Genomic DNA, 111,917 nt, shown 5'->3' on the forward strand with positions numbered 1-111,917 from the left:
AGCTCAAACACAGCCGACGACTGGCTACCCGATACGACAAGACCGCCGACAGCTTCCTCGGCTTCGTCGTCGTCGCATCCATCCGACTGTGGATCAGACACTTTGTCCACACCACCTAGATCTCAGCGAGAGCCTGAGTCACGCTTTCGACAGAAGCCCGCAGCGCCTCCGTCTCAAACGATCAGGCTCTAACCGCCTGCGTTGAACGGGATGACCTCCGCCCCGCCCTCCGGCGCCTCCGGGCGGACGGCGACGGCCACCGGCAGCCGCACCGTGACCGCCGTGCCTTCGCCCAGGGTCGAGTCCAGGCTCATCCGGCCGCCGTGGAGTTCGGCCAGGGATCGGACCAGCGACAGGCCGAGGCCGGTGCCCTGGACCTTCTGCTCGACGGCGCCGGCCTGTTCGAACGGACGACCCAGCCGCTTCAAATCCTTGGCGGCGATGCCGACGCCGGTGTCTGAGACGACCAGCTCCAGACAGGGGCCGATGACCTCAAGGGTCAGGGTCACCGATCCGCCCGCCGGGGTGAATTTGATGGCATTGGACAACAGGTTCAGCGTGATCTGCTTCAGCGCGCGGCGGTCGGCTTCAACGGCCAGGGGTTCGTCCGGGACCAGACTGGACAGACCCACGCCCTTGTCCGTCGCGGTGACCCGCACCAGGGCGGCCGCCGCCGAGACCACTTCGCGCGCATCGAAGGATTCGCGCGACAGCTCGTAGCGCTCGGCCTCGATCTTGGACACGTCCAGCACGTCGTTGATCAGGTCCAGCAGGTGACCGCCCGCCTCATGGATGCTGTCGGCATAGTCGGCGTATTTCTGGGGCAGGGGACCGAAGAGGCGCTGGCGCATGATGTCGGAGAAGCCAAGCACGGCGTTCAGCGGCGTCCTCAGCTCATGGGACATATTGGCGAGGAAGCGGGTCTTGCCGGTATCGCGCGCCTCGGCCTCCGCGCGGGCGGCTTCCAGACCGATCTCGGTGGCGAACTGGCGGGTGGCGTCGAAGGCCTGCGCGATCACGCGCGCGCCGCCGTCGCCGTCGTCCATGCGGCGGATGATCAGATTGACGCGGCGGTCCAGTGCGATGCGAGGGGCGAACTGGGCCTGACCCTCCTGTCCTGCCAGGGCGCGGTCGATGGCGGCGAGGATCGCGGGGCGGTCGGGGGCGTGGACCGCCGCGAACAGACCGGACTGGAACAGGGTCTGAGGCTCCAGCGCGGGCGGGGCCGAGCCGTAGGCGGCCAGCACCCGGCCCGATGGCTCCAGTACGAGGGTCAGCCCGGGCTGGGCGGCCAACAGGGTCTCGACACGCAGGGTCATCGCCTCGGCGGCGTTCAGCTTGTTCTCGCGCAGTCGCCAGGCCAGCGTCACGGCCAGGACGGCGGCGACCGTGGCGAGGATGACGGAGATCGAGGCCGGTAGCGGCCCGCCTCCCGGCGGCCCGATCAGCAGGGCCGATAGCTGGCCGCCCAGGGCCGCGACGCCCGCGCCGATCGCGCCAGCCTGTGCCAGCCGCACGCCGTGGCGGGGTCCGCCCAGCGCCAGGGCCGCGACGGACGGCATGATTACATAGCCCACCAGCGGCCCGGCCAGCCCGCCCGACAACATCGCTGCGGCGAGGGCCGCCAGGGTCCAGACAACCAGCAGCAGCGCCCGCTCGCCCGTGCCATCTCGCCACAGCAGGGCCAGTCCCGCCAGTCCGGGCAAGACCATGGCCGTCGCGCCGAAAATCGCCGAGCCGCCGAACCAGCCCAGGCCCGCGCCCGACATGGCGGACAGCGCGGCCCCCGCGGCCCAGGCCGCGTGCCAGGCCGTCAGGGCGGACAGGCCCTCGCCCACCGCGCGCGCGGGCGGTGGAGAGGCGTCCGGGTCAGGGTTGGGGACAGGGTTCAAACAGGTGTCCGGGCGGCCTTGGCGAGGAGCCGGTCAGGGGAGCGCGCCGACCGCGCAGACTAGCGTCGCAGCCGAGTCGTCTAAAGCCCGCACCCGTAGGAGGCGACTCCGTCAGTGGGGGGCGAGGCTCGCAACTGGGGATGGACGGGCTGGTTGTCGTTAACCGGCGCGCGGCCTATCTGGCGACCCATGACCGAACCCGCCGACAGCATCGACGCGACTCTGGACGAACTGGCCGAGGACTTCGAGGTGCTGGAGGACTGGGAACAGCGCATCGCCTACGTGATCGACCTTGGCAAGGATCTGGCCCCGCTGCCGGACACCGACCGGACCGAGGCCAACAAGGTGCCGGGCTGTGCGGCGCAGGTCTGGCTGGCGTCGGGGCGCGACGGTGACCGGCTGACGTTCCGCGCCGACTCGGACAGCGCCATTTCCAAGGGCAATGTCGCCCTGTTGCTGAAACTCTATTCGGGCCGTCCTGCGACCCAGATTCTGGCCTTCGACGCCAGGGCGGCGCTGGACCGGCTGGGCCTGCCCCAGGCCCTGACCCGACAGAGGGCGAACGGCCTCAACGCCATGGTGGGGCGGATCCGGCAGGAGGCCATCGCGGCCGGGTAAGCTCCCGCACGCACTCCGCGCGGTCGGCGCAGGGGCGTGGCGACACGATTCAGGGTAACCAAAGGCGCTTCTTTCCGATTATCGGGTCAGCCGATCCGGTAGTGGTCCGCGAGCCTTCGAAGCCCCGCCTTGAGAACCGTCTTCCCCTCACGTCGGCGAAGTCCTGCCTCCCGTTCGGCGAGCTGAAGGCTGCCCTGGCGGATGCAGACCTGTTCGACGATCGCGTGCGTTCGCGGATCCAGTGATGCGAGCGCGCGCGCGAGCCGCTGACCGGCGGCGATGGCCCGGTCGCCGGGTTCGACGCGGGCCGACGAGCCGCTGCCGCCCGTACGCGGCAGGGCGTCCCAGCGCATCGTCAGGGAGGGGCCGGACCGGGAGAGTTCGTCGTCCAGCCTGAGGCGTTCGCCCGCGGCGATCTCGGCCGGGGTCAGCCATGGGCGACCGTCGGCATCCTTGCGACGGGCCAGCCAGGCGATGGGGCTTTCCCCCAGGTTGGCGCGACGCAGGGTGAGGCGGCCGTCGGGATCCATGATCGGCCGCTCGCCCTCGATCCGGCCGGGTGCTCCCGGGGGCGGCGTCGAGGATACTGTCGGGGCCGGCCGCCCGATCCAGCCGCCGCCGGCGCGTGCCTTCAGGCCGGGGATCTCGATCAAGTCCCGGAAGGTGGTTTCATTGAGCGTCATCGTCGCACGCGCTCTCCGGTCGCCGCCGACGCGCAGGGCATAGGTTCCTTCGGGCCCCGCGACATCGATCCAGCCACCGCGCGCCAGAAGGCCTCGCGCCCGCGCCGTCGGGCCGCTCACGCCACCTCCGGCAGGTCGGTGACCGGCGGCGTCTCGCACAGCGTCTGGATGGTCTCGGCCAGCTGATCCAGCAGGTCGTTCAGATGCGGCTCGTCTCGCGCCTGCTCGATCCGGGTGCAGGCCGTCCCGACCGTCTGGCGGTTGATCCCGAAGGCGTGGCCGACCCGTTCCAGCGGCCAGCCGAGCGCCACATGAGCCAGGTAAAGAGACACCCGCCGCGTCCGGAGCGCCGACTGTGTCAGCCGGGCCTTGCGTTGCAGGGTTTCCATCGGCGTGCCGAGCCGCAGGGCCACGATCTGCTGGACCAGGTCGGCCCGGTCGCGATCCTCCGACGACACGATGATCCGATAGGGTGTATTCAAGACGTCTCTCCCGATCCCGATGCGCGCGACGTCCCCATTCTGGGGCGGTAAAACGGGACGGTAGGAACATTATCCTGCTCGACGTCAGAAGCGGTCGTATCTCCAGTCGTGGTGGGGCGCGCATGGCCAGGACCAAGGCGAATCCAGCCTGCCGAACGCCGGCCTTTGAAATAATTCGAATCGTTGACTCGTGACTCTCGACGTCGATTCGCAAATCAGCCTAGATTCGCCTTCATGGGGTGCCGTTAACGGTTCTTAAGGTTTTGACCGGTTAACTCCGGAACAAGGTTACCCGGAACTTCCCATCGGGCCATATGGTCTAGCTTTTGCCTGGAGGGGCATGAATGCGCGTTCTGCTTATCGAAGACGATCATGCGACGGCGCAGAGCATCGAGCTGATGCTGAAGTCCGAAGGCTTCAACGTCTACACGACAGACTTGGGTGAAGAAGGCATTGATCTGGGCAAGATCTATGACTACGATCTCATTCTACTTGATCTGAACCTGCCGGATATGAGCGGCCTTGAAGTCCTGCGCCAGCTGCGCGTCGGCAAGGTCAACACGCCCGTCATGATCCTGTCGGGTTCCACCGAGATCGAGACCAAGGTCAAGACCTTCGGCGGCGGCGCCGACGACTACATGACCAAGCCCTTCCACAAGGACGAGCTGATCGCGCGCACCCACGCCGTGGTCCGCCGCTCCAAGGGTCACGCCCAGGCCATCATCCATACCGGCGAGATCGCCGTGAACCTGGACGGCAAGACGGTCGAGGTGCACGGCCACCGCGTCCACCTGACGGGGAAGGAATACCAGATGCTGGAGCTGCTCTCGCTCCGCAAGGGCACGACCCTGACCAAGGAAATGTTCCTGAACCACCTGTACGGCGGCATGGACGAGCCCGAGCTGAAGATCATCGACGTCTTCATCTGCAAGCTGCGCAAGAAGCTGGCCACGGCCGCCGGCGGCAAACACTACATCGAGACCGTCTGGGGCCGCGGCTACGTCCTGCGCGATCCGTCGGAGACGTCGGCGCCTGCTCCGCAGAGCGCAGCCGCCTGATCCACTTCGGCTCTCGGCGCTGAACACAGAAACACCCGCCGGGAGACCGGCGGGTGTTTTGCTTTCAGGAGCGGTCGGGTCGGCCGTCTGTGCCGAGCCCCGACTCTATCTCGGCTCGACCCTGATCGCGACCTCGTTGCGGCGCATCGGCGGCAGGGTCCAGGGCGGGTCGTAGAACCAGACTACCGGCTCTCCAAGGACGGTCCATCCACTGCCGGCCAGTCCGGCCAACAACTGGGCCTTGTGCGTCTCCACGGCGCGCACTGAGCCGACGCCGCTGAATCTCACCACCGCATAGGTTTCGGCCGGGACGACGACCAGCTCGACTGTCGGGTCGTTCGGAATCGGCAGTTCGGCCATCGCATAGGCAGCCGGCATGAAGAACTGGATTGTCCAGCGGTCGACCCCGGACGGGGTCTGGGCCACGGGCGCGGTCATGGCGATCGTCTGTGAGCCGCCCGTGCCGGCCTGTGAGACCGGGGCTGTCATCGCGATGGAGGCTCGCTGCGCATTGCCGCCGAAGATGTAGCCTGCCAGACGCCGAAAGCCCTGGTTGCGGGCGGCGTCGCTGTTGCCCGTAACCTCGGTCTGGGCGGCTATTCTCTCCCCATACAGGCGGATGTCGATCTCGCCGACGGTTGCGACGCTTTGATAGGCTGGCTCCTCCGTGCCGGATCGCACGCCAACCGTCGAACAGGCGGTCGTCATAAGGGCCGCACCGACGGCGACCAGCGCATGTCTCATGATAGAAGCCTTGTTCAACGAGCGTAGCAACGCTGGTTACCCTAGCGCACGGATCGGCCCAGCGGATGACCCGCGCTCTTTGGCCACGGCGGCCCTTTCCACGAACGGAGTTCGTGGACGGATCATCCAGCCCGTATCGCTTCGGCCACGGCGCCGAACATCGGATTGGCCCGCCCCGCCGCGTCGAAAAGCAGGGGGCTGTCCTTGCCGTCGTCGCGGGCGTCGCGACGCAGCCAGCTATCGGTGTCGCGCAGGCCCCAGACAGTGAAGGCGAAGCGTTGGGCGGGCGGCAGGTCCATAAAGGCCGAGGTCAGTTCGGCGACGCGGGCGGTCTGCTGCTCGATCCTTTGGCGTTGCGACCGGGTGTCGAAACGGGCCTCGGCGCGGAGAGAGGCGTCGAGTTCGGAGACATGGATCGGCAGGCCGAACCGGGCGGCCTCGCGGAAGAAGGCGGCCGTCTGGCCCGCGGGGATCTCGATGTCGAGGTGCGACTGGGTCCCGATGCCGCCGATGGGGACGCCGGCCTTCAGCAGACGCTCGACCAGGCGCAGGAAGGTCGCGCCCTTGGTCGGCAGGTTCTCCAGGTTGTAGTCGTTGAGGAACAGGACCGCGTCGGGATCGGCCAGTTTCGCCTGTTCGAAGGCGCGGGCGATGTAGCCGTCCTGGCCCAGGGCCTCGGACCACAGGCAGGAGCGCAGGCCATTGCCGTCCTCCGCGACGGCTTCGTTGACGACATCCCAGCCGGTGGCGCGGCCGCGATACCTCTGGGCGACGGTCTGGATGTAGCGGTCGTATTCGGTGCGGAACCGCTGCGGGTCGAGCGAGCGGAAGAAGGCGCTATCCTGTGAATACCAGATCAGGGTCGTGCCAAAGAGGCGCAGGCCGTGGGTGGTGCAGAACTCCGCGATCCGGTCGGGCGCATCCCAGCGGTACTCGCCGGTCTCCGAGAGGATGTATTCCATCTTCATCTCCCACTCGGGCGTGAGCTGGGAGGTGTGGGTCAGGCAGAGGTCGACCCAGGCCCGGTCCTCGAACTGGCCGGTCAGGGCCGAGGTCCCGATGGGAAAGGGAGCGATCGATGTCAGCGGGGTCGGCGCGATCGCGGGGGCCGCAGAGGCGTTCTTCTCGCAGGCGGCCAGCGCGAGGGCGGAAGCGAGGAGGGCACGGCGGTCGATCATGCCACGCAGGCGATCAGGCGCTGCGGCGACGCAGGCCCATCTCGTCGAAGGCGGCGGTCTCGCGCTTGCCGGCGGCGATGAGGGCGTTCAGGCGGGTGGTTTCAGCGACGTGTTCGAACTTCTTCAGCTCGGAATAGGCGCCGGTCAGGGCGTCGCGGGCGCCTTCCTCCTCGGCGTCGAGGGTGACGAGGTCGCTTTCGGCGGCGCCCTTTCGGGCCTTCCAGCCGGCCATATAGGCTTGAAGCAGGAGGTTGGCCTCGGCGTCGGCCCGGGCGCGCTCGCGTTCCACCTCGACCTCTGCGTCGAGGACAGCCAGGCGCATCTCGGCGGTGACCTTGCGGCTGGAGATCTCGGCCAGGCGCTTCTGCAGCGCCTCGACCTCGTAGTTGGAGATGCGGATCAGCGAGTGGGCCCAGGCGGTCATGCGTAAAATCCAGTCACTACTGCGGGACCATGCCCTGATTCAGAATTGCCTCCAGGCGGGTAAAGGAATCGGAAAGACGCGTGGAGTCGTCCTTGTCCTGACCCAGGAAGGCCTCGAGTGCGGGGTTCAGGGCGATGGCCCTGTCGGTGATCGGGTCGGCCCCGGCGCGATAAGCGCCGATCTTGATCAGCTCTTCCATCGAGGCGTAGGCCGAGAGGCACTGGCGGGCGCGCTTGTTGAGCTCGCGCTCGGGCGGCGTCTGGCAGGCGGGCATGGTCCGGCTGACGGATTTCAGCACGTCGATGGCCGGGAAACGACCGCGTTCGGCGATCTTGCGGTCCATGACGATGTGGCCGTCGAGGATGCCTCGCACGGCGTCGGCGATCGGCTCGTCATGGTCGCCGCCGTCGACCAGCACGGTGAACAGGGCGGTGATCGGCCCGGCGGTGGTGCCGTCGGGCCGGACGGGGCCGGGCCCTGCGCGCTCCAGCAGTTTGGGCAGTTCGGTGAAGACGGTCGGGGTGTAGCCCTTGGTCGTGGGCGGCTCGCCGGCGGCCAGGCCGATCTCGCGCTGGGCCATGGCGAAGCGGGTGACCGAGTCCATCAGACAGAGGACTTCCAGATCCTGGTCCCGGAAATATTCCGCGATGGCCAGGGTCATATAAGCCGACTGGCGGCGTTTCAGCGCGGGTTCGTCGGAGGTGGCGACGACGACGACGGCGCGGCGCAGACCTTCCTCGCCCAGTGTTTCCTCGATGAACTCGCGGACTTCCCGGCCCCGTTCACCGATCAGGCCGACCACGACGACGTCGCAGGTCGTCTGCTTGGCCAGCATGGACAGCAGCACCGACTTGCCGACCCCGGACCCGGCGAAGATGCCCAGGCGCTGGCCCCGGCAGGTGGTGGTGAAGACGTCCATCGAACGGACCCCGAGATCCAGCCGCTCGCCCACCCGGCCGCGCGAATGGGCCGGCGGCGGCGAGGCGCGGAGGGGATACGGGGCAGGGCCTTGCGGCAGGGGGCCCTTGCCGTCGATCGGCTGGCCGAAGGCGTCGATGATGCGGCCCAGCCAGGCCTTGGTCGGATTGACCGCCGCCGCCTGGCCGATGATGTGGATATCAGCGCCGGGGGCCACGCCCTCGACGGGGCCGAACGGCATCAACAGGGCCTTGGAGTCTCGGAAGCCCACGACTTCGGTGGGAAGGGGCGTCGTGCCGCGCCGCCTGATCTCGGCCCGGGCGCCCACGGCCAGTCGCGACAGGCCGCCGCGTGCCTCGATCAGCAGGCCGCTGACGCCCGCCACCTTGCCGGTGACGACCAGCGGATCGATCGCTTCGACGGCGGTGACGAGGTTAAGCAACGGGGGCCTGCAATAGGAAACGGAGGCGTTAACCTCTGGTCCAACGTGGTTAACGCGGCGTGAAGCCCTGCGGGTCGGCTGTGGACGGTGATCGATGATCAGGCTGGCCGGAAGGTTGCGGCTTGGCCTTGATCGAGGCAAAATCGAACGGCGTTACGGGAAGGCTGTCATGTACGAATGCGCCAAACTGCGCCGCGTCCTGCGAGCAGCGGCCGGCATCCTGTTGATACTTCTCAGTGCCTTGCCGCCGAGCCTAGCCCTGGCGTGGAAGCCGACCACCCATATGCAGTTGGCGGAGATTGCGCTGCAGGACGCGCTCGACGACGGGCGGGTAACGATCATGCGGGTCGATCCGCGCACGGGGGCGATCCTCGGTCCGCTCGGCGACTTCCCGGTTTCGCCCCAGATCCTCGCCGCCCTGAAAGCCGCGCCGGATCGATATCGGGCGGGCGTTCTGGGCCCCGACGCCTATCCGGACATCATGACCGGCCAGCAGATCATCCACCCCGAGGTCGCGAAGGATGACAGCGGCAGCGTGATCGGCAGCGATGCGTGGCTTAACCATATGTGGACCCGGTCCTATGGCGGGGACGACTCGCCCGAGGTGCGCGCCTTCGTCAGCGGCTTCCTGACCCATGCGGCCGGCGACAGTTTCGCCCACACCTACGTCAACCATTATTCGGGCGGAGCCTTCACCCTGGACCCGCGCCAGAACGCGATCCAGCACATCGTCATGGAGGGCTATCTTGACAAGCGCGCGCCGGAGGTCCGGCACGATCTGGCGGTCAGTATCCGCGGCGTCGACGGCTTCATTCATGATGAGATGGTCGCGGCGCGTCCGGGCAGCGTGCTGGAGCGGCAGCTGCTGCTCGGCGACGAGGAGGCGACCAACGCGTCGGCGCCCCTGATCTTCTCGCGGCTGAGGAACAGGCTGCAGGCCGATGTCGATGCCGGCACGGAGAGCTGGGCGACCCTCGCCTACAAGCGGGCCTGGATCGAGGACATCGACGCCGGCCTGCGCGCCTGGCCGGCGGTCAGCGCCGAGATTTCCGCGAAGATCATCTATTACCCCGACCAGGCCGACTTCGCGGGGGCTGCGAGCATTCTGAATCGCTATGCCCGCCAGCATCTGTGGTCGATGGCCGGGGCTCCGGACTTCGCTGTCGCGGTGGCCTATGCACCATCGCAGATCGCCGAGGCCCTGTTGCCCCAGGTCCTGATCGACGCCCTGGGCGCCCTGCTGCAAAAGCCGCTCGACTATATGGTCAGGGGCGCAACGGGTCTGACGACCGAGGAATGGCGTGACTACATGGCCCGGCCGGACCACTATTTCGACGAGGTGATGAGCGGGGTCTCAGCCCAGCCGAACGGTCATGCAGTGACCCTGGCCGATTTCAATCACCAGCAACTCGGCATCGTCGACGACGCCCATGCGAGCCCGGCCCAGCGGTGGACGGTCGATGGGTTCGCGCCGGCCTTCAATACGGTGCAGCTGACCAAGCTGAGTTTCCTCGACGCCGAGGGCCTTGAGGCGGTGGAACGGGCGCTTGGCGGACCCCGGTCGCGGGGCGGCTCCAATGTGATGCTGGGCTGGCTGCACTCGCTGGACGACAGTTCGCAGTGGCGCAGCGGCCAGGCTCGCTTCTCCCATCCCGTGGTGTTCAACCAGCTGTTCCGCCCCTAGTTCGGCGCCCCCTGAGCCGCACGACGACCGGCCGCCGTGCGGGTTTCATCCCGGCCGTTCGTCAGGATCGCCCCGACCGAGGCCGCGACGATGCAGGCGACCGCCGGCCCTTGCAGACTACTCAGTTTCTCCTGCAGCCGGGGCGGCCCCGCCACTGCGGCCGATAGCAGGACGCAGAAGGTTGAAGGCGGGTGCCGAAAGGCGCGTCTTTTGGCCAGATTCTCCTTCGCTTGACGCGGGTCACCCCAGACAAAAGTCAGCGAAGTTGGGTAAAGATCGTCACGACCGATGCGGCGAAGACGGCGGCACCGGCGATCATGAGCACGATCGATGGGCTGATGTCGAACGTGGCCCTGGCCTGTTCTCCCAGCCGTCCCATCAACTCGGGCCAAGTATAGCTGACGAAGTCGCCCTGGCTCATCATACTGATGATGATGCCCTGGTCATCGACGATTGGCAGGTGGCGGAATCGCTCGTTGGACATCAGACGCAACCAGTCAAGCAGGTCGTCGTCGGCCCCCGCTATCTTCAGGTCCATCGTCATGATCTGTTCGAGCGTCGTTTCGTCGGGGTTCAACCGCTTGTTCAGCAGACGGCGCATGAAATCGCGTTCCGTGACGATGCCGAGCGGCCTCCGATCAGCGTCAACGATCACTGCGGCGCCGTAATTCTTCTCGCTCATCACCGCGATGGCTTCGGAAACCATCGCTTTTGGACCAAAAGTCAGCACCGCTGCCTTGCTTCGAAACTCCGGTCTATCCTTGATTTTCATGTCTCTCTCCAGTGGGGCGCCCATTTCAGGCGGTTGGGTTGGCAATCAGCAATGTGTCCTGGCGGGATAGTCGGGCGGCGATCAGCGGGGCCAGCATGTGCGGCACCGTCAGGATCGACAGCGTCATAAAACTGGCCGCCATGACCCGGTCCGGGAGCGCGGTTCTCAGTTCCAGCCCGAAGATCAGAGCGGCGACCGCTCCCGCCGCCAGACTTAGCGGCAGAACCACGCCCCACCACTGTCGAAGGCTGACCCACGACAGGGTCGTCAGGCTTTCGTGAAAATGGCGGGGCGAGTGGAACAGGCAGAAGTAGAGTGCGAACCCCAAGATGGGCGGCAAGACGATCATGGCTGTCAGTGCAGCCAGTCCGCCCAGGGCCTGGGTACGCCGGCCAGCGCGCCACAGGGACGCCACTGCGATCAGGCCCACTCCGATCGCGATGGGCAGGACCAGCATCAGGGCATCCGTCAGGATGGTTGCCTCGACCCGGTCGGTCAGGCCAATGAAGATCGTGTCCAACTCACCCCGGTGAAACAGGGTCGGGGCCGACAACAGGGCCAGGGCGAGACCGGCTCTCAACAGGACCGAGCCCGCCCCCTTCCAGTCTTCCGAGAAATGCACGACTGCGATCCCGATGAAGGCGGCCAGGGCCATGACGGGTTCGACCCGCCACAGGCCGTACATTGAGGCCGCCAGCGCCAGATAGATCGACACCAGCGCCAACATCCCCGTCCAGGGACCCGACGAGTGAGCGCGAATGAGTTCAAGATCCAGGGTGCCGTGAGGCAGTCCGAAGACCAGCAAGGCCAGACAGGCCAGGGTCGTTGCCGTCGGTCCGGACAGCGGCACGCCGAGCCACAATCCCACCAGCATCAGAACCAGTGCGCCGAGCATAAGCCGCGCCCCGGGCGGCGTCTTTGCTCCAGAGCCTGGGTGGCCCGATGACGAGGTCATGACTGTGCCTTCCGTTGTGACAGGCCCGGGCAGGCGCTCAGCCTGCCCGGGCCTGTCATGCTTGGGTCAATCAGACCGAAGCGGTTTCGTGAGTGGCTTCACCGTACTCGACCCGCGATTTGCGGACGGCGATGATGTAGATCATCACGCCGACGCCGGCCTTGGCGATGATGTCGGCGATCGTATATCCGATCTGGACATAGGTCTCGGCGGCGGCTCCACCGATGTTGGTGTAGGGGATCATGTAGACCATCGGATAGAAGCCCCAGGACGCGAACGTCACCAGTCGGGCCTTCTTGATCAATCCGCGCACGCTTTCAGGCTGACGCTCGATCGAGGCGCCCAGACCCTTGAACAGTTCCCAGACGATGTAGACGAAGGGAATGCTCGACAAGGTGCCCCAGATGGCCCGGGTCGTGTTGTCATCGGCGATCTCGCCGGGATAGCCCAGAATGATCATCAGGGCGGCGGCGAAGCCGAGCTTCAGAGACTTCGACATCGTCTCTTCCTGGCTGAGGCGCATGACCAGGATCAGCTCGATCAGCAGCAGCGGAACCGTCAGGAGCCAGTCGACGTAGCGATAGGCGTCGTTGAACGCCAGACCCGTCACGGTGATGACGCCGTTACGGACTTCGTAGGCGGACTCCCAGCTCTCGAAGATGCGGAAATAGTGATAGGCCGCAATGGCTGTCACCAATCCGGAAATCGTCAGGGCTGTCTTGTAGGCGGGTCCAACCTGGGACCGGCCGAACCACAGGAACAGCGTCGCCGCCGCCATGGTTGCGAATGTGAATGAAAAAGCATTGTAGACGAGCAGGTATTGCCCGATTTCGACAGTCGGCATTGAAGTCATCCTCTGCTATCGGCGTTTCTGGCTCCGGATCAGAAACTGCGCGAAGGCAGCGAACTCCGGATTTTGGCCGTGGCAGAGGGTTAAGCAGTTGGGCGATGTCGCACCATACGGCCTTTAGGCCGTATTCCGGTCCCAATCGGGCGGCTCTTTGCTAAAGGCCAGCCTCGACCGCCAGCCGAATGGCATCAGCGATATTGTGGGTGCCGATCTTTTCCAGGATCAGGGCGCGGTGCATCTTCACCGTCTTCTCGCTGAGGTTCAGGCTGAACGAGATCTGCTTGCTGCGGTAACCGGCGGCGATCTGCTGCAGGACCTCGCGCTGTCGAGGCGACAGGGTTCGCACCACCTCGACCGCATGGTGGTGACGACTGGACGAAGGTCCGACGGCGTCCTGATCCAGTTCGACCTGAGAGCCAATGAAGTATTCCAGCTCTCCATCCGGCAGGAAGACCGGTGCGACAAGGACGGCGTTGCGGAACGGTTGTCCATCGCGCTTGTAGTTCAGGATTTCGACCAGGGTCGGCTTCCGGTCCCGCGTGCCCTGACGGATGCGTTCTGTCAGCCACGGCTCTGTCGCCGGTCCGGCCAGGAAGCGGCAGTTCCGCCCCACGATTTCGTCGTCGCGATACCCCGTCAGGTCACAGAACGCCTGATTTACCGCGATAATCGGATTGTCAGGCAGGCGGGGATTGCTGATCACCGAGGCGATCGGACTGTTGACGATAGAAAACAACAGCGCGCTGCCGTCCTCGTCCAAATCATAGTCGATCACCGCGTCGCCGTCCCCATGGTCACAGCATAGGCCCGGGTAGAGCAAAAGCGAAGCTGAACCAGTCGTCGCAGGTTGGGCGGAATCAGAGAGCCGGTCAGCATTCGCTCGGGCGGTTCCGTGAGGAAGCGGTTCGAGCATTTCGCATGGTGGGGATCAGATATTCTGGCTTGTGCACCATGGACTACGGCCTATGTCACGGGGTGCGCGGTCTCGGTCGCGTCCTGTCGAACCGCATGATGCGCTCGAACCGCACCCTGTTTTCGATGGTGCATATTTCCAGCCGGAGACTCCCCCCCCCCATGTCCGACTACGACGCCCCAAACGGCCGCACCACCCAAGGCCGCGGCAAGGTTTATGCATCGATCATCGACACCATCGGCGACACACCTCTGGTCGGCCTGCCGCGCCTGTCCGCGGAGTATTCGCCAAAGGCCCGGGTGCTGGCCAAGCTGGAATTCTTCAACCCGATCTCGTCGGTGAAGGACCGGATCGGCGTAGCGATGATCGAGGCGCTTGAGGCGGAGGGCAAGATCTCAGCGGGCAGTGTCCTGATCGAGCCGACCTCGGGCAACACAGGCATCGCCCTGGCCTTCGTGGCCGCCGCCAAGGGCTATCGCCTGATCCTGGTCATGCCGGAGTCGATGTCGATCGAACGTCGCAAGATGCTGGCTCTGCTGGGGGCCGAACTGGTGCTGACCCCGGCGGAGCAGGGGATGAAGGGGGCCATCGCCATGGCCGCCGAACTGCTCGAACGCACGCCGGGCGCCGTTAGCCCGGCGCAGTTCGACAACCCCGCCAACCCCGCTATCCACAAGTCCACGACGGCGGAAGAGATCTGGAACGACACGGCGGGCGCAGTGGACATCGTCGTCGCCGGGGTCGGCACAGGCGGCACCATCACTGGCATTGGCCAGGCGCTGAAGGCCCGCAAACCCTCGATCCGCATGATCGCAGTGGAGCCGACCGCCTCGCCTGTCCTCAGCGGCGGCGAGCCCGGGCCGCACAAGATCCAGGGCATTGGCGCGGGCTTCATCCCCTCGATCGTCGATCGCTCGATCATCGACGGCGTCGAACAGGTCTCCAATGAGGACAGTTTCGAAATGGCGCGCAAGGTCGCCCGGGTCGAGGGGATCCCGGTTGGCATCTCGTCCGGCGCCGCCCTGACCGCCGCCTTCCGCCTGGCGACCCTCGACGAGAATGCCGGAAAGACTATCGTCGCCATCATCCCCAGTTTCGCCGAACGCTACCTGTCGACGGCACTGTTCGACGGATTATAGGCCGTCACCGGCGGTTAACCCGTCCACCGCTAGGCTGGCGGCATCATGACCGATCCGGCGCCCGTTCCAGACCAAGAGGCTCCGCAGCCGGCCTTCCGGGCGCGGCATGCGTTGCTGAAGCGCCTGGCCGATGTCGTCTCCCTGCCGGGCAGTCGGGTGAACGCCTTCGAACGCGCGGTGACCGGCGACCTGCTGGTCGAGATGCTGAGATTGGCGGCTCCGCGTGAACGCCAGCGGGTGGCGGCGCGACTGGCCCCGCTGGCCGAACTGCCGAACAGCCTGGCGCGGATGCTGCTCAGGGACGAACCGGCGATCGCGGGGCTTTTGCTGGAGCAGTGCGCGTCGCTGACCGACGCCGACCTGGTCGCCTGCGCCCGGGACACGGGGCCGGAGCACCGCTTCCTGATGGCAGGCCGCCGCGGCCTGACCGAGGTGGTGACCGAGACCCTGATCGGCTTCGGCGAGCAGGGTGTTCTCGAATGCCTGTTGCGCAACACCACCGCCCGCCTGTCGCAGAGCGGGGTGGAGGCGATCGTGGGACTGAGCCGCCAGATGCCCCTCTTGTGCGGCCACCTGCTGCGCCGGCCCGAGCTTCGTCCGTCCGGCGCCTATGTGATGTTCTGGTGGGCGCCGGCCGAGGACAGGAAGACCATCCTCCAGCGTTTCGCCGTCAGTCGTGAGGTCATGCAGGAGGTCGTCGAGGACGTCTTCGCCATGGCCGCCGAGGAGGGCTGGCAGGATCCGGTGTCCAGGAAGGCCCTGCAATTTATTGAGCGCCGCCAGCGGAACCGTGCGGCCATCGACAAGAGCCCCTACGACAGCCTGGAACACGCGGTCACTGTCGCGGGGAGGGAGGGGCTGAACCGCGAGGTCGCGGCGGAGATCGCCTATCTGGCGGGCATCAAGCCTTTGACCGGCGCCAAGATCATGGGCGACGTCGGTGGAGAGCCCCTCGCCATCCTGTGCAAGGCCACCGGCATGTCGCGGATCGATCTTCAGAACCTCTGGCGCTCGGTGCGTCGCCCAGAGACCACGCCGGACGGCCGGGTCCATCCCGACTGGGACCGCGTGCAGGTCACCTTTGAGATGTTGGCTGTCGATCGGGCCCAGACGGTGCTGCGTTACTGGAACTGGTCTCTGTCCTCGGCCCTGTCACCGGACCTGCTGAGAGCCATCCGCGAGGGTGATGAACTGGCGCTGGATGACTATTCAACGCCGGAACGCGCGGCCATGATGGCGCTGGCGGAAAACTTCGGTCGTTAAGCGGGTTCGGATCGAAGTGAGACTATAGTTCGCCAGACTGTCCGGAACATTATGACGCCCGATGTCTGGAGGCGCATTGCTTTCATCGCCGAACATCCGTATTTCCCAAAGCCACAATCGCCACTGTCCGGCAAGATTAGGCAAGGAAACGCTCGTGGACGCTGCAAGACTGGACGAACGGTCCGAACTGCTCGAAATGACTGCTGACATCGTGTCGGCCTATGTCGGCAACAACAGCGTGTCGGCGAACGATCTGCCGTCGCTGATCTCCAACATCCACGCTGCCCTGTCTCAGGTTTCGACCGGCGTCGTCGAGGTCGAGCCCGAGGTCAAGGAACCGGCGGTGCCAATCCGCAAGTCGATCAGCCCTGATTTCCTGATCTGCCTGGAAGACGGCCGCAAGTTCAAGTCGCTGAAGCGACACCTGCGCACGAAATACGACATGAGCCCGGAAGAATATCGCGCCAAATGGGGCCTGGCCAAGGACTACCCGATGGTCGCCCCGAACTACGCCAAGGCTCGTTCGGACCTGGCCAAGCAGATGGGCCTCGGCCAGGGTGGCCGTAAACCCGCCCGCGCCGCTCCCCGCGCCGCCAAGAAGTAGTCTTAAAAAGTTCGAAGATCAGGACGCCCGCTCCCGCAAGGAGGCGGGCGTTTCCGTTTCAGGCCGCAGCAGCTGTGCCTCGGCGCATTCGCCAGAAGCGGAGGGTACGGAGAGCGGCGTCGCGCTGCAGTTCGGCATAGAGTTTGGCGTAACTGTGGGCCTTGCCCATCGCATTGTCCTCACCGCCCATGATGACCACGGCGAAGGTCAGGAACAGGGAGCGATCGAGGTCGGCGGCCTTGCAGATGACCGCCAGGGCGTCGAGTTCCTTCTTCTCCACGATCTGGCTGGCGGTGTGGAAGTCCACATCGGCAAGCTGGGCCAGGGCGATCAGGAAGGAAGTCCGGCTGCCGGAACGCAGGAAGCGGGCCAGCATGGTCGGGTTCAACTGGTTGGCCGCCTTCAGCTCTTCCACATAGGCGAGGCATTCAGAGTAGTCGGCGGGAAGGGCGCCGTCCCCGGTGGCCACGCGGGCGCGTCCGGCGGCGAGCGCGCTTTCCAGCAGGACCGGATCCATTGCGGCGTTCTGTTCGAGGATCTGCTGACGCAGCCGGCCCTCGACGACGAAATACATGTCGTTCAGGAGGTCAGCGGGCAGGCCCTTGCGCTGGACAGCCGCTTCATGAAGGTCAGGATTGACCTTGGCGCGCTCGACAGCGGTCTCGGTCGCAGCGCGCGACAAGCGGGCCCCGTCGTTGCGCAGAAGCGTGCCCAGGGTCTCGTCGTCGCCGCGTTCCACGATCACGTCGGACACGGCCTCGGACACGGTGGCGCGTTCCGACACGGCGCGCAGATGGGCCTGGCCCCTCGAGCGGACGACACCCAGCAGATCGTCGTCGGTGAGGACGGTGGAGGCGCGCAGGACGGCTTCGGCCACCGCGACCTCGTCGTTCGCCAGCCGCCGGATCAGGCCGCGCGGTGCGTCGGGCGACAGGGCGAATCGGGCCGAGAGCTCGGCGCGGACGGCGGTATCCATCTCGGCGGTCAGGTCCGTCAGGACCGAGTCGTAAAGGGCGTCCTCGCCTGCGCTGCGCTTTCCGGCGCCGAAGAAATGCTCGGTCAGCTCACGCAGCAGGGCGCGCCGTTTCTCGCTGGAGGTTTCCTGGGCCAGGACGATCAGATCGGGCAGGCGCGATCCGGTCTCGACCGGGGCGAAGGCGGCGTCGGTCATGGCAGGCTCGGATCGGCATTGGGAACCGCTCGGCGGCGGCCTTGGGGGTCCCGCATCAGGGGCTCGTTCTCGGGCGGTTCGGCGAGGTCCAGGGTGACGCTGTCGAAATAGACGGGTTCGGGCAGGACCGTGGGATCGGGGCGATGGCCCGCGTCGCGGTGCACCGAATAGTATCGGGCGCCCGACTGGCCGGACTGGACCGAGGATTGGCCGGAGGGCGCGGCCTGGGTCGGCGCAGGAAGCGAGGCCTGTTCCTGACCCTGGGGCTGGCCCTGTTGCATCTGGAAGATGCGAGCATCGCGGCGCGGGGCCATGGGGTCGCTGGTGTCGGCGACGGGTGACGGCGCCTCTTGCGGCATCGGGGCCTGCGTTGCCGAGCCTTGGCGCGGGAGGTTGAAGACCGGGGCGTCGCGGCGGGGCGCCATGAGATCGTCGGCGACGCGTTCGACCGGAGCGCGCGCGGCGTGCTCGACGGGGGCGGGCGGGGGTGGCGAATAGATCGGGGCGGAGGCTATCTCGGTCGTGGCGTAGCTGATCGGGTCAGGTGAGCCCGGGGCGAAGGCGGGCGCGACGCGGGGGGCCAGCCAGGCGCTGGCGGGGGTCAGGCCGCGCGGCGCCGGCAGCGGCGCCGACGTTGGCTGCATCATGGGCCGGTAAGGGGCCTGTGACGGCGCGACGCGGCGTGGGATCATGGCGTTGCGGGCGCGAATCTGCTCGGCAACGACATTGGCGGGAGTCGTATTGGCCGGGCGGTTGGCCCAGGTCAGGTAGCGGCCCGGCGCGGGAGCGGGGTCGGTATTGGACTGGGCCTCGGTGCCCGAGGCGGCGAGGCACGCGCCCGCCGTCGCCAGGAGCAGCGTCAGAATTCGGGCGGTGCGGTGCTGCAAAGGCGGGGCTCCCGTTCGAGGCGAACGTCGCGGAAACCCTAGGCAGCCCGGGCTTAACCCCGCGCTAACATGCGTAAAGACTTCAGGCCCGGTCGCGTAGCAGGCGGCGCTCGATCAGCCGGGTCGCGCCGTTGAGCGAGAGGCCGAGAAGAGCGAGGCAGACGAGGGCGGCGAGAAGTTCGGCCGTGCGCAGACGGTTCCCGGCCTCGAGCAGACGCCAGGCGAGACCCTGTGCCGCGCCGGAGCCGGAGACGAACTCGGCCACCACGGCGCCGACCACCGCCTGACCCGCCGCGACGCGCAGGCCCTCCAGGGCGAAGGGCAGGGCGGAGGGGAGACGCAGTCGCCACAGGCGCTGGAGCGGGGAGGCGGCATGGAGGTCGAACAGCCGCTCCAGATCCGGGTCGGCGGACTTCAACCCGGTCAGGACGCCGGAGAAGATAGGGAAGAAGGCAATGGCGGCGGCGAGCGCCGTGACAGCCCGGTCGGCATGGTCGAGCCCGAACCAGATCAGCACCAGAGGCGCGATGGCGACGACCGGCGTGACCTGGAGCGTAACCGCCAGCGGAGCCACGGCGCGTTCTGCCGGGCGGCTGAGGGAGACGCTGATCGCCAGACCACCGCCGATCAGGGCCGCCACGATCAGGGCCTTCAGCGCCATCCAGAAGGTTTGCAAGGCCGAGCCGGCAAGGATCGCGCCGTTTTCGACCAGGGCGCGGGCGACGTCGCTGGGTGGCGGCAGGAAATAGACCGGCACATGCAGCAGGCGGCACGATGCCTCCCAGATCGCCAGCAGGACGGAGGTCAGGAGGAGGGCGGGCAGGGCGTCTATGAGGTGGCGTTTCACGACGCCAGTTCCATCGAGCGCGCCAGTGCCTCGGCGACCGCCTCGACCGCCGCGCGATGAGCGGGGTCGCTTCGCCAGCCTTCGGGGCGGGGCAGCGCGCCGGGCATGGCGATATCGGCGACGGCTCGGCCGTCGGCCCGGGACAGGACGACCACGCGTCCGGCCAGGTAGGCGGCCTCCTCCACGTCGTGGGTGACGAAGACCATGGCCATGGGGCGGGCGGCCCAGAGGCGGTGCAGGTCCTCGATCAGGCCTCGCCGGGTGATGGAGTCGAGCGCGGCGAAAGGTTCGTCGAGCAGCAGAAGGTCGGGTTCGACCGACAGGGCGCGAGCGAGCGAGACCCGCATGGCCATACCGCCGGACAGCTGGCGCGGACGGGCTGTGGTGCGGTCGCCGAGGCCGGTGGCGGCGAGACTGTCGTCCGCTCGGCGGCGGGCCTCGACGGCAGGCACGCCGGACAGCTCCAGCGGCAGGGCGACGTTGGCGCGCGCGTCGGCCCAGGGCATAAGGGTCGGGTTCTGGAAGACGAAACCTGTGCGGAGGGGTTCGGCGGGGCGAACGACCGTCCCGGCGGCGGGGTGTTCGAGTCCGGCGAGCAGGCGGAGCGCGGTCGACTTGCCGGCGCCGGACGCACCGACGATAGCGACGATCTCGCGCGGACCGACAGTCAGGTCCAGCGGACCAAGCGAGGCGCGGCCGGGATAGTCCACCCTGACGTTTGAAAGGCCGGCGACCGCCGCCCCGTCCCCGTCAGCCACGGCCAGGGAGGAATTCGTCGGTGAAGGCGTCGCGCCAGCGCAGGTCGGCGGGATAGACATTCGTCTGTGAGGTCACGTCGAAGAAGGCCCGCCATCGGTCGGCGGTCATGGCCCCGAGGCCATAGAGGGCCGCATCGCCCGAATCGACGATGCCGTTCTCGCTGAGCTTGGTGCGGGCCTGGTCCAGGATGTCCTGGGTCATCTCGGGGTTGGCCTTCCTGATCAGGGCGTTCGCGGCGGCCGGGTCGCCCCGGATGTAGTCGCGCCAACCCTCGGCCGAGGCGGCGATGAAGCTGCGCAAGGCGGCCGCATTGTCGCGGGCGAACCCGTCCGGCGACATCACCATTGTGGCGTAGGAGGGGTAGCCCTCATCGGCGAGGAGGAAGACGCGCGGTTCGAAGCCCGCCTCCTTCTCGATCGTGTAGGGCTCGCTCGTCAGATAGCCCTGCTGCACGGCCCGTTCGTCGGCGAGGAAGGGGGCGGGATTGAAGTTGTATTTGCGGACCTGGTCGTCAGTGAAGCCGTATTTGGCCTTCAGCCAGATCCAGAAGGCGGTGATCGAGGCGTCGGCCAGGAGGAAGGGGCGGCCGACCAGGTCGGCGATGCCGGTCAGGTCAGGGTCGGGGTGGGCGATCAGGACCTGGGGGTCCTTCTGGAAGAAGGCGGCGACCGCCTTCACCGGCGCGCCTTCCGCCACGAGATTCAGGGGAATGAAGCTGTTGGAGCCCATGCCCAGTTCGACGGCGCCGGAGGCCAGCAACTGGGGCACATTCACGCCGGGGCCGCCCTGGATGATCTGGACGTTCAGGCCGCGCCGTTCGTAGGCGCCCGAGGCGAGGGCCTGATAGAAGCCGCCGTGCTCGGCCTGGGCGCGCCAGTCGGTGGCGAAGCGGATACGGACGCGGCCCTCATCGTCGACAGGCGCCTCGGAGCTGCCGCAGGACGCCAGGCCTGTGACCGTGACGGCGACGCCGCCGGCAAGGACGAGGCGGCGGCTGACGACGGAATGAGTCGCGCGACGTTGCATCGCCGCAAACTAGGGCCGGAGGGGTTGCAAGGGAAGCGTGACCTATTGACGGCTTACGCGGCAGACCGGACGGCCAAGCCCAAAAAAACACCGTCCGAAGCTTCCGAAGCTTCCGAAGCGGTCGGGGGCAACTCTGAAAACTGGAGTCTGGATCGTCCGTAGAGTCGGGTTTGAAGCTTTAATGTCAAAGACCAGGAGCTGACATTTGGCACACGCCTGCGTCAGGCCCGGTCGTAGACTTCCCGCGAATGCCGCCAGGACCCAGAATTGAGCGAGGGGACGCAAGTCCGGACGAACCGGTGCTTACGTCCCCCCACCAAGTCCGGGTTGGGACTTGGCCATTGAGGTTATGGACCCTGGCGTCAGCGCCGGCGGGCGAACCCGGCGACGGTCGGCTGTATCCTGGCGACTCCTGTCCGGTGGCGTCTCGTCCGGGCTTTTGGCCCTCGCGTCGTCCATCGATCCCGGTCTGGTTCTCCGTCCCCCCGCACCGAAGCGCTAAAGGCTGGGAGCCTGGACCCTGCCCGGGCTTTCCGCGTCCACCGAAGTGGCTTGGAACCCTTGGTCAGAGAGCCGGACCGATTCGCTTGAAACCCCGGTCTCCCTAGGTTTCCGCGCCGCCGTGTCCCTCGGCCTGATCAAGCTCGCTCCAAACGCGGGATCCAGCAAGGGGTCGATTCGCGCGGTCTGTGCAGGATCGCCCCGGGGCCGGTGCATAACCGCGTTAACCTCTGTGGACGGACGAGATTTCTGTTGGCAGATCAGCGTTCTGGATTGTCCACAGAATCCGTTTGCCCAGGGCAGGACCGTCATCAGATATGAGCGAGAGCCTGAGTCACGCTTTCGACAGAAGCGCGAAGCGCTTCCGCCTCAAACGATCAGGTCTATCCTGCCAGCGCTTCCCGCTTGGCTTCCAGTTCCAGCCATTCCTCTTCGGCGGCGTGAAGCTTCTGCTGGGTAGCCTCCAGGGCCTTCATGGTGGAGGCGAAGCCGGACGGGTCGCGGGAATAGAAGTTGACGTCATCGAGGCGCTTCTGGTGGCCGGCGATGTCCACAGGCAGGGCGTGGATCAGGGCGTCCAGCTCCTTGAGCCGGTGCTGGTCCTTGAAGGACAGCTTGCCCTTGGCGGCGGGAGGCGGCGGGGGCGCAGCGACGACCGGCGCGGGTTTCGACCCGGCCTGAGCGGCGGTCCGGGGTTTCAGGAAGCCGGGGTTCTGGCGGATGAAGTCGGTCCAGCCGCCCGGGGTTTCGACGATGTCGCCCCGGCCATTCATGCCGATGGTCGAGGTGGCGAGGCGATCGACGAAATCGCGGTCGTGGCTGACCAGGATCAGGGTGCCGTCGTACTGCTCCAGCAGCTCTTCCAGCTTGTCGAGCGTGTCCATGTCGAGGTCGTTGGTCGGTTCATCAAGGACCAGCATGTTGGCGGGTTTGGCCAGGGCGATGGCCAGCAGCAGTCGGTTCCGCTCGCCGCCCGACAGGGTCGAGATCGGCTGGCGCAACTGGGCGTCGGTGAAGAGGAAGTCCTTGGCGTAGGCGGCGACGTGCTTCGAGAAGCCGCGAACGATGATCGAGTCGCCGCCGCCCGGCGTCAGGGCGTCCCACAGGGTCATGTCGGACTTCAGGCCGTCGCGCGACTGGTCGAGATAGACGGTCTCCAGGCTGGCGCCGAGTTTGACCGTGCCCTCTGTGGGCTCCAGCTCGCCGAGCATGATCTTGACCAGGGTGGTCTTGCCGGCACCGTTGGGGCCGACGATGGCGAGGCGATCGCCGCGGATGATGCGGCTGGTGAAGGGCTTGATGACGACGCGGTCGCCGAAGGATTTGGTGACGCCCTTCAGGTCGGCGACCAGCTTGCCCGACGTGGAGCCGGAATCGACGCCGAGCAGCATCTCGCGCGGCCGATCCTTCGCCTGTTCCGCCCGTTCAGCGCGCAGGGCGTCGAGTGAGCGGGCACGGCCTTCGTTGCGGCTCCGGCGGGCGGTGATCGAACTGTAGAATGTTACAGTCTCGCGCTCGATGGTCTTGGTCAGCTTCTGGAAGGCGATGGCCTCTTCTTCCATGGTCTTGGCGGCCCATTCGTCAAAGGCATCAAACCCCTTGTTCAAGGTTCGGACCCGGCGGCCTTCCAGCCAGTGGCAGGACTGCGTGACCCGGTTCAGGAAGGCGCGATCGTGGGAGACGATCAGGGCGGCGCATTTGGCGTTGATGATCTCCGTCTCGAGGAGCTCGATCGCCAGGATGTCCATGTGGTTGGTGGGCTCGTCGAGCAGCAGCAGGTCGGGCTCTTCGGCGAAGGCCTTGGCGAGGGCGGCGCGGCGGATCTCGCCGCCGGACAGGCCCCTGGTGGACTTGTGCGGGTCCATGCCGAAGGTCTCGAGCCAGGCCTCCGCCGTCCAGTGCTCGGCGCCGTTCGAGGTGGCGTAGTCCAGCAGGGTGTCGCCGGCGATCAGCGGCTCCTGCGGCACATAGGCGAACTTGACCGAGCCCTGGATCGAGCGGGTTCCGCTGTCGGGCTCGATCAGACCCATGACGACCTTCATCAGGGTGGACTTGCCGGCGCCGTTGCGGCCGACGAGGCAGGAGCGGGTGCGCGGCTCGATAGCCAGGTCGACACCGTCGAACAGGGGACGCGGGCCATCCTGAAGACGGACGTCTTTCAGTGCGACGAGAGGAGGTCTCGGAGACGAGCGGGGGGCCATGGATGCTTTCGGACGCGGAGAGGCGTATGGGGAGCGCGTGGATGTAGAGCGTACGACCCCCGAACCCAAGCCCTTCTGGCAGAGGAAGCGCCTGGATCAGATGACCCGCGAGGAGTGGGAGAGCCTGTGCGACGGGTGCGGACTATGCTGCCTGATCCGTTTCGAGGATGAGGATACGGGCGAGGTCTTCCCGACACGGGTCCACTGCAAGCTGTTCGACAGCCAGCTGTGCAGCTGCACCGACTATGCGAACCGCAAGGAGCATGTGCCGGACTGCATCAAGCTGACGCCGTGGAATATCCAGGCGCTGGCGTGGATGCCGATGTCATGCGGATACCGGCGAATCCATGAGGGCCGCGGTCTGGCGGACTGGCATCCTCTGGTGTCGGGCGATCCGGAGACCGTGCATACGGCCGGCGTGTCGATCCGGGGGCAGACGATCTCCGAGGAGGAACTGGCCGAGCCCGAGGACGCCATCGACCACGATGCGTCGGACTGGATCGAGGAGCGGGGCGTGGCGCCGGCCAACCCCCGAGGTCGCTAACCAAAACTTTGGACCTCAACGGCAATCTCCGCGGCAGGACGGAGATCCGCACATGACCGCCTCGAGCGCGTTGGTGAAAGAGACGACTCAGGGAGGAGATCAGGCGGCGTTCGACCGATTGGTGACGCTCGCCTGCTCGATCTTCGACGCGCCGATCATCATGCTGTCCGTGCTGGACGGCGACCGGACGTTCTTCCGATGCAATGTGCCGATCTCAATGGCGTCGATGCCGCGCGAGCAGAGCGTGTCGCACGTCGTCACGACCATGGGCCAGGACGGCTTGCTTGTGGTCGAGGACGCCACGGCGCTGGCTCCTTTCAACACCCATCCGATGGTGACCGGGCCGGACGGGATCCGGTTTTATGCGGGCGCAGCGATATCCACGGCGGACGGCAGGATGGTCGGCGCCTTTTCGGTACTGGACACGAAGCCGCGTCCGCGTCCCAGCGGCCGGATGCTGGACACGCTCAAACTGATGGCGTGGATGGCCGGCGACATCCTCGACCAGACCGCCGCGACCCGGTTGATCGATGAACAACTGGGCGTGCTGCGAATGGCCGAGCAGATGTCGGGCGTCGGCAACTGGCGCCTGGATCTGGCGACCCGAACTGTGTCGTGGTCCGAGGAAGTCTACCGGATCCACGGCGCGTCGCCTGAAACCTTCGATCCGAGCTATCAAGACGCGGTGAGTTTCTATCATCCCGAGGATCGCGAGGTCGTCAGGGCGTCCGTGACGCGATGCATCGACACCGGCGAGGACTATGAGTTCAAGCTGAGAATTGTCCGGGCCGATGGCGATGAGCGGATCGTCATTTCGCGTGGCATGGTCGAGCGGGACGCTGATGGCCGGTCGGTCGCGGTCTATGGCGTGTTCCAGGACGTCACCGAGGTCGAAACGGCGCATGCCCGGATCGTCGTGAGCGAGGCCCGCTACCGAATGTTGGCCGACGGGGCCACGGACATCATCATCTCCTATGGGGTGGACGGGATCGTCACCTATGTCTCGCCCTCTGTTGAGGCCTCCAGCGGGAAGACGCCGGCCGAGGTGATCGGTCGTCCGGTCACCGACATGATCCTGCCCGAAGACGTGCCAGCGCTCACAGAGAGTTTCCGCGCCCTGGTGAGGCTGCCGGTCGGGCAGTCGTCGCGAGGCGTGCGCTATCGTGGGGTACACAGAAATGGGTCGGTGCGCTGGTTCGAGGCCCGGACCAGTGTGATCCGGGACGCCGAAGGCCTGGTGATCGGCTTCCATGACGTGGTCCGGGATATCACCGAGACAAAGCGGCTGGAGGAAGAACTGATCGCTGCGCGCGACGTGGCCGAGGCGGCGGTGCGGGTGAAGTCCGAATTCCTGGCCAATATATCTCACGAGCTGAGGACGCCGCTTACCAGCGTCATCGGCTTCTCGGGCCTCCTGAAGGAGAGTGCGGAGTTACCGGAGACGGAACGGCGCTATGCCGAGCGAATCGCGACGGCCGGTGAGGCGCTGCTAAGCGTCATCAACGACATTCTGGACTACTCCAAGCTGGAAGCCGAGGCCGTCGGCCTGGACGCGACTGCGTTCGATCCGGCGACAACGGCACGGGGCGCGGCGGCGATCGTGGAGACCCAATGCCGGGCCAAGGGCGTGGGTCTGATCGTCGAGATCGCCGATGATCTGCCCGTCGCGATCATCGGGGACGAAGGCCGGTTGCGGCAGGTGACCCTGAACTTCCTGTCCAATGCCGTGAAGTTCACGGTTTCGGGTGAAATCCGGTTGGATGTGCGCCGCTGTGGCGGGCAGTTGAGGGTCGCGGTGAGCGACAGCGGTATCGGCATTGCGTCTGAGAAGATCGCCGCCCTGTTCGAACGATTCACCCAGGCCGATGCGTCGACGACGCGGGTCTATGGGGGGACAGGATTGGGGCTGGCGATCTCGCGCAGGTTGATCGAGTTAATGGGTGGGGTGATCGGGGTCGACAGTCGGCCGGGCGAGGGCTCGACCTTCTGGTTCGAGATCCCGCTGGTTGAGGCCGAGCGCCCGGCGGACGCGGCAGTCAGCGAGGTGATCGTGCTGGAGCCCGGAACGCGGATCCTGCTGGCTGACGATGCACCGGCCAACCGCGAGTTGATGCGGATCATCCTGTCGGGGTGGGGTGTCGAACTGGACGCGGTGTGCGACGGCGCCGAGGCGGTCGCGGCGGCATCCAGGAAAGACTACGATCTGATCCTGATGGATGTGCACATGCCTGTGATGGACGGGATGGACGCGGCGCGGGCGATCCGCGCGCTGAACGGAGCGAGGGCCAGCGTACCGATCCTTGCCCTGACCGCCAACGTGCAGCCCGAGCAGATCGAGGCCTGTGCGCGGGCCGGGATGGACGGCCATGTCGGAAAACCGATCCACATGGGCGACCTGATCGGGGCCATCGCCGGCGCTTTGACCCTTTGTCGACAAGAGCGACGCCGGAGTGGCGTGATTGTCGAAGGTTCGGCGATAGCCATCAACGGATCGGCCGAATCCGCCCGCGATTTCAACGGCCGGAACTTTTAAGAGCCGTTTTACGCGCCTTGTGACGCTGGTCCCCTATAGTTTGGGCATGGCCGGAAATGGGGACGAAACGGGGTGAGACCCCGGCCCCCCGACGCACTGGCTTCGGCCGCTGATAGAGCCGTCGGGGGAAGCCCCGGGCTCTGACGGACGCTTGACCGCCGCACACCACAATTCACGCCGGGGCCCCCGGCCACGGGAGAAGCCATGCCGAAATTTCCATGGCGGGTCGGCCGAGCCGCGCCCGAAATCAAGGACAGTCGCGTCGGCCCTCTGATCGCGGTGACCGGCGCAGGGCGGCCGCGGTGGACGCCGCGCGACTATGCCAGCCTGGCGGCGGAAGGGTTCGGCAAGAACGCCGTAGCCTACCGCTGCGTCCGGATGATCGCGGAGGCGGCGGCCTCGGCGCCGCTGGTCGTGTTCGTCGACGGCGTGCGCAACGACGCGCATCCGGTGGCGCGGCTGATGGCCAAGCCCAACCCGGAACAGTCGGGGCCGGAATGGCTGGAGGGCGTCTATGGCGCCCTCCAGACGGCGGGCAACGCTTACGTCGAGGCTGTGGGCGACGAGACGCCCGGCGAACTGTGGAGCCTGAGGCCGGACCGGGTGCGGATCGTGCCGGGGCGGGCGGGGTGGCCCGATGCCTATGAATATGCGGTCGGCGGACGATCGGTGAGGATCGGGCGGGAGGCGGACGGCTGGATGCCGGTGATGCAGTTGAAGCTATTTCATCCGACGGACGATCACTACGGATTCTCGCCGCTGAAGCGGCGGCGTTCGCGATCGACGCGCACAACAGTTCAGGCGCCTGGAACAAGGCGCTGCTGGACAATGCAGCACGGCCGAGCGGGGCGCTGGTCTTCTCGTCGAAAGACGGAGAGCGGCTGACTGAAATGCAGTTCCAGGCGCTCAAAGCGGAGCTGGGCGAGGCGCATGCGGGGGCCGCGAACGCAGGGCGGCCGCTGGTGCTGGAGGGCGGGCTGGACTGGAAGCCAATGTCGATGAGCCCGGCGGACATGGATTTCATCGCTGGCAAGCACGCGGCGGCGCGGGAGATCGCCCTGGCCTTCGGGGTGCCGCCGCAGCTGCTCGGCATTCCCGGCGACGCCACCTACGCCAACTATCGCGAGGCCAATGCCGCGTTCTGGAGAGGGACGGTGATCCCGCTGGCGCGGAAGACGGCGGGTGCGCTGACCGGTTGGTTGAGCGGGCGGTTTGAAGGGATCCGGGTCGAGACGGACCTGGATGCCGTGCCGGCCTTGCAGCCCGAACGGGACGCGCTGTGGGCCCGGCTGTCGGCGGCGAGCTTCCTTACGGACGAAGAGCGCCGCCGGATGGCAGGGGTGGGCGCGTGATGGATGATTTGAAGAAGACGGCGGCGGCGCTGGGCGTCGCGCTGGCGATCCAGACTGTCGGCGGTCTGGTCTGGGCCGGTGGGGCGGCCGCGCGGATCGCGACCCTGGAGGTGCGGGTCGGGGAGCAACGGCTGGTCGCCGAACGGCTGGCCCGGCTGGAGGAACAAGGCGTCGGCACGCGGGCTGCTGTCGCGCGCATCGAGACGCGGCTGGAGGAGATGCGGTGAGTGTACTGGTCCAGGCGGGATTGGCGATCCAGGGCTACGCGTCCCTGTGGGGCGTGGCGGATCCGACCGGGGATGTGGTGGCGAAGGGCGCCTTCGCCGACAGCCTGACGCGGACCGGGGCAAGCGGGGTGCGGATGCTGCACCAGCACGAGAGCCGGGCCGTGATCGGGGTCTGGGACGAGATCGTCGAGGACGATCGGGGCCTGTTTGTTCGGGGCCGGATCGCCGACTGGTCGGCGGAGGCGCGCTATGCCCAGGCCTTGAGCCGGGCGGGAGCGCTGGACGGGCTGTCGATCGGGTTCCGGGCGGCGAAGGCTCGCAGGCACAGGCGGTTGAGAGTGCTGTCGGGGGTGGAGCTTTGGGAGGTGTCGTTGGTGACGTTCCCGATGCTGCCGGGCGCGCGGTTTCAGGTGGCTAGCGTCGGCCCATACAATCGATCCAGGTCAGGGCGCGGGTGACGCCGCCGAGCGCGAACCACGCGGTCGTGGGGCCGGCCTCCGCCAGGTAGGTCCAGCGCATCGAGGTCGAGCGACGGGCGCCAGAGACGATGTCGGCCACGGTCGCGGCGTCGGTGATCTCAAACAGATTCATGTTGTTAGCCTGGAGCGGGGCCTTGCCGGCGAGATTGATCGGACGGCGACCGAAGGCTACGGACATCGGCTGGCCGTCGCCGACGTTCGCCATGGAGGTCCGCAGCATGGCCGACCAGGGCGTCGCCTCAACCACGCGCGGCCGTGAAGGCGAGGGCGACGGCCTCGGCCGCCTCCACCGGGTCGATCGCTGCCCGGTCCAGATCGCCGGCCAGCCCGCCTTCGCCGCCGCCCCGCAACAGGGCCGCGAGCACCGCCATCAGATCCCGCGCCGACAAGGCCCTCATCCGTTCCGCCAATCCGGCGATGCCCGACACGTCCAGCGCTGTCTCGATCTCGGCCAGCGCCCCCAATGTCAGGCACAGCCGCCGCTCAGCCCCCGCCAGCACCGCGACCGCCTCGCCACGCACCTTGTTCACCCCGATCATGCGGCCGAGAACCCGACCGCCCCGGCGCTGGCCAGGCTGATCGCGAACGTCGCCTCGCCTTCGTGGTCGCCCGCGTATTCCAGCGCCGAAACAAGGAACGGCCCCTCAAGCGTCCCGAAATCCGGCACCACCAGCCGCCATGCCTTCAGCCTCTGGTCAAAGAAGGCCTCGCGGATCAGGGCGTCGGACGCCGCGTCGCGGAAGATCCCCTGGCCCGACACCGCCGCGGACTTGACCCCGGCGCCGCCCAGCAGCTCTCGCCAGCGGCCGGCGCTGTCCGCGTCTGTCGCATCCACAGTCCTTGCGTTCAGCGAGATTGTCCGCGCCCTCAGTCCCGCCACTGTCGAGAATATGTGACCGACCGGCCGATGCGCACACGCGACGCGCTTGAGCCACTGTTGCACGCGTTCGACATGCAAGCCTGTGAGCGGGGCGGACGGGTGTCGCTGATTGGGGTCGAAGGAGCCGGCGGAACACTGGCGCCGGCTGATCTGGGATTGACGGACGGACGCGCGGGACCGGTGCGGATACGATCACTGAAGGCCCTGCCGGCCATGGCGCGAATCCGTTTCATCGACGAGGGCGCGGACTATCAGACCGGCGCGACGGTGGTGCGGGGCGAGGGTGACGGAGGCAGTGTGGATGCCGACTTGCCGGCCGTCTGTGGCGTGGGGCTGGCGAAGGCCTTGGCCCGACGGCTGCTCAAGGGCGAGGGCGAAGATCGGTTGACGGTCGCCCTGGGGCCGCTGGAGGCGCTGCGGCTTGAGGCCGGAGACACGGTTGCGGTCGAGCGTGAGACGGGTATTTGGCGGGCCGAGCGGGTGACGCTGGACGAGACGCCGACGGCGATTTTGGCGAGACGCGATGGTGAGGGCGTCGGTACCGAGCCGGTTGTGTGGCGGCGAGGGTCGGGTATCGCGCCGGCGGGAGCCCCGTTCGTTCGGATCCTTGACTTGCCGCCCCTGCCGGGCGCGGAGCCGGACGATCGGCTGATTGCGGCAGTGGCTTGCGAACCATGGCGGCCGATGACGGTGCATGTCGGGGAGAATGCGGAGACCCTGACCGCCAGAGGAACGGTCGGGGCGCCTGCGACAGTGGGGCGGCTGACACAGACGCTGACGCCCGGCGTGCTGCATCGCTGGGACGAAGCGAACGCCGTGGTGGTGCGGCTGGAGGGTGCGGCCCCGGCCAGTCTGTCGGAGAGCGCGGTGCTGGGCGGGGCGAATCTGGCTGCCGTGGAGACGGCGGCGGGGTGGGAGATCGTGCATTATCGGCAGGCGGCCCTGTTGGGCGCCGGTATCTGGCGACTGAGCGGATTGCTGCGAGGGCAGCAAGGGACGGAAGGAGAGATGGCGGCGGCGTCGCCCGAAGGCGCGATCGTGGTGCTGCTGGACCCCCGAGCGGGACGGTTCGAGACGGCGACGGGGGAACGCGGTCTTGCGCGGCTCGCGCGGGTTGGGCCGAACGGGCGGGCCCCGGGCGGGCTCGGGTTCGTCGATGCTATCTGCACGCCGATGCGACTGCACGCGAGGCCGTGGAGTCCAGTCCTGAGGGTCGTGGAGGAGGGCGGCGGACGGCGACTGTCATGGGCTCCAAGGGTCCGGATCGGTGACGTATGGGACCAGGAGCCAGCCGAAGTCGATCCGCGCCGGTTCCGGGTGCGCATCCTTGACGGCGGCATGCCGCGGGGGACGTTCGAGGTGGAGGAGACGTCGTTCCTCTATGCTGTGGAGGACATGGCCGAAGATTTCCCCGGCGGCGGCGGGCCGGATGCTGTCGTGGCGGTGGCGCAATACGGGCCCGGTTTCGGGTGGGGCGTCGAGGCGCAGGCGCCGCTGATCGTCTGAAAAGCATTGCGCCGCACACCGCATGCCTTAACTGACGAGACGAAGGTCGGTCGCGACGCGCGAGCCGGATTCGACGAAGCGTGACGGAGCGGCGAACGGCGTGGCGGGTGATCCCTACAAGGAACTGGGTGTGTCCAGGGGGGCGAGCGCCGCCGACATCAAAGCCGCGTTCCGCAAACTGGCCAAGGAATTGCACCCGGACAAGAATCGTGGTGACAAGGCGACCGAGGAACGGTTCAAGCGCGTCTCCGCCGCGTTCGACATTCTGAGCGATCCCGACACGAAATCGAAATACGACACCGGCCAGATCGACGCCGACGGCCAGCCCCAGTATCGAGGCTACAGCGGCGGACAGCCGGGTGGCGGCGCGGGTATGGGGACCGGCGGTTTCGGCGGCTTCGGCGCGGGCGGAGGGCCAGGCGGTCGCGCGGCGTTCGAGGATCTGGATCTGGACGACATCTTCGGCCGGTTCGGCGGAGGCGGTCGGGGGCGGGCTGCCGGCTTCGGTCGTGGGCAGGACGTTCGGGCGACGCTGGAGATCAGCCTGGAGGACTCCATCGGCGGGGCGACGCGGCGGATCCAATTCTCGGACGGCCGGACGCTGGACGTCACCATTCCCAAGGGGGCGACCAACGGGCAGACGATCCGGCTGCGCGGCCAGGGAACGCCTGGCAGGACCGAGCCGGGCGACGCCCTGATCGAGCTACGGATCGCGCCGCATCCGGTATTCAAGGTCGAGGGTGCGGATCTGACCATGGACCTGGCGATCTCGGTCCCCGATGCGATCCTGGGCGGCAAGGTCGAGTGCCAGACGCCGGACGGGGCCGTCTCGGTGACCGTGCCGACCGGGGCGAACTCCGGACAGACGCTTCGTCTCAAGGGCCGGGGCGCCTTCGCCGGCGGGGCGCGGGGCGACCTGAAGGCGCGACTGATCGTAACCCTGCCGGATGTGATCGATCCGATTCTGCACCGGGTGGCCGAAGATTGGCGCGCCAACCGTCCCTACAAGCCGGGCAAGAGCTGATGATGTCCAAGCCGAACATTAAACCCGCGCGGCCCTGGTTCGCGGCGGGGCCGACCGCGAAACGCCCGGGATGGTCGTCGCAGGCCTTGCCGCACGACCTGCTGGGGCGGGGCATCCGCTCGCCGGAGGTGGTTGAGCGGTTCGCCTATGGCCTGCGACTGACCAAGGAGGTTTTGGAAATCCCGCAGGACTGGGTGCTGGCCTATCTGCCGGGGTCGGATACCGGGGCGGTCGAAGCCGCCATGTGGAACATGCTGGGCCAGCGGCCCGTGCAGGTGATGGCCTTCGAGAATTTCGGGAAGCAGTGGGCTGTCGATGCCAGGGATCACCTGAAGCTCGACCAGCTTGAGATCCTCGAGGCGCCTTGGGGTCGGTTCCCGGATGTGTCGAAGGTCGATCCGACGAAGGATCTGGTCTTCCCCTGGAACGGCACGACCTCGGGCGTAAAGACGCCGGGCGTGGACTGGATCTCCGACGACCGCCAAGGGATCGTAGTCTGCGACGCGACATCGGCGGCCTTCGCCATGCCGATGGATTTCGAAAAGCTGGATGTTGTGACCTTCTCCTTCCAGAAGGCGTTGGGCGGCGAGGCGGGCATCGGGGTGGCTGCGCTATCGCCCCGCGCCGTGGCCCGCCTGGACGCTTATGAGCCCCCGCGTGCAGTCCCCAAGGTGCTGCGCTTGCGTGACGGCAAGGGCTTCGACCGGAGCCTGGCCACCGGCACGATGCTGAACACCTTCTCGGTGTGGACGCTGGAAGACTGGATCGATGCTTTGGAGTGGGCGAAGGGCGCAGGCGGCCTGGCGGAACTGATCCGGCGGACGGATGCGAACGCGGCGGCGCTGAACGACTGGGTCGAACATACCGACTGGATCGACTACCTGGCTGAGGATGCCGCGATCCGCTCGACGACCTCGGTGTGCCTTAAGATCGTCGATCCGCGCGTCAGGGCGCTGGACGACGCGGGACGGCAGGGTTTCGTCAAGCGGATGAAGACGCTGCTGGAGGCCGAACAGGCCGCGTTCGATGTCGAGAGCCACCGCAATGCGCCAGCCGGCCTACGCATCTGGTGCGGCTGCACGGTTGAGGCCGACGACATCGTCGCCGCCACCCCGTGGCTGGACTGGGCGTTCGAGACGGCTGTCCGCGAACTCTGAGCCGAATTCGTCCCGGTCGGGACGACATTCCCCGATTCCCCCGCTATAGGCTGCGCCCGCATCAGGCGGAGACGAAAACCTTGGCGAACGTAGCGGTGGTCGGAGCCCAGTGGGGCGACGAGGGCAAGGGCAAGATCGTCGACTGGCTGTCGAACAGGGCCGACATCATTGTGCGGTTCCAGGGCGGCCATAATGCCGGCCATACGCTGGTCGTGGACGGCAAGGTCTACAAGCTCGCCTTGCTCCCGAGCGGCGTGGTGCAGGGCAAGCCGTCGATCATCGGCAACGGCGTGGTCGTCGATCCCTGGCATCTGGTCGGGGAGATCGCGAAGATCGAGGCCCAGGGCGTCACCATAAATCCCGAAATCCTGACGATCGCCGACAACGCCTGTCTGATCCTGCCCATCCATCCGGCGCTGGACGTGGCGCGCGAGGCGGCGGCGAGCGCGCCCGGGGCAAAAATCGGCACCACGGGACGCGGCATTGGCCCCGCATACGAAGACAAGGTGGGGCGGCGCGCGATCCGGGTCTGCGACTTGGCCAACGAAGACGATCTGAAGGTCAAGATCGAGCGCCTGAGGTCGCACCATGATCCGCTGCGCGCCGGTCTGGGGCTGGAGCCGATCAATCCGCAGGCACTTCTGGCTCAACTTCTGGAGATCGCGCCGAAGATCCTGCCCTATGTGAAGCCGGCCTGGCGGGTGCTGGATCAGGCGCAGAAGGCCGGCAAGCGGATCCTGTTCGAAGGCGCGCAGGGCGCATTTCTAGACGTCGACCACGGCACCTACCCCTATGTCACGAGCTCCAACACCGTGGCCGGACAGGCGGCGGCGGGGTCGGGCATAGGGCCGCGCGGCGTCGGCTATGTCCTGGGGATAGTCAAGGCCTACACCACCCGCGTCGGCGAGGGCCCGTTCGCCTGCGAGCTGAACGATGCGGTGGGCGAACATCTGGCCACCGTGGGGCGCGAGGTCGGGGTGAATACCGGCCGGGCGCGGCGATGCGGTTGGTTCGACGCTGTGCTGGTGCGCCAGTCGGTAGCGATCAACGGCATCGATGGCATCGCCTTGACCAAGCTGGACGTGCTGGACGGGCTGGAAACGCTCAAAATCTGCGTCGGCTACCGGGTGAACGGCGAAGTGCTGGACTATCTGCCGTCCAGCCTGAAGGACCAGGCGGCGGCCGAGCCGGTGTTCGAGGAACTGCCGGGCTGGAGCGAGAGCACGGCTGGAACCCGCAGCTTCAAGGACATCAACGCCAACGCCATTAAGTATGTGCGGCGAATCGAGGAACTGATCGGTGCGCCTGTGGCCCTGTTGTCGACCAGCCCGGAGAGGGACGACACCATCCTGATGCGGGACCCCTTCCAGGGCTGAGCGAGAGAAAGAACGGGTCGAAAATCCGTTCGCTTTCAACGCGGTCTTAACCGGCGGCAGTTAGCCACAATGCTGACCTCCCCGGAGTTGCCTAGTGTTCGCAGCCGACGCCAAAACCTTGAACCGCATTGAGCCGGTCGTTCGACGGGTGTTGATCGCCGACCCGAACCTGGCGTCGGCGCGGCTGCTGCTGGACATCATGAAGAGTCTGGGCGCGCGCGAGGTTGTGACGGAGTCCGACGAGCACCGCGTTCTGGACCATGCGCGCGAGATGGAGCCGGGCCTGATCTTCACCGAGCGCTCGGGCGCGAGGCTGGATGGCGAACGTCTGGCGAAAAGTATTCGCCGCTCCAATCTGGGCTGCCGTCGGGCGCCGATCATCATGATGACCGCTGATGCGACGGCGTCCTCGATCAAGGGCGCCCGCGATTCCGGCATCCACGAATTCCTCAGAAAGCCCTTCACCTCTGCTGATCTGTTCCGGCGTGTCGAGAACGTGGCGCTGAAGCCACGCGACTGGATCGAGGCGGTCGGTTACGTCGGGCCGGACCGGCGCCGGTTCAATTCGGGGGAGTATGCGGGGCCCCAGAAGCGCAAGGCCGACAAGCCGACGACGGCCGCTGGAGCCGCCTTGGCGGTCAAGGATCAGGCGCTGCGTATTCTGGCGGCGTCGCTGGCTCAGTTCGACAGCGATCCGATGCAAGCGGTGCGCGCCGTCAAACAGCAGGCGGAGACGCTCAAGGCATTGGCGATGAAGACATCCGATACGCGGCTGGCGGTGGCCGCCGCCGGGCTTGAGGGCTGTCTCGCCGCGGGCGCTCCGACCAAGGCCGGTCTGGCCGGACCGATCGGAGCGATCCTCGCCCTGGCCGAGCCGGGCACGGAATTAACCCGAGCCGGCTAACTCTCAAAATCGAATGGCAAAACAGGCGCGCGAGGCTCTCGTGCGCCTGTTTTCTTGCGCCCGCGTTAAGCGCGCTATGCGTCGACGAGGTTCCGTTCCTCGGCTGCCGCGCGCATGGCCTTCTGAAGTTTCTCGAAGGCGCGGACCTCGATCTGACGCACGCGCTCGCGGGAGACGCCGTACTGGCCGGCCAGCTCTTCCAAGGTGACCGGATCGTCCTTGAGGCGACGCTCGGTCAGGATGTGCTTCTCGCGATCGGTCAGCTCGCCCATGGCTTCCTGAAGCAGGCCCATTCGCAACGACTTCTCCTCAGAGTCGGCCAGAGCCGTCTCTTGAGACACCGCGTTGTCGTCCGACAGCCAGTCCTGCCACTCGCTCTCGCCATCTACGCGCAGGGGTGCGTTCAGCGAGGCATCGCCGCCGAGACGGCGGTTCATGTTGGTGACCTCTTCCTCCGACACGCCCAGCTTGGTGGCGATGGCGGAGAGGTGTTCCGGATGCAGGTCGCCTTCCTCGAAGGCCGAGATCTGGCTCTTGGCCTTGCGCAGGTTGAAGAACAGCTTCTTCTGAGCCGCAGTGGTGCCCATCTTCACGAGCGACCAGCTACGCAGGATGTATTCCTGGATCGAGGCGCGAATCCACCACATGGCGTAGGTCGCTAGGCGGAAACCCTTGTCGGGATCGAATTTCTTGACGGCCTGCATCAGGCCGACGTTGCCCTCGGAAATCACCTCGCCGATTGGCAGGCCGTAGCCGCGATAGCCCATGGCGATCTTGGCCACGAGGCGCAGGTGGGATGTGACGAGGCGGTGCGCGCTCTCGGAGTCCTGATGCTCGGTCCACCGCTTGGCGAGCATGAACTCCTCGTCCTTGGTGAGCATCGGAAACTTGCGGATTTCCGTCAGATATCGCGACAGTCCCTGTTCAGGCGACATCACCGCGAGTGATTTCAGTGCAGCCATTTGGTCCCTCCGAACCTAGATAAGAGCAGGCTCAGCGCAGACGGCCACCGAATGTGCGCCGTCTCCTCACCCCTCAACATGACAAGTAGCTATGGGTTGCCTCCTTTGTCGGAGGCGGATCGTCACACCACAGCGTGACCGTGACCCTGGCGCCACTTGCGTCCATGACGAGGGGTATAGCGGGTAGTGCATCTTCTATCAAGACTTACTTTCGCGACGGCGTTTAGATGCCCAGAATGTCGCGATATCGGGGGTGAACAACCTGGGCGAGTTCCGGGTGTTTCTGGAAATAAGCCGAGAAAAACGGGCAGACCGGCAGGATCAGCAGGCCGCGCTCCGTGGCGTCGGCGATGACGTGTTTGGCCAGGCGGCTGGCGATGCCCTGACCCTCCAGCGCCTGGGGCACTAGTGTTTCGGTGATCATCAGATTGGGTTCGGACAGGTTGTAGGTCACCATCGCCACCTGATCGCCGACCGGCAGCTCATAGCGGTGCTGTTCGACGTTGTCGCGGATTTGAGCGTCGGTCATGACGGGCCTCTAAAGCGCGGCGAGCAGGGTCCCGAGCGCCTGCATATCAGGTGGGAGCGCCGTCTCGAATCGCAACGCCTCCCCTGTTACCGGATGGACGAAGCCAAGGACGGCAGCGTGCAGGGCTTGGCGCATCAGGCCGGCTTCGATGATGGCGGCCTTCACGGCGGCGGCGGGGCTGCCCGATCCGTAGACGGCGTCTCCCAGAATCGGCGAACCCTTCGAGGCCAGATGCACCCGGATCTGGTGGGTCCGGCCGGTATGCAGAGTGCAGGCGACACGCCCGGCCTGAGGTGCGGACCCCGCCTTCGCCGGCAAGCCGTAGCGAGCCTGAACGACATAGTCGGTGACGGCGTTTCGCCCGCCGGCCTTCAGCACCGCCATCTTCTTCCGATCCGAGGACGAGCGCCCGATCTGGGTCTCGATCCGACCGTGCTCCGGCGACGGGGCGCCGCGCGTCAAGGCGATGTAGGTCCGTTCGATGTCGTGGGCGGCGAACAGTTTGGACAATCCCGCATGGGCGCGGTCGGACTTGGCGGCGACCATCACGCCGGAGGTGTCCTTGTCCAGCCGATGAACGATGCCGGGGCGAGCGACGCCGCCGATGCCGGACAGGCTGTCGCCGCAGTGATGCAGCAGGGCATTGACCAGGGTGCCGTCCGGTGTGCCGGGAGCCGGATGGGCGGCCATGCCCGCAGGCTTGTCAATGACGATCAGGTCGGCGTCCTCATAGAGGACGGTCAGAGGAATCGCCTGGGGCAGGGGCGTGGCCGAGGCGACCGGAGGGACAGCGATGGCATAGGTCCCGGCTGAGGCCTTTGACGAGCCGTTAGTCAGGACCACTCCGTTCAGGCTGATCGCACCGTCTGCGATCAGGGCCTGGATCCGGGCGCGCGACAGATGGGTAACGACGTCGGCCAGCGCCTTGTCGAGGCGCTGGCCGGGGACCGTCACTGCGACAGTCAGAGTCTCGCCGCCGGACGTATCGTCCGGATCGGTGTCTTCGAGCGGATCGTTCAGGACGCCGCCTTCAGCTCGCGGCCATAGACCGGGTCAAGGTCGCCCTTGGCGTATCGTTTGGCCATCTGGGCGGTGGACATCGGTCGGATCGACGAGGCCTGCCCCTCGCAGCCGAACTGCTGGTAGCGTTCGATGCAGAGCTTGCGCATCGCCTCCTTGGCCGGCTTCAGCCAGGCGCGCGGATCGAACTCGCCCGGCTTTTCCATCAGGATCTTCCGCACCGCGCCGGTCATGGCCATGCGATTGTCGGTGTCGATGTTGATCTTGCGCACGCCGTGCTTGATGCCGCGCTGGATTTCCTCGACCGGAACGCCCCAGGTCTGGGGCATCTGGCCGCCGTATTGATTGATGATGTCCTGCAGGTCCTGCGGCACCGACGACGAGCCGTGCATGACCAGGTGGGTGTCGGGCAGGCGGCGGTGGATCTCCTCGATCACATGCATGGCCAAGACCTCGCCGTCGGGCTTGCGCGAGAATTTGTAGGCTCCGTGCGAGGTGCCCATGGCGATGGCGAGCGCATCAACCTTGGTGCGGCTGACGAAGTCGACCGCCTGATCCGGGTCGGTCAGCAGGGCGGAGTGATCCAGCTTGCCCTCGAAGCCGTGACCATCCTCGGCCTCGCCCATGCCGGTCTCCAGCGAGCCGAGTACGCCCAGTTCGCCCTCGACCGAGACGCCGCAGGCGTGGGCCATCTCGGTGACGCGACGGGTGACGTCGACGTTGTAGTCGTAGTCGGCGGGCGTCTTGCCGTCCTCCATCAGCGAGCCGTCCATCATCACCGAGGTGAAGCCATACTGGATGGCGGTGGCGCAGGTCGCGGGGCCGTTGCCGTGGTCCTGGTGCATGCAGACCGGGATGTGCGGATAGAGCTCGGCAAGGGCGTCGATCAGCTTGGCCAGAACGATGTCATTGGCGTAGCTGCGCGCCCCGCGGCTGGCCTGGATGATGACCGGCGCGTTGACGGCCTCGGCCGCCTCCATGATCGCCAGGCCCTGTTCCATATTGTTGATATTGTAGGCCGGCAGGCCGTAGTCGTTCTCGGCCGCATGGTCGAGAAGCTGTCGCAGCGTGATGCGCGCCATGGTGTGAAACCCCTGAGCCAGTGTCTATTTTGCGGTTGGTTTAGCGGGCGACGGCGGCGAAGTCACGCCGTGTTACAGGTCGCATCAGACGATGCGACGCTGGCCGAGGTCCGCATCGTGGCACTCGGCGAGCACCGCAAAAAGCTGCGGCAGCTGGATCGGTTTGCCCAGCACGCCGTCTGCGCCGGCCGCGAGATAGCGTTCGATGTCCTCGGCGAAGACGTTGGCGGTGAGCATATGTACGGCCGAGACGCCTGCGATGTTTTCGGCGCGAATCTGCCGCACTGCGGTGGGTCCGTCCATCACCGGCATGTTGGCGTCCATCAGGATCAGGTCGAATCGACCGGCTCGAAGAGCCTCGACCGCCTGAAGCCCGTTCTCGACCAGCGTCAGCTCGACGGCCGCGGGCGCCAGCAGGACCTGCAGCACCCGACGGTTGCCGGCGTTGTCCTCGGCGGCGAGCACGCGCAGGCCCCTGACCGGCGCGAAGGCTACGGGCAAATTTTCGGCCGGGGCCGCGTCGCCGACCGGGCAGCTGAACCAAAACCGGCTGCGTCCGTCGTCCGTGCGGTCGGAGCAAATCTGTCCCTCCAGCACCCGCACATTGCCGACGCAGATCGACAGGCCGAGCCCGGCCCCGCCGACGGCACGCCCGGAGTCGGTCTGTTCGAAGGCCTCGAAAATCCGCTCCCGATCTGCCTCAGGCACCCCGGGTCCGCCGTCGATCACCTCGAGACGGAGTTGCTTGTCCGCGGAGGCGGCGACGATCCGGACCTCGGCGTCCGCAGGGGTGAATTTGAGGGCGTTTGAGATCAGGTTGACGAGGGTCTGTTCGACCCGGCCCTCGTCCTGCCGGATTCGATCGAGGTCGAGGCGAGATGTGTCCAGCCGAAGATTGACTTCCATCTCCCGCGCCCTCGGTGTCCAGATGGCGATGATGGCGTCAAGCTTCGCGCGGATGTCGAAATCGCTCAACCGGGCCGTTGCCTGGTTGGCCTCAATACGCGACATGTCGAGCACCGCGTCCAGTAGCCGCAGCAGCATTTGCCCCGAGGCGAGCACGCCGTCGTTCAATTCATGCTGAGCCACCGTCAAGGGTTCGCGTTTCAGCGCCTCGGACAGGCCCAGCACCGCGTTCAGCGGCGTCCGCACCTCATGGCTGGTGACGGCGAGGAAGTTGGACTTGGCCCGGTTGGCGGCCTCCGCGGCCTCCTTTTGCCCCTGTGCCTCGGCGTAGAGGGTCGTTAGCTCGGCGTTGTGGATGCGCAGGCGACGGGCATTACGATAGCGTTCCACCACCCGACCCAGTTGGGCTCCGATCTGGTTGATCATATCCAGCAGTTCGGGGTCGGGGGGGATCGCGCTCCGCTGGAAGAATTCGATCACCGCACCCACCTCCTCGCCGATCAGGGCGGGGAAGGCGAAACCGCCGCGAAGGCCGCTGCGGCCCGCGGCCAGCGCGCGTGGGAAGTTCGGTTCCAGCGTCACGTCCTCGACCCAGACTCCCGCCTTTGCCGCCAGCACCTGGCCGGGCAGGCCTACGCCGGAGGTGAAGGTGATATGCGCGGAGGCCTCGCGGAACGGTGCCAGGTGTGGTTCGTCGGCACCGTACCAGACGCCCGAAGACACCAGCCGGGAGGGGTCGTCGTCGTCGAACATGCAGACGTGGCCGACTGGCCAGCCGGTGAAGGCACAGACTTCCCGCAAGGCCTCGCCGAATGCGATGGCCGGATCGTCGCCGAGATTGGCGGCGGTCGCGATGGCCTGGACGAGCCGCAGGCGTTCCTGCTGTTGATACAGGGCCAGAATGCCGCTTTCGGCTATGGCTTCCGCTGCCAGACGCGCCTCGCGCTCGCGCGCGAAGCGGCGTTCCAGCCGCGCGATCTGGATGGCGGGATCGGGCTGCCCGGTTCGCTGCGGGACGATGGTCACGCTGCAGCGACCCCGAGGTCTGGGGCTGCTTTCCAGCTGATCAAGAACGTGCAGTGCGGATCACCGCGCTGGGTACAGGCCGCGTGCTCGAACATGACCTCTTCGCCATACCAGACGGCGGCCCCTTCAACGAAGCCCTGGGCCAGGGCGCACATGTTGCGGGTCGACAGATACTCCATGAGAAGCCGGCCATCCGTCCCATCCGACATACGGAAATAGGGGCAGGCGGCACCGGGATACAGCTTGCGGACCTCGGCGTGGATGATGGTGTTGACGCCGGCCGTGAACTCGCTCGCCGAGCGGGGACCTTCAAAGAAGGCTGGATAGAGCTCGGCCAGAACGGGTATGGCGCTTTGGCCGAACCAGCGCAGCACCTGGTTCCGGTCCAGCGAGAGTGCCTCCATCGCTGCGGTCACCAGCGCCTCGATCTCGCTATCGGGATAGTTGCCGAGCGAGGTGTAGGCCCCCGACACACCGGCACTCTCGATCAGCGTGTCCCAGGTGTCGGCTCCGAATGCGCGCTGCACGGATTGCTCCAGCAGGTTGAAGACAACGCCCTTCATAAAATCCTCCTTCGAACTCGAAGGTGAACTACCCCTGATGCGAAACGAGACTCTTAACGCGCAGCAAGAGGTCCAATGATTTCAAGCGTCCAACAGGACGTTGGCAGCAGGCCGGGGACTAGGCGCGCAGCGCCTCGACCCCCGGCAGGGGCTTGCCCTCCATCCACTCCAGGAAGGCACCGCCTGCTGTAGAGACGAAGGTCATGTCGTCGGCCACGCCTGCGTGGTGCAGGGCCGCGACCGTGTCGCCGCCGCCGCCAACCGCGACAAGATGTCCGCCCCTGGTCCGGGCCGCGACGTGGCGGGCGACCGCGATCGTGGCGTCGTCGAAGGGCGGGACTTCGAAAACGCCCAGCGGACCGTTCCAGATCAGGGTCTTCGAGGCGTCGATGGCGTCGATCAGGCGGGCGACCGAGGCCGGGCCGGCGTCGAGGATCTTGTCGTCGGCCGACAGCGGCTGGCCGGCGACGACGGGGCGGGCGGCCGCGCCGGGCTTGACCTCGGTGGCGACCACGAAGTCCACGGGCAGCAGCAGTTCGCAACCCCGCGCCTTCGCCTCGACGATGATCTCGAGCGCCGTGTCGGCCATATCGCGCTCGGCCAGGGAGCCGCCGATGTCGACCCCTTGCGCGAACAGGAATGTGTTGGCCATGCCGCCGCCGATGGCGAGCCGGTCGAGCTTGCCGACCAGGTTCTTCAAAAGGTCCAGCTTGGTCGAGACCTTGGCCCCGCCGACGATGCCGATGACGGGCTTCCTGGGATTGCCCAGGGCGGCGTCGAGCGCATCCAGCTCACGCCGCATCGACTCGCCGGCATAGGCGGGCAGCAGGTGGGCGACACCCTCCGTCGAGGCGTGCGCCCGGTGGGCGGCGGAGAAGGCGTCGTTCACGTACAGGTCCGCCAGTTCGGCCAGCTGGGCGGAGAAGGCCGGGTCGTTGGCCTCCTCGCCGGCGTGGAATCGGACGTTTTCCAGCAGGATCACCCCGCCGGCGTCGATGTCGGCGATGGCGGCCCTGGCCTCGTCGCCGACACAGTCGCTGGCAAAGCGAACGGGGGCGCCCAGCAGATGCTCCAGATCATCGACCACGAGCCTCAGGCTCATGGACGGCACGACCTTGCCCTTCGGCCGGTCGAAATGGGCCAGCAGGGCGACCTTGGCTCCCGCGTCGCGCAGCCGGTTGATGGTTGGGATGGCGACCCGCAGCCGGGTGTCATCGGTGACCTTGCCGTCCTCCATCGGGACATTGAAGTCCACGCGGACAAGGGCGGTCTTGCCGACCAGGGAACCAGCGTCGTCGAGGGTGCGGAACGTCATTCGAAATCTCCTCCGCTCATCCCCGCGAAAGCGGGGACCCAGTGCTTTCGTGAGACATGATGACCCGGGTCATGAGCGGTGCGCGAAACGGAAGGCGATTGTCGCCCAAAGGACTGGGTCCCCGCTTTCGCGGGGATGAGCGGAAAAGAGCCTACATCAGTTTCGACATCACCAGCGCCGTATCGGCCATCCGCGTCGCGAAGCCCCACTCGTTGTCGTACCAGGTCAGGACGCGGGCCAGCTTGCCGTCGACGACCTGGGTCTGGGGCAGGGCGGCGGTGGACGAGGCGGCGATGTGGTTCAGGTCGGTGGAGACCAGCGGCTCGGTCGTCGTCGCCAGGACGCCCTTCATCGGACCGTCGGCGGCGGCCTGCAGCGCGGCGTTGATTTCCTCGACGGTGACCTCGCGACCGGCGACGACCTTCAGGTCGACGACCGAGACGTTCGGGGTCGGGACGCGGATCGACGAGCCGTCCAGCTTGCCTTTCAGTTCCGGCAGGACCAGGCCCAGGGCCTTGGCGGCGCCGGTGGAGGTCGGGATCATCGACAGGGCGGCGGCCCGGCCCCGGTACAGATCCTTGTGCATCGTATCCAGCGTCGGCTGGTCGCCGGTGTAGGAGTGGATGGTGGTCATATAGCCGCGCTCGATGCCGAACAGGTCGTTCAGCACCTTGGCGACAGGGGCCAGGGCGTTGGTCGTGCACGAACCGTTCGAGACGATGATGTCGTCGGCGGTCAGGGTGTCGTGGTTGACCTTGTAGACGATGGTCTTGTCGGCGTTGTCGCCGGGCGCCGAGATCAGGACGCGTTTGGCGCCGGCCTTCAGGTGGGCTTCGGCCTTGTCCCGGGCGGTGAAAATGCCGGTGCACTCGAAGGCGATGTCGACGTTCAGCGCCTTGTGCGGCAGGTTGGCCGGGTCGCGCTCGGCCGTGACCTTGATCTTGCCGAGGCCCACATCGATCCAGTCGTCGCCGTGCTCGATCGTGCCCGGGAAGCGGCCGTGGACCGAATCGTACTTCAGCAGGTGGGCGTTGGTGGACACCGGCCCCAGGTCGTTGATCGCCACCACCTCGATGTCGCGGCGGCCATGCTCGACGATCGAACGGAGGACGAGGCGGCCGATGCGGCCGAAGCCGTTGATGGCGACGCGAACGGTCATGGGGGCGAGCTCCTGAAGCGGCGTTTTATGGTTGGCGCTTCAATGGGACCGGCGGCGCTGAGGATCAACCCCGGCAGCGTCACAAGGGATGATCGGATGTAACGGTTCAGCTTGCGAGCGGCAGGGACAGCCGGGCCTCCAGCCCGCCTCCGGCGCGGTTGGTCAGGGTCACGTCGCCGCCCGCCGCCCGCGCCGCCTGGCGCGCCACGGCGAGGCCCAGCCCCGCGCCGCCGGTCTGACGGTTGCGGGAGCGTTCGCCGCGCTGGAACGGCTCGAACACCGTGTCCAGCTCGGCCTCTGGCAGGCCGGGGCCGTCGTCGGCGACGGTCAGGACGACCCTGTCTCCCGACCGGACCGCCTCGACGCGAGCCGCGTCGCCGAACTTTAGCGCATTGTCGATCAGGTTGGCGACCGCCCGCCGCAAGGCCGCCGGGTCGCCCTCGACCGGCAGGGGCTGATCGCCCGAGAAGGTCACCGCCGCCCCGGTCTCGGCGAAGCCCGCCGCGCAGTCGGCGGCGAGATGCGCGAGGTCGAGCCGTTCGCGACGTTCCGCCTGGACCTCGCCGCGCACGAAGGCCATGGCCTGGCCGATCAGCCCGTCCATCTCCTCGACGTCGGCGGCCATCTTGTCGCGCAGGGCCTCGGGCGCCTGTTCCGCGCGGAACCGCAGCCGCGTCAGGGGGGTGCGCAGATCGTGGGCGATAGCGGCGATAGTCTGGGTCCGCTGGCGCATATGGCCCCGGATCGAGGCCTGCATGTCGTTGAAGGCGCCGATGGCCGTGCGTACCTCTGACGGGCCGGACGGGACCAGAGGGGGGGCGTCCGGATCGGCGCCGAGCCGCTCGGCCGCCTCGGCGAACTGGCGGATCGGGCGGGTCAACCGACGCGCCATGAGCCAGACCAGCGGTGCCAGCAACAGGGCGGTGATGCCCAGGGCGATCAGCAGCCGCATCTGCCACGGGTCGATCAGGCCATGCGGCGGCTCGACCGTGGCCCAGCGCCCGTCGTCCATCCGCACCGAGGCCGAGAAGGGCGCGAAGGTCAGGCGGTCGGCGGTGACCGTAAACCGCGTCGGTCCCTCGCCAGCCGTCACCACGCGAACGTCGTTCGAGCCCGGGGGTGAGGGTATGCCGCGCCGCGCCAGCACCTCGCCGACCTCGGCCATGATGGCGTCGTGGTCCGCCCGGTGATCCTCGCCCGGCGCGGCCCGGCGGGTGAAGACAATGCTCGAACTGCTCCCGGTGATGCGGGCGCCTGCGACCAGCGGCCCCTGATCCGGGGGGCGAGGTCCGCGCGGCAGGGCGGGGCGCCAGTGCGTGCGTTCCGGCGACAGCCACACCCGCACGTCGCCCGGTCCCCGGCCCAGCCTCTGGGCCAGCCCCATGCTGATCGCGCGTTCAACCGGTCCGTCACCGGGGTCGTGTTGGGGCGGCTGGTCCGAGACCCGGCGGACGAGTGCGCGGCCGTCGGAGGTCTCGGCGGGCCGTCCGGCCAGGGCGTCGGCGGCGGCCGGAATGCCGAAACCGGCGGGCTGCGGCGGCGGCGCGGTCAGGACGACCGCGAAGACCACGGCCTGGGAGGCGACGACCGCGAAGACGGAGAGCAGGGCCACCTGCATCAGGACCGACATGGAGCCGAAGGGCGAAGACCGGGGTTTCATGCCCGCGCCCCGGCCCGGTCCGCCCGTCGGACGCGCGCGTCGAAGCGATACCCCTCGCCCCGGATCGTGGTGATCAGTTCGCGACCCGAGCCGTCGTCGAGTTTCTTCCTCAGGCGGCTGATCTGTACGTCCATCGCGCGGTCGAAGACGTCGGCGTCGGCGCCCCGCGCGGCTTCCAGCAGCTGGTCGCGGGTCAGGACCCGGCCCGGCCGCTCGGCGAAGGCGCGCAGCAGGCCGAACTCTCCGGCCGACAGGGTCACGATCTCTCCGCCGGGCTGCGACAGTTCGCGCCGCACGAGGTCCAGCCGCCAGCCGTCGAACATCAGGGCCGCCCCCGCCGGAGCCTCGTCCTCACGCGGACGACGCAGCACCGCTCGGATGCGGGCCAGCAGCTCGCGCGGATTGCACGGCTTGGCCAGATAGTCGTCGGCGCCGAGTTCCAGCCCCACGATCCGGTCGGTGTCCTCGCCCATGGCCGACAGCATGACGACGGGCGGCGTGCCCGACAGCCGGCGCACGACCGACAGCCCGTCCTCGCCCGGCATCATCAGATCCAGCACGATCAGGTCGGTGGGGCTCTCGGCCAGGGCCCGGTCCATCTCGGCCGCCGAGGCCGCGCCGCGCGCCTGATAGCCGTGCTGACCCAGGTAGTCGCACAGGACTTCCCGAATGCCGGGATCGTCGTCGACGACGAGGATGCGTGGGGAGGGATCGCTCATGGCCGCCTACATGCCCTGACAGATAGACCGTACCATTTCACGGCTGAAACAATTGATCCGGAGCCTGAAATACCCCGGCAAGCCCGCCATGGTCCAAGGGCGCATCAGAAACTTGAAGGAAAAGACTTCATGTCCGTCATCGCCATCGCCCTGCTGGCCGCCCTGCACGGCGCCGCACCCCAGGATCAGGCCGCGCCCCGGGTCGAGACCCGCTCCGAGATCCGCATCGTCAATGCGGGCGGCGAAGGCCCCGGCCGGCTCGACGCGGATGGCGACGGCGTGGTGACGCGCGAGGAGTTCTCGGCTCCGATGGGCGACGCCTTCGATCGCCTCGACGCGAACGACGACGGACGCCTGTCGACCGAAGAGCTGGCCGCCGGCCACGGCGAAGGCGGCCCCGGCCATCGCATGATGATGATGGGCGGTCCCGGCGGCCCCGGTGGTCCGGGCGTTCACATCATCACCCGCGAAGGCGGCCCGGGCGGTCACGGCGCTCCCGGCATGATGATGTTCGGCGGCCCCGAAGGCCCCGGCGGTCCGGGCGGCGATGTCCGCGTCTTCTCCTTCCGTCACGGCGGCCCGGAGGGTGGTCCCGAGGGCGGTCCGCCCCACGCCGGCCCCGGCGGTTCGAGTTCGCATCAGGTCTTCGTCCATCGTTTCGGCGGTCCGGACGGCCCCGGCGAGATGGACAAGGATGGCGACGGCAAGGTCTCGCAGGAAGAGTTCCTGGCCCCGATGCGCGAAGCGTTCGGCCAGATGGACGCTGACAACAATGGCTTCCTCGACGAAGGCGAAGGACATCCCGCACCGCCGCACGCCGACTGATCCGCTGTTGCGCCATCGGTTTCGTGACTTGAGGCGCGGCGGTTCGGCGGTCTAGGCTGGCGGGGATGGTTCTCCCCGCCCGCCGCGCCTTCCTTGCCCTGATCGCCGGCGCCGTCCTCCTCACGGGGGCGGCGTTCGCGCCTTCGACCGTTTCCGCCCAGGCGGTCGAGACGATCGAGGCGCCCGCGATCCCGACCCGCGACCGCGCCCGCATGAACGGGCGGGTGTTCGACACGGTCTGGAACCTCGTTCGTCGCCAGTATTACGACCCGGACCTGCACGGACTGGATTGGAACGCCGTCCGCGAGACCTGGCGACCCCAGGCCATCGCCGCCGACGACGACCGCGACCTGTACCGGGCGCTCAGCGGCATGCTGGACCTGCTGGACGACGATCACGCCGGCGCCATTTCCGCCGCCGTCGCCCGCCGTCAGGACCAGCAGCGGACCCGGCGCGCGGTGATGGGGGTCTCCCTGGCCCGTCAGGACGGCGACCAGTGGCGTATCGAAAATGTCCGCGTCGGATCTCCGGCGGCGGAAGCGGGCCTCCAGCCGGGCTGGGTGCTCCAGGCCATCGACGGCCAGTCCTGGGGTGTCGATTTCGACGTCGAGGAAGGCCGTGCGCTGCAGCTCGACCTGACCGACGAAGCCGGCGCCCTGCAGCGTGTCTTGGTCACCCCGCGCGTCATGGATCCGATCCCGGCCTTCAGCGTGGATGCGTCGCGACCCGGCGTGGTCGTGCTGCGGATCGAAGGGTTCGAGTCCGGCCTCGGCCGCTGGCTGGGGCAACGCCTTGCCGAGGTCTCGCCAGAAACCGACGTCGTCATCGACCTGCGCGGCAACCCTGGCGGTCTGTTGCTCGAGGCCGACGCGGCCCTGTCCTGCTTCCTCCCGGCGCGGCAGGAATGGGCGACGCGGGTGTCGCGCAGCGGCCGGCCGGTGACCCTGTCGATCATGCCGGGCTGCGGGACCCTGTCCGGCCCCGTGGCCAACGACGTGGCCCTTCTTGTCGATGGATCGAGCCGCAGCGCCGCCGAACTTACCCCGGCCGCCTTGCAGGAATCCGGCCGCGCCCTCGTCGTCGGCGAACACACCGCCGGGGCCGTTCTGATCTCGCAGGACAGTCCATTGCCGGACGGCGGCCGTCTGACCCTCAGCCGCGCCGACTACATCACTGCCGGCGGCGTGCGGCTGGAGAAGCGCGGCGTTGAGCCCGACATCGTCGTGGTCCGCACGGCCGAGGAACGCCGCGCGGGTCTCGACCCGGCGCTCGATGCGGCCATCGCGGCCCTGGCCCGTCAGGACACGGCAAGGGTGACGGTCGTCCCGGCCATCAGCTCCGAAGGCCTCTGAGACCATGATCGCGACGACGGCCCTGCGCTGGTTGCGTTCGAGCCTTGTCGCTGCCGCCCTGGCGCTGTCCGCCTGCCAGACCATCCCTTACGAGCGTCCGGGGGGCCTGCCTCCGGCGGTTCAGGTCGCCGACGGTTCGGCCGAACGCGCGGCCCTGAACGCGCGTGTCTACGACCAGGCGGTCCGCTATGTCGAACGGCTGTTCTACAGCCGCGACTTCCACGGAACGAACTTCGCCGCCGAGGCTGCGTCCCGTCGCGCAGAGGCCGTTGCGCAACCGACGGAGCTCGATTTTTACGCCCGGCTGGAGCAACTGGTCGAGGTTCTCGGCGACGATCACACCCAGACCCTCAGCCCCACCCGCCGCGAGCGTCTGGCCGCGAATGACGCGGGCGCCCAACGGCCGGCCTACGGCGTTGTCATTCTGCCGCGCGGCGATGAACGCTGGGTGCTCCGCGTACGTCCCGACAGTCCGGCGGCGGAGGCCGGGGTGATGCCGGGCTGGAAGATCGAGAGCATCAACGGGGCCAGTCCGCACCTGGGTTCGGTCGCGCGCGAGGACCGGGCCGACCGGTTCGTCTTCCTTGACGAGGTCGGCGAGCGTCACCAGATCGAACTGACCGGTGTCCTGATGGACCCCCTGCCGCGCATGGAAGCCCGGCGACTCGAGGGGGACATCGCCCACATCCGCTTTGACGATTTCGACCGCGAGACCTTCGACTGGTACAAGGGTGAGTTCGACGCGCTGGCGCAAGCGCCGCCCGCCGGGCTGATCGTGGACCTGCGCTCCAATGGCGGCGGCAGCCTGAACCTGACCGGCCTGATGCTGTCCTACCTGTTTGATCGACGGATCGACTTTGCGGTCACACAGGGCCGTTTCATCAACCGCATCTACAATGTCGAGCCGCCGGAACGACCCTATCTCGGGCCGGTGGTGATCCTCGTCGGCTCCGCCTCAGCGAGCGGCGGCGAACTCTATCTGGCGGTGGCGCGTGAACTGGACCGGGCCGTGATCGTCGGAGAGCCGACACGCGGCGCGGTCATCGCATCACGCCTGGTCGAGCTGCCGGACGGGGGCGGGATCCGGATCGGAATGACCGACATGACCACGCCCGCAGGAATCCGCCTGGAGAAGACGGGGGTCACGCCGGACATCGTGCTGGACACCGACTGGAGCGAAATCCGGGCCGGTCGCGATCCGGGTCTGACGATCGCCGTGGCCCAGATCGAGCGACTAAGGGCGGAAGCGGCGGAGCGGCCGGCTACCCCGCCACCGGCCTGACCCTGCTCGCGGCCAGGGTCGCCCGTTCGCGCGCCTGATCCGTGGTCTCGCCCCGCGCCAGGGCCACGCCCATGCGTCGCCGCTCGAACGCTTCCGGCTTGCCGAACAGGCGCAGGTCGGCGGTCGGGACCGACAGGGCCTCGGCCACGCCCTCGTAGGCGATCCCCACCCCATCCATGCCGCCATAGATGACCGCGCTGGCGCCGATCTCGCGCTGGCTGACGTCCACCGGCAGACCGAGGATCGCCCTCGCATGCAGGGCGAACTCGCTCTGTGTCTGCGTGGCCAGTGTCACCAGCCCAGTGTCGTGCGGGCGCGGCGAAACCTCCGAGAACCAGACCGCGTCGCCCTTCACGAACAGCTCGACGCCGAAGACCCCGAGCCCGCCCAGAGCCTCCGTCACCTTGCCCGCGATGTCCTGCGCGGTCGCCAGAGAGGCCGCGCTCATGGCCTGGGGCTGCCAGCTCTCGACGTAGTCGCCCCTGACCTGACGGTGGCCGATGGGGGCGCAGAAGTCGGTGACCACCGCGCCGTCGCGCATCGAGCGAACGGTCAGCAGGGTGATCTCGAAATCGAAGTCGATCCGCCCCTCGACGATGACCCGCGCCGTCTCGACCCGGCCGCCCGACTGCGCATAGGCCCAGGCGTTGGCTGCGTCCTCATAGGCGTCGATGAAGGACTGGCCCTTGCCCGACGAGGACATCACCGGCTTGACGAAGACCGGCAGGCCGATCTCGTGCGCGGCCGCCGCCAGTTCCGCCGCCGACCCGGCGAAGGCATAGGGGCTGGTCGGCAAACCCAGCTCCTCCGCCGCCAGCCGGCGGATGCCCTCGCGGTTCATGGTCAGCTGGGTCGCGCGCGCGGTCGGAATGACGCGCGCCATCCCCGCCGCCTCTATGTCGGCCAGCACCTCGGTGGCGATGGCCTCGATCTCCGGCACGATGATGTGCGGCGCCTCGGCCATGATGACGCCATTCAGCACTTGCGGGTCCGTCATCGGGATCACGTGACTGCGATGCGCCACCTGCATGGCGGGCGCGTTGGCGTAGCGATCGACGACGATCACCTCGCAGCCCAGCCGCTGCAGCTCGATCGCGACCTCCTTGCCCAGTTCGCCGCCGCCCAGAAGCATCACCCGGACGGCGGTGTCGGAAAGAGGGGTGCCGAGTTTCATCAGATGGTCCTTATTCAGCCGCTTCGGCATCTTCCCTGGGCGCCCAGTTTCCGGCGGTCTTGCCGGCGGCGAGGGCGTCGATCAGCGCCGCAGGCGCGCCTGCCTCCCGCATCTCGTCAGCGGTGAGATAGACGGTTCCGCCACAGGCCTGAACCACGTGCGCATAGTCGGCGTCGATCGCCACGCCGCCGTGCTCGGCATCGGCCCAGACGCGGAAGCCCTGACCCAGCTCATCGTCGGTCAGGGGTTTCCACACGTCCTGGCACGCTTCCCGCCGTTCGGCGTCGGTCGCCTCCGCCAGCATCTTGCGCTCGTACAGCGTCTCCAGCCGGGGCGAGCGGACGTTGTAGACGTAGTCGGTCGGTATCCCTTCCTCGGCCTGGTCCTGAACCAGGCCCAGGCCCGGGAGCAGGGCGACCCAGTTCACGCGCTCGCCGGTTGAAAGGTCCCAGGTGATCGGGGTCTGCGAGGTCGAGGGATAGGCGCCGCCGCAAAAGATTTCGAGATGCTCGCGCAGGGTCAGATAGGCCGGACCCGTCATCGGTCGCGTGATGGTTCGGGTCCAGCCGTCGCCCTCCTGGCTGTCGGCCATCCGCCCGCATTCGCCTGCATCCGCCACGGCTGTGGCGTCCAGGCGGTCCAGTTCGGCATTGATGCGCACGATGGCCGGGCTGTCGCCGGACAGCCGGGGCATGGCCTCGATATCGGCGGACAGCCTGGGCTTCTCGACCAGGATCGGGTCGCCCGCCGCACCGGCGAGGCCCTCCGCCCGGGAGGTCGTGCCCTGACCGCATGCGGCCAGTCCCAGCATCAGGGCGACCATCGCCGCACTCGTGATCATCTTCATCTCAGCCGCCCCTCAGTTTGCCGGTTCGATCAGATCCCAGGCGTTGCCGTACAGATCCTCGAAGACCACCACCTTGCCATAGGATTCGGACCCTGGGGCCTCACGGAACGTGACCCCGGCGGCCAGCCAGGCGGCGTGGTCGCGCATCAGGTCGTCGGTTTCCAGGAACAGCCAGACCCGGCCGCCGGCCTGATCGCCGATCCGGGCGACCTGCGCCTCGGTCGTCGCGCAGGCCAGCAGCAGGGAGGTCTGGCCGCCTGTCGGTGTGACCCGCACCCAGCGCTTGCCGTCGCCCATGTCGGTGTCCTCGCTGAGGTCGAAGCCCAGCGTGCCGACATAGAAGGCGATGGCCTCGTCATAGTCGCGGACCAGCAGGCTGACCGCGCCGATCCGGCTCACTACAGGCGAGCCTTGGCCGCCGCCACGATCGCATCCGCCGTGATGCCGAACTCGCGGTACAGCACCTCCGCCGGGGCAGAGGCGCCGAAGCCGGTCATGCCGATGAAGGCACCGTCCTCGCCGATGAACCGTTCCCAGCCCTGTTTGATCGCCGCCTCGCAGGCGACGCGCACCGTGCCCCGGCCGATGACCGAGGCCTGATAGGCGGCGTCCTGCTGCTCGAACAGTTCGAAGCAGGGGACCGAGACGACCCGCGTCGGCGTGCCCCCGGCCTCCAGCGTTTCGGCCGCCTTCAGCGCCAGCGGCATCTCGGTGCCCGTGGCGAACAGGGTAACCCGGGCCTCGCCGTTCGAGGCACGCAGTTCATAGGCGCCGCGGGCCGACAGGTTCTCGTCGGAGGCCGTCACACGCACCGCCGCCGTCTTCTGCCGCGACAGGGCCATCGCCGAGGGCGTCGACTTGTGCTGCAGGGCTAGCTGCCAGCATTCGAAGGCCTCGACCGTATCGGCGGGCCGGAAGACCAGCAGGTTCGGGATCGCCCGCAGCGCCGCCAGGTGCTCGACCGGCTGGTGCGTCGGGCCGTCCTCGCCCAGGCCGATGGAATCGTGGGTCAGGACGTGGATCACGCGGATGCCCATCAGGGCCGCCATGCGGATCGCCGAACGGCTGTAGTCCGAGAACACCATGAAGGTGCCGCCGTAGGGGATGACCCCGCCGTGCAGCGCCATCCCGGTCATGGCCGCCGCCATGCCGAACTCGCGGATGCCCCAGTTGACGTAGCGACCCTCATAGGTCGGCGCGTCCAGGATCGGCGTGCCCTTGACGAAGGTGTTGTTCGAGCCGGTCAGGTCGGCGGAACCGCCGATCAATTCCGGCACGGCGCCGAAGAGGGCGTCGAGCGCGGCGCCCGAGGCCTGGCGCGTCGCCTGGGCCGGCTGGTCCACGATCAGTCGGGCGATGCCGGCGTTCAGGGCGTCGAACGCGCTCTCCGGCAGGTCGCCTTTCATGGCGCGGGTGAAGTCTGCGGCCTGCGACGAGGCGGCGAGGCGCGCCTCCCACGCCTTGCGGGCCTTGGATCCCTGTTTGCCGACCTTCTTCCAGGCCTTGTCGATGGTCTCGGGGATCACGAAAGGCTCGTGGTTCCAGGCCAGGCCCAGACGCGTCGCCGCGATCTCGGCCGCGCCCAGGGCGGCGCCGTGGGTCTTGTGGCTGCCTTCCATGGTGGCGGCGCCGCGCCCGATTTTGGTCTTGCAGGCGATCAGGGTCGGCTTGTCCTGCTTCGTCGCCCACTGCAGCGCCGACTTGATCGCCTTCATGTCATGGCCGTCGACGGCCTTGACGGCCCAGCCGCAGGCCTTGAAGCGCGCCTTCTGATCGACCGCGTCCGACAGGCTGACCTTGCCGTCGATGGTGATCTCGTTGTCGTCCCAAAGGACAGCCAGCTTGTTCAGCCTGTAGCGGCCGGCGAGCGCGATCGCTTCCTGCGACACGCCTTCCATCAGGCAGCCGTCACCGGCGATGACCCAGGTGCGGTGGTCGACCAGGTCGTCGCCGTATTTCGCCGCCAGATGCCGCTCGGCCATGGCGAAGCCGATCGAGTTGGCCAGGCCCTGACCCAGCGGGCCGGTCGTCGTCTCGATGCCCGGCATGTGCCCGTACTCGGGGTGGCCGGCCGTCTTCGATCCCCACTGGCGGAAGTTCGACAGCTGTTCGGTCGTCGCCGCCTTGTAGCCGGTCAGGTGCAGCAGGGCGTAGATCAGCATCGAGCCGTGACCGGCCGACAGGATGAAGCGGTCGCGGTCGGCCCAGTCGGGACGGCTCGCATCGAACTTCAGGAATTTCGAGAACAGCACCGTCGCCACATCGGCCATGCCCATCGGCATGCCCGGGTGGCCGCTGTTGGCCTTCTCAACCCCGTCCATCGCCAGGACGCGTATGGCGTCCGCCATCATCTTCGGGGTCGCTTTTTCGGGTGCGTCTGAGGGGCGGGCCACGAATGGACCTTTCGTCTTGGTGCGGAAAAGGGAGGCGCGCCGCTTTACCCCGGCGTCACGGCGGGTTCTATACGAAATCTGGAGGAAACGATGGCCGACGCCTCGACAGCTGCGCGCGACAGGATCGACCGGGCCCTCGCCTTGTTGGAACGCAAGGTGCTGGAGCTGAAGGCGCGTCCCGCCATCGCGCCGCGCGTGGCCGATGACGATCTGTTCGCCATCCCTTCGCCCGCCGGACCGGACGAGCATCGCCGCATCGCCGAACTCGAGGCCGCCGGGCGTGACGCCTCAGCTGCCCTCGCCGCCGCCGCCATGGCCGTGCGCGACATCCTCGCCCGGGACGACGCCTGATGGCGACGGTCACGGTCGAGATCAATGGACGCCCCTATGCCGTGGGCTGCGCCGACGGACAGGAGGAGCGGGTCCGCATCCTCGCCAAGCAGTTCGACGTTCATGTGCGCCAGGTCGCGGGCGACGTGGGCCACGTCGGCGACATCCGCCTGTTCCTGATGGCCGCCCTGGTGCTGGCCGACGAACTGCATGAGGTGCGGATGAGCGGTGGGACCGGCCCGGTCTCCGCCGACGCTGCCTCGACCCCGCTTTCCGACACCGGCGTCGCTGAGGCCCTGAACGCCGTCGCCGCCCGCATCGAGAAGATCGCATCGCTGCTGTAGTCGCCCATTGTTCAGCCCCCGGTGAAGGACTATCTTGATCGGTGGCGGGTCATGCTGTGGCTCTCGTCGAAGGCAACACATCCTCGCGGCCTTAATTCACTCGAAGGGATCTGCCCCTGTCTGACCTCGTGGGGTCGGATACGCGGAGCCCACCTGGCTACCCAGGCTCGAGAGGATTTAAACCGTCCTTCACGGCTCTTACGGCGCCGCCAACCTGCCTCTCTTTTGGGCGCTACCGCTCGCGACGCGGTCGCTCGCTGCTCGAGCGCCGGTCGGCGCTGACCCAGGTCGCGCGCGGGGATGACGCCATGAAACGCGGCTGGTTCGGTCCAAAGCGCCTCGGCTGGGGCGCATCTCCGGCGAGTTGGGAAGGCTGGGCCTCAACGGGCGTCTTCATCCTCGCCATGTTGTTGACCGGCAATCTGCTCCGGGATGTTTCCTGGGTCTGGGCGCTGATGCTGGCCGAGATCGCTGTCTTTCTGGCCGTGATCCTCTTGACCTACGACAAGAACGCCCGGACGTCCGTCTGACCCACCCGGACAAGCCAGCCCTTCGCGCCGAAGCCCGCGCAGCCCGACGCCGGTTGGCCTCGGTCGAGCCGCTGGCGGCCGAGCGCGTCGCGTCCCATGCCGCTGAACTTCCCTCCGCCGACCTCGTCGCCTTCTATCGCGCCATCGGATCCGAACTCGATCCCGAGCCGCTGGCCCGCGCCTTGATCGCGGCTGGAGCCGCCGCCTGTCTGCCGGTGGCGCTGGAGCGCGATGCCCCGATGATCTTCCGCCGCTGGACCCCAGGCGACCCGCTGGAGGTGGACGCCGCCGGATGCCCTGCGCCCCTGCCTCTGGCCGAGGTCGTCGATCCCGACCTGATCATCACCCCGCTGCTGGCCTTCGACGATTTCGGCGGGCGGCTGGGGCAGGGCGGCGGCTACTACGATCGGACCTTCGCCGCGCGGCCCCACGCGATTCGCATCGGCTTCGCCTTCGCGGGCCAGAGGTCCGCGAGACTGCCCATGGAGTCGCACGACATCCCTCTGCATGGCGTTCTGACCGAGGTCGGCTATACCGCCGCCCGAAAGGTCTAATCCTCCATGAGACTTGCCTTCTTTGGCGACGTGATCGGCAAGTCCGGTCGCGACGGCCTGTCCGACCACCTGCCCGGCCTCAAGCGGGTGCTTAAGCTCGACTTCGTGGTGGTCAATGCGGAGAACGCCGCCGGCGGCTTCGGCATCACCGAGAACACGGCGAAAGAGCTGTTCATGGCCGGCGCTGACTGCCTGACGCTGGGCAACCACTCCTGGGACCAGCGCGAGGCCCTGACCTATATCGTGCGGGAGCCGCGCCTGATCCGCCCCGCCAACTATCCCCGGCTGATGGATGCGCCGGGCGCCGGCGCTAATCTGTTCGAGACTGACAGCGGCCGGACGGTGCTGGTCATGAACGTGCTGGGCCGCATCCACATGGACCCCAACGACGATCCGTTCAGCGCCGTGGACCGAGAGTTGAACGCCGCCCCCCTGGGTCACGTCGCCGACGCCGTCATCGTCGACATGCACGCAGAGGCGACCTCCGAGAAGATGGCCATGGGTCACTTCTGCGACGGTCGCGCCAGCCTGGTCATCGGCACCCACACCCATGTCCCGACCGCCGACTGCCAGATTTTGCCCGGCGGCACGGCCTATCAGACCGACGCCGGCGGGTGCTGCGACTATGATTCTGTCATCGGCAACGAGAAGGAAGAGCCCCTGCGGCGCTTCACCACTCGGATTTCCGGCGGCCGCTACAACCCCGCCAGCGGCCCGGCGACCATCTGCGGCGTCTATGTCGAGACCGACGACAAGACCGGCCTCGCGACCCGAATCGAACCCATCCGCGTCGGCGGCCGCCTCAGCCAGCACATCCCGACAGCCGCCTGAAACGGCGCCGTTGACTGTAAAGATTACGTGTGTAATCGTCTTGGTCTACACATGTAGTCCAAGGAGCCGTCCATGACGCCTGTCACCATCTTCTTTGACGCCGCCGTGCCTGTTCAGGCCATCGTCGTCGCCCTGATCGTCGCCGCCATCGCCGCCGTCGTTGTGACGGTCAAGAAGGTCGCCTCGGGTCCGCACCTGTCGGGCGGTTCGGCCTATCTGTCGGCGCTACGACTTGGCGCGCCCCTGCTCGGCCTGCTTGGCGCCGCCTTCAACGGCCTGATGATGTTCGGCGCCCTGGCGAAGTTCGGACCCCAGCCGATCAACGTCTTGGCCCCCGGCCTGGCCGAGGCGACCTTCCTGGTGGTGATGGGCCTGCTCGTCGGCGTGGTCGGCGTGATTTGCCACTGGGTCGTCGAAGCCCGGGTCGATCGCGCAGTCCTGCGGGCCTGACGTGACGCGCATCGCCGTCACCGAGGCGGAGAGCGCGATCCTGGCCGCCCTTTGGCATCACGGCCCCCTGTCGTTCACCTCCCTGATCGAGGCGGTGAAGGCCGACAATGCCTGGGGCGGCGCCACCATCAAGACGCTGCTCGGCCGTCTGATGCGCAAGGGCGCGGTCCGCTCCCAACGCGACGACGGCCGACAGCGCTATCACGCCGCGATCGAGAGGCGGGACTATCTGGCCGGGGAGGTCGACACGCTCGTCGACCGCCTGTTCGAGGGCCGCCGAGACGCACTCAGGGTCTTCCTCGACGAGGCCTGACGCTCAGCTCGCGGCCGGTCGCCAGGCCTGCATCTCGGCGATCTCTCGCGTCTGGGCAGCGATGACCATCTGGGCCATGCGCCGCACCTCGGGGTCGCGGCTCTCGCGAAGGGCGATCTCGGCCATCGCCACCGCGCCCTGATGGTGGGCGATCATCTTGGCGATATAGGCCTGATCGACCGTCTCGCCCGACGCCGCCGACATCAACCGGTGCATCTCCGCCTCGGAGGCTGCAAAGGCCTGATTCCCCGCCGTCCCATGATCTCCGTCATGAGGTCCAGAGACCTCGCCGGCCGTCACCGTCGCGGCCTGGTTGACGGTCGCGGTTTCGCGCATCGCCTGCTGCACCGGATCGCCGCCGCCGTCACAGGCGGCGAGCAACAGGGGGAGGGCGGCTGCGACGATGAGCGGATGACGGATCATGGATGGCCTTTGCTTGGTTCTGTCGTCGCCAGCTTGCTGCAAAACCCGGCTGCCGTCTCGCATCACGGCGCCGCAGGCGAAGCCGACAAGAGAATAAAATCCTCGCCGGGTCTTGCTCTCCGCTGCCCGCTCCCCACGTCGCGTGGAGGTCTTTGAAATCGTCTCATCCAGCCGCTGACAGCGTGATCGCCTATCCTTCAAGATAGTCGAATTCCACTACGGTCAAAATCTCAACCTTCTGATTTCGTTCAGGTCGATCCGGACTCAACGGACTATCTGGACTCCGCTTTCCGGAGTCCGGTTTCCGGCCGCGATCCGTCAGGCGTCGTGAAGCCGCGCGCTGCCGCCCTCGACGACCATCGACTTGCGCGTCGACAGCACGCCCGTCCGGTCGTGAACCTGGTCCAGCACCTTGAAGTCGGTGCGCCAGCGCTCGGGCGTCACCTCGCAGACGACATAGCCACGCTGCGAGTTGTTGAATTTCAGCTGCGGGTTCACCGACTGGATCGCCGCCATGTCGGGCCGCCGGTCGACCCCGTCGCCGCCGGAGCTGATGGAGGTGGCGACGAACTCGGTCGCGATCGGCTCGCCTTCCGGATTGCGGCCGTCGATGAACAGTTCGCCCGCATAGTTCTGATGCTCGTCGCCCGTCAGGACGACGACGTTGTCGATGCGACGTTCCTTGATATGGTTCAGCAATCTCGCACGCGGTACGCGATATCCCGCCCAGCTGTCCGGGTTGACGCCATAGTCGTCGCCCGGGTTGCGATCCAGGTCCATGACCATGATCTGCTGGGCGAGCGATTGCCATTTCGCCTGCGAGCGGTTCAGCCCGTCGAACAGCCAGGCCTGCTGCGCCTCGCCCAGGACCTCGGCCTCACGCGCATCGATGGCTTCGCAACTCGAGTTGAACCGGTCTCCGCAGGGCTGGTCCGAGCGGTACTGGCGCGTGTCGAGCAGATGTATGTCCAGCAGGTCGCCATAGGTCGCCTTGCGATACAGTTGCATCTGGGAGCCGCGCGGGAAGGACGACCGGCGCAGCGGCATATGCTCATAGAAGGCCTGCATCGCGGCCGCCTTGCGCAGGGCGAAGACCTCGGCCGGCGATCCCTCCTGATCGATGTCGGAGACCCAGTTGTTGTCGATCTCGTGGTCGTCCCAGACCACGAACCAGGCCGCCGACTGGCGCGCGGACTGAAGGTCGGAATCCATCGTGTACTGGGCGTATCGGTGCCGATAGTCATCGACGGAATAGACCTCCCCGCCCTGATGGACGCGCAGGTTCTCCTGGGTCGATGTCCCGCCGTAGGTGCGGTTGCCGCGTCCCTCGTAGATGTAGTCCCCATAGAAGAAGACGAAATCCAGGTCTTCTGCGGCCATCTTGCGGTGGGCGGTGTAATATCCGCTCTCGATCGCCTGACAGCCGGCGACGCCGAACTTCACCTGGGCCAGAGGCGCGCCCACGACCGGCGTGGTCTTGGCGCGGCCGACGCCAGAACGTTCACTGCCGACGCGGAAGCGATAGAAATAAGGCCGGCCGGGCTCCAGCCCCTCGACCTCGACATGGACCGAATGCCCCAGTTCCGGGCGGGCTACGGCCTCGCCGGAACGCACGATCGTGCCGAAACCGACGTCGGCGGCGACCTCCCAGGTCACGGCCATCGCCTGACGTGGCATCCCGTAACCGGGCTCCATCGGCCGCGGCGCCAGCCGCGTCCAGATGACGAACCCGTCGGGCAGGGGATCGCCGGCGGCGACGCCCAGCTGGAAAGGGTTCTCATCGAACACCGCCTGGGCCAGGCCCTCGCGAGGCAGGGTGACGGCCGCAGAACCGGCGCCGAGTCCGGTCAGGAGCAGGCGGCGAGACAGGAACAGGGACATGGCGAACTCCGAAGCGCGGATCCGCATACTGCACCTGTGTGACAGGACGCACGATGTCGTCAGAAACAAGAAGGTTGAAAGGTCGTGCTTCAGGGAGTCATGTTATGCGACGACAGGGGGCTGTCTGACCAGGGTAGGGGCTGAGATTGAAAACAGTGATTTTCACGGTGTCGCTCTGTGTAGCGGCCATTTTTGTTACGGGCGCATCAGCACAGCAGAGCGTGTCCCTGTCCGCAGGTTTCGTTCCCGATCCAGTGACGGTCGAACTCTATTCGGGCGGCGGCAATCAGGCCTCCGATCTGGGACGTTCCTGCGTGGGGACGGTCGGAATCAGCCCCGACGTCGTGCTGAACTTCAGCTCGGCCGGCGGTCGTCTCGCCATCGGCGTCCTGGCCGGAACCGACACCAGCCTGGTGATCAACGGGCCCGACGGCCGCTTCTATTGCAACGATGACAACAGCGGCCTCAATCCGGGTCTGGTCTGGGGACGGGCGCCCAGCGGCCAGTACGACATCTGGGTCGGCGCCGTCGGCGATGCGGGTCCCGCGACCCTGGTCATTACCGAAGGCAGCCTCGACTACTGAAGCTTTCATCCGGACTGATGATGCCGGGCCTCGTCTTCGGGTCCAGGCTCTGTCGGAGCCCCGCGCCGCGTCGGTCCAACACCCTTTCAAACCAGAGGAAACCAACCCATGCGTACTGTACTTCTCGCCTCAGCCATCGCCGCCGCTCTGATGGCCGCCGCCACGTCGGCCGTCGCCCAGAATCCCAGCGCCGCCGCTACATCGGGCGCCACCCGCGCCCGCGCCGGTTTCACCCCGGATCCCATCCGTGTCAGCATCTATTCAGGGGGGTCGATTGACGCCTCGCGCCTGCGCGGTTCCTGCGTCGGCATGATCGCCAGCGCGCCGGACTATGAGTTCACCTATACGGCCGGCTCGTTCCCGCTGAGCTTCGGGGTCGTCTCCAACGGTGACACCAGCCTCGTCATCAACGGACCCGACGGCCGCTGGTACTGTAACGACGACGCCCAGGGCCTAAACCCGATCGTCAACTTCAGCCGTCCGCGGAGCGGCGCCTACGATGTCTGGGTCGGCGCCGTCGGCGAGGCTTCGTCCTCGACCTTGCTGATCTCCGAGTCGAACTGAGGCTCCAATCGATTGGCTCAGCGTTCGCCGGGCCGTCTTCGAGGCGGTCCGGCTTTTCTTTATGCTAGCCCTCGATCCAGCCGGGCATCCAGCCCTCGTGGATTTCCCGCAGATGCTTCAGCGGGATGCTGAACAGGTCCGTCGAGGCGAAGGCATCGCCCATGGCGTGGCCGACGACAGAGGCGTGCAGACCCGCCTCGCGCGCCGCCGCCAGAACGTCCTGCGGGTTCGGAACGGCGACCAGGTAGCGGGCCTGGTCTTCCGCGAAGAGCAGAACGTGGGCGTGGGTCGCGCTTGAGGCGTCCAGCACCACCCCGACATCGGAGGCCAGCGCCAGATCCGCAGCCGCGCCGATCAGGCCGCCGTCTGAAAGGTCGTGCACGCAGGTCAGGCGACCGCCCTCGATCATCGCGCGCACGAAGTCGCCGGTCTTGCGCTCCAGTTTCAGGTCCACCGGCGGCGGCGCCCCGTCCTCGCGGCCCAGCACCTCGCGCAGATAGATCGAAGCGCCCAGCTCGCCTTGCGTCTCGCCGATCAGGACCAGCGAGTCTCCGGCCTCCATGGTCGAGAAGCCGGTCACGATGTCATAGTTGGTCAGCAGGCCGACGGCGCCGACGGTCGGGGTCGGCGGGATCGCGACGCCGTTGGTCTCGTTGTACAGGCTGACGTTTCCGCTCACGACCGGGAAGTCCAGTTCGCGGCAGGCCTCGGCCATGCCGTCGATGGCGCGGACGATCTGACCCATGATCTCGGGCCGCTGCGGATTGCCGAAGTTCAGATTGTCGGTGATGGCGATGGGCAGGGAGCCGACGGCCGTCAGGTTGCGCCACGCCTCGGCGACGCACTGTTTGCCGCCCTCGTAGGGGTCGTTCTGGACGTAGCGAGGCGTGCAGTCCGAGGTCATGGCCAGACCCTTGTCCGTGCCGTGCACCCGCACCACGCCGGCGTCGGCGCCGGTGGCCGAATCCTGCAGGGTGTCGGCCATCACATGGCGGTCGTACTGTTCCCAGATCCAGCGCTTCGATGCCATGTCGGGACAGGCCAGCACCTTCAGCACCGCGTCTTCCCACACCGTCGGCGCCGGAACCTCGCCCGGCGACAGGCGCGGATGCAGCGCGGGCTGAACCCACGGCCGGTCATACATCGGCGCATCGTCGAACAGCGGCGCCAGAGGCACGTCGCAGACCACCTCGCCGTGGTGGTTCAGCACCAACCGGCCGGTCTCTGTCGTCATGCCGATGACGGCGGCGTCCAGGCCCCACTTCTCGAAGATGCGGTGTCCATCCTGTTCGCGGCCCGGCTTCAGCACGGCCAGCATCCGTTCCTGGCTCTCGGACAGCATCATCTCATAGGCGGACATGCCGGTTTCCCGTTGGGGGACGGCATCCATGTTGAGTTCGATCCCCACGCCGCCCTTGCCGGCCATCTCGACCGACGAAGACGTCAGGCCCGCCGCGCCCATGTCCTGGATCGCTGCGACCGCGCCAGAGGCCATCAGCTCCAGCGTCGCCTCGATCAGCAGCTTCTCGGCGAAGGGATCGCCGACCTGGACCGTCGGGCGCTTCTCGTCGGAATCCTCGTCGAACTCGGCCGAGGCCATGGTCGCGCCGTGGATGCCGTCGCGGCCGGTCTTGGAGCCGAAATAGACCACCGACATGTTCGGTCCCGGCGCGGCCGAGTAGAAGATCGCGTCCGACTTCGCCAGGCCCACGCACATGGCGTTGACCAGGATGTTGCCGTTGTAGCCGGAATGGAAGTTGGTCTCGCCCGCCACCGTGGGCACGCCGACGCAGTTGCCGTAACCGCCGATGCCCGACACCACGCCCTTCACCAGCCGCCTGGTCTTCTCATGCCCGATATCGCCGAAGCGCAGGGCGTTCAGCAGGGCAACCGGGCGCGCGCCCATGGTGAAGACGTCGCGCATGATCCCGCCCACGCCCGTCGCCGCGCCCTGATAGGGTTCGATGTAGGAGGGGTGGTTGTGGCTCTCCATCTTGAAGATGCATGCATCCCCGTCATCGATGTCGATGACGCCCGCGTTCTCGCCCGGGCCGCAAATCACGCGCGGCCCCTTGGTCGGGAATTTTCCCAGATGGATCTTCGACGATTTGTAGGAGCAGTGCTCCGACCACATCACCGAGAAGACGCCCAGCTCCAGCTGATTCGGCTCGCGGCCCAGTCGGTCGAGGACGACCTGATACTCGGCGGGGTTCAGGCCGTATTCGGCGGCCAGTTCGGCCATGGTCTTTTCAGGAACGCTCATGGCCGCGCCTCATAGCGGGACTCTCGCGTGAACCCAAGCACCCGCCTGAACTGGACCGCTGACCTCAGGTCGCGACCCGTCTCAGTCCGAGCACGATGATCAGGCCGCCCCCCAACACCACCAGCGATGCCGCCAGGGACCCGAACGCCAGGACGGCATTGCCCCTCTCCTGCTCGGCCACGAATACGCCCAACAACCCCCAGGCGACCGGTAGGGGGTAGGCCAGCACCCGCGTCCGCAAGGTGACGAACAGGCCGAGCGCCGCCGCGATGACTACAGCGACCAGCGCCCACGCGGTCGGAGGAAGGATGGCCGGCAGGTCGCCGTTGCCTGTTGCGACGGTCAAAAGGTTCACCGGAGCCGCCACGGTCAGCCATCCCGCCAGCGCAGCGAGCGGCCAGATCGTCATCCATCGGTCTCGGTCGCCCTTTCCGAGCCTTCGGATGGCGTCTGCTTTCTGCAACAGCGGAATGAGCAGCACGATCAGCGACCCGAAGATCAGTACGATCGTGGCGACTTCCAGATCCCACGCTGCCGCAATGATCCACCAGCCGATACCGAGCAGCGCGAGCACCGATGGCCAGCCGAACGCGCGCAGCATCTCGGTCTCATGTGTCTTCGGCAGCAACTGGCGGACGGCGTAGGTGATCAGCCCCAGATAGATCGGCCCCCAGATGGCGAAGGCCCAGCCGACGACCCGCAGGGTCGCATCGCTGTCAGCAGCGAACTCGGCCGGCGATTGCCCGAGGTTCACCAGTTGTTGCAGTTGGCCGGTAGCAAGCGCGAAGACCATGCAGGCGAAGACAGCCAGCCTTCGGGTCTGCCGTGCCGGGTCGGCGGCAACGAGAGTCGGATGGGGCGAGGTGCTCATACCCGACATTACGCACATCACGTATCAAAGTTCAGCCGGAACCGGCTGTTCGGCGATACGCTATCTCTTGCACATCCTCCGAACAGGAGAGCCGACCATGATCGATCCCAAAATTCCCGCCGAATCGCCTGACCCCGACACCGAAGAAGTCGAGACCAATATTGCATTGGAACAGGGTCTGGGCGTCGGCGCCAGAGAACTGGCCTCGATCGGCGAATCCGGCGCCGATGGCACCCTGGAACGCGACGAGAATTCCGACGAAGCCTAGGCAGCCGCGTAGATCGACCGGAACAGGGTCGCGCCGTCTGCAGAGCCAAGCTCGGCCTCGAAGGCGCGGTCCGGATGGGGCATCATCCCCAGCACATTGCCACGCGCGTTCTGCAACCCGGCGATATCGCCGACCGAGCCGTTCGGATTGTCGACATAGCGGAACACGACCTGACCCTCGCCCTCGATCCGGGCGAGGGTGTCGGCGTCGGCGAAATAATTCCCGTCGCCATTGCCCTGGGTCATGACGACCTCGCGCTGGCCTTGGTAGCCGGCGGTGAAGCGGGTCTGGCCATTGGTCACTTCCAGCGAGATCGGCTTGCAGACGTATTTCAGCCCGGCGTTGCGCAGCAGTGCGCCCGGCAGCATCCCGGCCTCGCAGAGGATCTGGAAGCCGTTGCAGATGCCGACGACAACGACCCCGTCGTCCGCCGCCTTCTTCACCGCCTGCATCACCGGCGACTGCGCCGCCATCGCCCCGCAACGCAGGTAGTCGCCGTAGGAAAAGCCACCCGGCAACACGATCAGGTCGAGGCCCGAAGGCAATTCGGTCTCCTGATGCCAGACCATCTCGACCCGCTCATTGGTGGAGCGTTCGATGGCGACCTTGCAGTCGCGATCACAGTTGGACCCGGGAAAGACGATGACAGCTGCGCTCATGGCGCGGGCGTTTAGCAGGGATTGTCCGGCTTGTCAGTGCGCGGGTTCGACGAGTCCGAGACGCACCTCTATGCGATCCACGCGGTCTTACATATGGCCCAAGCGATTGTAGATATTGCCCACATCCTGCTGAATCGCGACAAGGTGGCCTCGAACGGCGGTCATCTGCTGCTTCAGATCGGACATGTCGGAGCGGACGGCGGATACATCCCTTTGCACCGCCTTGAGCACCTCAAAGATCAGGTCGTTTGTCGCATCGGCCTGAGACGAAACCTATCAGGGTTCGCAGTGGCCTCCAACTCAGCCCTTGTTCTCGTAGGTCGCCGTGATCGACGCCTTGGCCAGGGTATGAAAGTGCAGGTTGAAGCCGTATTTGGCGCCCGAATCCTCGGGCTTCACAGGCAGGCCGTCCACATCGACAGCGAAGACTGTGAAGATGTAGCGGTGCGGACCATGGCCCGGAGGCGGAGCGGCCCCGCCGAAGCCGGGCTCGCCGTAGTCGGTTCGACCCTCGACCGCGCCGGCCGGCACAGGACCGCCGGTCGGGATCTCGCGGATCCCGGCGGGGATGTTGGCCACCGTCCAGTGCCAGAAGCCCGACCCCGTCGGCGCGTCCGGATCGAACACGGTAATGGCATAGGACTTCGTGCCCTCTGGCGCCCCCGACCAAGCCAGATGCGGCGAGGTGTTGCCCTTGGCCTGGACCTGGTCGTCCTTCAGCGTCCCGCCGTCGGTGATGTCGTTGGAGGTCAGGCTGAAGGTCATGGGTCGCGCCTTGCGTGAGGAGTCTGAAACGACCGCCATCTGTGGCGGTTGCTACGCGAGTTCGATCCGGTAGCTCTCGATCACCGTATTGGCCAGCAGGGTCTCGCACATCTTCCCCGCCTCGGCGGCAGGGTCTTCAACGCCATCGAGATCGAACTCGATCAGCTTGCCGACACGGGCATTGGCGACGCCGGCCCAGCCCAGACCCTTCAGGGCGCCTTCGACGGCCTTGCCCTGGACGTCCAGAACGCCGGGCTTCAGGAAAACGTGAACCTTGACCTTGGCCATCAGTGCAGTCCCCCCTGAATCACGGTCGGCATGTCCTTCATGATGCCAAGGCGTTTGGCGACCTCGGTATAGCTCTCGATGACATTGCCCAGGTCGCGGCGGAACCGGTCCTTGTCCATCTTCTCGCCGGTCGCCGTGTCCCACAGGCGGCAACTGTCCGGGCTGATCTCGTCGGCCAGGATGACGCGGCTGAAGTCGTTTTCCCACACGCGGCCGAACTCGATCTTGAAGTCCACCAGGGTGATCCCGACCGCGCCGAACATGCCCGACAGGTAGTCGTTCACGCGCAGGGTCATGGCCAGGATGTCGTCGATCTCCTGGGTCGAGGCCCAGTTGAACGCCGTGATGTGCTCTTCCGTCACCATCGGGTCGTTCAGCTCATCCTTCTTGTAATAGAATTCGATGATCGAACGGGGCAGGGGCGTGCCCTCCTCCTGGCCCAGGCGCGTCGCCAGCGAACCGGCCACGATGTTGCGGCACACCACCTCGAGCGGAATGATCTCGACTTCGCGGATCAGCTGCTCGCGCAGGTTCAGTCGCTTGATGAAGTGGTTGGTGACGCCGATGCCGTTCAGGCGCGTCATCACGAACTCGCTGATGCGGTTGTTGATGACGCCCTTGCCTTCCAGCGTCGCCTTCTTCTGGGCATTGAAGGCCGTGGCGTCGTCCTTGAAATACTGGATCAGGGTGCCGGGCTCCGGTCCTTCGTAAAGGATCTTGGCCTTGCCTTCGTAGATCTTCTTGCGCTTCGAATTCATCATCTTGGTCCCAGACGGGATGGCGCATCGCCCGAAAACGAAAATCGCGCGGCCAGAAAACTCGTCTGGGCGGCGCGATCCGGTCTCGAGCTGTGCGGGAAATGGGTCGCGCGGTCCTTAGCGGAAACTGCCGTGCGACACAAACGAACCCATGTGCGGACTCCGGCGCCACAGGTGGGTATCGTCCGTGAACGGGACGCCGCATGCGAGCCGTTATCCGTTGCGTTGCAGGGGTCTGGAGCGATAGACCACCCCGGCGGCGCCGTCTCATTCTCTGGCCCGCGACGAATGGACTGACGACTGATGACGACCTTCAATGATCGGGAAAAGGGCTTCGAGTCCAAGTTCGCGCTCGATCAGGAGCAGGAATTCAAGGCCATGGCCCGGCGCAACAAGCTGCTGGGTCTGTGGGCGGCCGAGAAGATGGGCCTGAGCCCCGATTCGGCCGAGGAATACGGCAAGGCCGTCGTCCGTGCCGACTTCGAACAGCCGGGCGACGAAGACGTGTTCCGCAAGATCGCCGGCGACTTCAAGGGCTCCGGCCTGAGCGTGTCCGAGGGCGAGATCCGCTCCAAGATGGACGAACTGGCATCCATGGCCCGCGACCAGGTCCGCGCCGGGGAGTAATCCCCGCCGCCGGCCTCCTGGGTCGGTGCTCAATTCCGGACAACAAAAAAGGGCCGCAGCGGGGGGGAGCTGCGGCCCTTCCTTGATCGGGGGCTGGGGTATAGCCTCACCCGATGTCTATTGCGTCTTGCGCCTCAGTGAAATGCAGCAAGACCCAAAGGGTTCACCGAGAAATTCAGTCCGGCATCACGACGGTGTCGATGACGTGAACCACACCGTTCGATTGCAGGACGTCGGCCTGTGTCACGCGCGAGGTTCCGCCGTTCTCGTCGGTCAGGGTGACCGAACCGTCCGGGTTCACATTGACCGTCAGGGTGTCGCCTTCGACGGTGGTCAGTTCGACCTTGCCGGCGTTGGCCTGGGCCTGGGTGGCCAGATCGGCGGCGGTCAGACGGCCAGGCACGACGTGATAGGTCAGGATCTTGGTCAGGTCAGCCTTGCCGGCGGGCGCCAGCAGGGCTTCGCGCGTTGCGACCGGTACCTTTTCGAAGGCGGCGTTGTCCGGCGCGAAGACCGTGAACGGACCGGGGCCCGACAGGGTCTCGGCCAGACCGGCGGCCTGCACGGCGCTGACCAGGGTGGTCAGGTTCGAGGCCTTGGCGGCGTTGGCGACGATCGTGTCGTTGGGGCTCATCGAGGCGCCGCCCACGACAGGGTCGGTCGTGGCGGGGGCCATGGCATCTGCCGGCGCGGCGTCGGTGGCGGTGTTGTCAGTCTCGGCGCCGCTGTTGCAGGCGGCCAGGCCCAGCAGGGCGGCTGAGGCGACGGTAATGGTGAGCAGACGGGTGTTCATGGCTTCTCTCCTGAGAACCGCCTGTGATCGGCGGCGTCGCACGTAAAGACGGGTGGGAGCCCGAAAGGATGCATAACGGCCAAAACGCCGCAGGCGTCGCCTGCCTTCAGGCGTCCTCGGCGAGGAAGTCTTTCAGGATGGCCCAGCGTTCCGCCTTTTCCGCGAGGGTCCGGGATGCATGGGCCGGGCTGGACGAGGGCAGGTCGATCAACGTCAGCCCCTCGATGTCGGCCAGAACCTTGCGCCCGCCCCTCGCCGCCGTTGCGCCGTTGAAGGCGACGGCTTTAAGGCTCGGCAGTCCGGCGATCAGGCCGCGCAGGTCCGCCGCCTCGGGCGACCGGATCGCGGCATCCAGACTTCCCGTCCGTTCCGCCGATGCGATCACATCCCAGAGGCCGACGCCGGAGACTCTTAGAGCCTCGACGCGGTCGGGATAGGCCATGGCCTGCAGGTCGCGACCGATGGCCACGCCGATCAGCCGCCAGAAGCCGTTCTGCGGGTGGGCATAGTACTGGGCGGCCTTCAGCGAGGCGTCGCCGGGAAGACTGCCCAGGACCAGAACGCGGGTCCAGTGGTCGGCGAGGGGCGCGAAGGCCCGTTTGACCGTCACCGCCCCTGTTCGGCGTAGGGCTTGTCGTCGCGCAGCCAGCCCGTGATCGACAGGCGCGGCGCCCCGGCATAGGGGGCGACGGTGGCCACCGTGTGCCATTGCGGCGTCTTGAACAGGGTCAGCACATTGAACCTCGGCATCAGCCCGCGCGGCACGTCGCCGGCCTCGTCGTGGAAAAGCAGCTGGCCGCCCCAGTCCGTCCGCCAGTCGCGTGTCAGCCCCAGCGTATAGGCCGCCCGCCGTTCGCCGACGCCCGTGTCGTTGTGCAGGGTCAGATAGTCGCCGGGCCGGAACAGGGTCGCCTGGGCGTCGATCTTGGTGATCCCCCTTTCGCCCGCCACGGCGGCGCAGAAGTCGCGCGCCTCGGGGCTGTTCAGCAGCTGAACCAGCTCATGGGTCGGATGCCCCGGCTCGTTCCCGGCCAGCAGGGCGTCGATGATGGGATAGGACAGGAAGCTGAAGGCGAAGCCGGTCCGCGCGCCGGTCATGGCTTCGCGCGCCTTGGCCGCCAGGCCCTCGCGGCCAAGTGTCTGGATCGCCTGGGGCGAGAGCCATTCGCCCCTGCCGGCGGCGTCGGTCAGCGACAGACCCCACGGCGTCCCCGTCTTCAGCGCCGCTTCGAGTCGGTCGGCGCTGTCGGGCGTGAGGAAGTCGGGGACCTGCACCATGCCGTCGCGCTGGAACGCGCCGGCGAAGTCGCGGGTATCGAGGTCCGGGTTCAGGCGGATGGGCTCAGGCACGCACTATCCGAACACGCGCCTGAACACCGTGTCCACATGCTTGGTGTGATAGCCGAGGTCGAACAGGGCCTCGAGCTCGGCGTCGGGCACGATCACCACCGGGTCTTCCTTGAGGAAGTCTAGGAAATTCCCCTCGCCACGCCAGACCTTCATCGCGTTGCGCTGGACCGCCTCATAGGAGTCCTCGCGCGACTGACCTAGCTGGGTCAGAGCCAGCAGCACCCTTTGCGAGTGGACGAGGCCTCCGAGTTTGTCGAGGTTCTTCTGCATGTTCTCCGGGTAGACCAGCAGACGCTCCATCACCCCGGCCAGACGGTTCAGGGCGAAGTCCAGGTGGATGGTCGCGTCCGGGCCAATGCCGCGTTCGACCGAGGAGTGGCTGATGTCCCGCTCGTGCCACAGGGCGACGTTCTCCATCGCCGGGACCACTGACGAGCGGACGAGCCGGGCCAGGCCGGTCAGGTTCTCGGTCAGGATCGGATTGCGCTTATGCGGCATGGCCGACGAGCCCTTCTGGCCCTTGTCGAAGAACTCCTCGGCTTCGAGGACTTCGGTGCGCTGCAGGTGGCGGATCTCGACCGCCAGACGCTCGATCGAGGAGGCGACGACGCCGAGGGCCGCAAAGAAGGCCGCGTGACGATCACGTGGGATGACCTGGGTCGAGACGGTCTCGACCTGGAGGCCCATCTTCTCGGCGACATACTCTTCAACAGCCGGATCAACGTTGGCGAAAGTCCCCACCGCGCCGGAGATGGCGCAGGTGGCGATCTCTTCCTTCGCTGTGATCAGGCGACGTTTGGCCCGCTGGAACTCGGCGTGATAGCCGGCGAGCTTGAGGCCGAAGGTCACCGGCTCGGCATGGATGCCGTGGCTGCGGCCGACGGTTGGAGTATATTTATGCTCCTTCGCCCGGGCTTCCAGCGCCGTCAGCACCCGGTCGACGCCGGCGATCAGCAGGTCCGACGCCCGCGCCAGCTGCACCGCGAAACAGGTGTCCAGCACGTCCGAGGACGTCATGCCCTGGTGCAGGAAGCGGGCTTCCTCGCCGACCGTCTCCGACACATGGGTCAGGAAGGCGATGACGTCGTGCTTGGTCGTGCGCTCGATCTCGTCGATCCGGTCTGAATCCCAGGCGGCGTTCTCGCCCTTGGCCCAGATGGCCTCGGCGGCCTCGGTCGGAATGACGCCCAGCTCGGCCATCTTGGTGGCGGCATGGGCCTCGATCTCGAACCAGATCTCGTACTTGGTCTCGGAGGACCAGATGGCGACGGCTTCGGGGCGGGAATAGCGGCTGATCATGGGCCGTGCGTGTCGGTCCCGAGCCCCTCGGAGTCAAGCGGCGGGGCTCCAACCTCTCACTATGCACCCCGGCGAAGGCCGGGGTCCACATCACGGACAGGGTGGCCGGGATGTCGCATCGAGTTCGCTGACCTTGCCCAGGTAATCCTTCGTCTGGACCCCGGCCTTCGCCGGGGTGCACGGTAGAAGAAGAATCACAGGGAGAGCGACCGTGGAACTGATCGTCGGCAATATGGCCTTCTCGACCTGGTCGCTGCGGCCCTGGCTGGTGCTGAAGCGGTGCGGCGCCGAGTTCACCGTGCGCGAGGTCCCCCTGTACGGACCCGAATCGGCGGCGGCGCTCGCCGAGCATTCGCCCAACGGCAAGGTTCCGGTCCTGAACGTCGACGGGGTGACCCTCTGGGATTCGATGGCGATCTGCGTCTTCGCCGCCGAGCGCTTCCCGAACGCGAAGCTGTGGCCGTCGGATGCCCACGCCCGCTGGCTGGCCCGGTCGGTGGCCTGCGAGATGCACGCGGGCTTCGGGGCGATGCGGAGCGAATGCGGCATGGGTCCGGATGCTGCGGGCGTGATCCACACCATGGTCGGGCCAGACCGGGCGCCGACCCCAACGAGCGAATCGGTCGCCGCCGACGTCCGCCGCTTCGTCTCCATCGCGACCGAGATGCGCGCCCGGTTCGGCGCGGGCGGGCCCTACCTGTTCGGCGAGTGGTCGATGCCGGACGCCTTCTTCACGCCGCTAGCCGCCCGGTTCCGTCACTATCAGATCGATCTGGCGGACCACGGGGACGTGGATGGCGTGGCGGCCACATATGTTGCCGCGCTGCTACAGCAGCCGGACTTCCTCGAATGGACGGACCTCGCTGTCACGGTTCGGCCTTTGGTCAGGGTCACGACCGATTAATCAGACCTGCGAACCGGCCCTTAAGGGAACGACGTTACGGTACCGATTGAATCCGAGACCCTTCGCCATGTCCGCCCAACTGACGACCGCCCCGAACATCGCTCCGCCGCAGGCCCAGCGCCGCCCGACGCTGATGACCTATGGCGTGTTCATCCTGGTAGGTTGCTGCCTCTGCGCCTCGCTGGTCGGTAGCATCCTGTAGGGTGTTCGGCCGTCGTCGAGATGGTCTATACAAAAAGGTCTGATAAATCCGCTGCTTGCTGGCGTGTGCCGAGCTAAGCGGTCAAGATTTGGACTCTGTGGACTCGGACAAGCCGAGTCCACAGAGTCCAACCGATTTGGGGCCTAGCGCGTTCCGACCGGCTGCATCGACGCGACCTGAACCGGCTCGGTCGACAGCGGCGTGGGTTCCTGGCCGGGCGGCGGGGCGACATAGTCGAGGCTGATCGGCACCAGGGTCTGGCCCGCCACCACGGCGTCGAGCGTGTTCAGAGGCCCGCCCGTCATGCGCTGATAGATCCAGTAGGCCGCGACGACCTTCTCGACGTATTCGCGCGCCTGGGGCACGTCGATCGTCTCGATCAGCAGCAGGGGATCGGGGTTCGGGCCCAGACGGCGCAGGGCGCCCAGCATGGGGCCGGGTCCGGCGTTGTAGCTGGCCACAGCGCGCAGCAGGTCGCCCTGGAACTCGGGACGCGCCAGCATGCGGTTCACATAGGTCTGGCCCAGACGGACATTGGTCGCCGGGGTAAACAGACGTTGCGGGGTCGAGACGAAGCTGCGGTCGCCGGTCATCTCGGCCGCCGTCGACGGCATGACCTGCATCAGGCCATAGGCGCCCACCGGTGACCGGGCCTCGGCGTTGAAGCCGCTTTCCTTGCGGGCGATCGCGTAGACCAGCGAGCGTTCCAGGGTCCAGCCGCCCTCGGGCGCGATCTCGGGCATCGGATAGTTGGTGACGTCGATCCGGCTGCCGTCGGAGCCGCCGCCGCCTCCGAGGCGTGGGCCCAGCACGCGGGCGAGGCCGGTCCACAGGCGGCGCGTGCGATCGCTGGCGGTGCGCAGGCCGTTGCGCAGTTCGTCGCGGGCGTCGCCGGCGCGGCCAATCTCGAAGAAGGCGACCGTGCGCCGGGCGCGCGGGTCTTCGTTGAGGAAGTCGTCCATCTCGCGCTGATTGACGCCGACGGGGCCATCGCTGGCCGACGAGGTGCGAGCGACCGCTTCATAGGGGGTGGGGCCGTCGCCGTTCAGGATGACCGGCTCTTCGCCGAGCTGACGCAGGGCGATCTGGCCATAGAAGGTGGCGGGCCAGCGTGTGGCCAGGCGCAGGAACTCCGGGATCCGGTCCTGACGGCCGATCTGGCCGGCGGCGCGTGCGGCCCAGAATGCGGCGCCGGCGCGGGTCCAGCCGTCCTCGGTCGGATCGACGGCGACGCGTTCGAAGGCGGTGTAGGCGCGCGGATAGTCGCCGGTGCGCCAGGCCGCCAGGCCCACAACCCACCAGTCGCCGATCTGTTCGCCCTGGCTGACGGCGCCCTGCAGGTCGTCGCGGTTCAGGGCGACGCGGGCGGCCTTGGCGGGATCGGCCTCAGAGTTGCCGCCGCCCGCGGCGACCGCGTCCCAGGTGCGGCTGAAATAGGCGCCCGTCGGGCGGCGGGGCGCCTCGGCGCCGTCCGGGCGACGACGCTCGGCCAGGGCGTAAACGCGCTGGGCGCTCGGCAGGTCGGCATAGTCCTGAAGCCAGGCCGCCAGTTCGTCATAGGAGGCGGTATAGTTCGGGTGGAACATCCGCTCGAACTCGACCTGGCCCAGCAGGACGCGGTCGCCGGCCTGGAGCGCGGAGGCGCGGGCCGCGTCCAGATCGCCGCGACGCAGGGCGTCGAAGGCGGTGGTGTAGCTCAGCCGATCGGCGTTGGAGAGGGCTTTGGTGCTGATGCGGATGCCCTGTTCGCCCTCGGCCCCGATCTCTGAGGCGACGGCCGACAGATAGGATTCGGGGGCGGCGAGGGCTGGCAGTGCGGCGGCCGACGCGGCGGCCATCACAAAGGCGAGCGTCTGCGCCCGGAAGGCGCGGCGGCGGATAATGAACAAGGCGGCGGCCCCCTCGTGCTTCGCGTTCCCGTCTCGATTCAGGAGACGCGTGCTCTGCGATCGGTCGTCAAACAAGAAGTATGCCGCAATGCGGTCGATGCCTCAATCACATCAGCGGCATGGAACCCTGTAACTGTGGTTTCAGGCGTTTTCCTGTCCGTCCAGTTTGACGGCCAGTTCCAGAATGTCCGCCCAGACCTGACGCTTGGCCTGGGGCTGATGCAGCAGGAAGGCGGGGTGCAGGGTCGGCATCACGGGCGCTGAGACGTCGCCCTCGGCCAGCCGCCATTCGCGCCACTGGCCGCGCATCCGCATAATGCCCTCGTCGGTCTTCAGCACGCCCCTGGCCGCCGCCGCGCCCAGCAGCAGCACCGCTTTCGGCTTCATCAGGAAGAAGGCCCGCTCCACGAACGGCGCGCAAACGGCCTGTTCCTGGGGTGTCGGGGTCCGGTTGCCCGGGGGCCGCCAGAAGACGGTGTTGGTGGTGTAGACCTTGCCGGTCAGCCCGGCCGCCGCGATCATCTTGTCCAGCAGCTTGCCGGCCTTGCCCACGAAGGGCTCGCCTGCCGCGTCTTCCTCCGCTCCAGGCGCCTCGCCGATGATCAGGATCGGGGCATGCGGATCGCCCCGCCCGAAGACGCAGCCCCTGGCGCCCATCCCGACCAGTTCGCAGCCCTTGAAGCGGGCGGCGGCCTCGGCCAGCGCCTCCATCGTGTCCGCACAATGGGCCAGACGTCGCGCGTCCGAGGTGGCGTCGACCATGTCGACGACCGGCGTGACCGACGCCGTCGCCCTGGTCACGGCCTTGAGGGCGGGTGCGACGACGATGGTCCGGTCGACCGCCGCCTCCTCGAAACAGGCGCCCACCCCCGCATCAGCCCAGAAGGCGAGCAGGCTTTCGACGGCGGCGATGTCTCGGGGTTCGGCGTTCATGGCAGGGCAGGGTCAGGGATAAGCCTTGACCGCCCTCGCGTCACCTTCCGATAAGTGCCCATAAACAATAAAGCCCACCCGACGTACGAGGAACAAGAAGCGACATGGCCGAGCAAGCGATCGAAGGCGGCGTCGAAACTGCGGCTCAGGAGGCCGTCCTCGACAACCTGCCGCCGCTGGAGGCGCTCGCGGGCGTCGAGCGCGAGGTCATGGAATACGACGTCCTGATCGTCGGGGGCGGCCCGGCCGGCCTCGCCGCCGCCATCCGCCTCAAGCAGCGCGCCGAGAAGGACGGCAAGGACATCTCGGTCGCCGTGCTGGAGAAGTCGGCCGAGATCGGCGGCCACATCCTGTCGGGCGCCGTGATCGACCCCAAGGCGCTGAACGAGTTGTTCCCCGACTGGAAGGCTATGGGCGCGCCGCTTGAGACCCCGGTGACCAGGGACCGGTTCATGGTCCTGGGTCCGATGGGCCAGGTCAGCCTGCCGATGGCGATGCTGCCGCCGATGATGCACAACGACGGCTGCTACATCGCCTCCTTGGGCAACGTCACGCGCTGGCTGGGCGAGCAGGCCGAGGGAATGGGCGTCGAGGTCTATCCCGGCATGGCCGCCAGCCATGTCGTCTGGGATGAACCGTCGGGCCGGGTGAAGGGCGTCGTCGCGGGCGTCTTCGGCATCGACAAGCATGGCCAGCCCACCGGCGACTTCCAGCCCGGCATCGAACTGCACGGCAAATATGTCTTCATCGCCGAGGGCGTGCGCGGATCGCTGGCCAAGACCATCATCGCCCGCCACAAGTTGCAGGACGGCAAGTCGCCGCAGAAATACGGCATCGGCCTGAAGGAGCTGTGGCAGGTCAGCCCCGAAAAGCACCAGCCGGGCCTGGCCCAGCACACGACCGGCTGGCCGCTGGACGAGTTCACCGGCGGCGGCTCCTTCATGTACCACTTCGGGGACAACTACGTGGCCATCGGCTACGTCGTGCACCTGAACTACAAGAACCCCTTCCTGTCGCCGTTCGACGAGTTCCAGCGCTTCAAACACCACCCCGCCATCGCCCAGCACCTGGAGGGCGGGACCCGCATCTCCTACGGCGCGCGCGCGATCACCGAGGGCGGGTTCCAGTCGGTGCCGAAGTTGTCCTTCCCCGGCGGCGTCCTGATCGGCTGCTCGGCGGGCTTCGTGAACGTGCCGCGCATCAAGGGCAGCCACAACGCCATGAAGACCGGCATGCTGGCCGCCGACGCCGCCTACGAGGCTGTCATGGTCGGGCGGTCTGGCGACGAGCTGGTCGAATACCAGGCCGCCTACGAGAACAGCTGGGTCTTCCAGGAGCTGAAGCACGTCCGCAATGCCAAGCCCTTCCTGACCAGGTTCGGCACGACCCTGGGCGGGGCGCTGGGCGTCTTCGACATGTGGTTCGGCACCCTCTTCGGCGGCGCCTCGCTGTTCGGGACGCTGAAGCACGCCAAGACGGATGCCGCCTCGACCGAACTCGCCTCGAAGCACAAGCCGATCGTCTATCCCAAGCCGGACGGGAAGCTCAGCTTCGACAAGCTGTCGTCGGTGTTCATCTCCAACACCAACCATGCCGAGGAACAGCCGGCCCACCTGAAGCTGATCGACCCGACCGTCCCGATCCGGGTCAACCTGCCCAAATACGGCGAGCCTGCGCGCCTCTACTGCCCGGCCGGGGTCTATGAGGTCATCTATGCCGACGAGGTGGCGAAGACCGATCCGAAATTCGTCATCAACGCCCAGAACTGCGTCCACTGCAAAACCTGCGACATCAAGGATCCGTCGCAAAACATCGTCTGGACCACCCCCGAGGGCGGCGGCGGCCCGAACTATCCGAACATGTGAATCCTCCCCCGTTGGGGGAGGGGGACCACGAAGTGGTGGAGGGGGCTAGCCACAGACGCCGGAGTCCGGGAAGAGCCCCCTCCGTCTCTCCGCTTCGCTCCGAGCCTTGAGGATCCGCTCGTATACGAGCCGACCGCAAGCCCCCCGATGGGGGAGGAATGTGCCTTGTCGTCGCCGCATAAGCCGGTGAATGTCGGCGACATGCGTCACGCCTCCCTCCGCTCGATCCTCGTCGCCTTCACCGCCCTGACGGCGGCCCCCGCTTTCGCCCAGGCGGCGCCGCCGGTGGCCGACCCGGCGCCGCGGATTCGGGACGTCCTGCCCGAGCCGCCGATCCCCGCTCCCATGATCGTGGTCGGCGAGAACGCGGACTCGCCCGCGCCGACCATCGAGGCCATTCCCCGCGTCTGGTCCCCCGCGCCGCGCGATGACCAGGGGCGCACCGCCTATGGTCTCTACCTCGCCGGCCGGTCCGCCCTCAGCCGCGGAGAGGCCGAGACGGGGTCCGCCTATCTGAGCGCCGTCGAAGCCCTGACGCCGGAACAGCCGGCCGTCCGCGACCAGGCGTTCACCGCCGCCCTCCTGGCCGGGGATCTGGACGTCGCGGCGCGGATCTCGCCGAGTTCTGACGCCACGCCTGCGGCGTTCAGCGAGGCCGGCGCCCTGGTGTCGGTGGTCCAGACCTTGGTGGCGGGCGAGGCTCGCGTGGCCAATGAGGCGCTCAAGATGCGTCCGGTCCTGGCGCCCCATGCCCGCGCCGCCGCCCTGATCGGCCCGTGGATCGCCGCCGCCGCCGGGGACTGGGACACGGCCCTGGCTGAACCCAACCCGACCGGCGACCCGATCACTGTCCTGTTCGGCCGCTACCATCGCGCCCAGCTGCTGGAGCACCGCCGTCGCTACGACGAAGCCGAGGCCGAACTCCAGGGTCTGGCCTTCGATGCCCGCGCCGCCCCCCTGTTCCGCGCCGCCTATGGCGAGTTCCTGGAGCGTCGCGGCAAGCGCGCCGACGCCCTGGCCTTCTACGATACGACCCTGGCCGCCGGTTCTCAGGATCCCGCCATCGTTTCCGCCAAGGCGCGTGTGGACGCCCGGGGCCGGCCCCCGGCGCTCCCCGACTATCGCGACGGCGCCGCGCGCGCCCTGGTCATCGCCGCGCGTCAGGCGTCCAGCGAGAACGCCAACGAGTTCGCGGTCGTCTATCTGCGCCTGTCGCTGAACCTGCAGTCCGAGCCGGGCAGCCTTTATCTGCTGGGTCAGACCCTGGCCAAGGCGAACCTGGACACGGCCTCTAGGGACGCCCTGTCCCAGGTTCCGCGCAGCGACCTGCCCCTCTATGCGGGCGCCCAGGTCGCCCTCGGCCTGAGTCTGGCCGAGGGGCAGCGGCTGGACGAGGCTCTTGCTGCCTTCCAGGCGGCAAGAGAGGCGAACCCTACCGATCCTGGTATCGCTTTTGTCACCGCCGGCCAGCTGCTGCAGCTGGAGCGGTACGACGAGGCCCTGGCCCTGTTGAACGGCCCGCTGCTGGATACGGGGAACCAGGGCGCCAACGTCCGCTTCATGCGCGGCGCCGCCTATGAATCCCTCGGCCGGATCGCCGAGGCGGAGGCGCAGTTGTGGGCGGCCTTGCAGCAAGAGCCGAACGAGCCGTCCTACCTGAACTATCTCGGCTACCTCTGGGTCGACAGCGGCACGCGGGTGGCGGAGGGCGCCGAGATGATCGCCCGCGCCCATGCCGCCGACCCTGACGACGGGAACATCCAGGACAGCCTCGGCTGGGCCCAGTATCGCCAGGGCCAGTTCGACACCGCCGTCGACACCCTGGAGCAGGCCGTCGCCAAGGAGCCCGCCAACGCCGAGATCAACGACCACCTCGGCGACGCCTACTGGCAGGTCGGGCGCCGGCGCGAGGCGGGCTTCCAGTGGAACCGCGTCCTGACCCTGGACCCCGACGACGAACGTCGCGCCGAGGTCGAGCGCAAATTGACCGAGGGGCTGGAGCTCTGACCACGCCCCGGCCCGACACGCTGTCGGCTCTCGCTCCGGCAAAGATCAATCTGTTCCTCCATGTCGCCGTGCCCGGCGCCGACGGTTACCATCCCTTGTCCAGCCTTGTGGCCTTCGCCGACGTCGGTGACCGGGTCTGGGTGACCCAAGCGGATCGCCTGTCCCTGACGGTCACCGGTCCGTTCGCGGAAGCCCTGGCGAGCGACGACGACAACCTGATCCTGCGGGTCATGCGCGAACTGGGACATGTGGCGGGCATCGGCGAGCCGTCTCTGGCCATCACCCTGGAGAAAAGCCTTCCGATCGCGGCCGGTCTGGGCGGCGGATCGTCGGACGCCGGCAGCGCCTTGAGGCTGGCCGCCAGAGCGCTGGGCCCCGACCTGACCGAGGTCGAGCTGGCGCGCATCTCGCGCGTCGCCGGCGCGGATGGTCCCATGTGCCTCGCCGCAAGATCGGCCTGGGCGGAAGACATCGGCGACCGGCTGACCTTCGAGCCCGCGCTTCCGCCGCTGCACGCGGTTCTCGCCAATCCGGGCCGGCCGTCCCCGACCGGGGCGGTATACCGCGCCTACGACGCCGGAGCGACGAGGTCCGCTGACCGTCCCGCCCCACCGGAGGACTGGTCGCCCGCAACCGTGATCGACTGGCTGGTCCGTCAGCGGAATGACCTTCAGTCGCCCGCCGTGTCCCTTGAGCCCGAAATCGGCGCGGCCCTGTCTGCCATGGCCGCGACCGGCGCCCGCCTGACCCGCATGTCGGGATCGGGCGCGACCGTTTTCGGCCTGTTCGACGACGGCGAGAGCGCCAGGCGCGCAGCAGCCAACCTGCGCAGCAACCACGGCCATTGGTGGGTGGAGGCGACGGTGTTGGGCGATGATGCGGCGAAATCTGCACAATAAGGCAAGGTAACGGCATTATCGTAACGGTCGCCCAGAGATGGCCGTGAGAGCGCCCGAAGTTTTGTCCTGGTCCACTAAATAGCAACGCCATGTGGAACCTGTGCCGGGTGAGAGACTTTTACTGGCTTCGTAACACTGAGTAACGGGCCGCGAGCGTATTCTCCTCGGTGGCCTATGCAGCATTGAAAAGGATACTGTCATGCTTCGCACTCGTCTTCTGACCGCCACCGCCGCCGTGGCCCTGTTCGGCGCCGGTTCCGCCTTCGCCCAGACCGCGCCAATGGCGCCGGTTGGCCCTGCCGCCACCCCGCCGGTCGCCGCTGAAGAACCGGTCGAGGCGCCGGCCGCCGCCGCAGCCCAGGCCGCGACGAATGCCGCCGCTTCGACACAAACTGCCGCTGTCGTGGAAAACAATGTGGTGGATGTGCTGCGTGCCAACGGCCAGTTCACGACCCTGCTGGCCGCGCTTGACGCCGCCCAACTGACAGAGACCCTCAGCACCCAGTCGGCGATCTCGATCTTCGCCCCGACCGACGCGGCTTTCGCCGCCCTGCCTGAAGCCGACCGCACGCGTCTGATGGACCCCGCCAACGTCAACGAGCTGCGCCAGGTGCTGCTGTACCATGTGATCGTGGCCGATGTGAACTCGAGTCAGATCGAGGGCGCCAGGGGCGGCGTCCAGACCGCCGCCACCACCGAAGTGCAACTGGACGGCACCGGCGACGCCATCAAGGTCGACAACGCCACGGTGACCACGGCGGACATTGATGCCGGCAACGGTTCGATCTTCATCATCGACCGCGTGCTGAACCCGGCCGACTCTTTGGTCGCCACCGGCGACGCAGAGGCGGCGACGGCTCCTGCAGCCGCTCCCGCCGGTGAGGACGCGGACGCGGCGATCCCGCCGGCTGACGACACCGTCGACGAGGTGACTCCGCCCGTCGCCACAACGACCACGACGCGCCCGGCGACCAGCGTGAACGCGCCGAACGGCCAGCCGGCCGCGACCACGACGACCGTCGCCTCGCCGACCGTGCCCAACCCGACCGACGGTCAGGTCGATGACGAGGACGCCGACGAGGCTCCGACCCCGGCCCCGCGTCCGCAGTCGTAATCTCTTTCCGGGTTGGTTGAGTTGAAAGGCGGCAGACTCTAGGGTCCGCCGCCTTTCTCCTTGCCCAAAAGACTCCCCCGTGGCCGCACCGACAGAACCGCTTGCCTTCCAGGACCTGATCCTGACCCTGCAGAAATACTGGGGCGATCGCGGCTGCGCGATCCTGCAGCCCTATGACGAACAGGTCGGCGCCGGCACCCTGCACCCCGCCACGGTCCTGCGCGCGCTCGGCCCGCGCCCGTGGAAGGCCGCCTATGTCCAGCCCAGCCGCCGCCCCGGCGACGGCCGCTATGGCGAGAACCCCAACCGGCTCCAGCACTATTACCAGTTCCAGGTCATCCTGAAGCCTAACCCCGACGACCTGCAGGACCTCTATCTCGGCTCGCTGCGGGCCATCGGCATCGATCCCAAACTGCACGACATCCGCTTCGTCGAGGACGACTGGGAGAACCCCACCGTGGGCGCCTGGGGCCTGGGCTGGGAGGTCTGGTGCGACGGGATGGAGGTGACCCAGTTCACCTATTTCCAGGGCGTCGGCGGCATCGAGGTCGACATCGTCTCGGGCGAGCTGACCTACGGGCTGGAGCGTCTGGCCATGTATGTCCAGGGCGTCGACAACGTCTATGACCTGAAGTTCACCAAGGAGGGCCTGACCTATGGCGAGGTCTTCCTCGAGAACGAGCGTCAGCAGAGTGAAGCCAACTTCCACGGCTATGACATCGAGGGGCTGAAGCGCCGGTTCGAGGATATGGAGGCGGAATCGACCCGTCTCCTCGCCATGACCGGGCCCCAGGGGCAGCAGCTGGTCCTGCCCGCCTACGACCAGGTCCTGAAGGCCTCACATCTGTTCAACCTGATGGACGCCCGCGGCGCCATCGCCGTCGCCGAACGCCAGAGCTACATCGGCCGCATCCGCGACCTGTGTAAGGCCTGTGCGCTGGCGTATGTCGAACAAGAGCGCGCATCGGCATGACCGCCCCCCATTTCCGTGCATCCCCGCGAAGGCGGGGACCGAGTGCTTTGGGCGACAGGCCTGACCGGCAGAGCGCGAGCCCTCATCCCACGCACCGTGCCTCACAACAGAACTGGATCCCCGCCTTCGCGGGGATGCGCGGATATAATTCGAGCCTGTAATGCCCCAACTCCTCCTCGAACTGTTCTCGGAAGAGATCCCCGCCCGCATGCAGTCGGGCGCCGCGCGCGACCTCGAACGTATGGCGACCGAACGGCTGAAGGCCGCCGGGCTGACGTATGACACCCTGACCACCTACGCCGGCCCGCGCCGGCTGACCCTGGTGGTCGAGGGCCTGCCGGCCGCCACGCCCGAACGCAGCGAGGAGGTGCGCGGGCCGCGGGCCTCGGCGCCGGAACAGGCGCTGGAGGGCTTCCTGCGCAAGACCGAACTGACCCGCGCCGACCTGACCGAGCGGGACGGCTTTTTCTACGGTCTCGTCCGTGAGCCGGGCCAGAAGACGACGGATCTTGTCGCCGACATGGTCGAACAGATCGTGCGCGGCTTCCCCTGGCCCAAGTCGATGCGCTGGGGCGACGGCACGCTGCGCTGGGTCCGGCCGCTGAAGCGCATCCTCGCCGTGTTCGACGGCCGGGTGGTTCCGTTCGAGATCGACGACATGCCGGCCGAAGCCGTCACCGAGGGCCACCGTTTCATGGGGGCGGGCAAGCCGTTCGCGGTCCATGATTTCGCCGACTACCGCGCCAAGCTCGAACAGCATTTCGTCCTGCTCGACTTCGCCGACCGCAAGCTGAAGATCCTCGAGGCCGCCCGCGCCGCCTGCCATGCGCGCGGCCTGGAACTGGTCGACGACGACGGCCTGCTGGACGAGGTCGCCGGCCTCGCCGAATGGCCGACGCCGATTCTGGGCGACAGCGACCCGCAGTTCCTCGACCTGCCGCCCGAGGTCGTGCGTCTGTCGATGAAGGTGCACCAGAAGTATTTTGCGGTGCGCGACCCGGCGACCGGCAAGCTGGCCCCCAACTTCATCGTCGTCGCCAATGTCGAGGCCTCGGACGGCGGCGTGGCGCTTGCCGCCGGCAACAGCCGCGTGCTCTCGGCCCGCCTGAACGACGCCCGCTTCTTCTGGGACGAGGACAAGAAGGTCGGCTTCGACGCCTGGCTGTCGAAACTGAGCGGCGTCACTTTCCACGCTAAGCTCGGCACCCTGGCCGAGCGGACGATGCGCATCGCCGCCCTGGCTCGCGAGATCGCCCCGCTGGTCGGCGCCGATCCGGATCAAGCCGAACGCGCCGCCCGCCTGGCCAAGGCCGACCTCGCGTCCGGCATGGTCGGCGAGTTCCCGGAGCTTCAGGGCGTCATGGGCGGCTACTACGCCCGCGCCTTCGGCGAGCCCGAGGCCATCGCCGACGCCATCCGCGACCACTACAAACCGCAGGGCCCGGCCGACTCGGTCCCGACCGCGCCACTAACCGTCGCCGTCGCCCTGGCCGACAAGCTGGATACGTTGGTTGGTTTCTTCGCCATCGACGAGAAGCCCACGGGATCGAAGGACCCATTCGCGCTGAGGCGGGCGGCGCTGGGGGTGATCCGGCTGGTGCTGGAAGCGAAGGCTCGCATCAACCTCCACTTCATCGCAGTCGAGCATGCCAAACGGATGCTCGGCGCTGGCTACTTGGACGTCGTCGATCGGATTGAGGCTCTTCTGCAGTTTGTGGAAGAGCGGCTCGTTGTGCTTCTCCGTGAACGTGGCTCACGTCACGACATCGCAGCGGCCGCCTTTGCTACGATTGGAACGACTGAGATCTTCATCGACCAACTGGTGGCACGAGTGGAGGCGCTCGACGCCTTCCTGTCGACCGACGACGGCGCCAATCTGCTGGCCGGCTACAAGCGCGCCTCCAACATCCTCAAGGCCGGGGAGAAGAAGGGCGCCGTCCCGACCGGCATGGTCCAGACCGGCCTGCCGAACCAGCCAGAGGCCGAGGTCAAACTCGTCTTCGCCACCGAGGCCGCCCGCACCACCGTCGACGCGGCTCTGGACGCCGAGGACTTCGCCGCCGCCATGACGGCGCTCGCCCGTCTGCGCGCGCCGGTGGACGCCTTCTTCACCGACGTGATGGTCAACTCCGACGTGGCCGAGGAGCGCGACAACCGCCTGAAGCTGCTGGGTCAGGTCCGGGCGGTGATGGGCAAGGTCGCCGACTTCGGACAGGTGGCGGGGTAGGCGCTCAACGTCACCCACCAGACACAGCGACCTCTTCCACGGCCAAGCTGAGACCTTGAGCATACCCGCGCGTTCCGACGGCAACCCGCAGTCAGGACGCCCTCATGCCCACGACCAAAACCTCCACCATCCCCGGCGCCGCCGGCGAGACCCATCAGACCGCCTCGACGCCGGAGACCCGGCTTACGACCAATCACGGCGTCCCCGTCAGCGACAATCAGAACACCCTGTCGGCCGGTCCGCGCGGGCCGCATCTGCTGGAAGACTTCGTCCTGCGCGAGAAGATCCAGCATTTCGACCATGAGCGGATCCCCGAGCGGATCGTCCACGCGCGCGGCTCGGCCGCCCACGGCGTGTTCGAACTGACCGAGAGCCTCGCCGACTACACCACGGCGAAAATCTTGACCGAGGTCGGCAAGCAGACCGAGCTGTTCACCCGCTTCTCGACCGTCGCCGGCGGCGCCGGTTCGGTCGACACGCCCCGCGACGTGCGCGGCTTCGCGGTCAAGATGTACACCACCGAAGGCAACTGGGACCTCGTCGGCAACAACATCCCGGTCTTCTTCATTCAGGACGCCATCAAGTTCCCCGACCTGATCCATGCGGTGAAGATGGAGGCCGACCGGGGCTATCCGCAGGCGGCGTCGGCTCACGACACCTTCTGGGACTTCATCGGCCTGATGCCCGAGAGCACCCATATGATTATGTGGGCCATGTCGGACCGGACCATTCCGCGATCCTTGCGCATGATCGAGGGCTTCGGCGTCCACACCTTCCGGCTGGTCAATGCGGCGGGCGAGGCGACCCTGGTCAAGTTCCACTGGCGGCCGCGTCTCGGCACGCAGTCGACCTGTTGGGACGAGGCGGTCAAGATCGCCGGCGCCGACCCGGACTTTCACCGCCGCGACCTGTTCGAGGCCATCGACGCGGGCGACTTCCCCGACTGGGATCTGGCGGTCCAGCTGCTGACGCAGGAACAGGCCGACGCCCTGCCGTTCGACGTGCTGGATTCTACCAAGCTGATCCCCGAGGAACTGTATCCCCTGCGGGTCATCGGCAAGATGACGCTGAACCGCAACCCGGACAACTTCTTCGCCGAGACCGAACAGGTCGCCTTCCTGCCCACCAACATCCCGCCGGGCATCGACTTCTCGGAGGACCCGCTGCTGCAGGGCCGGCTGTTCTCCTATCAGGACACCCAGCTGTCGCGTCTGGGAACGGTCAACTTCCACCAGCTGCCGATCAATCAAGCCAAGGGCTGCCCGTTCCAGAACATGCAGCGCGACGGACAGATGCAGATGGCCGTGCCCAAGGGCCGCGCCAACTACGAGCCCAACAGTCTGTCGCAGGCCGGAGAGGACGGCGGTCCGCGCGAGGATCCGAAGGGCGGCTTCCGCTCGTTCGAGCAGCCGGTCGAGGGGACCAAGATCCGAATCCGCGCCGAGACCTTCGCCGATCACTATTCGCAGGCGCGGCTGTTCTTCCTCAGCCAGACCGACATCGAACAGGCCCACCTCGCCAGCGCCCTGGTGTTCGAACTGTCCAAGGTGACGATGGACCATGTCCGCGACCGGGTGCTGGGCAACCTCCAGAACGTGGACGCGGCCCTGGCCCAACGCGTCGCCGACGGCCTGAACGTCAAACTGCCCGCCGCCAATCCGGCCGCCAGCGCGCCCTGTGACATGGACGCCTCGCCGGCCCTGCGGATCGTCGGCAAATATCCGGACACCCTGAAAGGCCGTGCAGTCGGCATCCTTGTCACCGACGGCGCGGACGGCGCAGTCATCGACGCCGTCAAGGCAGCGGCCGAAGGCGCGGGCGCGACGGTCAAGATCGTGGCCCCCAAGATCGGCGGCGTGACCCTGAAAGGCGGCAAGAAGCTCAAGGCCGACGGCCAGCTGGCCGGCACGCCTTCGGTGGTGTTCGACGCCGTGGCTCTGGTCCTGTCCGAGGCCGGTTGCGCCGAACTGGCGAAGGTGGGGGCCGCCATCGACTTCGTGGCCCACGCCTTCGGCCACCTGAAGGCCATCGGGTTCACGGCGGAGGCTCAGGCCCTGCTGGACAAGGCCAATGTGGAGGCGGACGACGGCGTCGTCGATCTGGCGGATGGCGCCGAGGCCTGGCTGGCTCCTGCGGCCACGCGCCAGTGGGACCGCGAGCCCAAGGTCCGCATGCTGGCCTGATGTTGGATTCCGGCGTCTCTTGCCCGGGAGACGCCGGAACCCAAACAACCCATCACCCTTTGTTACAGCCCGGCCTCGCCTTCGCGTCCGCAGCATTGTAGTCAAGGCCGCACGCGAGCGGGGTCAACCCGCCGGTCACGACACGACTTCAAAGGACTACCGATGACTCAGTGGGTGTACGGCTTCGGCGGCGGGTCCGCCGACGGCGATGCGTCGATGAAGAACCTGCTCGGCGGCAAGGGTGCAAACCTCGCCGAGATGGCCAGGCTGGGCCTGCCGGTGCCGCCGGGCTTCACCATCACGACCGAGGCCTGCGTCCACTATTTCTCGAACGCCAATGCCTATCCCGCCGATCTCGCCGAACAGGTCGCCGCCGGTCTGAAGACCGTAGAATCGGTGGTCGGAAAGACCTTCGGCGATGCCTCGAACCCGCTGCTGGTCTCGGTCCGCTCCGGCGCCCGCGCCTCCATGCCGGGGATGATGGACACGGTCCTGAACCTCGGCCTCAATGACGAGACGGTCGAGGGCCTGGCCAGATTGTCGGGCGATCGCCGCTTCGCCTTCGACTCCTATCGCCGCTTCATCACCATGTATTCGAACGTGGTCCTCGGCCTGTCCCACGACGATTTCGAGGAGGTTCTGGACGACCACAAGGACCGTCTGGGCGTCACCGTCGACACCGACCTGTCGGCCGCCGACTGGGAAAAGGTCGTCGCAGAATACAAGATCGTCGTCGAACGCGAGCTGGGCAAGCCGTTCCCGCAGGACCCGCACGAACAGCTGTGGGGCGCGGTCTCGGCCGTCTTCGCCAGCTGGATGAACGACCGGGCGAAATTCTATCGCCGCATGCACGACATCCCCGAAAGCTGGGGCACGGCCGTCAACATCCAGTCGATGGTGTTCGGCAATATGGGCGAGACCTCGGCCACAGGCGTCGCCTTCACCCGTAACCCCTCGACCGGCGAATCGAAACTCTACGGCGAGTTCCTGATCAATGCCCAGGGCGAGGACGTCGTCGCCGGCATCCGCACGCCCCAGTCCCTGACCACCGCCGGCCGCGAGGAAATGGGCGAGACCGCCCCCTCGATGGAAGAGGCCATGCCCGTGGTCTTCGCCCAGTTCGTGGATGTGGTCGGCACCCTGGAACGCCACTATCGCGACATGCAGGACATCGAGTTCACGGTCGAACAGGGCCGGCTGTGGATGCTGCAGACCCGCAACGGCAAGCGCACCGCCAAGTCGGCGCTAAAGATCGCCGTCGACCTCGCTGCCGAGGGGGTGATTTCCCAGGAAGAGGCCATCAGCCGGGTCGAGCCCTCGGCGCTCGACCAGCTGCTGCACCCGACGCTCGATCCCAACGCGACCCGCCACGTCGTGGCCGCTGGTTTGCCTGCCAGCCCGGGGGCCGCCACCGGCAAGGTCTGTTTCGACGCCGACGAGGCCGAACGGCTGAACCAGCTCGGCGACGCCGTGATTCTGGTGCGTGAGGAGACCTCGCCGGAGGACATTCACGGCATGCATGCAGCGCGCGGGATCGTCACGGCGCGCGGCGGCATGACCAGCCACGCGGCTGTGGTCGCTCGCGGCATGGGCCGCCCCTGCGTCTCCGGCGCCGGCGAGATCCACATCGACGAGAAGGCCCAGACCTTCACTGCGCGCGGTCGCGTCTTCAAGGCGGGTGAGATCATCACCATCGACGGGTCGAAGGGCGAGGTTCTGGACGGCGCCGTGGCCATGATCGAGCCCGAGCTGACCGGCGATTTCCAGACCCTGATGGCCTGGGCCGACAAGGTCCGTCGCCTGCGGGTGCGCGCCAATGCCGAGACCCCGCTGGACGCCCGCACCGCGCGGGGCTTCGGGGCCGAGGGCATCGGCCTGTGCCGGACCGAGCACATGTTCTTCGACGAGGCCCGGATCGCCGCCGTGCGCGAGATGATCCTGGCCGACGACGAGGCCGGCCGCCGCACGGCGCTGAACAAGATCGAGCCGTTCCAGAAGTCGGACTTCGTCGAGCTGTTCACCATCATGGCCGGCCTGCCGGTCACCGTGCGCCTGCTCGACCCGCCGCTGCACGAGTTCATCCCGCACACGGACGAGGACATCGACGCCCTGGCGGCGACCTCGGGCATCGACGCCGCCAAGCTGAAGCGCCGCGCCCGCGAACTGCACGAGACCAATCCGATGCTCGGCCACCGCGGCTGCCGTCTGGGCGTCGCCTATCCCGAGATCTACGAGATGCAGGTGCGGGCCATCCTCGAGGCCGCGCTGGAGGTGAAGAAGACCGCCGCCGAGGCCCCGATCCCGGAGATCATGCACCCGCTGGTCGCCATGGGTCTGGAGATGAAATATCTCCGCGAGCTGACTGACCGTGTGGCCCGCGATGTCTTCGCCAAGGCCGGCGACAGCGTCGACTATCTGGTCGGCACCATGATCGAACTGCCCCGCGCGGCCCTGCGCGCCGGGGACCTGGCCGAACACGCCGAGTTCTTCTCCTTCGGCACCAACGACCTGACCCAGACGACCTTCGGCATCAGCCGGGACGACTCCGGCCGCTTCCTGCAGGCCTATATGGACAAGGGCATCTTCGAGACCGATCCCTTCGTCCGCCTCGACCAGGACGGGGTCGGCGACCTGATCCGTATCGCCGCCGAGCGGGGCGGGGCGGCGCGTCCGGGCATCAAGATGGGGATCTGCGGCGAGCACGGCGGCGACCCGTCCTCGATCGCCTTCTGCGAGACCGTCGGCCTCGACTACGTCAGCTGTTCGCCCTATCGCGTGCCGATCGCGCGTCTGGCGGCGGCCCAGGCGGCCCTGGTCGCGCGCGGCGCCGAGGCCCGCGAAAAGGATCGGTAGACGCTTCCTTCTCCCCTTGCGGGAGAAGGTGGCCGAGCGCAGCGAGGTCGGATGAGGGGTCACTCCAACACTGGAGGTCAGAGTTGCCAAATCCCATCCCGACCGTCTGTGTGACCCTTCATCCGTCAGCCTTCGGCTGCCACCTTCTCCCGCAAGGGGAGAAGGAAGCGTGAGAATCGCCGTCGTCGGCCCGGGCGCCATCGGCGGCACGGTCGCGGCCTGGCTGTCTCACAGCCCGTTCGTCTCGTCGGTCACCCTGTGCGCCCGCACCCCGCTCGACCGGCTGGTGGCCGAGGCCCCCGACGGGCGCCTGATCGAGGCCAGCCCCCGCGTCGTCATCAAACCCTCTGAAATCGTCGCCCCCGTCGATTGGGTCATGGTCGCCACCAAGACCTATGACGTCGCCGCCGCCTCACGCTGGCTGGCTCCGCTGGTCGGCCCCGACACCCATGTCGCCGTGCTCCAGAACGGCGTCGAACACGTCGAACGGTTCGCCCCGTTCATCGCCGCCGACCGGATCGTGCCCGTCGTCGTCGATATTCCGGCCGAGCGCAGCGCCCCTGGCCGCATCCAGCACCGCCGCGACGGAACGATCGTCGTCCCGGCCGGGGAGGCGGGCGAGGCCTTCGCCGCCCTGTTTGCCGAAAGCGTCATTGCCGCCTCGACCACCGACGACTTCACCACCGTCGCATGGACCAAGCTGGCCCTGAACTGCGCCGGCGCGGTCAACGCGCTGACCGGTCTGCCGGGCGGGGTGGTGCGCGAGGCGGGCGTCGCCGACCTCATCCGGGCCATGGTGCGCGAATGCGTCCTGGTCGGTCGGGCGGTCGGGGCGGATCTGGGCGACCATATTCCCGACTGGGTCGTCGAGCGGGCCGAGACCTCCCCGCCGGACTCCGTGAACTCCCTGCTCGGCGATCGTCTGGCGGGTCGGCCGATGGAGTGGGACGCCCGCAACGGCGTCATTGCCCGTCTGGGCGCGGCGCATGGCATCCCCGCTCCGTTGAACGCCATGGCCGCGACCCTGCTGTCAGCGACGAAATAGGGCAGCAAAGCGGCCAGTATAACGCCGTCTGTGCTTCGTCGCGCACAGTTGCCATCGTGTAATGAGCGGGCCTTGGAACGGCCCTGCTCTATACATACTTGAGCTCTCGCTGGATGGGGCCGGGACAACAGTCCCGCATCTCGGAGTTAAAGAAACTATGCGTAACATTCTTCTCGCAACCGCCGCCATTTCACTGTTCGCTGTTCCGGCAATGGCCCAGACCGTTTCCTCGCCTCAGTGGTCGGGTTCGGTCGGATACACCGCGCTGGACGGCGACAACGTCGATCTCGGCGCGATCACGGGTCGGGCCACCGCCCGTCTGCACCCGAACTTCGCCGTCGAAGGCGAAGCCTCCATCGGCGTCAAGGACGACGACATAACCGTGGCCGGCGTGAACGGCTCGGTGGAACATGACTATGACGCCGCCCTCTATGCCGTGGGCGTCGTGCCGGTGAGCCCGAACTTCGAACTGTTCGGCCGGGTCGGCTACGGCACCACCTCGATCAAGGCCGACATCGCCGGCGTCAGCGCCCAGGAAGACGGCGAAAGCGTCAACTACGGCGTCGGCGGCACCTACTATCTGAACGCCCAGAACGGCCTGCGCGCCGACTGGACCCGCCGCGACTTCACCGACGACAACGGCGGCGAAATCGACACCTACGGCGTCAGCTACGTGCGTCGTTTCTAATAAAAGGCCGTCTCCTCCCTGCGCCGAAGGCGTGGGGAGGTGGCTCGCAGCGAAGCGGAGAGGCGGAGGGGATCTTGCGGTGCGAAGAACCCCTCCGTCAGCTCGCAAGGGGCTCGCTGCCACCTCTCCATCGCTGCGCGACAGGGAGGAGACAATCGGCGTCAGCCTGGCTCTGCGATCAGCGCCCAGCGCATCGACCCGTCGCCAAACGGCCGGGTGAACCATTCCGAATAACGTTCGAAGGCCTCGACCACCGCCTGCCTCAGGTCCTGGGTCACGGGTTCGCCGCGCTGACGCTTCAGGGCCGCGACACAGTCTATGACGACGTTCTGGTGCGCCGAACCGCCGAGCGATTTCAGCACCATCGCGACGTCTCGTGCGAGGGCTTCCAGGAAATTGGGTTTGGCGGGCGCTTGGCTCATCGGGGACTCCGTGCCGCTCGGCGTCTGGTTGCGAATACCTCCCAGACTCCCGCAGCAGGCGCAAGCTATGCCGATGTTCGCCGGGTCATCACTTCGTGATCAGCGCTTCCTGACGAACACGGTCCCGGCCGAATAGCCCGCGCCGAAGCTGCAGATCAGTCCCGTCTCCCCCGCCGCGATCCCGTCGTGATGCAGGTGGAAGGCGATGATCGATCCCGCCGAGGAGGTGTTGGCGTATTCGTCCAGGATGATGATGTTCTCGTCCTCGGCGGGGTCGCGGCCCAGGACCTTGCGGCCGATCATCTGGTTCATGTTGATGTTGGCCTGGTGCAGCCACATCCGCTTCAGGCCGGTGGGCTCGATGCCCAGGTCTCCCGCGTGGTCGATGATCATCTCCGAGACCATCGGCACCACGTCCTTGAAGACCTTACGGCCTTGCTGGATGAACAGCTTGTCGTCCTGCTGGCCGGCGGTCCGGTCGCCCCCAGAAGCGGCGCCCGTCTCCAGCGCCCAGCGGTTCAGGAAGCCGAAATTATTGCGGATGTTGTTTGAGAAGACGGTCTTCAGCCGCGTGCCCAGAACGTCCCAGCCGCCGGGCCCGGCGGTGTCCGAGCTCTCTACGATTACGGCGGTGCAGACATCGCCGAAGATGAAGTGGCTGTCGCGGTCGGTGAAGTTCAGGTGCGCCGAACAGACCTCGGGGTTGACCATCAGGACGGCCTTGACCGAGCCGCCGGCTATGAAGTCCGCCGCCGTCTTGATGCCGAAGGTCGCCGAACTGCAGGCCACGTTCATATCGAAGCCGAAGCCCTCGATGCCCAGTGCCTGCTGCACCTCGACCGCCAGGGCCGGATAGGGGCGGGGCATGTTGGAGGCGGCGCACAGGACCGCGCCGATCTCCGAGACCGGCTTGCCCCAGGCCTCGATCGCCTGACGCGCGGCCTTGACGGCCATTTCGGCCATGATCGACAGTTCGTCGTTGCCACGCTCGGGGATGCGCGGCGCCATCCGTTCGGGGTCGAGTACGCCGGTCTTGTCGAGGACGAACCGGCTCTTGATCCCGGACGCCTTCTCTATGAACTCGACCGAGGAGGGCGTCAGGGCGGCGACATCGCCCTCGGCAATCTGCAGGGCATGATCCCTGTTCCAGCGCTGGGCCCAGGCGTTGTAGGCCTCCACCAGTTCGGCGTTCGAGATCGACTGTTCAGGAGTGAACAGGCCGGTGGCGGCGATGACGGCGTGGGTCACGAGTGGTGCGTTTCCTGTTTCATCCCCCCGTGCACCCCGGCGAAGGCCGGGGTCCAGATCACAGGCTCGAACGGTTGGAGCAGCATTGGAAACACTGACCCTGGAACCGGGAATGCCATCTGGACCCCGGCCTTCGCCGGGGTGCACGGTGAGAAGGGACCCAATGTAGATTGGGCCTCTGCGTGAACCTTCAATAGGCCGGTGGGGGGCGTCGGTCGAGACTGGCGAGGATGCCCTTGCACCAGCGCGCGATCTGGTGCGGCGGCGCCTCTGGCGGAGGGTCGTTTCGGGCGGCGATCAAGGCGGTCACCAGATCCTCGGCCTCGCAGGGCCAGCCCTCCGGCGTGACATAGATCGGGTACTCGATCAGGGCGGCGGCCACGAGTGCGTCCAGGCTCGCCAGGCGCGTCCGGCGCTCGTAGGTCATCCTATCCTGCGTCAGTCCCCAGCCGCCGTAGAAGGGTCGGCCATAGGTCGCCACGGTCTTGCCGCGCAGCAGGGCCTCGAACCCCGACAGGGACGTCAGGGTCGCCAGCACGTCGCAGGCTTCCAGACAGTCGATGATGTCGAAGCCGTCCGCCGTCGCGTCCACGGCATGGATGGCTGAGGCTTCCAGCATTCCGGGCCGGTTGCCGCTCATGACGTCGGGATGGTTGCGATAGATCAGGAAGGCGTCAGGGAAGTCCGCCCGCGCCGCCTCGGCCAGGCCGGAGTTGGTGCGGATGTCGCCGCAGCCCTTGAGGATCGACTTGTCGTTCTCGACCTGGCCGACGACCAGCACCTTGCGACGGTCCTTCGGCCAGTCCGGCCGCGCAGAACCGCCCGCGAGATTGTATTTCGACAGGCCGGCCTCGACGACGCGCCGGCGCAGGACGGCCGCGCGCGCCTCCAGAACGGGCGACTGCGCGCCAGCCTCGATCAGGCTCTCCAGCCGCGAGCGCCGGCTCGGGTCGTAGTAGACGCCCTCGTCATCCAGGGCGACGCTGAGCGCCCCGAAGAAGTCCGAGCCCAGCCCGCGCGAGCGGATGAAACCATCCTCCATCCGCACGACGGGCGCGGTCGTGGTCTCTGCGACACCCGCGATCTCCGGCGTCTCCTTGCCCGCCCAGTAGATCAGCCGCCCGCCGTTCTCCTCGGCCTTCGCCGCCGCTCTGCTGGCGGAGGAGAAATACTTCATCGTCGTGCGCGGGCCGTTCAGCAGCCGCCGGATCGGCGGGCGTTTGGCCGGCGAGAAACCGACCCCCGCCCAGTAGCCCGCCAGCCGCTCGGCCCGGTCCCGCAACGAAATCAGCCGATCCACCGCGGCCTCGGCCTCGCAGCGTCGGCCAGTCACGGGGTCGACGTAGCGGGGGTAGGCGATCAGGGCGGCGGCGGCGACGGTCTCCAGGTCGCGCGCGACCCCGCGTCGTCCGGTCTGGACCTCATCGGTCGTCAGCCCCCATCCCGAATAGAAGGGGGCGCCGAAACAGCGGACAGGCAGGCGCCGCAACAGGGCCTCGAATCCCAATGCGGAGGTCACGCACCAGACCTCATCCACCTCGGCCAGAAGCTCAACCGGCCGAACGTCTGTATCCAGCAAGGTCACGCCGGTCAGGCCCGCTTCGGCGATACAGCCCTTCTTCTTTCCCGCCGCCACGGCGGGGTGACGCTTGACGATCAGCTGGGCGTCGGGCCGTTCCGTCCTGGCCGTTCGCACCATGTCGGCGAAGCTCTGCGGCCCCGCCAGCCCATAGCCGATCGAGGCATCGCCCTCCGTCTGATCGACGAGCAGGATACGGGGCCCGGGCTTCAAAATCGACCGGTCCAGCGGGCCGCCCATGTTGGTTTTGGACAGGCCTGAGGCCACCACCTTGTAGATCAGCGCCGCCGACCGCGCGCGCATCCCGGCGTCGCACCACTCCGGCGCCGTCTCAATCAGCCGTTCCAGTCGCGAGGGCCGGGTCGCATCGTAATAGACCCCGATGTCGTCGGCGATCAGGCTCAGTGACGCCGCCCCGGTCTCGCCCAGGCCGATGGAGCGCAGGAACCCGTCCTCGAGCGCCAGATAGGGCAGGTTCCGGCTCTCGGCCCGCTTGCGGCCGACGGTCGACGTCGGCTTCAGGCCCCAGCCCACGATGGCGTCTACGGCCGCGAACGGGCTGGCCTTCAGATCGAGCTCAGGCAGGAAGGTCCGCAGGAATGGAACGTCAAGGATGCCCGGAGAACAGACCCAGGTCCGCCGGGGCGAACCGCCGCGTGCGTCAGTGCTGAGGGGGACAGGGTGTTGCAACCGTTACGCTTTCGCCGAGCTCGGCTATCGCTCTATCGGCTCGCGGCGGCGCGCGCCAGCAGCGCCTGTGCGCGTGCGAGATGAAGGCGCTCGACCATGGCGTCGGCGAGGCGGATCGCGCCCGATCCCTCCGCCCCCGGAGCGGCGAAGGCATCGACGATAGCCTGCGCCTGCGTAATCTCGTCCGGGCTCGGAGCAAAGGCCGCGTTGGCCGCTTCGATCTGGTTCGGGTGGATCAGGCTCTTGCCGTCGAAACCATACAGGCGGCCCTGAGCGCACTCGGCCGCCAGCCCCTCCGGGTCGCTCAGACCGTTGAACACCCCGTCGATCGCCGCCAGCCCGTTGGCCCTCGCCGCCGCCACCGTCGCCGCCAGCCAGGGCTTCAGGGGTTCGCGATCCTGCGAAGGCCCGGTCCCCAGCGTCGCCGCGAGGTCGTTGGCCCCCAGCATCAGCGCCTTCAATGGCCCTCCCGCCGCCGCGATGTGCGCGAAATTCAGCAGCGCCCGGGGCGTTTCGATCATGGCGCACAGCCGCACGCCTTCATCCATGCGCGCGTCATAGGCGTCGATCAGGCCCGGCTCCTCGACCTTGGGTGCGATGATCCAGTCCAGAGGGAGCCCGGCCAGAGCCTCCAGATCGGTCTCGCCCCAGTCGGTCCCCAGCGCATTGACCCGCACCCCGACCGCGCCCTTGAAGCCGCCGGCCTTCACGGCGGCGACCGCAGCGGCCCGCGCCTCGGCCTTCATCTCCGGCGCGACCGCATCCTCCAGGTCCAGAACCGCCAGATCACAGCTCAGGCCGCGCGCCTTCTTGACGGCGCGCGGATTGGAAGCGGGCAGGAACAGCAGGCTGCGGGGGGCGTCCACGCTCAGACCCGGCCGGTGACCGGCACCAGCGCGCCGGTCATGGCGCGTGAGGCGGGCGAGGCGAGGAACAGCATCACCTCGGCCAGATCGGAGGGTTGAACCCAGTTCGCCGGATTGGCGTCGGGCATGTCCGCGCGGTTCTGCGGCGTGTCGAGGATCGAGGGCAGGACGGCGTTGACGGTGACCGAGGTCGACTTCAGCTCTTCGGCCAAGGCCTCGGTCAGCCGGTGTACCGCCGACTTCGACGCCCCGTAGGCGCCCATTCCCGCCGCCGCCTTGAGCGCGCCGTTGGCCCCGACATTGACGATCCGGCCCTCCGCCGACGCCTTCAGATGGGGCAGGGCGGCCCGCGAAGCGTTCAGTGCGGTGGTCAGGTTCAGGGCGAACATCTTGTCCCAGGCCGGATGGGCGTCGTCGGTGGTCTGCCAGACGAAGCCGCCCGCGATGTTGAGCAGGGCGTCGATGCCGCCGAACCGCTCCACGACCTTTGCGATCGCCGCGCCGGTCGCACCCGCGTCGGTCAGGTCGACCCCGCCGATCTCCAGCGCCCCGTCCGGCGCCTTGCCCGCGGCGTGGTCGATCAGGGCGACGTTCAGCCCCTGGGCCAGCGCGGCCTCGACGACGGCCCTGCCCAGAATTCCGTGGCCGCCGGTGACGACGAGGGTGCGGTTGGTCATGAGTGTCTCCCTGGAGGTGACTTAGCGCGCCCCCTCTCCCACCGGGAGAGGGAAATCAGAGCGCCCACAACCGCGCCGCCCCGCGCACGCCGGAGGCATCGCCCCAGACCGCCGGCGCGATCCGCCCGGCCCACTGATCGGAAAAGGCGTAGCGCTCCACGACCGCCGGAAGCCGCTCGTACAGCTCGGTGACGTTCGACATTCCCCCGCCCAGCACGAACACATCGGGATCGACAAGGTTGGTGACCATGGCGATCGCCCGGCCCAGCCGATCGACGTAGCGGTCCAGACTCTCCACCGACGCCGCCTCGCCCAAACGCACGGCCGCCACGATCCCCGGCGCATCCAGCGCCTGGCCCGTCCGCTCGAGATGATCCCGCTGAAGGCCCGATCCTGAAACCCAGGTCTCGAGGCACCCGTGTAGGCCGCACCAGCATTTCGGCCCAGGCGCCTCTTCGGCGCTCGGCCAGGGCAGGCCGATGTGGCCGATCTCGGCCGCGACCCCGCCCACGCCCTGTACCAGCGATCCGTCGACCACCAGCCCGCCGCCGCAGCCGGTGCCGATAATGATGGCGAAGGCGACCTTGGCCCCCGCCGCCGCGCCGTCGGTCGCCTCCGACAGGGCCAGGCAGTTGGCGTCGTTGGCCAGACGAACCGGCCGCCCCAGCCGGGCTTCCAGGTCGTCGCCGAACCGCCGCCCGTTCAGATAGGTGGAGTTGGAATTCCGCATCAGCCCGGTGCGAGGCGACCTCGAGCCCGGGGTTCCCATGCCGATGGTGCCGGTGCGCCCGCTCTCGCTCTCGATGAAGGCGACCAGCCCGGCGACCGCGTCGATGGCGGCGTCATAGGCTCCGGGATTGGGCACGCGTTTCCGGGCCAGGATCGCGCCCTCAGCGCCCAGGCCCACCGCCTCGATCTTGGTTCCGCCGAAGTCGATCCCGATACGCATGGGACTCATCTACCAGAACCCTCTGCCGGAAGGAGAGGGACTGTCAGCCGAACACCTTCCCCAGCAACCGTTCCAGAGCCTCGGCGTCCGTCGCGTCGAACGCCGCCTTGCGAGTCGCATCGACGTCGAACACGGCGATCAGTTCGCCCGAACGGTCGATCACGGGCACCACGATCTCGCTTTCCGACCGCCCGTCGCAGGCGATATGGCCGGGGAAGGCGTGGACGTCCTCAACCAGCTGGGTCTGGCGCGTCTCTGCCGCCGTCCCGCAGACCCCACGTCCAAATGCGATTCGCAGACAACCCAACGTCCCCTGATACGGCCCGACCACCAGCTCCCGCGCCTTCGTCGGGTCGACGACATAGAATCCGGCCCAGAAATAGTCCTCGAAGGCGTCGGCCAGCATCGACCCCACGGTGGCCATCCGAGCGGTTGTGTTCGGCTCGCCATCCAGCACCGCCAGGATCTCGGCCTCGACCTCGGCATAACGTGCGGCCTTGTCGGCGGGGCGGTCGTCGCGGGCGACGTGGGACATGCGGGCTCCAGCGGGTGCGATGGGCGGGCACGGCATATAGGCCGCGGGGTAGGCGAGCGCGAGGGAGAGTCTGCCAATCAGGCGTAAGTCGATGTTGTCTTTGAACTAACTGTGAGCGCACGGGATTCTGTCCCCGTTGCGGCAACGCTTTGTCGCAAAACAGCGTTAACCATGGTCGGAAGTTCACTGGACCAAACCGATGGTTTGGGAAATGGTTAACGCCAAGCCGCTGTACGGCTGCGTGGGAACGGGGTGAGGGATGCGCGAACGCGACGCCAGAGATGACGACCGCTCGCGAGGCTCGCGCCTGCGGGGGCCGATCACGGCCGTCGCCGTTATCGTCGCCCTGGCCGTGACCGCCGGCGCCGTCGCCAGTTGCAGTGACCCGGGTGTGGCTTTCTGGCGCAAGGATGACAACGCGACCGCCAACGCCTGCCCCCGGCCCCAGTCCGTCACCGGCTCCGAGTTCAACGCCCAGGAAGCCGGCATGCGCCAGCTGCGACGGGCGGCCTTCCGCGGCGACTTCTTCGCCCAGCTGGAGCTCGGCGCGCGCTATGCGGCGCTGCGAGCCACCGACAAGAATATCGAGGACCCGATCGAGAGCGCGGTCTGGACCGGCATGGCCTTGGCCAATGATGAGGGCTACGCCCCGATAAACCGGACGGATCGTGGGGGCTTTTTCGGCGGCCTGCGCAATGTGTCGCGCTACGACGATTGCCGGGCCTGGGAACGCCACGTCGCCTATGAGCGGCTGGACAACCAGTTGTCCCGCATGACGATGGAGGAGCAGTCCGAGGTCCGGAACCGCATCATCTACGTCCTGTCGACCCAGGATGCGGAGGGGTTCCGCGCCCTGGCTCGCCTGCACGACGCCCTCTATGGACCGTTCGGCGAGCCCCAGGACAACGCCCAGGCGCGCGAGGCCTGGGGCCGTAATTCGGGAGGCCAGACTGATCGCCGTCGCACCGGCTATTATGCGGCCGTCAGCCTGTTCCCCCGCAACGACGTCGACGCCTATCTCTACAACTACCTCGCGGTTCAGACGGGCGACGTCGGGGCCTATGTCCTGCTGAAGGATTTCGAACGGTCCTCGCCCGGCCGGTCGCGCTACGGCGCCTTCGTCGAGGCCAAGGCGCGCCAGTGGGTGCCGCCCTACGAATTCTATCCGAACCAGGCCCCGGCCTCGGGCGTGCCCTTCTCGGACGAGAGCCGTCCGCGCGGCGACGCCTACGAATATGCGCTCGGCCGGATGACGGAGTTGCCGTTCGTCCACGTCGGGCGGGCCCTGCGCTATCTCGGCGTGACCGAGGCCGTGGCGAACGCGCCGAACGACCTGTCGGCGCGCCAGATCCAGACGCTGGAGGCGATGCTCGGCCACAACATGGAATCGCGGCTGTCGTATCTGGAGATGGTGCGCGCCATCCAGTTGGCGGCGGTCAACGGCTCGTCCGAGGCCCAGCTGGTCCTGGCGGTGATGTATTCCGAAGGCATCGGCGTCCCTCCCGACTACGCCCGTGCCTTCCACTGGTATTCCCAGGCCGACAAACAGGGCAGCCCCGAAGCGAAGTTCGCCATCTCGACCTATTTCGCCCTCGGCGTCGCCGGGGTCGCGGATCAGGACAAGGCGGAGGCGGTCGCCGCCCGCATCGATTCTGCGCTGGCCGGCTTCGGCCCGTCCGCCTCTCGCCTGCAGGCCGTCCTGGCCCAGGTTTCCCGTTCGCAGCGCCGCTAAGGAGGGGCTGATCCGATGAAGACGCTGACCATCGCCGTTTCCGCCCTGGCCATCGCCGCCGGCCTGACGGTCGCGGCCCCTGACGCACAGGCCCAGACGGCCGCGCGGGTCGAAAGCCAGACCCGCCCGAACTTTGGCCTGCTGCTGGATCCGCCAGCGAGCCAGAGCCGGCGTCAGCACCGGCCGCGCCGCTGGAACTACGACACGCACCGCCCCGACTGGCGGCCGGGCCATCAGCCCCCCTACGGCGGCCCGATCATTCCCGGCGGCGAGGAGATCGTCCTGGTCGACTGCGGCGGTAATCCGGGCACAGGCGGCGTCGAGGCGGCAGTCCAGCGCGTGCGCCCCGGCGGCACTCTTGTCATCCGCGCGCGGGGCGGGGCCTGCGTCGGCTGGCTAAACGTCGACAAGCCCATGACCATTATCGGGGAGGGCGGCTTCGATCCGCGCCGCTGGAACGAAGGCTCGGCCATCACCCTTCAGGCCCCTGACGGCCTGCCCTGCATCACCGTAGCGTCCGGCGTGCGGCTGGAGCTGCGCGATGTCGTCCTGGCCTCGCCGCGCGGCGGGGACGCGGCCTGTATCGTCAGCTACGGCGGTCAGATCGTCGCCAACCGTCTCGGCATTCGTCATGCAGGCGACGAGGCGGCCATCTATGCCGACGGCGGCGCGGTCGACCTGCGCGACACGATCATTGACGCCCAGACCATCGCCCCGGCCATCGTCGCCGACGGCGCGACCCTGAACCTGTGGGAGACGGTCATCTCCGGTTCCCAGTCTGGCATCGAGATCGTGCCCGGCAACGCCGATCCGTCGCGCATCGATTCGGTGACCCTCAGCGGGACCGAGACGCCCAACAACTTCGGCCCGCGCTCCATCGGCCTGGCGGTGCGGTCGCGCCGTGACTACGGCCGGGTGGAGGTCGTCAACACCAGGATATGCGGCTTCTCCGAGGGCGTGGCGGTCGAGGGGGCCTCGGTCACGGTCTCGGGCTCCAAGATCTGCCGGGCCGACAAGGGCGCGGTCCTCTACAACGGCGAACTGACCCTGACCGACAGCCGCGTCCGCGCAGGCTCGGTCGGCGTGGCGGTCCAGTCCGGCCGGGCCATTGTCACCAACAACACCTTCGTAGGCATGCGCAAGGTCTTCGATCGGGAGTACCGGGCCACTCTGGACGCCTCGGGCAACCGTGTCTGGTCCGATGAACTGTGCCGGCCGCGCTGGGAGCCGCGCTACCGCGATCGCTATGCGCCCCAGTGGTACCAGAGCCCGGATCAGGGCTACGAGTGCCAGTTCACCGCCTATCCCCGCGACTGGTGGGACGAGATGGACGGCGCCCACGGCGATCCCTACGAGTCATATTCCTACATGCCTGACAACTACGGCCGCTTCCAGCAAGGCGACGGCTGGTACGATTCCAACGGCCGCTATGTCGACGGCGGCCGGGTCCGGGGCGAGGATCGCTGGCGCAGATAGGCGAGGGTGGTAGGCGCGGAGGGACTCGAACCCCCAACCAGACCGTTATGAGCGGTCGGCTCTAACCATTGAGCTACGCGCCCCCAAACCGCAGGACCTGGGGCGGGCAACCGGCCTAGCAGGGGAGGCCGCGCCGGGAAAGAGCCCGGACCATGTCGGCGATTTCATCCCGATGAACGGTTTCTGCCGATGCGGCCGCTCCCGCCGTTCAGGCGTTCAAGGCCAAGGTTCCACCACGGCCTCCGCAGAGAACGGGGGCCGTCCCAGGTTTCGTTCTCGATGAGGATTTCTTCCATGACCCGCACGCTCAAGGCCCTGATGGCCGCCACGGCGCTGACCGCGTTCGCCGCCCCCGCCGCCTTCGCCCAATCTTCGTCGGGAGGGGCCACTCCGATGCAGGTGCATGCGATGGCTGCTCAACCGGCTCTCAACCTGTCCGCCTATGGCGAGGTCCGGGTCGCGCCGGACATGGCCACCATCACCTTCGGCGTCACGACGGAGGGGACGACTGCCCAGGCCGCCATGTCTGACAACGCACGCCGCATGCAGGAGGTCTTCGCCGCCCTGAGCCGCGCCGGCATCGCCGACCGCGATATCCAGACCTCGGGCCTGAACCTGGCGGCCCAGTACGACTACGTCGAGAACCAGCCGCCCCGTCTGCGCGGCTACCAGGCCTCCAATCAGGTCACGGTGATCATCAACGACCTGACGAAGGTCGGTGCCACGGCCGACGCCGTGGTCTCCGCCGGCGTCAACCAGATCAACGGCATCGCCTTCGGCCAGAAGGATCCCAAGGCCGCCGAGGACCAGGCGCGCGTCCTGGCCGTACGCGCCCTGCAGGACAAGGCAAGCCTCTACGCCCAGGCCCTGGGCGTCGAACTGGGCGCCATCCGCTCCCTGAACGAAGGCGGCGGCTACACGTCCCAGCCGCCGATGCCGATGTACGCGGCCCGTATGCAGATGGCCGACAGCGCCTCGACCCCGGTCGCGGCTGGCGAGATGACCGTACGGATCGACATCACCGGGACGTATGATCTGGGTCGGTAAGGACTGAACCCTCTCCCGTCGGGAGAGGGCTTGAGGCTCGCGGAGCGCAGCGATGCGCGAAGCCGAAAGGGTGAGGGTCGTGCGTTCCCGGCGACTCACGCCCCTCACCCGACCGCGCCAGGACGGCGGCTATCGCCGCCGTGCGCGCTCTCCCTCTCCCACCGGGAGAGGAAGAGATCTTTTCTGATACTACAACTGTTGCAGTTCTCTTCCGACCCCCTATGTTAGCGTCCTAGCAACAGCGCTGCGGGACGTCCTGCGGCCGGAGAGACTTCAATGATCGAGCGCAGACCGTTCGAGAGCCTGGGCGGCGCCAACCACGGCTGGCTGAACGCCAAACACCATTTCTCCTTCGCCAACTACTATGACCCCTCGCGTATGAACTGGGGCAATCTGCGCGTCTGGAACGACGACGAGATCGCGGCCGGCTCGGGGTTCCCGCCCCATCCGCACTCGGACATGGAGATCATCACCTACGTCCGCGAAGGCGCGATCACCCACGAGGACAGCCTGGGCAACAAGGGCCGCACCGAGGCGGGCGACGTTCAGGTGATGAGCGCCGGCACCGGCATCCGTCACGCCGAGTACAATGCCGAGCCGACCCTGACCCGCATCTTCCAGATCTGGATCGAGCCCACAAAACGCGGCCAAGCCCCGGCCTGGGGCGCCAAACCCTTCCCCAAGGGTGACCGCGCCGGTCAGTTTGTCGTCCTGGCTTCCGGCTTCGAAGGCGACGGTGACGCCCTGCCGATCCGGACCGACGCCCGCATCGTCGGCGCGACCCTGAAGGCCGGCGAGACCGCGACCTATCCGCTGGGGGAGACCCGTCGCGGCTATCTGGTGCCGGCGATCGGCGAGGTCGAGGTCAACGGCGTTCGTCTGAACGCTCGCGACGGCGCCGCCATCTCGAACGAGGCGACGATCACGGTCACGGCCGTCAACGACGCAGAGATCGTCCTGGTCGACGCGGCCTAATACCAAGGGCTGACTTGTCCGACGGTCCGTTTGGCGTAGCGTTGCTATACGGACCGCGTTCTTCAAAGCGTTCCTGAACAGACAGGCATGAAACACATGAACTTTTTCAACGGCGCCTCCCGCTGGCAACCCGAAGGCCTGGCGATCCTCCGCATCGTCACGGGTCTGACCTTCCTCGCCCATGGCGTCATCAAACTGTTCGGCTTCCCGCCGTCAACGGTGGTGACGCGGCCATCCTGTTCAGCTTCATCTTCCTCTACCTCGTCACCTCGGGCCCCGGCGCCTGGAGCCTGGACGGCGTGAAGAAGCGCTGAACGGCAGTCTAAAATGAAGAAGGCCGGCGGATCCTGCGATCCGCCGGCCTTTTCCTTGTCCGGTCGGTGAGGTCAGAGGACCCCGATCATGCTCGCGACCAGCGGGTGACGGACGATGTCGCCCTCGGCCAGACGCACCACCGCGATCTCCGGCACCGCCTCCAGACGCTGGGCGATGTCCCCCAGGCCCGACAGCGAGGGCAGCAGATCGGTCTGGCCGGGATCGCCGGTGACCACCATCGTCGAATGCCAGCCTAGTCGGGTCAGCAGCATCTTGAGCTGGACGTAGGTGCAGTTCTGGGCCTCGTCGATGACGATGAAGGCGTTGTTCAGGGTGCGGCCGCGCATGTAACCGACCGGCGCGATCTCGATCAGCCCTTCGGCCATCAGCGCCCCGACCCGTTTCATGGTCAGGCGATCGGACAGGGCGTCGTACAGGGGGCGCAGGTAGGGCGCGAGCTTGTCCTCCATGGCCCCGGGAAGGAAGCCGATCGATTCGCCGGCCTCGACGGCGGGGCGCGACAGGACAATGCGGCCGATCTTGCCGGCTTCCAGCGCCTCGACCGCCTTGGCGACCGCCAGATAGGTCTTGCCCGTGCCTGCCGGGCCCAGCGCCACGGTGAGGTTGTGGGTGTCGATGGCGTTCAGCAGTTCGGCCTGTCCCTCGGACTTGGGCTTCAGCGTCTTCAGATAGGCCTGGTCCCTGTCATCATTGGACGGATGTGGCGACCATGCGCTCCGCGTGTGCGGAGTCGGCAGGCGGCGGATCTTCGCATCCTGTCCATAGTCGGGTCCGTCGAAGGCCCCTCCATCGCGGGTTTGACGCTTCAGGGTTGCGCGCTTGGCCATCAGTGCCTCCAGGGCATGAAAAAAGGCGATGCTGCGAAAGCATCGCCTCGAACGAGGGTGGGGAGGAGAGGGGAGACGCAGAAGCGGCATCCGAGGTCGAAGATGTATCCCACATCCAGCGGGAGAACCCGCCGCATACCCGAACGCGTCACGCACGCCCCCAAGGCTCTGACCGGACCGGGATTGATCCGGCTTCGGACTCGGGGCCGAAATGGCGACCTCGAATCGCATCAACAGAATGATGCTATCGTGGTTAGCGAAGAGTTAAAGCCCTCATTTGCTAAGAATAAGGTGATACTTCCATGACGATCTATGCGCTGGCGGACAAGAAACCGCAGCTTCCGCCTGAGGGCGAATACTGGATCGCGGACAATGCTGTCGTCGCAGGAGACGTGATTCTGAGGTCGGGCGCCAGCGTCTGGTTCGGGGTGACTGTGCGCGGCGACAATGAGCCGATCACCATTGGCGAGAACACCAACATCCAGGACGGCAGCGTCCTGCATTCCGACCCCGGTTCGCCCCTGACCATCGGCCGTGACGTGACCGTGGGGCACAAGGTCATGCTCCACGGGTGCACGGTCGGCGACAACAGTCTGATCGGCATCGGCGCCGTCATCCTGAACCGGGCGGTGATCGGAAGGGACTGCCTGATTGGCGCCAATACCCTGATCCCGGAGGGCAAGGTGATCCCCGACGGCTCCCTCGTCATGGGCCAGCCGGGGAGGGTCATCCGCGAACTGGACGCAGGCCAGATCGCCGCCCTGACGGCGTCGGCGCAGCACTATGTGCAGAACTGGAAGCGGTATGCCCAAAGTCTCCTCCCTGTCGCATAGCGACGGGGGAGGAGACGAATTAAGCGATCCTGCGCCCATCCAGTGCGGCCAGCGTCAGCGGCGCGCGGCTCTGCGTCCCCACGCCGATTGACAGTCGCGCCGTCAGTGCGCCGACGGCCTCGCGGCGGCGCTCCTGTTCGGCCACCGGCTGATAAAGGCCGACAAGACGATCCGCGGTCCCGTCGGGCCGGCGCATCGGGGCGATGACGATCTCCAGCACGCCCCTCAGCCGCGCGGCCTCGGCGACCATGACAACCGGCCGGGCCTCCCGGAAGGTCTGGACGACGGCGCTGGCCACCAGCGGCCGGCTTTCCGGGGCCCACAGCTCCAGCCATGAAATCCCGCGCATCGGGCGGCCGTGCAGGGTTTCGACCCAGGCGCCGGCCAGCCGGAAGGTCGCGCCTTCCAGAGCGCGGTCGGCGCTGAACAATTGCGGGACCAGCCGTCCCAGCCGCATCGGATCGAAGGCCGTGCGCTCAGGGATCCGCCCGGCCTCGGGCAGGGCCGCCCAGTGGTCAATCAGATTTTGCGTGCCGGGATGGAACATCGCTCTCGCCTCCGAGAGGCCTCGCGCAAAGGCCGGACCATCGCCTTGGCAACGGAAACGAAAGACCTTTGCCGCCAGATGTCAGGCTGAACCGGCCCGCGCCCCGCGCGACGCCGTCGAACTGTTGCAGGAGCCCAGCCCATGCGGGTGCGGATAAAGACCTGGCTGCCGGCCCTTGCCGGCGCCGTCGGCCTCTGGAGCCTGGCCAGCGCCGCGGGCTCGGCCCAGTGCACGGCCGGCTGTCCGCCGCCGCCGCCGCCGCCCTGCGACACGGGCTGCAACCCGCCGCCTCCGCCGCCTCCGCCGCCTCCGCCGGATTGCTGCACCCATCCCGGGCCGCCCGACTACCCGCCGCCGGGCGACATCAACATCAACGTCAATGTGAACGCCAACGCGAATGCCTCAGCGTCGGCGCGCGCGGGAATAAACGCCCGCGTCGGCGGTTACGGCAACCTGCGTGGCGGTGGCGGCGGCTCGGCCTATTTCAACGTCGATCAGCCCTATCCCACGGTTATCCAGAACCTGAACGTCGAGGCCGGGGCCGTCGCCCAGGTCGTCCGCGTGCCCTACGAGGCCCGCCGTCGCTGGGAAAAGCGCGTCGTCATCCAGGCCTTCTGCATCGACGACCGCGAGATTCCGCATCCCGCGTCCCAGGTCATTCCGGACCGCGACATCGCCGACAGCTATGAGGGCGAACTGTTCCGCTGCATCGCCGGCACCCATCTGCAGGTCACATGGTCCGAGTGGTCCGGCCAGGTCAGCAACGGCGGCCAGGGCGGCGAGACCTTCGCCTGCGAGAAGGGCAACGCCCTGTGGCGCGACCGGTCTGGCGAGATCACCTGCCGGGTCCAGCGCCCGGAACGCGACTGCAACGAGCGGTCCCTGCTGCGCCGCTATGGCGCGGGCGTGAAGGTGGTGACCTGGATCCGCGAGGAGATCTACACCGAATACCGCGAAGAGACGGTCATGGCGCAGGGCGCCTCGATCGTCGGCGCAACCATGATGCTGGACGGCGGGGTCGGCGGCCGGGTGTTCTGATTTCGACCTGAACGCCAACCTGAACGGGCGACAACGCCCCGTTCAGCCTGGGCGCATCCGCCGAGGCGTAATGTTCAATCGTCGGTCATCGCCGGCGATCCTGAGTGAAGACTTGGCCCCGGAGCGAAAGCCCCGGGGCCTTTTTCGTCCTACTGGGCAGGGGCAGTGGCCGAGACGACCGAGGCCTCCCACGCCTTGTCCGGGACAAGATACAGCCGCGCCGCAGCCTGGATGTCGGCCGGGGTGACGGCCTCGAAGTCGGTGATCAGGGTGGTGATCTGCTCGACCTCGCCGGGGTCGGCCGCGACGCCTTCGAGGGCGCCCAGCCAGAACTCGTTGCCCGCCTGGCTGCGGCGCAACGATTCGATGATGGGAGCCCGGGCCCGCGTCAGCTCGTCCTCCGTGATCGGCGCGTCGCGCAGCGAGGAGGCGATCGTATCAACAGCCGCGAAGAACGGCCCCTGATTCTCCGGCGTGGTCTGGGCTGTCACCGACACCGAACCGTAGCCGGCATAGACGTCCGAGGACGACGAACTCACCCCGGGCGAATAGGCCAGGGCCTGCTTCTCGCGAATCTCCTCCAGGACTCGCAGTTCCATCACCGCCGCCAGGAGGCGAATCTTGCGGGACTCTGTCTCGTCGCCGATCGAATCGGTCGTCGGCCAGGCGACATAGCCCAGCGCCTGTTCGGCCGGCCCCGTGTGGGTCAGACGCATGGGCTCGGCCGTGCCGGCAGGGAAGCGCAGGATATCCCCACCGACCGGCGGCGTCGGCGCGGGGCCGCGGGCGGGCAGGGCGGCCAGGGTCGCGCCCACGGCGGCGATCGCGGCGTCGACGGTCACGTCACCGACCATCACGACATCGACCGGCCCCTGCGACAGGCCTTGGATGAGATCCGACTTGAGCTGGTCGTTGGACCAGGCGGCCACGGCCGCCGCCGTCGGGAGGGCCTGACGGGCGTCGCCGGAGGCCAGAAGCGCGCCGGCCTGCAGGGCGAAGGCGCCGCCGGGGGTCGCGCTCTGCTGAGCGATGATCTGGGGCCACTGCGCCCTGATCTGCTCGAACGGGGCGGGGCGCACCGCCGGGTCGGTCAAGAATGCCGTCAGGACCTGCATTTCCAGCTCCAGATCCTGCGGGCGGGTGCTTCCTGACAGCTGATAGGCGTCGCCCGCGACCGTCAGGTTCGCGCCGTAGATGCGGCCGCTGAGGACGCGGTTCAGCTCATCGGCCGTCAGCTTGCCGAGGCCGCCGGCGGTGAAGACGAAACCGGCCAGCGAACGGGGATCGCTGCGGTCCGTCGGCAGGCTCAACTCTCCCAGACCGGTGCGGATGCTGACCAGTATCTGCTCGTCGCGGAAGGCCGTCGGCTTGACCGTCAAGGTCGTGCCGTTGGCGAAGGTCACGATCGTGGCGCCCAGTTCGGCGACCTCACGGCGGGCTGTGGGCTGTGCCGGAGCTCCGAAGCTGGCGTATGGCCATTCAAGCGCGGCCTGCGCCTGCGGGGCGGTGACCGCCACGGCCTGGGACGCTTCCAGCATGGCTGTCACGGCCGCTTCGCCGCGTTCGATCGGCGCCGGGGTGACCACGAGGGCCAGCGGGCCCTGACCCTGGAAGACGGAGGCGACGGCGGTGTTGACCGTGGCCGGCGTCAGTCCTTCGAGGGTGCTGTTGAAGAGTTCGAGCGTGGTCTGGGGCGTTACGAAGACGCGGTCGTCGTTGACGGCGTTCAACAGGGAGTTGACCAGGCCGGGCGTGGTGCGGGTCGCAACGGACGCCACGGCGTTCTCCAGCCGGGCGCGGGTGTCTGTGATCTCGCGGGCCAGCTCGGCTTCGGTCACGCCGAACTCGACCAGACGCCGCTTCTCCTGCTCGATCGTCTCAAGCGCGCGCTGAAGACCGCCCGGATTGAAGGCGGCGGTCAGGAAACCCCGATCGAGACTGTCGAAGAAGGTCTCGGTCTGCGCTCCGGCGCCGATAAACGGTGGATTGTCTGCCCGCGCCAGTTCGCCAAGGCGGCGGTTCAGGACGGCGAGGCCGAGGCTGCGAATGAGCCTCGACTGGCGTTCGGCGACGGAATCGGGATCGAGGTCGGGGTTCTGGATCCAGCTCAGTTCCACCGTGGACTGCACGCCCGGCTCGACCAGAACGCGGGTTTCGGTCCCGCGTGCTGCGACCTGGCCAAGGTCCGGTTCAGGGCCATCCGACGCCCTGGGCTCCCAGCCTTCGAACGCACCCCGAATCTTGGCTTCCATCTGGTCGACGTCGAAATCACCCACGGCGAGGAAGGTCGCCCGCGACGGGCGATAATAGGCGTCATAGAAGGCGACAAAACGGTCCCGGGGCGCCGTGCGGATCACGTCCATATTGCCGATGGGCAAGCGTTCAGAGGCGCGCTGGCCGGGAGCCAACAAGGCGAGCCGCGCCGCGAAGGCCCTCCGGGCCGGCGAGTTGCCGGTCCGCTCCTCGCCCTGGATGACGCCCCGCTCGGAGTCGATCGCATCAGCGGCCATCAGGGCTTCCGAAACCTGTTCGCGCATGATGCGAAGGGCCGCGTCGACGGTCTCGTCATCCGTTCGCGGCAGCTCCAGAATATAGGCGGTCTGATCCAGGCTGGTGAACGCGTTGGTGTCGGCGCCGAAGGCCAGACCCAGCCGTTCCAGGATACGCAGCAACTCGTTCTCCGGGATGTTGGTCGTCCCGTTGAAGGCCATATGCTCCATGAAGTGAGCCAGACCCTGCTCATCGTCGTCCTCCATCAGGGAGCCCGCGTCGATGCGCAGTCGCAGGGACGCCTGGCTTGGAGGGGTGGCGTTGCGCAGGATCGCATAGCGCATGCCGTTGGCCAGGATGCCGTAGCGGACGGCCGGGTCGGCGGGAATGTCGCTGGTCGCCTGGGCCCACGCGTTTGACGGCTGCGCCGTAGTCTGGGCGACCGCAGGCAAGGCGGCCAGGAGCGCCAGCCCTGAAGCGGCGACGAGAAGAAGACGACGGGCGTTGATCATGCGGGCTCCGGGTGGACGAAACCGCGCCGGCCGGCGCGGCTCAACTAAAGGATGACGAAACGAATCCGGCAACCCCTGCCGGTTGTTCGCATCATCGCCTTGAACCGGGGCGCGTGTAAACTAAACTTTACGTCAGGAGCCGGGTCGCGACACGTAGAAGGTCGCGGTATTGCCGATGGCGCTGGCCCCGGCGATGACCGAGCGGCCTTGGTTGCGGATCGTCGTCGTGGACGTCGCCGAGACGGTCCCGGAGTTCGTCTGGGCGTTGGTGATGTCCATATAGCCGTCGCACTGGGAACAGGCGTAGCCGGTGACGGAGTTTCCGACGGCCTCGGCTGCGACTCGGGCGTCATAGCCGTTCGCGCCGTCGAAGCTGGCCGAGACCTCGACACCGCCGGAGTTCACCTGGGAATTGTCGATCTCCAGATAGCGGTCGTTGTTGCCGATCGAGACCTCGTTGCCCGTCCCGTAGGCGTTCGACGTCGCCGCGCCGAAGTCGTAGCTGGTGACCCGGCTGGCGGTCTGGATCTGCGACAGGTTCGACTGGTCGGTCGTCACCACGGCGGAGCCGCCCTGATTGTAGAGCACCGCCTGGTTGCCCGTGGCCCGCGCCCGGCCGGCCAGGTCCCAGGCATTGCCGGAGTTGGCGCTGGTCGAGGCGGTGACCTGGTCCCCGGCCTGGCGCTGGCGGAGGGTCAGGTCCTGGCTGGAGGCGAGGCCGGAGTTCACCAGCACCGAGTTGCCGATCGACTGGCTGATGAACTCGCCGGTCTCGGGGATGTACTGCGTGCCGGCGAAGTTGGAGGCGCGGACGCCCGCGGCGGAGTTCTGGATCACCGTGCCTTCGACATGGGCGCCGCTCGCGCCGATGGCCATGGAGTTGGCGATGGCCGTGACCCCGATCGAGGCCCCGCCGATCAGGCGCGCGGAGGATCCCGTGATCGTCGAAGATGCGGTGACCTCCGACGGCTCCACGCTCTGGGACGATTCGATTGTCAGGTCGCCGCCGTAGGCCCCGGCCGCCAGAGAGTTGCCGCGCGCCTGGGTCGTCGCATTGACCGGCCCCTCGGTGTCGCCGGTCAGGGTCAGTGTGGTGGTGGCGCGGGTATTGCCGCGCATCGTCTGGGTCGAGGTCAGGGCCAGCGAATCGTTCTCGACCGAGCCGGACAGGCTGTTGCCCTGGGCGGCGTTGTTCACGGCCACCTCTCCGTCGGCGCCTTCGACGTTCAGGGTCTGGCCCGCGATGACGTCGCCGAGCTGAAGCTGCTGGTTCAGGACGATCGAACGGTCCTGATGCGCGTAGGCCTCAGTAGCGACTGCGACGCACATCGCCGTCGCGGCGATCGTGCCAGCGAGACGGATCGGCGCGTGTCTGGCCATTGTTCGTTCCCGTGTTGTCATAGGCGGCGTAGTAGCCGCCGGTCGCGCCCACCGTGTTCAGAGGGTCGTTGGCGGCGTCGAGGCAGACTTCTGGCCCCGGCGCGCCGTACAGATTCGCCATCATCTCCAGCGTGGCGCGCTCGATCAGGGCGCGAACCGCCAGCTGGACCGGCTCCATCCCGCCCGTGCCGGCCGAGACGTCGATGACGTTGCCGTTGAGGAAGTCGAATACCCCGGCGGAGATTTCGCGGCCGATGATCTGCTTCTGGTAGGAGATGACATCGACGACTTCCTGCGTCGTCGTCTGGACGAGCCGGAGGTCGATCGCGATGTTCATCACATAGACCTTGCCCTGGATGATGCCCGAGCCGGGGACGTCGGTGTCGGTCTCACCCACGGCGGCGTCGAAGCCGGCCGAGCGGAT

The 111,917-nt window shown here is 67.4% G+C and carries 108 protein-coding genes, 1 tRNA gene, 1 other RNA gene and 2 pseudogenes (1 of these 112 running past the window's edge); 51 read left to right on the forward strand and 61 right to left on the reverse strand.

Translation table 11 applies throughout. The features are described 5' to 3' along the window. Nucleotides 1-119, forward strand: a pseudogene (locus ACP7AU_RS09445) (IS5/IS1182 family transposase); the annotation flags it as partial. A gap of 69 nt (nt 120-188) precedes the next feature. On the opposite strand, the gene ACP7AU_RS09450 reads toward ACP7AU_RS09445, so the two are convergent. Continuing rightward, on the reverse strand, nt 189-1,892 hold the full coding sequence (locus ACP7AU_RS09450; protein ID WP_426051250.1) for a sensor histidine kinase: 1,704 nt from the start codon (nt 1,890-1,892) through the stop codon (nt 189-191). 189 nt (nt 1,893-2,081) lie between these two features. Here ACP7AU_RS09450 and ACP7AU_RS09455 point away from each other — a divergent pair, with 189 nt between their 5' ends. Further along, nucleotides 2,082-2,510 carry a SufE family protein gene (locus ACP7AU_RS09455; RefSeq protein WP_426036711.1) on the forward strand — a complete coding sequence of 143 codons (429 nt, stop codon included), beginning with the start codon at nt 2,082-2,084 and terminating at the stop codon, nt 2,508-2,510. An 86-nt stretch (nt 2,511-2,596) separates the two neighbouring features. Here the strand turns inward: ACP7AU_RS09455 and ACP7AU_RS09460 are convergent, their stop codons facing one another. Further along, nucleotides 2,597-3,313: a DUF6456 domain-containing protein gene (locus ACP7AU_RS09460; RefSeq protein WP_426051251.1), complete on the reverse strand. Its 717-nt coding sequence runs from the start codon at nt 3,311-3,313 to the stop codon at nt 2,597-2,599. Next, complete coding sequence (locus tag ACP7AU_RS09465) at nt 3,310-3,675, reverse strand: chromosomal replication initiator DnaA (RefSeq protein ID WP_426036715.1); 366 nt, start codon at nt 3,673-3,675, stop codon at nt 3,310-3,312. The genes ACP7AU_RS09460 and ACP7AU_RS09465 overlap by 4 nt, the downstream gene beginning before the upstream one ends. A gap of 344 nt (nt 3,676-4,019) precedes the next feature. On the opposite strand from ACP7AU_RS09465, the gene ctrA reads away from it, so the two are divergent. Next, entirely contained in the window at nt 4,020-4,733 is a 714-nt protein-coding gene (gene ctrA, locus ACP7AU_RS09470; RefSeq protein ID WP_426036717.1) for a response regulator transcription factor CtrA, read from the forward strand. A gap of 105 nt (nt 4,734-4,838) precedes the next feature. Here ctrA and ACP7AU_RS09475 read toward each other — a convergent pair whose 3' ends face one another. The 4 genes from ACP7AU_RS09475 to fliI all read right to left on the reverse strand — a co-directional run bounded on the left by ACP7AU_RS09475 (nt 4,839) and on the right by fliI (nt 8,439). Then, a complete protein-coding gene (locus ACP7AU_RS09475; protein WP_426051252.1) occupies nt 4,839-5,477 on the reverse strand; it encodes an SOUL family heme-binding protein in 639 nt (212 codons plus the stop codon). 122 nt (nt 5,478-5,599) lie between these two features. Next, on the reverse strand, nt 5,600-6,655 hold the full coding sequence (locus ACP7AU_RS09480; RefSeq protein WP_426051253.1) for an endo-1,4-beta-xylanase: 1,056 nt from the start codon (nt 6,653-6,655) through the stop codon (nt 5,600-5,602). A gap of 13 nt (nt 6,656-6,668) precedes the next feature. Continuing rightward, nucleotides 6,669-7,079 (reverse strand): flagellar export protein FliJ, encoded by a 411-nt coding sequence (locus ACP7AU_RS09485; protein ID WP_426051254.1) that lies wholly within the window; start codon nt 7,077-7,079, stop codon nt 6,669-6,671. Nucleotides 7,080-7,095: 16 nt separating this feature from the next. Then, nucleotides 7,096-8,439, reverse strand: coding sequence for a flagellar protein export ATPase FliI (fliI, locus tag ACP7AU_RS09490; protein WP_426051255.1), 1,344 nt, complete (start codon nt 8,437-8,439; stop codon nt 7,096-7,098). Between the two features lie 169 nt (nt 8,440-8,608). Here fliI and ACP7AU_RS09495 point away from each other — a divergent pair, with 169 nt between their 5' ends. Beyond that, nucleotides 8,609-10,123, forward strand: coding sequence for a hypothetical protein (locus tag ACP7AU_RS09495; RefSeq protein ID WP_426051256.1), 1,515 nt, complete (start codon nt 8,609-8,611; stop codon nt 10,121-10,123). 256 nt (nt 10,124-10,379) lie between these two features. Here the strand turns inward: ACP7AU_RS09495 and ACP7AU_RS09500 are convergent, their stop codons facing one another. From ACP7AU_RS09500 to ACP7AU_RS09515, 4 genes are all read right to left on the reverse strand, one after another. Then, nucleotides 10,380-10,895 (reverse strand): CBS domain-containing protein, encoded by a 516-nt coding sequence (locus ACP7AU_RS09500; RefSeq protein ID WP_426036727.1) that lies wholly within the window; start codon nt 10,893-10,895, stop codon nt 10,380-10,382. Between the two features lie 25 nt (nt 10,896-10,920). Then, a complete protein-coding gene (locus tag ACP7AU_RS09505) occupies nt 10,921-11,790 on the reverse strand; it encodes a Brp/Blh family beta-carotene 15,15'-dioxygenase (RefSeq protein ID WP_426051257.1) in 870 nt (289 codons plus the stop codon). A gap of 130 nt (nt 11,791-11,920) precedes the next feature. After that, the gene (locus tag ACP7AU_RS09510) at nt 11,921-12,694 is read right to left on the reverse strand and encodes a bacteriorhodopsin-like (protein WP_426036731.1); all 774 of its coding nucleotides are present in this window, start codon (nt 12,692-12,694) and stop codon (nt 11,921-11,923) included. Between the two features lie 160 nt (nt 12,695-12,854). Further along, nucleotides 12,855-13,475 (reverse strand): LuxR C-terminal-related transcriptional regulator, encoded by a 621-nt coding sequence (locus ACP7AU_RS09515; protein WP_426051258.1) that lies wholly within the window; start codon nt 13,473-13,475, stop codon nt 12,855-12,857. A 299-nt stretch (nt 13,476-13,774) separates the two neighbouring features. Here ACP7AU_RS09515 and cysK point away from each other — a divergent pair, with 299 nt between their 5' ends. From cysK to ACP7AU_RS09530, 3 genes are all read left to right on the forward strand, one after another. Further along, nucleotides 13,775-14,752, forward strand: a complete 978-nt coding sequence (gene cysK, locus ACP7AU_RS09520; RefSeq protein WP_426036735.1) for a cysteine synthase A — start codon at nt 13,775-13,777, stop codon at nt 14,750-14,752. A gap of 45 nt (nt 14,753-14,797) precedes the next feature. Next, a complete protein-coding gene (locus ACP7AU_RS09525) occupies nt 14,798-16,015 on the forward strand; it encodes a DUF2336 domain-containing protein (protein WP_426051259.1) in 1,218 nt (405 codons plus the stop codon). A 196-nt stretch (nt 16,016-16,211) separates the two neighbouring features. Continuing rightward, nucleotides 16,212-16,619: a MucR family transcriptional regulator gene (locus ACP7AU_RS09530; protein WP_425988274.1), complete on the forward strand. Its 408-nt coding sequence runs from the start codon at nt 16,212-16,214 to the stop codon at nt 16,617-16,619. Between the two features lie 58 nt (nt 16,620-16,677). On the opposite strand, the gene ACP7AU_RS09535 is transcribed toward ACP7AU_RS09530, so the two are convergent. From ACP7AU_RS09535 to ACP7AU_RS09560, 6 genes are all read right to left on the reverse strand, one after another. Continuing rightward, nucleotides 16,678-17,790 carry a DUF2336 domain-containing protein gene (locus ACP7AU_RS09535; protein ID WP_426036739.1) on the reverse strand — a complete coding sequence of 371 codons (1,113 nt, stop codon included), beginning with the start codon at nt 17,788-17,790 and terminating at the stop codon, nt 16,678-16,680. After that, nucleotides 17,787-18,677 carry a hypothetical protein gene (locus tag ACP7AU_RS09540; protein ID WP_426051260.1) on the reverse strand — a complete coding sequence of 297 codons (891 nt, stop codon included), beginning with the start codon at nt 18,675-18,677 and terminating at the stop codon, nt 17,787-17,789. Before ACP7AU_RS09540 ends, ACP7AU_RS09535 begins: the two co-directional genes overlap by 4 nt. 82 nt (nt 18,678-18,759) lie before the next feature. Continuing rightward, nucleotides 18,760-19,524 (reverse strand): ABC transporter permease, encoded by a 765-nt coding sequence (locus ACP7AU_RS09545; protein ID WP_426051261.1) that lies wholly within the window; start codon nt 19,522-19,524, stop codon nt 18,760-18,762. After that, nucleotides 19,521-20,282 (reverse strand): ABC transporter ATP-binding protein, encoded by a 762-nt coding sequence (locus ACP7AU_RS09550; protein ID WP_426036745.1) that lies wholly within the window; start codon nt 20,280-20,282, stop codon nt 19,521-19,523. The genes ACP7AU_RS09545 and ACP7AU_RS09550 overlap by 4 nt, the downstream gene beginning before the upstream one ends. Continuing rightward, nucleotides 20,275-21,309 (reverse strand): ABC transporter substrate-binding protein, encoded by a 1,035-nt coding sequence (locus ACP7AU_RS09555; protein ID WP_426051262.1) that lies wholly within the window; start codon nt 21,307-21,309, stop codon nt 20,275-20,277. Before ACP7AU_RS09555 ends, ACP7AU_RS09550 begins: the two co-directional genes overlap by 8 nt. A gap of 884 nt (nt 21,310-22,193) precedes the next feature. Beyond that, a complete protein-coding gene (locus ACP7AU_RS09560) occupies nt 22,194-24,011 on the reverse strand; it encodes an ABC-F family ATP-binding cassette domain-containing protein (protein ID WP_426036749.1) in 1,818 nt (605 codons plus the stop codon). On the opposite strand from ACP7AU_RS09560, the gene ACP7AU_RS09565 reads away from it, so the two are divergent. The 5 genes and pseudogenes from ACP7AU_RS09565 (at nt 24,010) to ACP7AU_RS09585 (ending at nt 29,125) form a co-directional block, all read left to right on the forward strand. After that, nucleotides 24,010-24,555: a YcgN family cysteine cluster protein gene (locus ACP7AU_RS09565; protein WP_426036751.1), complete on the forward strand. Its 546-nt coding sequence runs from the start codon at nt 24,010-24,012 to the stop codon at nt 24,553-24,555. The two genes, ACP7AU_RS09560 and ACP7AU_RS09565, sit on opposite strands and share 2 nt — an antisense overlap. Nucleotides 24,556-24,607: 52 nt before the next feature. Continuing rightward, nucleotides 24,608-27,088: a PAS domain-containing protein gene (locus ACP7AU_RS09570; RefSeq protein ID WP_426051263.1), complete on the forward strand. Its 2,481-nt coding sequence runs from the start codon at nt 24,608-24,610 to the stop codon at nt 27,086-27,088. 204 nt (nt 27,089-27,292) lie between these two features. Beyond that, nucleotides 27,293-28,440: pseudogene (locus ACP7AU_RS09575) on the forward strand (phage portal protein). Next, nucleotides 28,440-28,667: a hypothetical protein gene (locus ACP7AU_RS09580; RefSeq protein ID WP_426051264.1), complete on the forward strand. Its 228-nt coding sequence runs from the start codon at nt 28,440-28,442 to the stop codon at nt 28,665-28,667. The pseudogene ACP7AU_RS09575 and the gene ACP7AU_RS09580 overlap by 1 nt, the downstream one beginning before the upstream one ends. 5 nt (nt 28,668-28,672) lie before the next feature. Beyond that, nucleotides 28,673-29,125, forward strand: a complete 453-nt coding sequence (locus ACP7AU_RS09585) for an HK97 family phage prohead protease (protein ID WP_426051305.1) — start codon at nt 28,673-28,675, stop codon at nt 29,123-29,125. Here ACP7AU_RS09585 and ACP7AU_RS09590 read toward each other — a convergent pair. Genes ACP7AU_RS09590 through ACP7AU_RS09600 form a run of 3 tightly spaced genes read right to left on the reverse strand, consistent with a single transcriptional unit; the run spans nt 29,082 to nt 30,089 of the window. Further along, a complete protein-coding gene (locus ACP7AU_RS09590; protein ID WP_426051265.1) occupies nt 29,082-29,366 on the reverse strand; it encodes a hypothetical protein in 285 nt (94 codons plus the stop codon). The two genes, ACP7AU_RS09585 and ACP7AU_RS09590, sit on opposite strands and share 44 nt — an antisense overlap. A 19-nt stretch (nt 29,367-29,385) precedes the next feature. Continuing rightward, nucleotides 29,386-29,685, reverse strand: coding sequence for a GTA-gp10 family protein (locus tag ACP7AU_RS09595; RefSeq protein WP_426051266.1), 300 nt, complete (start codon nt 29,683-29,685; stop codon nt 29,386-29,388). After that, nucleotides 29,682-30,089, reverse strand: a complete 408-nt coding sequence (locus ACP7AU_RS09600) for a phage major tail protein, TP901-1 family (RefSeq protein WP_426051267.1) — start codon at nt 30,087-30,089, stop codon at nt 29,682-29,684. Before ACP7AU_RS09600 ends, ACP7AU_RS09595 begins: the two co-directional genes overlap by 4 nt. Here ACP7AU_RS09600 and ACP7AU_RS09605 point away from each other — a divergent pair. From ACP7AU_RS09605 to ACP7AU_RS09625, 5 genes are all read left to right on the forward strand, one after another. Continuing rightward, the gene (locus tag ACP7AU_RS09605; RefSeq protein ID WP_426051268.1) at nt 30,054-31,532 is read left to right on the forward strand and encodes a phage tail protein; all 1,479 of its coding nucleotides are present in this window, start codon (nt 30,054-30,056) and stop codon (nt 31,530-31,532) included. The genes ACP7AU_RS09600 and ACP7AU_RS09605 overlap by 36 nt on opposite strands. A gap of 100 nt (nt 31,533-31,632) precedes the next feature. Continuing rightward, nucleotides 31,633-32,556, forward strand: a complete 924-nt coding sequence (locus ACP7AU_RS09610) for a J domain-containing protein (protein ID WP_426036766.1) — start codon at nt 31,633-31,635, stop codon at nt 32,554-32,556. Then, nucleotides 32,556-33,713 carry a phosphoserine transaminase gene (locus ACP7AU_RS09615; protein ID WP_426036768.1) on the forward strand — a complete coding sequence of 386 codons (1,158 nt, stop codon included), beginning with the start codon at nt 32,556-32,558 and terminating at the stop codon, nt 33,711-33,713. Before ACP7AU_RS09610 ends, ACP7AU_RS09615 begins: the two co-directional genes overlap by 1 nt. Before the next feature lie 80 nt (nt 33,714-33,793). Continuing rightward, complete coding sequence (locus tag ACP7AU_RS09620; RefSeq protein WP_426036770.1) at nt 33,794-35,089, forward strand: adenylosuccinate synthase; 1,296 nt, start codon at nt 33,794-33,796, stop codon at nt 35,087-35,089. Nucleotides 35,090-35,183: 94 nt separating this feature from the next. After that, nucleotides 35,184-35,993 carry a response regulator gene (locus ACP7AU_RS09625; RefSeq protein ID WP_426051269.1) on the forward strand — a complete coding sequence of 270 codons (810 nt, stop codon included), beginning with the start codon at nt 35,184-35,186 and terminating at the stop codon, nt 35,991-35,993. 74 nt (nt 35,994-36,067) lie between these two features. Here the strand turns inward: ACP7AU_RS09625 and rpoH are convergent, their stop codons facing one another. From rpoH to ACP7AU_RS09675, 10 genes are all read right to left on the reverse strand, one after another. Then, nucleotides 36,068-36,955, reverse strand: a complete 888-nt coding sequence (rpoH, locus tag ACP7AU_RS09630) for an RNA polymerase sigma factor RpoH (RefSeq protein WP_303695256.1) — start codon at nt 36,953-36,955, stop codon at nt 36,068-36,070. Nucleotides 36,956-37,178: 223 nt separating this feature from the next. After that, nucleotides 37,179-37,484 (reverse strand): GNAT family N-acetyltransferase, encoded by a 306-nt coding sequence (locus ACP7AU_RS09635; RefSeq protein ID WP_426036775.1) that lies wholly within the window; start codon nt 37,482-37,484, stop codon nt 37,179-37,181. A 9-nt stretch (nt 37,485-37,493) separates the two neighbouring features. Beyond that, nucleotides 37,494-38,450, reverse strand: coding sequence for an RluA family pseudouridine synthase (locus ACP7AU_RS09640; protein WP_426036914.1), 957 nt, complete (start codon nt 38,448-38,450; stop codon nt 37,494-37,496). Between the two features lie 50 nt (nt 38,451-38,500). Continuing rightward, on the reverse strand, nt 38,501-39,586 hold the full coding sequence (gene fba, locus ACP7AU_RS09645; RefSeq protein ID WP_426051270.1) for a class II fructose-bisphosphate aldolase: 1,086 nt from the start codon (nt 39,584-39,586) through the stop codon (nt 38,501-38,503). Between the two features lie 84 nt (nt 39,587-39,670). Further along, nucleotides 39,671-41,518 (reverse strand): response regulator, encoded by a 1,848-nt coding sequence (locus ACP7AU_RS09650; protein WP_426051271.1) that lies wholly within the window; start codon nt 41,516-41,518, stop codon nt 39,671-39,673. Beyond that, complete coding sequence (locus tag ACP7AU_RS09655; RefSeq protein WP_426036781.1) at nt 41,515-42,081, reverse strand: heme NO-binding domain-containing protein; 567 nt, start codon at nt 42,079-42,081, stop codon at nt 41,515-41,517. The genes ACP7AU_RS09650 and ACP7AU_RS09655 overlap by 4 nt, the downstream gene beginning before the upstream one ends. Before the next feature lie 118 nt (nt 42,082-42,199). Then, entirely contained in the window at nt 42,200-43,396 is a 1,197-nt protein-coding gene (locus tag ACP7AU_RS09660; RefSeq protein WP_426036783.1) for a phosphoglycerate kinase, read from the reverse strand. Nucleotides 43,397-43,547: 151 nt separating this feature from the next. Then, the gene (gap, locus tag ACP7AU_RS09665) at nt 43,548-44,555 is read right to left on the reverse strand and encodes a type I glyceraldehyde-3-phosphate dehydrogenase (protein ID WP_303695268.1); all 1,008 of its coding nucleotides are present in this window, start codon (nt 44,553-44,555) and stop codon (nt 43,548-43,550) included. Nucleotides 44,556-44,661: 106 nt separating this feature from the next. Next, nucleotides 44,662-46,215 carry an ATP-binding protein gene (locus ACP7AU_RS09670; protein ID WP_426036786.1) on the reverse strand — a complete coding sequence of 518 codons (1,554 nt, stop codon included), beginning with the start codon at nt 46,213-46,215 and terminating at the stop codon, nt 44,662-44,664. Further along, nucleotides 46,212-46,934 carry a response regulator gene (locus tag ACP7AU_RS09675; RefSeq protein WP_426036788.1) on the reverse strand — a complete coding sequence of 241 codons (723 nt, stop codon included), beginning with the start codon at nt 46,932-46,934 and terminating at the stop codon, nt 46,212-46,214. The genes ACP7AU_RS09670 and ACP7AU_RS09675 overlap by 4 nt, the downstream gene beginning before the upstream one ends. Before the next feature lie 129 nt (nt 46,935-47,063). On the opposite strand from ACP7AU_RS09675, the gene ACP7AU_RS09680 reads away from it, so the two are divergent. The 3 genes from ACP7AU_RS09680 (at nt 47,064) to ACP7AU_RS09690 (ending at nt 50,393) form a co-directional block, all read left to right on the forward strand. After that, a complete protein-coding gene (locus tag ACP7AU_RS09680; RefSeq protein ID WP_426051272.1) occupies nt 47,064-47,759 on the forward strand; it encodes an EF-hand domain-containing protein in 696 nt (231 codons plus the stop codon). 65 nt (nt 47,760-47,824) lie between these two features. Continuing rightward, nucleotides 47,825-49,111: a S41 family peptidase gene (locus tag ACP7AU_RS09685; RefSeq protein ID WP_426036792.1), complete on the forward strand. Its 1,287-nt coding sequence runs from the start codon at nt 47,825-47,827 to the stop codon at nt 49,109-49,111. A gap of 4 nt (nt 49,112-49,115) precedes the next feature. After that, a complete protein-coding gene (locus tag ACP7AU_RS09690; RefSeq protein ID WP_426051273.1) occupies nt 49,116-50,393 on the forward strand; it encodes a S41 family peptidase in 1,278 nt (425 codons plus the stop codon). Here the strand turns inward: ACP7AU_RS09690 and purT are convergent. The 4 genes from purT to tkt are packed head-to-tail and all read right to left on the reverse strand — an operon-like array spanning nt 50,374 to nt 54,762. Then, nucleotides 50,374-51,567, reverse strand: coding sequence for a formate-dependent phosphoribosylglycinamide formyltransferase (gene purT / locus ACP7AU_RS09695; RefSeq protein ID WP_426036796.1), 1,194 nt, complete (start codon nt 51,565-51,567; stop codon nt 50,374-50,376). The genes ACP7AU_RS09690 and purT overlap by 20 nt on opposite strands. A 10-nt stretch (nt 51,568-51,577) precedes the next feature. Then, nucleotides 51,578-52,414 carry a hypothetical protein gene (locus ACP7AU_RS09700; protein WP_426051274.1) on the reverse strand — a complete coding sequence of 279 codons (837 nt, stop codon included), beginning with the start codon at nt 52,412-52,414 and terminating at the stop codon, nt 51,578-51,580. A gap of 12 nt (nt 52,415-52,426) precedes the next feature. Then, a complete protein-coding gene (locus ACP7AU_RS09705; protein ID WP_426051275.1) occupies nt 52,427-52,813 on the reverse strand; it encodes a VOC family protein in 387 nt (128 codons plus the stop codon). After that, the gene (gene tkt / locus ACP7AU_RS09710) at nt 52,813-54,762 is read right to left on the reverse strand and encodes a transketolase (protein ID WP_426051306.1); all 1,950 of its coding nucleotides are present in this window, start codon (nt 54,760-54,762) and stop codon (nt 52,813-52,815) included. The genes ACP7AU_RS09705 and tkt overlap by 1 nt, the downstream gene beginning before the upstream one ends. A gap of 135 nt (nt 54,763-54,897) precedes the next feature. On the opposite strand from tkt, the gene ACP7AU_RS09715 reads away from it, so the two are divergent. The 8 genes from ACP7AU_RS09715 to ACP7AU_RS09750 all read left to right on the forward strand — a co-directional run bounded on the left by ACP7AU_RS09715 (nt 54,898) and on the right by ACP7AU_RS09750 (nt 58,159). After that, nucleotides 54,898-55,158, forward strand: coding sequence for a hypothetical protein (locus tag ACP7AU_RS09715; protein ID WP_426051276.1), 261 nt, complete (start codon nt 54,898-54,900; stop codon nt 55,156-55,158). After that, nucleotides 55,158-55,481: a cell division protein ZapA gene (locus ACP7AU_RS09720; protein ID WP_303695281.1), complete on the forward strand. Its 324-nt coding sequence runs from the start codon at nt 55,158-55,160 to the stop codon at nt 55,479-55,481. Before ACP7AU_RS09715 ends, ACP7AU_RS09720 begins: the two co-directional genes overlap by 1 nt. Nucleotides 55,482-55,529: 48 nt before the next feature. Then, a non-coding RNA gene (gene ssrS, locus ACP7AU_RS09725) (6S RNA) lies at nt 55,530-55,692 on the forward strand. 97 nt (nt 55,693-55,789) lie between these two features. Further along, entirely contained in the window at nt 55,790-56,011 is a 222-nt protein-coding gene (locus ACP7AU_RS09730) for a hypothetical protein (RefSeq protein WP_426051309.1), read from the forward strand. After that, nucleotides 56,008-56,565 carry a 5-formyltetrahydrofolate cyclo-ligase gene (locus ACP7AU_RS09735; RefSeq protein WP_426036920.1) on the forward strand — a complete coding sequence of 186 codons (558 nt, stop codon included), beginning with the start codon at nt 56,008-56,010 and terminating at the stop codon, nt 56,563-56,565. The genes ACP7AU_RS09730 and ACP7AU_RS09735 overlap by 4 nt, the downstream gene beginning before the upstream one ends. Nucleotides 56,566-56,571: 6 nt before the next feature. Then, nucleotides 56,572-57,396, forward strand: coding sequence for a TIGR00282 family metallophosphoesterase (locus tag ACP7AU_RS09740; protein ID WP_303695282.1), 825 nt, complete (start codon nt 56,572-56,574; stop codon nt 57,394-57,396). Nucleotides 57,397-57,468: 72 nt separating this feature from the next. Then, nucleotides 57,469-57,846 carry a MotA/TolQ/ExbB proton channel family protein gene (locus tag ACP7AU_RS09745; protein WP_426036804.1) on the forward strand — a complete coding sequence of 126 codons (378 nt, stop codon included), beginning with the start codon at nt 57,469-57,471 and terminating at the stop codon, nt 57,844-57,846. A 1-nt stretch (nt 57,847) separates the two neighbouring features. Then, nucleotides 57,848-58,159, forward strand: coding sequence for a BlaI/MecI/CopY family transcriptional regulator (locus ACP7AU_RS09750; RefSeq protein ID WP_426051277.1), 312 nt, complete (start codon nt 57,848-57,850; stop codon nt 58,157-58,159). A 3-nt stretch (nt 58,160-58,162) separates the two neighbouring features. Here ACP7AU_RS09750 and ACP7AU_RS09755 read toward each other — a convergent pair whose 3' ends face one another. Together ACP7AU_RS09755 and ACP7AU_RS09760 are read right to left on the reverse strand one after the other, a co-directional pair. Continuing rightward, nucleotides 58,163-58,582 (reverse strand): DUF305 domain-containing protein, encoded by a 420-nt coding sequence (locus ACP7AU_RS09755; RefSeq protein WP_426036808.1) that lies wholly within the window; start codon nt 58,580-58,582, stop codon nt 58,163-58,165. A 318-nt stretch (nt 58,583-58,900) separates the two neighbouring features. Continuing rightward, on the reverse strand, nt 58,901-60,463 hold the full coding sequence (locus tag ACP7AU_RS09760; RefSeq protein ID WP_426051278.1) for an alkaline phosphatase D family protein: 1,563 nt from the start codon (nt 60,461-60,463) through the stop codon (nt 58,901-58,903). A 221-nt stretch (nt 60,464-60,684) separates the two neighbouring features. Between ACP7AU_RS09760 and ACP7AU_RS09765 the strand changes: the two genes are divergently transcribed. Next, on the forward strand, nt 60,685-61,047 hold the full coding sequence (locus tag ACP7AU_RS09765) for a peptidase S1 (RefSeq protein ID WP_426051279.1): 363 nt from the start codon (nt 60,685-60,687) through the stop codon (nt 61,045-61,047). A gap of 108 nt (nt 61,048-61,155) precedes the next feature. Next, on the forward strand, nt 61,156-61,611 hold the full coding sequence (locus ACP7AU_RS09770; RefSeq protein WP_426036812.1) for a peptidase S1: 456 nt from the start codon (nt 61,156-61,158) through the stop codon (nt 61,609-61,611). A gap of 64 nt (nt 61,612-61,675) precedes the next feature. Here ACP7AU_RS09770 and purL read toward each other — a convergent pair whose 3' ends face one another. After that, entirely contained in the window at nt 61,676-63,874 is a 2,199-nt protein-coding gene (gene purL / locus ACP7AU_RS09775; RefSeq protein ID WP_426051280.1) for a phosphoribosylformylglycinamidine synthase subunit PurL, read from the reverse strand. A 64-nt stretch (nt 63,875-63,938) separates the two neighbouring features. Beyond that, nucleotides 63,939-64,745: a hypothetical protein gene (locus ACP7AU_RS09780; RefSeq protein ID WP_426051281.1), complete on the reverse strand. Its 807-nt coding sequence runs from the start codon at nt 64,743-64,745 to the stop codon at nt 63,939-63,941. A gap of 97 nt (nt 64,746-64,842) precedes the next feature. Here ACP7AU_RS09780 and ACP7AU_RS09785 point away from each other — a divergent pair, with 97 nt between their 5' ends. After that, nucleotides 64,843-65,013 (forward strand): hypothetical protein, encoded by a 171-nt coding sequence (locus tag ACP7AU_RS09785; RefSeq protein ID WP_426036818.1) that lies wholly within the window; start codon nt 64,843-64,845, stop codon nt 65,011-65,013. Here the strand turns inward: ACP7AU_RS09785 and purQ are convergent. The 4 genes from purQ to purC all read right to left on the reverse strand — a co-directional run bounded on the left by purQ (nt 65,010) and on the right by purC (nt 67,483). Beyond that, nucleotides 65,010-65,672, reverse strand: coding sequence for a phosphoribosylformylglycinamidine synthase subunit PurQ (gene purQ, locus ACP7AU_RS09790; RefSeq protein ID WP_426051282.1), 663 nt, complete (start codon nt 65,670-65,672; stop codon nt 65,010-65,012). The genes ACP7AU_RS09785 and purQ overlap by 4 nt on opposite strands. 300 nt (nt 65,673-65,972) lie before the next feature. Next, nucleotides 65,973-66,437 carry a YbhB/YbcL family Raf kinase inhibitor-like protein gene (locus ACP7AU_RS09795; RefSeq protein ID WP_426036822.1) on the reverse strand — a complete coding sequence of 155 codons (465 nt, stop codon included), beginning with the start codon at nt 66,435-66,437 and terminating at the stop codon, nt 65,973-65,975. A gap of 51 nt (nt 66,438-66,488) precedes the next feature. After that, nucleotides 66,489-66,725: a phosphoribosylformylglycinamidine synthase subunit PurS gene (purS, locus tag ACP7AU_RS09800; RefSeq protein WP_426036824.1), complete on the reverse strand. Its 237-nt coding sequence runs from the start codon at nt 66,723-66,725 to the stop codon at nt 66,489-66,491. Next, a complete protein-coding gene (gene purC / locus ACP7AU_RS09805; RefSeq protein WP_303695343.1) occupies nt 66,725-67,483 on the reverse strand; it encodes a phosphoribosylaminoimidazolesuccinocarboxamide synthase in 759 nt (252 codons plus the stop codon). The genes purS and purC overlap by 1 nt, the downstream gene beginning before the upstream one ends. A 303-nt stretch (nt 67,484-67,786) precedes the next feature. On the opposite strand from purC, the gene ACP7AU_RS09810 reads away from it, so the two are divergent. After that, nucleotides 67,787-68,110 carry a DUF1476 domain-containing protein gene (locus tag ACP7AU_RS09810; RefSeq protein ID WP_303695295.1) on the forward strand — a complete coding sequence of 108 codons (324 nt, stop codon included), beginning with the start codon at nt 67,787-67,789 and terminating at the stop codon, nt 68,108-68,110. Between the two features lie 175 nt (nt 68,111-68,285). On the opposite strand, the gene ACP7AU_RS09815 is transcribed toward ACP7AU_RS09810, so the two are convergent. The 4 genes from ACP7AU_RS09815 to purB all read right to left on the reverse strand — a co-directional run bounded on the left by ACP7AU_RS09815 (nt 68,286) and on the right by purB (nt 71,552). Beyond that, nucleotides 68,286-68,903 (reverse strand): fasciclin domain-containing protein, encoded by a 618-nt coding sequence (locus tag ACP7AU_RS09815; protein ID WP_426051283.1) that lies wholly within the window; start codon nt 68,901-68,903, stop codon nt 68,286-68,288. Nucleotides 68,904-69,009: 106 nt separating this feature from the next. Beyond that, nucleotides 69,010-69,513: a DNA-deoxyinosine glycosylase gene (locus ACP7AU_RS09820; RefSeq protein ID WP_426051284.1), complete on the reverse strand. Its 504-nt coding sequence runs from the start codon at nt 69,511-69,513 to the stop codon at nt 69,010-69,012. Next, nucleotides 69,510-70,253 carry a 2OG-Fe(II) oxygenase gene (locus tag ACP7AU_RS09825; RefSeq protein WP_426036830.1) on the reverse strand — a complete coding sequence of 248 codons (744 nt, stop codon included), beginning with the start codon at nt 70,251-70,253 and terminating at the stop codon, nt 69,510-69,512. Before ACP7AU_RS09825 ends, ACP7AU_RS09820 begins: the two co-directional genes overlap by 4 nt. 3 nt (nt 70,254-70,256) lie before the next feature. Next, nucleotides 70,257-71,552: an adenylosuccinate lyase gene (gene purB / locus ACP7AU_RS09830; RefSeq protein ID WP_426051285.1), complete on the reverse strand. Its 1,296-nt coding sequence runs from the start codon at nt 71,550-71,552 to the stop codon at nt 70,257-70,259. 211 nt (nt 71,553-71,763) lie between these two features. Between purB and ACP7AU_RS09835 the strand changes: the two genes are divergently transcribed. Both ACP7AU_RS09835 and ACP7AU_RS09840 read left to right on the forward strand, forming a co-directional pair. Beyond that, nucleotides 71,764-72,456: a glutathione S-transferase family protein gene (locus ACP7AU_RS09835; protein WP_426051286.1), complete on the forward strand. Its 693-nt coding sequence runs from the start codon at nt 71,764-71,766 to the stop codon at nt 72,454-72,456. 67 nt (nt 72,457-72,523) lie between these two features. Then, on the forward strand, nt 72,524-72,658 hold the full coding sequence (locus ACP7AU_RS09840) for a hypothetical protein (RefSeq protein ID WP_426051287.1): 135 nt from the start codon (nt 72,524-72,526) through the stop codon (nt 72,656-72,658). A 143-nt stretch (nt 72,659-72,801) separates the two neighbouring features. On the opposite strand, the gene ACP7AU_RS09845 is transcribed toward ACP7AU_RS09840, so the two are convergent. Then, nucleotides 72,802-74,547, reverse strand: coding sequence for a lytic transglycosylase domain-containing protein (locus ACP7AU_RS09845; RefSeq protein ID WP_426051288.1), 1,746 nt, complete (start codon nt 74,545-74,547; stop codon nt 72,802-72,804). A gap of 141 nt (nt 74,548-74,688) precedes the next feature. Beyond that, nucleotides 74,689-75,480 carry a uracil-DNA glycosylase gene (locus ACP7AU_RS09850; RefSeq protein WP_426036838.1) on the reverse strand — a complete coding sequence of 264 codons (792 nt, stop codon included), beginning with the start codon at nt 75,478-75,480 and terminating at the stop codon, nt 74,689-74,691. 209 nt (nt 75,481-75,689) lie between these two features. Between ACP7AU_RS09850 and ACP7AU_RS09855 the strand changes: the two genes are divergently transcribed. The 10 genes from ACP7AU_RS09855 (at nt 75,690) to ACP7AU_RS09900 (ending at nt 91,334) form a co-directional block, all read left to right on the forward strand. Further along, the gene (locus ACP7AU_RS09855) at nt 75,690-77,345 is read left to right on the forward strand and encodes an electron transfer flavoprotein-ubiquinone oxidoreductase (protein WP_426051307.1); all 1,656 of its coding nucleotides are present in this window, start codon (nt 75,690-75,692) and stop codon (nt 77,343-77,345) included. Between the two features lie 165 nt (nt 77,346-77,510). Next, nucleotides 77,511-79,352, forward strand: coding sequence for a tetratricopeptide repeat protein (locus ACP7AU_RS09860; RefSeq protein WP_426051289.1), 1,842 nt, complete (start codon nt 77,511-77,513; stop codon nt 79,350-79,352). 20 nt (nt 79,353-79,372) lie between these two features. Continuing rightward, complete coding sequence (locus ACP7AU_RS09865) at nt 79,373-80,251, forward strand: 4-(cytidine 5'-diphospho)-2-C-methyl-D-erythritol kinase (protein WP_426051308.1); 879 nt, start codon at nt 79,373-79,375, stop codon at nt 80,249-80,251. A 199-nt stretch (nt 80,252-80,450) separates the two neighbouring features. Beyond that, nucleotides 80,451-81,365: a fasciclin domain-containing protein gene (locus tag ACP7AU_RS09870; protein WP_426051290.1), complete on the forward strand. Its 915-nt coding sequence runs from the start codon at nt 80,451-80,453 to the stop codon at nt 81,363-81,365. 79 nt (nt 81,366-81,444) lie between these two features. Then, entirely contained in the window at nt 81,445-82,338 is an 894-nt protein-coding gene (locus ACP7AU_RS09875; RefSeq protein WP_426036844.1) for a glycine--tRNA ligase subunit alpha, read from the forward strand. 160 nt (nt 82,339-82,498) lie between these two features. Further along, entirely contained in the window at nt 82,499-84,565 is a 2,067-nt protein-coding gene (gene glyS, locus ACP7AU_RS09880; protein WP_426051291.1) for a glycine--tRNA ligase subunit beta, read from the forward strand. A gap of 104 nt (nt 84,566-84,669) precedes the next feature. Next, entirely contained in the window at nt 84,670-86,748 is a 2,079-nt protein-coding gene (locus tag ACP7AU_RS09885) for a catalase (RefSeq protein ID WP_426051292.1), read from the forward strand. A 162-nt stretch (nt 86,749-86,910) separates the two neighbouring features. Beyond that, entirely contained in the window at nt 86,911-89,601 is a 2,691-nt protein-coding gene (ppdK, locus tag ACP7AU_RS09890) for a pyruvate, phosphate dikinase (protein WP_426051293.1), read from the forward strand. Nucleotides 89,602-89,770: 169 nt separating this feature from the next. Further along, nucleotides 89,771-90,646: a 2-dehydropantoate 2-reductase gene (locus ACP7AU_RS09895; protein WP_426051294.1), complete on the forward strand. Its 876-nt coding sequence runs from the start codon at nt 89,771-89,773 to the stop codon at nt 90,644-90,646. Between the two features lie 157 nt (nt 90,647-90,803). Continuing rightward, nucleotides 90,804-91,334, forward strand: a complete 531-nt coding sequence (locus ACP7AU_RS09900) for a porin family protein (protein WP_426051295.1) — start codon at nt 90,804-90,806, stop codon at nt 91,332-91,334. Between the two features lie 161 nt (nt 91,335-91,495). On the opposite strand, the gene ACP7AU_RS09905 is transcribed toward ACP7AU_RS09900, so the two are convergent. The 7 genes from ACP7AU_RS09905 to ACP7AU_RS09935 all read right to left on the reverse strand — a co-directional run bounded on the left by ACP7AU_RS09905 (nt 91,496) and on the right by ACP7AU_RS09935 (nt 98,300). Continuing rightward, nucleotides 91,496-91,756 carry a hypothetical protein gene (locus tag ACP7AU_RS09905; RefSeq protein WP_303695313.1) on the reverse strand — a complete coding sequence of 87 codons (261 nt, stop codon included), beginning with the start codon at nt 91,754-91,756 and terminating at the stop codon, nt 91,496-91,498. A 99-nt stretch (nt 91,757-91,855) separates the two neighbouring features. Beyond that, nucleotides 91,856-93,004 carry a beta-ketoacyl-ACP synthase III gene (locus tag ACP7AU_RS09910; RefSeq protein WP_426036856.1) on the reverse strand — a complete coding sequence of 383 codons (1,149 nt, stop codon included), beginning with the start codon at nt 93,002-93,004 and terminating at the stop codon, nt 91,856-91,858. A gap of 190 nt (nt 93,005-93,194) precedes the next feature. After that, on the reverse strand, nt 93,195-95,273 hold the full coding sequence (locus tag ACP7AU_RS09915; RefSeq protein ID WP_426051296.1) for a capsular polysaccharide biosynthesis protein: 2,079 nt from the start codon (nt 95,271-95,273) through the stop codon (nt 93,195-93,197). Nucleotides 95,274-95,305: 32 nt separating this feature from the next. Continuing rightward, nucleotides 95,306-96,139, reverse strand: coding sequence for an HpcH/HpaI aldolase/citrate lyase family protein (locus tag ACP7AU_RS09920; RefSeq protein ID WP_426036860.1), 834 nt, complete (start codon nt 96,137-96,139; stop codon nt 95,306-95,308). Nucleotides 96,140-96,141: 2 nt separating this feature from the next. After that, on the reverse strand, nt 96,142-96,816 hold the full coding sequence (locus tag ACP7AU_RS09925) for an SDR family NAD(P)-dependent oxidoreductase (RefSeq protein WP_426051297.1): 675 nt from the start codon (nt 96,814-96,816) through the stop codon (nt 96,142-96,144). A 55-nt stretch (nt 96,817-96,871) separates the two neighbouring features. Beyond that, nucleotides 96,872-97,765 carry an ROK family protein gene (locus tag ACP7AU_RS09930; protein ID WP_426036864.1) on the reverse strand — a complete coding sequence of 298 codons (894 nt, stop codon included), beginning with the start codon at nt 97,763-97,765 and terminating at the stop codon, nt 96,872-96,874. 43 nt (nt 97,766-97,808) lie between these two features. Continuing rightward, nucleotides 97,809-98,300 (reverse strand): GAF domain-containing protein, encoded by a 492-nt coding sequence (locus ACP7AU_RS09935; RefSeq protein ID WP_426036866.1) that lies wholly within the window; start codon nt 98,298-98,300, stop codon nt 97,809-97,811. A 259-nt stretch (nt 98,301-98,559) separates the two neighbouring features. Here ACP7AU_RS09935 and ACP7AU_RS09940 point away from each other — a divergent pair, with 259 nt between their 5' ends. Together ACP7AU_RS09940 and ACP7AU_RS09945 are read left to right on the forward strand one after the other, a co-directional pair. Then, nucleotides 98,560-100,032: a tetratricopeptide repeat protein gene (locus tag ACP7AU_RS09940; protein WP_426051298.1), complete on the forward strand. Its 1,473-nt coding sequence runs from the start codon at nt 98,560-98,562 to the stop codon at nt 100,030-100,032. A 15-nt stretch (nt 100,033-100,047) separates the two neighbouring features. Further along, nucleotides 100,048-101,508 carry a hypothetical protein gene (locus ACP7AU_RS09945; protein ID WP_426051299.1) on the forward strand — a complete coding sequence of 487 codons (1,461 nt, stop codon included), beginning with the start codon at nt 100,048-100,050 and terminating at the stop codon, nt 101,506-101,508. Nucleotides 101,509-101,515: 7 nt separating this feature from the next. Here ACP7AU_RS09945 and ACP7AU_RS09950 read toward each other — a convergent pair. After that, nucleotides 101,516-101,591 (reverse strand) — tRNA-Ile (locus ACP7AU_RS09950). 211 nt (nt 101,592-101,802) lie between these two features. Here ACP7AU_RS09950 and ACP7AU_RS09955 point away from each other — a divergent pair. The 3 genes from ACP7AU_RS09955 (at nt 101,803) to ACP7AU_RS09965 (ending at nt 103,833) form a co-directional block, all read left to right on the forward strand. Beyond that, complete coding sequence (locus ACP7AU_RS09955) at nt 101,803-102,555, forward strand: SIMPL domain-containing protein (protein ID WP_426051300.1); 753 nt, start codon at nt 101,803-101,805, stop codon at nt 102,553-102,555. Between the two features lie 276 nt (nt 102,556-102,831). Further along, nucleotides 102,832-103,530, forward strand: coding sequence for a pirin family protein (locus ACP7AU_RS09960; RefSeq protein ID WP_426036874.1), 699 nt, complete (start codon nt 102,832-102,834; stop codon nt 103,528-103,530). Between the two features lie 96 nt (nt 103,531-103,626). Continuing rightward, on the forward strand, nt 103,627-103,833 hold the full coding sequence (locus tag ACP7AU_RS09965; RefSeq protein WP_426036876.1) for a DoxX family membrane protein: 207 nt from the start codon (nt 103,627-103,629) through the stop codon (nt 103,831-103,833). 83 nt (nt 103,834-103,916) lie between these two features. Here ACP7AU_RS09965 and ACP7AU_RS09970 read toward each other — a convergent pair whose 3' ends face one another. Beyond that, entirely contained in the window at nt 103,917-104,705 is a 789-nt protein-coding gene (locus ACP7AU_RS09970) for a PhoH family protein (RefSeq protein ID WP_426036928.1), read from the reverse strand. 290 nt (nt 104,706-104,995) lie between these two features. Here ACP7AU_RS09970 and ACP7AU_RS09975 point away from each other — a divergent pair, with 290 nt between their 5' ends. After that, nucleotides 104,996-105,526 (forward strand): gamma carbonic anhydrase family protein, encoded by a 531-nt coding sequence (locus ACP7AU_RS09975; RefSeq protein ID WP_426036878.1) that lies wholly within the window; start codon nt 104,996-104,998, stop codon nt 105,524-105,526. Between the two features lie 19 nt (nt 105,527-105,545). On the opposite strand, the gene ACP7AU_RS09980 is transcribed toward ACP7AU_RS09975, so the two are convergent. Then, entirely contained in the window at nt 105,546-106,073 is a 528-nt protein-coding gene (locus ACP7AU_RS09980; RefSeq protein ID WP_426036880.1) for a PAS domain-containing protein, read from the reverse strand. A 141-nt stretch (nt 106,074-106,214) separates the two neighbouring features. On the opposite strand from ACP7AU_RS09980, the gene ACP7AU_RS09985 reads away from it, so the two are divergent. Then, nucleotides 106,215-107,111 (forward strand): hypothetical protein, encoded by an 897-nt coding sequence (locus ACP7AU_RS09985; RefSeq protein ID WP_426051301.1) that lies wholly within the window; start codon nt 106,215-106,217, stop codon nt 107,109-107,111. A 149-nt stretch (nt 107,112-107,260) separates the two neighbouring features. On the opposite strand, the gene ACP7AU_RS09990 is transcribed toward ACP7AU_RS09985, so the two are convergent. From ACP7AU_RS09990 to hfaB, 3 genes are all read right to left on the reverse strand, one after another. Continuing rightward, on the reverse strand, nt 107,261-110,113 hold the full coding sequence (locus tag ACP7AU_RS09990) for a M16 family metallopeptidase (protein ID WP_426051302.1): 2,853 nt from the start codon (nt 110,111-110,113) through the stop codon (nt 107,261-107,263). 132 nt (nt 110,114-110,245) lie between these two features. Then, on the reverse strand, nt 110,246-111,493 hold the full coding sequence (gene hfaD, locus ACP7AU_RS09995) for a holdfast anchor protein HfaD (protein ID WP_426051303.1): 1,248 nt from the start codon (nt 111,491-111,493) through the stop codon (nt 110,246-110,248). Further along, nucleotides 111,420-111,917, reverse strand: the final stretch of a protein-coding gene (gene hfaB, locus ACP7AU_RS10000) for a holdfast anchoring protein HfaB (RefSeq protein ID WP_426036888.1). 513 nt of this gene lie beyond the right edge of the window; 498 of the gene's 1,011 nt are visible here — the last part of the coding sequence; the start codon falls outside the window, past its right edge; it ends in the stop codon at nt 111,420-111,422. Before hfaB ends, hfaD begins: the two co-directional genes overlap by 74 nt.

The sequence above is a fragment of the Brevundimonas sp. SL161 genome (assembly GCF_049896985.1).
GTDB lineage: Bacteria > Pseudomonadota > Alphaproteobacteria > Caulobacterales > Caulobacteraceae > Brevundimonas.

Bases quoted from the DNA above. Each gene is read 5' to 3' on its own strand.
- ACP7AU_RS09455 (WP_426036711.1), top strand. From the start codon at position 2,082: ATGACCGAACCCGCCGACAGCATCGACGCGACTCTGGACGAACTGGCC.
- ctrA (WP_426036717.1), top strand. From the start codon at position 4,020: ATGCGCGTTCTGCTTATCGAAGACGATCATGCGACGGCGCAGAGCATC.
- ACP7AU_RS09475 (WP_426051252.1), bottom strand. From the start codon at position 5,477: ATGAGACATGCGCTGGTCGCCGTCGGTGCGGCCCTTATGACGACCGCC.
- ACP7AU_RS09480 (WP_426051253.1), bottom strand. From the start codon at position 6,655: ATGATCGACCGCCGTGCCCTCCTCGCTTCCGCCCTCGCGCTGGCCGCC.
- ACP7AU_RS09485 (WP_426051254.1), bottom strand. From the start codon at position 7,079: ATGACCGCCTGGGCCCACTCGCTGATCCGCATCTCCAACTACGAGGTC.
- ACP7AU_RS09495 (WP_426051256.1), top strand. From the start codon at position 8,609: ATGTACGAATGCGCCAAACTGCGCCGCGTCCTGCGAGCAGCGGCCGGC.
- ACP7AU_RS09500 (WP_426036727.1), bottom strand. From the start codon at position 10,895: ATGAAAATCAAGGATAGACCGGAGTTTCGAAGCAAGGCAGCGGTGCTG.
- ACP7AU_RS09505 (WP_426051257.1), bottom strand. From the start codon at position 11,790: ATGCTCGGCGCACTGGTTCTGATGCTGGTGGGATTGTGGCTCGGCGTG.
- ACP7AU_RS09510 (WP_426036731.1), bottom strand. From the start codon at position 12,694: ATGCCGACTGTCGAAATCGGGCAATACCTGCTCGTCTACAATGCTTTT.
- cysK (WP_426036735.1), top strand. From the start codon at position 13,775: ATGTCCGACTACGACGCCCCAAACGGCCGCACCACCCAAGGCCGCGGC.
- ACP7AU_RS09525 (WP_426051259.1), top strand. From the start codon at position 14,798: ATGACCGATCCGGCGCCCGTTCCAGACCAAGAGGCTCCGCAGCCGGCC.
- ACP7AU_RS09530 (WP_425988274.1), top strand. From the start codon at position 16,212: ATGACTGCTGACATCGTGTCGGCCTATGTCGGCAACAACAGCGTGTCG.
- ACP7AU_RS09535 (WP_426036739.1), bottom strand. From the start codon at position 17,790: ATGACCGACGCCGCCTTCGCCCCGGTCGAGACCGGATCGCGCCTGCCC.
- ACP7AU_RS09555 (WP_426051262.1), bottom strand. From the start codon at position 21,309: ATGCAACGTCGCGCGACTCATTCCGTCGTCAGCCGCCGCCTCGTCCTT.
- ACP7AU_RS09565 (WP_426036751.1), top strand. From the start codon at position 24,010: ATGGATGCTTTCGGACGCGGAGAGGCGTATGGGGAGCGCGTGGATGTA.
- ACP7AU_RS09560 (WP_426036749.1), bottom strand. From the start codon at position 24,011: ATGGCCCCCCGCTCGTCTCCGAGACCTCCTCTCGTCGCACTGAAAGAC.
- ACP7AU_RS09570 (WP_426051263.1), top strand. From the start codon at position 24,608: ATGACCGCCTCGAGCGCGTTGGTGAAAGAGACGACTCAGGGAGGAGAT.
- ACP7AU_RS09580 (WP_426051264.1), top strand. From the start codon at position 28,440: ATGGATGATTTGAAGAAGACGGCGGCGGCGCTGGGCGTCGCGCTGGCG.
- ACP7AU_RS09590 (WP_426051265.1), bottom strand. From the start codon at position 29,366: ATGCTGCGGACCTCCATGGCGAACGTCGGCGACGGCCAGCCGATGTCC.
- ACP7AU_RS09595 (WP_426051266.1), bottom strand. From the start codon at position 29,685: ATGATCGGGGTGAACAAGGTGCGTGGCGAGGCGGTCGCGGTGCTGGCG.
- ACP7AU_RS09605 (WP_426051268.1), top strand. From the start codon at position 30,054: ATGCGCACACGCGACGCGCTTGAGCCACTGTTGCACGCGTTCGACATG.
- ACP7AU_RS09615 (WP_426036768.1), top strand. From the start codon at position 32,556: ATGATGTCCAAGCCGAACATTAAACCCGCGCGGCCCTGGTTCGCGGCG.
- rpoH (WP_303695256.1), bottom strand. From the start codon at position 36,955: ATGGCTGCACTGAAATCACTCGCGGTGATGTCGCCTGAACAGGGACTG.
- ACP7AU_RS09635 (WP_426036775.1), bottom strand. From the start codon at position 37,484: ATGACCGACGCTCAAATCCGCGACAACGTCGAACAGCACCGCTATGAG.
- fba (WP_426051270.1), bottom strand. From the start codon at position 39,586: ATGGCGCGCATCACGCTGCGACAGCTTCTCGACCATGCGGCCGAGAAC.
- ACP7AU_RS09655 (WP_426036781.1), bottom strand. From the start codon at position 42,081: ATGAAGGGCGTTGTCTTCAACCTGCTGGAGCAATCCGTGCAGCGCGCA.
- ACP7AU_RS09660 (WP_426036783.1), bottom strand. From the start codon at position 43,396: ATGACGTTCCGCACCCTCGACGACGCTGGTTCCCTGGTCGGCAAGACC.
- gap (WP_303695268.1), bottom strand. From the start codon at position 44,555: ATGACCGTTCGCGTCGCCATCAACGGCTTCGGCCGCATCGGCCGCCTC.
- ACP7AU_RS09670 (WP_426036786.1), bottom strand. From the start codon at position 46,215: ATGAAACCCCGGTCTTCGCCCTTCGGCTCCATGTCGGTCCTGATGCAG.
- ACP7AU_RS09675 (WP_426036788.1), bottom strand. From the start codon at position 46,934: ATGAGCGATCCCTCCCCACGCATCCTCGTCGTCGACGACGATCCCGGC.
- ACP7AU_RS09680 (WP_426051272.1), top strand. From the start codon at position 47,064: ATGTCCGTCATCGCCATCGCCCTGCTGGCCGCCCTGCACGGCGCCGCA.
- ACP7AU_RS09685 (WP_426036792.1), top strand. From the start codon at position 47,825: ATGGTTCTCCCCGCCCGCCGCGCCTTCCTTGCCCTGATCGCCGGCGCC.
- ACP7AU_RS09690 (WP_426051273.1), top strand. From the start codon at position 49,116: ATGATCGCGACGACGGCCCTGCGCTGGTTGCGTTCGAGCCTTGTCGCT.
- purT (WP_426036796.1), bottom strand. From the start codon at position 51,567: ATGAAACTCGGCACCCCTCTTTCCGACACCGCCGTCCGGGTGATGCTT.
- ACP7AU_RS09700 (WP_426051274.1), bottom strand. From the start codon at position 52,414: ATGAAGATGATCACGAGTGCGGCGATGGTCGCCCTGATGCTGGGACTG.
- tkt (WP_426051306.1), bottom strand. From the start codon at position 54,762: ATGGCGGACGCCATACGCGTCCTGGCGATGGACGGGGTTGAGAAGGCC.
- ACP7AU_RS09715 (WP_426051276.1), top strand. From the start codon at position 54,898: ATGGCCGACGCCTCGACAGCTGCGCGCGACAGGATCGACCGGGCCCTC.
- ACP7AU_RS09720 (WP_303695281.1), top strand. From the start codon at position 55,158: ATGGCGACGGTCACGGTCGAGATCAATGGACGCCCCTATGCCGTGGGC.
- ACP7AU_RS09730 (WP_426051309.1), top strand. From the start codon at position 55,790: ATGAAACGCGGCTGGTTCGGTCCAAAGCGCCTCGGCTGGGGCGCATCT.
- ACP7AU_RS09740 (WP_303695282.1), top strand. From the start codon at position 56,572: ATGAGACTTGCCTTCTTTGGCGACGTGATCGGCAAGTCCGGTCGCGAC.
- ACP7AU_RS09745 (WP_426036804.1), top strand. From the start codon at position 57,469: ATGACGCCTGTCACCATCTTCTTTGACGCCGCCGTGCCTGTTCAGGCC.
- ACP7AU_RS09755 (WP_426036808.1), bottom strand. From the start codon at position 58,582: ATGATCCGTCATCCGCTCATCGTCGCAGCCGCCCTCCCCCTGTTGCTC.
- ACP7AU_RS09760 (WP_426051278.1), bottom strand. From the start codon at position 60,463: ATGTCCCTGTTCCTGTCTCGCCGCCTGCTCCTGACCGGACTCGGCGCC.
- ACP7AU_RS09770 (WP_426036812.1), top strand. From the start codon at position 61,156: ATGCGTACTGTACTTCTCGCCTCAGCCATCGCCGCCGCTCTGATGGCC.
- purL (WP_426051280.1), bottom strand. From the start codon at position 63,874: ATGAGCGTTCCTGAAAAGACCATGGCCGAACTGGCCGCCGAATACGGC.
- ACP7AU_RS09780 (WP_426051281.1), bottom strand. From the start codon at position 64,745: ATGAGCACCTCGCCCCATCCGACTCTCGTTGCCGCCGACCCGGCACGG.
- ACP7AU_RS09785 (WP_426036818.1), top strand. From the start codon at position 64,843: ATGATCGATCCCAAAATTCCCGCCGAATCGCCTGACCCCGACACCGAA.
- purQ (WP_426051282.1), bottom strand. From the start codon at position 65,672: ATGAGCGCAGCTGTCATCGTCTTTCCCGGGTCCAACTGTGATCGCGAC.
- ACP7AU_RS09795 (WP_426036822.1), bottom strand. From the start codon at position 66,437: ATGACCTTCAGCCTGACCTCCAACGACATCACCGACGGCGGGACGCTG.
- purS (WP_426036824.1), bottom strand. From the start codon at position 66,725: ATGGCCAAGGTCAAGGTTCACGTTTTCCTGAAGCCCGGCGTTCTGGAC.
- purC (WP_303695343.1), bottom strand. From the start codon at position 67,483: ATGAATTCGAAGCGCAAGAAGATCTACGAAGGCAAGGCCAAGATCCTT.
- ACP7AU_RS09810 (WP_303695295.1), top strand. From the start codon at position 67,787: ATGACGACCTTCAATGATCGGGAAAAGGGCTTCGAGTCCAAGTTCGCG.
- ACP7AU_RS09815 (WP_426051283.1), bottom strand. From the start codon at position 68,903: ATGAACACCCGTCTGCTCACCATTACCGTCGCCTCAGCCGCCCTGCTG.
- purB (WP_426051285.1), bottom strand. From the start codon at position 71,552: ATGATCAGCCGCTATTCCCGCCCCGAAGCCGTCGCCATCTGGTCCTCC.
- ACP7AU_RS09840 (WP_426051287.1), top strand. From the start codon at position 72,524: ATGTCCGCCCAACTGACGACCGCCCCGAACATCGCTCCGCCGCAGGCC.
- ACP7AU_RS09850 (WP_426036838.1), bottom strand. From the start codon at position 75,480: ATGAACGCCGAACCCCGAGACATCGCCGCCGTCGAAAGCCTGCTCGCC.
- ACP7AU_RS09855 (WP_426051307.1), top strand. From the start codon at position 75,690: ATGGAATACGACGTCCTGATCGTCGGGGGCGGCCCGGCCGGCCTCGCC.
- ACP7AU_RS09870 (WP_426051290.1), top strand. From the start codon at position 80,451: ATGCTTCGCACTCGTCTTCTGACCGCCACCGCCGCCGTGGCCCTGTTC.
- glyS (WP_426051291.1), top strand. From the start codon at position 82,499: ATGCCCCAACTCCTCCTCGAACTGTTCTCGGAAGAGATCCCCGCCCGC.
- ACP7AU_RS09885 (WP_426051292.1), top strand. From the start codon at position 84,670: ATGCCCACGACCAAAACCTCCACCATCCCCGGCGCCGCCGGCGAGACC.
- ppdK (WP_426051293.1), top strand. From the start codon at position 86,911: ATGACTCAGTGGGTGTACGGCTTCGGCGGCGGGTCCGCCGACGGCGAT.
- ACP7AU_RS09900 (WP_426051295.1), top strand. From the start codon at position 90,804: ATGCGTAACATTCTTCTCGCAACCGCCGCCATTTCACTGTTCGCTGTT.
- ACP7AU_RS09905 (WP_303695313.1), bottom strand. From the start codon at position 91,756: ATGAGCCAAGCGCCCGCCAAACCCAATTTCCTGGAAGCCCTCGCACGA.
- ACP7AU_RS09925 (WP_426051297.1), bottom strand. From the start codon at position 96,816: ATGACCAACCGCACCCTCGTCGTCACCGGCGGCCACGGAATTCTGGGC.
- ACP7AU_RS09930 (WP_426036864.1), bottom strand. From the start codon at position 97,765: ATGCGTATCGGGATCGACTTCGGCGGAACCAAGATCGAGGCGGTGGGC.
- ACP7AU_RS09935 (WP_426036866.1), bottom strand. From the start codon at position 98,300: ATGTCCCACGTCGCCCGCGACGACCGCCCCGCCGACAAGGCCGCACGT.
- ACP7AU_RS09940 (WP_426051298.1), top strand. From the start codon at position 98,560: ATGCGCGAACGCGACGCCAGAGATGACGACCGCTCGCGAGGCTCGCGC.
- ACP7AU_RS09945 (WP_426051299.1), top strand. From the start codon at position 100,048: ATGAAGACGCTGACCATCGCCGTTTCCGCCCTGGCCATCGCCGCCGGC.
- ACP7AU_RS09955 (WP_426051300.1), top strand. From the start codon at position 101,803: ATGACCCGCACGCTCAAGGCCCTGATGGCCGCCACGGCGCTGACCGCG.
- ACP7AU_RS09960 (WP_426036874.1), top strand. From the start codon at position 102,832: ATGATCGAGCGCAGACCGTTCGAGAGCCTGGGCGGCGCCAACCACGGC.
- ACP7AU_RS09965 (WP_426036876.1), top strand. From the start codon at position 103,627: ATGAACTTTTTCAACGGCGCCTCCCGCTGGCAACCCGAAGGCCTGGCG.
- ACP7AU_RS09975 (WP_426036878.1), top strand. From the start codon at position 104,996: ATGACGATCTATGCGCTGGCGGACAAGAAACCGCAGCTTCCGCCTGAG.
- ACP7AU_RS09980 (WP_426036880.1), bottom strand. From the start codon at position 106,073: ATGTTCCATCCCGGCACGCAAAATCTGATTGACCACTGGGCGGCCCTG.
- ACP7AU_RS09985 (WP_426051301.1), top strand. From the start codon at position 106,215: ATGCGGGTGCGGATAAAGACCTGGCTGCCGGCCCTTGCCGGCGCCGTC.
- ACP7AU_RS09990 (WP_426051302.1), bottom strand. From the start codon at position 110,113: ATGATCAACGCCCGTCGTCTTCTTCTCGTCGCCGCTTCAGGGCTGGCG.
- hfaD (WP_426051303.1), bottom strand. From the start codon at position 111,493: ATGGCCAGACACGCGCCGATCCGTCTCGCTGGCACGATCGCCGCGACG.